The organism is Streptomyces shinuiensis (assembly GCF_043660855.1).
Taxonomy (GTDB): Bacteria; Actinomycetota; Actinomycetes; order Streptomycetales; family Streptomycetaceae; genus Streptomyces.
The window spans coordinates 3118018-3229997 of the sequence record NZ_JBIHML010000001.1; the positions used below are offsets into that span (position 1 = coordinate 3118018).

108 protein-coding genes, 8 tRNA genes, 1 pseudogene and 1 riboswitch (1 of these 118 running past the window's edge) are annotated in these 111980 nt (G+C 71.3%); of the genes and pseudogenes, 54 read left to right on the top strand and 63 right to left on the bottom strand.

The genetic code is table 11. From position 1 onward, the window contains the following. Window positions 1-38: 38 nt before the first annotated feature. The gene (locus tag ACGRHY_RS14120; protein ID WP_394635696.1) at window positions 39-512 is read right to left on the bottom strand and encodes a MarR family winged helix-turn-helix transcriptional regulator; all 474 of its coding nucleotides are present in this window, start codon (window positions 510-512) and stop codon (window positions 39-41) included. Continuing rightward, on the bottom strand, window positions 509-1120 hold the full coding sequence (locus ACGRHY_RS14125; RefSeq protein ID WP_394635697.1) for a DJ-1/PfpI family protein: 612 nt from the start codon (window positions 1118-1120) through the stop codon (window positions 509-511). The genes ACGRHY_RS14120 and ACGRHY_RS14125 overlap by 4 nt, the downstream gene beginning before the upstream one ends. 162 nt (window positions 1121-1282) lie before the next feature. Here ACGRHY_RS14125 and ACGRHY_RS14130 point away from each other — a divergent pair, with 162 nt between their 5' ends. Both ACGRHY_RS14130 and ACGRHY_RS14135 read left to right on the top strand, forming a co-directional pair. Continuing rightward, window positions 1283-1936, top strand: a complete 654-nt coding sequence (locus tag ACGRHY_RS14130; RefSeq protein ID WP_394635698.1) for a GntR family transcriptional regulator — start codon at window positions 1283-1285, stop codon at window positions 1934-1936. Window positions 1937-1990: 54 nt separating this feature from the next. Continuing rightward, a complete protein-coding gene (locus tag ACGRHY_RS14135) occupies window positions 1991-2641 on the top strand; it encodes a putative DNA-mimic protein (RefSeq protein ID WP_394635699.1) in 651 nt (216 codons plus the stop codon). Between the two features lie 17 nt (window positions 2642-2658). Here ACGRHY_RS14135 and ACGRHY_RS14140 read toward each other — a convergent pair whose 3' ends face one another. Continuing rightward, entirely contained in the window at window positions 2659-3411 is a 753-nt protein-coding gene (locus ACGRHY_RS14140) for an SLATT domain-containing protein (protein WP_394635700.1), read from the bottom strand. 339 nt (window positions 3412-3750) lie between these two features. On the opposite strand from ACGRHY_RS14140, the gene purD reads away from it, so the two are divergent. From purD to ACGRHY_RS14160, 4 genes are all read left to right on the top strand, one after another. Further along, the gene (gene purD / locus ACGRHY_RS14145) at window positions 3751-5031 is read left to right on the top strand and encodes a phosphoribosylamine--glycine ligase (protein WP_394635701.1); all 1281 of its coding nucleotides are present in this window, start codon (window positions 3751-3753) and stop codon (window positions 5029-5031) included. A gap of 232 nt (window positions 5032-5263) precedes the next feature. Further along, window positions 5264-6910, top strand: coding sequence for a hypothetical protein (locus tag ACGRHY_RS14150; protein WP_394635702.1), 1647 nt, complete (start codon window positions 5264-5266; stop codon window positions 6908-6910). A gap of 192 nt (window positions 6911-7102) precedes the next feature. Then, window positions 7103-8581, top strand: a complete 1479-nt coding sequence (locus ACGRHY_RS14155; protein ID WP_394635703.1) for a N,N-dimethylformamidase beta subunit family domain-containing protein — start codon at window positions 7103-7105, stop codon at window positions 8579-8581. A 157-nt stretch (window positions 8582-8738) separates the two neighbouring features. Continuing rightward, entirely contained in the window at window positions 8739-9653 is a 915-nt protein-coding gene (locus ACGRHY_RS14160; RefSeq protein ID WP_394635704.1) for a phosphoribosylaminoimidazolesuccinocarboxamide synthase, read from the top strand. Between the two features lie 100 nt (window positions 9654-9753). Here ACGRHY_RS14160 and ACGRHY_RS14165 read toward each other — a convergent pair. The 8 genes from ACGRHY_RS14165 to ACGRHY_RS14200 form a co-directional block, all read right to left on the bottom strand. Further along, window positions 9754-9826 (bottom strand) — tRNA-Gly (locus ACGRHY_RS14165). Window positions 9827-9849: 23 nt separating this feature from the next. Further along, window positions 9850-10494, bottom strand: coding sequence for a response regulator (locus ACGRHY_RS14170; protein ID WP_394638045.1), 645 nt, complete (start codon window positions 10492-10494; stop codon window positions 9850-9852). Between the two features lie 32 nt (window positions 10495-10526). Further along, window positions 10527-11792 carry a sensor histidine kinase gene (locus tag ACGRHY_RS14175; RefSeq protein WP_394635705.1) on the bottom strand — a complete coding sequence of 422 codons (1266 nt, stop codon included), beginning with the start codon at window positions 11790-11792 and terminating at the stop codon, window positions 10527-10529. A 22-nt stretch (window positions 11793-11814) separates the two neighbouring features. Then, window positions 11815-12630, bottom strand: a complete 816-nt coding sequence (locus ACGRHY_RS14180) for an ABC transporter permease (RefSeq protein WP_394635706.1) — start codon at window positions 12628-12630, stop codon at window positions 11815-11817. Beyond that, window positions 12627-13613 (bottom strand): ABC transporter ATP-binding protein, encoded by a 987-nt coding sequence (locus ACGRHY_RS14185; protein ID WP_394635707.1) that lies wholly within the window; start codon window positions 13611-13613, stop codon window positions 12627-12629. The genes ACGRHY_RS14180 and ACGRHY_RS14185 overlap by 4 nt, the downstream gene beginning before the upstream one ends. Window positions 13614-13772: 159 nt before the next feature. Next, window positions 13773-13845 (bottom strand) — tRNA-Gly (locus ACGRHY_RS14190). Window positions 13846-13919: 74 nt separating this feature from the next. Next, a tRNA-Gly gene (locus tag ACGRHY_RS14195) sits at window positions 13920-13991 on the bottom strand. Window positions 13992-14092: 101 nt separating this feature from the next. Further along, window positions 14093-14446 carry a histone-like nucleoid-structuring protein Lsr2 gene (locus tag ACGRHY_RS14200; RefSeq protein WP_394635708.1) on the bottom strand — a complete coding sequence of 118 codons (354 nt, stop codon included), beginning with the start codon at window positions 14444-14446 and terminating at the stop codon, window positions 14093-14095. Window positions 14447-14780: 334 nt separating this feature from the next. Between ACGRHY_RS14200 and purS the strand changes: the two genes are divergently transcribed. From purS to purM, 7 genes are all read left to right on the top strand, one after another. After that, a complete protein-coding gene (gene purS, locus ACGRHY_RS14205) occupies window positions 14781-15047 on the top strand; it encodes a phosphoribosylformylglycinamidine synthase subunit PurS (RefSeq protein ID WP_394635709.1) in 267 nt (88 codons plus the stop codon). Next, window positions 15044-15721 (top strand): phosphoribosylformylglycinamidine synthase subunit PurQ, encoded by a 678-nt coding sequence (gene purQ / locus ACGRHY_RS14210; protein ID WP_394635710.1) that lies wholly within the window; start codon window positions 15044-15046, stop codon window positions 15719-15721. Before purS ends, purQ begins: the two co-directional genes overlap by 4 nt. Before the next feature lie 91 nt (window positions 15722-15812). Then, window positions 15813-18062 carry a phosphoribosylformylglycinamidine synthase subunit PurL gene (gene purL, locus ACGRHY_RS14215; protein WP_394635711.1) on the top strand — a complete coding sequence of 750 codons (2250 nt, stop codon included), beginning with the start codon at window positions 15813-15815 and terminating at the stop codon, window positions 18060-18062. 127 nt (window positions 18063-18189) lie between these two features. Next, window positions 18190-19125 carry a bifunctional helix-turn-helix transcriptional regulator/GNAT family N-acetyltransferase gene (locus tag ACGRHY_RS14220; protein WP_394635712.1) on the top strand — a complete coding sequence of 312 codons (936 nt, stop codon included), beginning with the start codon at window positions 18190-18192 and terminating at the stop codon, window positions 19123-19125. 174 nt (window positions 19126-19299) lie between these two features. Next, window positions 19300-20103, top strand: a complete 804-nt coding sequence (locus tag ACGRHY_RS14225) for a maleylpyruvate isomerase family mycothiol-dependent enzyme (protein WP_394635713.1) — start codon at window positions 19300-19302, stop codon at window positions 20101-20103. A gap of 88 nt (window positions 20104-20191) precedes the next feature. Then, on the top strand, window positions 20192-21751 hold the full coding sequence (gene purF / locus ACGRHY_RS14230) for an amidophosphoribosyltransferase (RefSeq protein WP_394635714.1): 1560 nt from the start codon (window positions 20192-20194) through the stop codon (window positions 21749-21751). Window positions 21752-21845: 94 nt separating this feature from the next. Beyond that, window positions 21846-22931: a phosphoribosylformylglycinamidine cyclo-ligase gene (gene purM, locus ACGRHY_RS14235; RefSeq protein WP_394635715.1), complete on the top strand. Its 1086-nt coding sequence runs from the start codon at window positions 21846-21848 to the stop codon at window positions 22929-22931. A gap of 102 nt (window positions 22932-23033) precedes the next feature. On the opposite strand, the gene ACGRHY_RS14240 is transcribed toward purM, so the two are convergent. Next, the gene (locus tag ACGRHY_RS14240) at window positions 23034-23312 is read right to left on the bottom strand and encodes a DUF3073 domain-containing protein (RefSeq protein WP_394635716.1); all 279 of its coding nucleotides are present in this window, start codon (window positions 23310-23312) and stop codon (window positions 23034-23036) included. Window positions 23313-23611: 299 nt separating this feature from the next. After that, window positions 23612-24802: a Leu/Phe/Val dehydrogenase gene (locus ACGRHY_RS14245; protein WP_394635717.1), complete on the bottom strand. Its 1191-nt coding sequence runs from the start codon at window positions 24800-24802 to the stop codon at window positions 23612-23614. A 202-nt stretch (window positions 24803-25004) separates the two neighbouring features. Between ACGRHY_RS14245 and ACGRHY_RS14250 the strand changes: the two genes are divergently transcribed. Then, complete coding sequence (locus ACGRHY_RS14250) at window positions 25005-25865, top strand: DUF8083 family protein (protein ID WP_394635718.1); 861 nt, start codon at window positions 25005-25007, stop codon at window positions 25863-25865. A 534-nt stretch (window positions 25866-26399) separates the two neighbouring features. After that, window positions 26400-26606 carry a developmental transcriptional regulator BldC gene (gene bldC, locus ACGRHY_RS14255; RefSeq protein WP_020869672.1) on the top strand — a complete coding sequence of 69 codons (207 nt, stop codon included), beginning with the start codon at window positions 26400-26402 and terminating at the stop codon, window positions 26604-26606. A gap of 633 nt (window positions 26607-27239) precedes the next feature. Here the strand turns inward: bldC and ACGRHY_RS14260 are convergent. From ACGRHY_RS14260 to hrpA, 3 genes are all read right to left on the bottom strand, one after another. Further along, window positions 27240-27521 (bottom strand): DUF6274 family protein, encoded by a 282-nt coding sequence (locus tag ACGRHY_RS14260; protein WP_394635719.1) that lies wholly within the window; start codon window positions 27519-27521, stop codon window positions 27240-27242. Between the two features lie 131 nt (window positions 27522-27652). Then, a tRNA-Asp gene (locus ACGRHY_RS14265) sits at window positions 27653-27727 on the bottom strand. Between the two features lie 119 nt (window positions 27728-27846). Beyond that, window positions 27847-31911 carry an ATP-dependent RNA helicase HrpA gene (hrpA, locus tag ACGRHY_RS14270; RefSeq protein WP_394635720.1) on the bottom strand — a complete coding sequence of 1355 codons (4065 nt, stop codon included), beginning with the start codon at window positions 31909-31911 and terminating at the stop codon, window positions 27847-27849. Window positions 31912-32017: 106 nt separating this feature from the next. Here hrpA and ACGRHY_RS14275 point away from each other — a divergent pair, with 106 nt between their 5' ends. Next, on the top strand, window positions 32018-33175 hold the full coding sequence (locus ACGRHY_RS14275) for an ABC transporter permease (RefSeq protein WP_394635721.1): 1158 nt from the start codon (window positions 32018-32020) through the stop codon (window positions 33173-33175). 19 nt (window positions 33176-33194) lie between these two features. On the opposite strand, the gene ACGRHY_RS14280 is transcribed toward ACGRHY_RS14275, so the two are convergent. The 5 genes from ACGRHY_RS14280 to ACGRHY_RS14300 all read right to left on the bottom strand — a co-directional run bounded on the left by ACGRHY_RS14280 (window position 33195) and on the right by ACGRHY_RS14300 (window position 35983). Continuing rightward, window positions 33195-33725, bottom strand: a complete 531-nt coding sequence (locus ACGRHY_RS14280) for a DUF2087 domain-containing protein (RefSeq protein WP_394635722.1) — start codon at window positions 33723-33725, stop codon at window positions 33195-33197. A 266-nt stretch (window positions 33726-33991) separates the two neighbouring features. Continuing rightward, a tRNA-Phe gene (locus ACGRHY_RS14285) sits at window positions 33992-34065 on the bottom strand. A gap of 4 nt (window positions 34066-34069) precedes the next feature. Then, window positions 34070-34144 (bottom strand) — tRNA-Asp (locus tag ACGRHY_RS14290). Between the two features lie 38 nt (window positions 34145-34182). Further along, window positions 34183-34255, bottom strand: a tRNA-Glu gene (locus ACGRHY_RS14295). A 102-nt stretch (window positions 34256-34357) separates the two neighbouring features. Further along, window positions 34358-35983, bottom strand: coding sequence for a metallophosphoesterase family protein (locus ACGRHY_RS14300; RefSeq protein WP_394635723.1), 1626 nt, complete (start codon window positions 35981-35983; stop codon window positions 34358-34360). Between the two features lie 128 nt (window positions 35984-36111). Here ACGRHY_RS14300 and ACGRHY_RS14305 point away from each other — a divergent pair, with 128 nt between their 5' ends. From ACGRHY_RS14305 to ACGRHY_RS14395, 19 genes are all read left to right on the top strand, one after another. Continuing rightward, window positions 36112-36474 carry a metallopeptidase family protein gene (locus ACGRHY_RS14305; protein WP_394635724.1) on the top strand — a complete coding sequence of 121 codons (363 nt, stop codon included), beginning with the start codon at window positions 36112-36114 and terminating at the stop codon, window positions 36472-36474. Between the two features lie 44 nt (window positions 36475-36518). After that, window positions 36519-36974: a FluC/FEX family fluoride channel gene (locus tag ACGRHY_RS14310; protein ID WP_394635725.1), complete on the top strand. Its 456-nt coding sequence runs from the start codon at window positions 36519-36521 to the stop codon at window positions 36972-36974. Then, entirely contained in the window at window positions 36971-37345 is a 375-nt protein-coding gene (gene crcB, locus ACGRHY_RS14315) for a fluoride efflux transporter CrcB (protein ID WP_394635726.1), read from the top strand. Before ACGRHY_RS14310 ends, crcB begins: the two co-directional genes overlap by 4 nt. 56 nt (window positions 37346-37401) lie before the next feature. Further along, window positions 37402-38133, top strand: a complete 732-nt coding sequence (locus ACGRHY_RS14320; RefSeq protein ID WP_394635727.1) for a hypothetical protein — start codon at window positions 37402-37404, stop codon at window positions 38131-38133. A gap of 252 nt (window positions 38134-38385) precedes the next feature. Beyond that, entirely contained in the window at window positions 38386-40332 is a 1947-nt protein-coding gene (locus ACGRHY_RS14325) for a DEAD/DEAH box helicase (protein WP_394635728.1), read from the top strand. 282 nt (window positions 40333-40614) lie between these two features. Beyond that, window positions 40615-42891 (top strand): LamG-like jellyroll fold domain-containing protein, encoded by a 2277-nt coding sequence (locus ACGRHY_RS14330; protein ID WP_394635729.1) that lies wholly within the window; start codon window positions 40615-40617, stop codon window positions 42889-42891. Window positions 42892-42970: 79 nt separating this feature from the next. Then, window positions 42971-43043: transfer RNA gene (locus ACGRHY_RS14335), tRNA-Lys, on the top strand. Between the two features lie 188 nt (window positions 43044-43231). Then, complete coding sequence (locus ACGRHY_RS14340; protein WP_394635730.1) at window positions 43232-43432, top strand: hypothetical protein; 201 nt, start codon at window positions 43232-43234, stop codon at window positions 43430-43432. A gap of 114 nt (window positions 43433-43546) precedes the next feature. Next, complete coding sequence (locus tag ACGRHY_RS14345) at window positions 43547-43705, top strand: hypothetical protein (protein WP_394635731.1); 159 nt, start codon at window positions 43547-43549, stop codon at window positions 43703-43705. Then, window positions 43702-44010 (top strand): hypothetical protein, encoded by a 309-nt coding sequence (locus ACGRHY_RS14350; protein ID WP_394635732.1) that lies wholly within the window; start codon window positions 43702-43704, stop codon window positions 44008-44010. The genes ACGRHY_RS14345 and ACGRHY_RS14350 overlap by 4 nt, the downstream gene beginning before the upstream one ends. After that, a complete protein-coding gene (locus ACGRHY_RS14355) occupies window positions 44007-44558 on the top strand; it encodes a GGDEF domain-containing protein (RefSeq protein ID WP_394635733.1) in 552 nt (183 codons plus the stop codon). Before ACGRHY_RS14350 ends, ACGRHY_RS14355 begins: the two co-directional genes overlap by 4 nt. A 106-nt stretch (window positions 44559-44664) precedes the next feature. Continuing rightward, window positions 44665-44868 (top strand): hypothetical protein, encoded by a 204-nt coding sequence (locus ACGRHY_RS14360; RefSeq protein ID WP_394635734.1) that lies wholly within the window; start codon window positions 44665-44667, stop codon window positions 44866-44868. Continuing rightward, entirely contained in the window at window positions 44865-45908 is a 1044-nt protein-coding gene (locus tag ACGRHY_RS14365) for a hypothetical protein (RefSeq protein ID WP_394635735.1), read from the top strand. Before ACGRHY_RS14360 ends, ACGRHY_RS14365 begins: the two co-directional genes overlap by 4 nt. Beyond that, window positions 45905-46228, top strand: a complete 324-nt coding sequence (locus tag ACGRHY_RS14370; RefSeq protein ID WP_394635736.1) for a hypothetical protein — start codon at window positions 45905-45907, stop codon at window positions 46226-46228. Before ACGRHY_RS14365 ends, ACGRHY_RS14370 begins: the two co-directional genes overlap by 4 nt. Before the next feature lie 86 nt (window positions 46229-46314). Beyond that, window positions 46315-46437 (top strand): hypothetical protein, encoded by a 123-nt coding sequence (locus ACGRHY_RS14375; RefSeq protein ID WP_394635737.1) that lies wholly within the window; start codon window positions 46315-46317, stop codon window positions 46435-46437. Between the two features lie 46 nt (window positions 46438-46483). Continuing rightward, a complete protein-coding gene (locus ACGRHY_RS14380) occupies window positions 46484-46732 on the top strand; it encodes a hypothetical protein (protein ID WP_394635738.1) in 249 nt (82 codons plus the stop codon). A 29-nt stretch (window positions 46733-46761) separates the two neighbouring features. Further along, the gene (locus ACGRHY_RS14385; RefSeq protein ID WP_394635739.1) at window positions 46762-46965 is read left to right on the top strand and encodes a hypothetical protein; all 204 of its coding nucleotides are present in this window, start codon (window positions 46762-46764) and stop codon (window positions 46963-46965) included. 17 nt (window positions 46966-46982) lie between these two features. Continuing rightward, window positions 46983-47306 carry a hypothetical protein gene (locus ACGRHY_RS14390; RefSeq protein WP_394635740.1) on the top strand — a complete coding sequence of 108 codons (324 nt, stop codon included), beginning with the start codon at window positions 46983-46985 and terminating at the stop codon, window positions 47304-47306. Between the two features lie 89 nt (window positions 47307-47395). After that, window positions 47396-49597: an FtsK/SpoIIIE domain-containing protein gene (locus ACGRHY_RS14395; RefSeq protein ID WP_394638046.1), complete on the top strand. Its 2202-nt coding sequence runs from the start codon at window positions 47396-47398 to the stop codon at window positions 49595-49597. Window positions 49598-49873: 276 nt separating this feature from the next. On the opposite strand, the gene ACGRHY_RS14400 is transcribed toward ACGRHY_RS14395, so the two are convergent. Both ACGRHY_RS14400 and ACGRHY_RS14405 read right to left on the bottom strand, forming a co-directional pair. Next, entirely contained in the window at window positions 49874-50062 is a 189-nt protein-coding gene (locus ACGRHY_RS14400; protein ID WP_394635741.1) for a hypothetical protein, read from the bottom strand. Beyond that, complete coding sequence (locus ACGRHY_RS14405; protein ID WP_394635742.1) at window positions 50059-50355, bottom strand: hypothetical protein; 297 nt, start codon at window positions 50353-50355, stop codon at window positions 50059-50061. The genes ACGRHY_RS14400 and ACGRHY_RS14405 overlap by 4 nt, the downstream gene beginning before the upstream one ends. 171 nt (window positions 50356-50526) lie before the next feature. Between ACGRHY_RS14405 and ACGRHY_RS14410 the strand changes: the two genes are divergently transcribed. After that, a complete protein-coding gene (locus tag ACGRHY_RS14410) occupies window positions 50527-50781 on the top strand; it encodes a GntR family transcriptional regulator (RefSeq protein WP_394635743.1) in 255 nt (84 codons plus the stop codon). 49 nt (window positions 50782-50830) lie between these two features. Here ACGRHY_RS14410 and ACGRHY_RS14415 read toward each other — a convergent pair whose 3' ends face one another. The 25 genes and pseudogenes from ACGRHY_RS14415 to ACGRHY_RS14535 form a co-directional block, all read right to left on the bottom strand. Beyond that, window positions 50831-51094: a hypothetical protein gene (locus ACGRHY_RS14415; protein WP_394635744.1), complete on the bottom strand. Its 264-nt coding sequence runs from the start codon at window positions 51092-51094 to the stop codon at window positions 50831-50833. Further along, window positions 51091-51342: a hypothetical protein gene (locus tag ACGRHY_RS14420; protein WP_394635745.1), complete on the bottom strand. Its 252-nt coding sequence runs from the start codon at window positions 51340-51342 to the stop codon at window positions 51091-51093. The genes ACGRHY_RS14415 and ACGRHY_RS14420 overlap by 4 nt, the downstream gene beginning before the upstream one ends. A 348-nt stretch (window positions 51343-51690) precedes the next feature. After that, window positions 51691-52266 (bottom strand): annotated as a pseudogene (locus ACGRHY_RS14425) (N-acetylmuramoyl-L-alanine amidase); the annotation flags it as partial. 58 nt (window positions 52267-52324) lie between these two features. Further along, window positions 52325-52834: a hypothetical protein gene (locus ACGRHY_RS14430; RefSeq protein ID WP_394635746.1), complete on the bottom strand. Its 510-nt coding sequence runs from the start codon at window positions 52832-52834 to the stop codon at window positions 52325-52327. Window positions 52835-52848: 14 nt separating this feature from the next. Then, window positions 52849-56238 (bottom strand): hypothetical protein, encoded by a 3390-nt coding sequence (locus ACGRHY_RS14435; RefSeq protein ID WP_394635747.1) that lies wholly within the window; start codon window positions 56236-56238, stop codon window positions 52849-52851. 10 nt (window positions 56239-56248) lie between these two features. Then, the gene (locus ACGRHY_RS14440; RefSeq protein WP_394635748.1) at window positions 56249-58609 is read right to left on the bottom strand and encodes a phage tail tape measure protein; all 2361 of its coding nucleotides are present in this window, start codon (window positions 58607-58609) and stop codon (window positions 56249-56251) included. Window positions 58610-58687: 78 nt separating this feature from the next. Continuing rightward, entirely contained in the window at window positions 58688-59104 is a 417-nt protein-coding gene (locus tag ACGRHY_RS14445; RefSeq protein WP_394638047.1) for a DUF5361 domain-containing protein, read from the bottom strand. Further along, window positions 59029-59337, bottom strand: a complete 309-nt coding sequence (locus ACGRHY_RS14450) for a hypothetical protein (RefSeq protein WP_394638217.1) — start codon at window positions 59335-59337, stop codon at window positions 59029-59031. Before ACGRHY_RS14450 ends, ACGRHY_RS14445 begins: the two co-directional genes overlap by 76 nt. Window positions 59338-59435: 98 nt before the next feature. Beyond that, window positions 59436-59999 carry a phage tail tube protein gene (locus ACGRHY_RS14455; RefSeq protein WP_394635749.1) on the bottom strand — a complete coding sequence of 188 codons (564 nt, stop codon included), beginning with the start codon at window positions 59997-59999 and terminating at the stop codon, window positions 59436-59438. 68 nt (window positions 60000-60067) lie between these two features. Continuing rightward, entirely contained in the window at window positions 60068-60463 is a 396-nt protein-coding gene (locus ACGRHY_RS14460) for a hypothetical protein (RefSeq protein ID WP_394635750.1), read from the bottom strand. Continuing rightward, the gene (locus ACGRHY_RS14465; RefSeq protein WP_394635751.1) at window positions 60463-60660 is read right to left on the bottom strand and encodes a hypothetical protein; all 198 of its coding nucleotides are present in this window, start codon (window positions 60658-60660) and stop codon (window positions 60463-60465) included. Before ACGRHY_RS14465 ends, ACGRHY_RS14460 begins: the two co-directional genes overlap by 1 nt. Beyond that, complete coding sequence (locus ACGRHY_RS14470; RefSeq protein ID WP_394635752.1) at window positions 60644-60937, bottom strand: hypothetical protein; 294 nt, start codon at window positions 60935-60937, stop codon at window positions 60644-60646. The genes ACGRHY_RS14465 and ACGRHY_RS14470 overlap by 17 nt, the downstream gene beginning before the upstream one ends. Before the next feature lie 9 nt (window positions 60938-60946). Next, window positions 60947-61333: a hypothetical protein gene (locus ACGRHY_RS14475; protein WP_394635753.1), complete on the bottom strand. Its 387-nt coding sequence runs from the start codon at window positions 61331-61333 to the stop codon at window positions 60947-60949. After that, window positions 61333-61974, bottom strand: coding sequence for a hypothetical protein (locus ACGRHY_RS14480; RefSeq protein ID WP_394635754.1), 642 nt, complete (start codon window positions 61972-61974; stop codon window positions 61333-61335). Before ACGRHY_RS14480 ends, ACGRHY_RS14475 begins: the two co-directional genes overlap by 1 nt. Further along, the gene (locus ACGRHY_RS14485) at window positions 61925-62932 is read right to left on the bottom strand and encodes a glycosyltransferase family 4 protein (RefSeq protein WP_394635755.1); all 1008 of its coding nucleotides are present in this window, start codon (window positions 62930-62932) and stop codon (window positions 61925-61927) included. Before ACGRHY_RS14485 ends, ACGRHY_RS14480 begins: the two co-directional genes overlap by 50 nt. A gap of 4 nt (window positions 62933-62936) precedes the next feature. Beyond that, complete coding sequence (locus tag ACGRHY_RS14490; RefSeq protein ID WP_394635756.1) at window positions 62937-63659, bottom strand: hypothetical protein; 723 nt, start codon at window positions 63657-63659, stop codon at window positions 62937-62939. Next, entirely contained in the window at window positions 63659-64615 is a 957-nt protein-coding gene (locus ACGRHY_RS14495) for a phage major capsid protein (RefSeq protein WP_394635757.1), read from the bottom strand. Before ACGRHY_RS14495 ends, ACGRHY_RS14490 begins: the two co-directional genes overlap by 1 nt. Window positions 64616-64656: 41 nt before the next feature. After that, window positions 64657-65184 (bottom strand): capsid assembly scaffolding protein Gp46 family protein, encoded by a 528-nt coding sequence (locus tag ACGRHY_RS14500; protein WP_394635758.1) that lies wholly within the window; start codon window positions 65182-65184, stop codon window positions 64657-64659. 89 nt (window positions 65185-65273) lie between these two features. Further along, window positions 65274-65996, bottom strand: a complete 723-nt coding sequence (locus tag ACGRHY_RS14505) for a VG15 protein (RefSeq protein WP_394635759.1) — start codon at window positions 65994-65996, stop codon at window positions 65274-65276. Beyond that, entirely contained in the window at window positions 65983-67392 is a 1410-nt protein-coding gene (locus ACGRHY_RS14510; protein ID WP_394635760.1) for a phage portal protein, read from the bottom strand. Before ACGRHY_RS14510 ends, ACGRHY_RS14505 begins: the two co-directional genes overlap by 14 nt. Window positions 67393-67397: 5 nt before the next feature. Next, window positions 67398-69104 (bottom strand): Terminase, encoded by a 1707-nt coding sequence (locus tag ACGRHY_RS14515; RefSeq protein WP_394635761.1) that lies wholly within the window; start codon window positions 69102-69104, stop codon window positions 67398-67400. Beyond that, entirely contained in the window at window positions 69094-69621 is a 528-nt protein-coding gene (locus ACGRHY_RS14520) for a hypothetical protein (protein ID WP_394635762.1), read from the bottom strand. The genes ACGRHY_RS14515 and ACGRHY_RS14520 overlap by 11 nt, the downstream gene beginning before the upstream one ends. Before the next feature lie 13 nt (window positions 69622-69634). After that, on the bottom strand, window positions 69635-70222 hold the full coding sequence (locus ACGRHY_RS14525) for a DNA primase (protein WP_394635763.1): 588 nt from the start codon (window positions 70220-70222) through the stop codon (window positions 69635-69637). Between the two features lie 272 nt (window positions 70223-70494). Further along, window positions 70495-70764, bottom strand: coding sequence for an HNH endonuclease signature motif containing protein (locus ACGRHY_RS14530; RefSeq protein ID WP_394635764.1), 270 nt, complete (start codon window positions 70762-70764; stop codon window positions 70495-70497). A 144-nt stretch (window positions 70765-70908) separates the two neighbouring features. Then, window positions 70909-71346: a hypothetical protein gene (locus ACGRHY_RS14535; protein WP_394635765.1), complete on the bottom strand. Its 438-nt coding sequence runs from the start codon at window positions 71344-71346 to the stop codon at window positions 70909-70911. A gap of 216 nt (window positions 71347-71562) precedes the next feature. Between ACGRHY_RS14535 and ACGRHY_RS14540 the strand changes: the two genes are divergently transcribed. Then, complete coding sequence (locus ACGRHY_RS14540; protein WP_394635766.1) at window positions 71563-72195, top strand: hypothetical protein; 633 nt, start codon at window positions 71563-71565, stop codon at window positions 72193-72195. Window positions 72196-72281: 86 nt separating this feature from the next. On the opposite strand, the gene ACGRHY_RS14545 is transcribed toward ACGRHY_RS14540, so the two are convergent. From ACGRHY_RS14545 to ACGRHY_RS14580, 8 genes are all read right to left on the bottom strand, one after another. Further along, a complete protein-coding gene (locus ACGRHY_RS14545; RefSeq protein WP_394638048.1) occupies window positions 72282-72476 on the bottom strand; it encodes a hypothetical protein in 195 nt (64 codons plus the stop codon). Between the two features lie 2 nt (window positions 72477-72478). Next, the gene (locus ACGRHY_RS14550; RefSeq protein ID WP_394635767.1) at window positions 72479-73120 is read right to left on the bottom strand and encodes a hypothetical protein; all 642 of its coding nucleotides are present in this window, start codon (window positions 73118-73120) and stop codon (window positions 72479-72481) included. Further along, a complete protein-coding gene (locus ACGRHY_RS14555; protein ID WP_394635768.1) occupies window positions 73117-73404 on the bottom strand; it encodes a hypothetical protein in 288 nt (95 codons plus the stop codon). Before ACGRHY_RS14555 ends, ACGRHY_RS14550 begins: the two co-directional genes overlap by 4 nt. A gap of 64 nt (window positions 73405-73468) precedes the next feature. Further along, on the bottom strand, window positions 73469-75103 hold the full coding sequence (locus ACGRHY_RS14560) for a DEAD/DEAH box helicase (RefSeq protein ID WP_394635769.1): 1635 nt from the start codon (window positions 75101-75103) through the stop codon (window positions 73469-73471). A gap of 323 nt (window positions 75104-75426) precedes the next feature. Next, on the bottom strand, window positions 75427-78276 hold the full coding sequence (locus ACGRHY_RS14565; RefSeq protein WP_394635770.1) for a DUF927 domain-containing protein: 2850 nt from the start codon (window positions 78274-78276) through the stop codon (window positions 75427-75429). Continuing rightward, on the bottom strand, window positions 78273-78509 hold the full coding sequence (locus ACGRHY_RS14570) for a hypothetical protein (protein WP_394635771.1): 237 nt from the start codon (window positions 78507-78509) through the stop codon (window positions 78273-78275). The genes ACGRHY_RS14565 and ACGRHY_RS14570 overlap by 4 nt, the downstream gene beginning before the upstream one ends. A 23-nt stretch (window positions 78510-78532) precedes the next feature. Further along, on the bottom strand, window positions 78533-79357 hold the full coding sequence (locus ACGRHY_RS14575) for a DUF6907 domain-containing protein (protein WP_394635772.1): 825 nt from the start codon (window positions 79355-79357) through the stop codon (window positions 78533-78535). Between the two features lie 89 nt (window positions 79358-79446). Then, window positions 79447-79716 (bottom strand): helix-turn-helix domain-containing protein, encoded by a 270-nt coding sequence (locus ACGRHY_RS14580; protein WP_394638049.1) that lies wholly within the window; start codon window positions 79714-79716, stop codon window positions 79447-79449. Window positions 79717-79863: 147 nt separating this feature from the next. Here ACGRHY_RS14580 and ACGRHY_RS14585 point away from each other — a divergent pair, with 147 nt between their 5' ends. The 8 genes from ACGRHY_RS14585 (at window position 79864) to ACGRHY_RS14620 (ending at window position 88793) form a co-directional block, all read left to right on the top strand. Beyond that, on the top strand, window positions 79864-80763 hold the full coding sequence (locus tag ACGRHY_RS14585; protein ID WP_394635773.1) for a helix-turn-helix domain-containing protein: 900 nt from the start codon (window positions 79864-79866) through the stop codon (window positions 80761-80763). Between the two features lie 31 nt (window positions 80764-80794). Continuing rightward, window positions 80795-82384 (top strand): site-specific integrase, encoded by a 1590-nt coding sequence (locus tag ACGRHY_RS14590; RefSeq protein WP_394635774.1) that lies wholly within the window; start codon window positions 80795-80797, stop codon window positions 82382-82384. A gap of 843 nt (window positions 82385-83227) precedes the next feature. Further along, window positions 83228-83584 carry a PRC-barrel domain-containing protein gene (locus ACGRHY_RS14595; protein WP_394635775.1) on the top strand — a complete coding sequence of 119 codons (357 nt, stop codon included), beginning with the start codon at window positions 83228-83230 and terminating at the stop codon, window positions 83582-83584. Between the two features lie 37 nt (window positions 83585-83621). Next, window positions 83622-83783 (top strand): hypothetical protein, encoded by a 162-nt coding sequence (locus ACGRHY_RS14600; RefSeq protein ID WP_394635776.1) that lies wholly within the window; start codon window positions 83622-83624, stop codon window positions 83781-83783. Window positions 83784-84054: 271 nt separating this feature from the next. Then, entirely contained in the window at window positions 84055-84483 is a 429-nt protein-coding gene (locus tag ACGRHY_RS14605; RefSeq protein WP_394635777.1) for an SHOCT domain-containing protein, read from the top strand. Window positions 84484-84682: 199 nt separating this feature from the next. Then, on the top strand, window positions 84683-85969 hold the full coding sequence (locus tag ACGRHY_RS14610) for an APC family permease (protein ID WP_394635778.1): 1287 nt from the start codon (window positions 84683-84685) through the stop codon (window positions 85967-85969). An 85-nt stretch (window positions 85970-86054) separates the two neighbouring features. After that, window positions 86055-87287 carry a PP2C family protein-serine/threonine phosphatase gene (locus ACGRHY_RS14615; protein ID WP_394635779.1) on the top strand — a complete coding sequence of 411 codons (1233 nt, stop codon included), beginning with the start codon at window positions 86055-86057 and terminating at the stop codon, window positions 87285-87287. A gap of 236 nt (window positions 87288-87523) precedes the next feature. Continuing rightward, window positions 87524-87702, top strand: a riboswitch (cyclic di-AMP (ydaO/yuaA leader). An 11-nt stretch (window positions 87703-87713) separates the two neighbouring features. Continuing rightward, window positions 87714-88793: a M23 family metallopeptidase gene (locus ACGRHY_RS14620; RefSeq protein ID WP_394635780.1), complete on the top strand. Its 1080-nt coding sequence runs from the start codon at window positions 87714-87716 to the stop codon at window positions 88791-88793. A 195-nt stretch (window positions 88794-88988) separates the two neighbouring features. Here the strand turns inward: ACGRHY_RS14620 and ACGRHY_RS14625 are convergent, their stop codons facing one another. The 4 genes from ACGRHY_RS14625 to ACGRHY_RS14640 all read right to left on the bottom strand — a co-directional run bounded on the left by ACGRHY_RS14625 (window position 88989) and on the right by ACGRHY_RS14640 (window position 91454). Further along, entirely contained in the window at window positions 88989-89732 is a 744-nt protein-coding gene (locus ACGRHY_RS14625) for an antibiotic biosynthesis monooxygenase (protein WP_394638050.1), read from the bottom strand. Between the two features lie 154 nt (window positions 89733-89886). Beyond that, on the bottom strand, window positions 89887-90375 hold the full coding sequence (locus ACGRHY_RS14630) for a glutathione peroxidase (protein ID WP_394635781.1): 489 nt from the start codon (window positions 90373-90375) through the stop codon (window positions 89887-89889). Between the two features lie 9 nt (window positions 90376-90384). After that, window positions 90385-90609: a DUF397 domain-containing protein gene (locus ACGRHY_RS14635; RefSeq protein ID WP_394635782.1), complete on the bottom strand. Its 225-nt coding sequence runs from the start codon at window positions 90607-90609 to the stop codon at window positions 90385-90387. After that, entirely contained in the window at window positions 90609-91454 is an 846-nt protein-coding gene (locus ACGRHY_RS14640; RefSeq protein ID WP_394635783.1) for a helix-turn-helix domain-containing protein, read from the bottom strand. Before ACGRHY_RS14640 ends, ACGRHY_RS14635 begins: the two co-directional genes overlap by 1 nt. A 215-nt stretch (window positions 91455-91669) precedes the next feature. On the opposite strand from ACGRHY_RS14640, the gene ACGRHY_RS14645 reads away from it, so the two are divergent. From ACGRHY_RS14645 to ACGRHY_RS14660, 4 genes are all read left to right on the top strand, one after another. Then, complete coding sequence (locus ACGRHY_RS14645) at window positions 91670-92302, top strand: ATP-binding protein (RefSeq protein WP_394635784.1); 633 nt, start codon at window positions 91670-91672, stop codon at window positions 92300-92302. 92 nt (window positions 92303-92394) lie between these two features. After that, a complete protein-coding gene (locus ACGRHY_RS14650) occupies window positions 92395-92805 on the top strand; it encodes a very short patch repair endonuclease (protein ID WP_394635785.1) in 411 nt (136 codons plus the stop codon). Between the two features lie 94 nt (window positions 92806-92899). Next, window positions 92900-93880 (top strand): DNA cytosine methyltransferase, encoded by a 981-nt coding sequence (locus ACGRHY_RS14655; RefSeq protein WP_394638051.1) that lies wholly within the window; start codon window positions 92900-92902, stop codon window positions 93878-93880. Window positions 93881-94035: 155 nt separating this feature from the next. Continuing rightward, a complete protein-coding gene (locus tag ACGRHY_RS14660; protein WP_394635786.1) occupies window positions 94036-95163 on the top strand; it encodes a DNA cytosine methyltransferase in 1128 nt (375 codons plus the stop codon). 182 nt (window positions 95164-95345) lie between these two features. Here ACGRHY_RS14660 and ACGRHY_RS14665 read toward each other — a convergent pair whose 3' ends face one another. Genes ACGRHY_RS14665 through ACGRHY_RS14675 form a run of 3 tightly spaced genes read right to left on the bottom strand, consistent with a single transcriptional unit; the run spans window position 95346 to window position 99300 of the window. Beyond that, window positions 95346-96242 (bottom strand): DUF6339 family protein, encoded by an 897-nt coding sequence (locus ACGRHY_RS14665; protein WP_394635787.1) that lies wholly within the window; start codon window positions 96240-96242, stop codon window positions 95346-95348. After that, on the bottom strand, window positions 96242-97213 hold the full coding sequence (locus ACGRHY_RS14670) for a hypothetical protein (protein WP_394635788.1): 972 nt from the start codon (window positions 97211-97213) through the stop codon (window positions 96242-96244). Before ACGRHY_RS14670 ends, ACGRHY_RS14665 begins: the two co-directional genes overlap by 1 nt. Next, complete coding sequence (locus tag ACGRHY_RS14675; protein WP_394635789.1) at window positions 97210-99300, bottom strand: helix-turn-helix domain-containing protein; 2091 nt, start codon at window positions 99298-99300, stop codon at window positions 97210-97212. Before ACGRHY_RS14675 ends, ACGRHY_RS14670 begins: the two co-directional genes overlap by 4 nt. Window positions 99301-99953: 653 nt before the next feature. Here ACGRHY_RS14675 and ACGRHY_RS14680 point away from each other — a divergent pair. The 5 genes from ACGRHY_RS14680 to drmB form a co-directional block, all read left to right on the top strand. Next, window positions 99954-100238: a helix-turn-helix domain-containing protein gene (locus tag ACGRHY_RS14680; protein ID WP_394638052.1), complete on the top strand. Its 285-nt coding sequence runs from the start codon at window positions 99954-99956 to the stop codon at window positions 100236-100238. A gap of 481 nt (window positions 100239-100719) precedes the next feature. Further along, entirely contained in the window at window positions 100720-105417 is a 4698-nt protein-coding gene (locus ACGRHY_RS14685; RefSeq protein WP_394635790.1) for a DEAD/DEAH box helicase, read from the top strand. Next, entirely contained in the window at window positions 105414-107333 is a 1920-nt protein-coding gene (locus tag ACGRHY_RS14690; protein WP_394635791.1) for a UvrD-helicase domain-containing protein, read from the top strand. The genes ACGRHY_RS14685 and ACGRHY_RS14690 overlap by 4 nt, the downstream gene beginning before the upstream one ends. Window positions 107334-107341: 8 nt before the next feature. Beyond that, window positions 107342-110572 (top strand): helicase-related protein, encoded by a 3231-nt coding sequence (locus tag ACGRHY_RS14695; protein ID WP_394635792.1) that lies wholly within the window; start codon window positions 107342-107344, stop codon window positions 110570-110572. A gap of 1 nt (window position 110573) precedes the next feature. Continuing rightward, window positions 110574-111980: the 5' portion of a DrmB family protein gene (gene drmB / locus ACGRHY_RS14700; RefSeq protein ID WP_394635793.1), read on the top strand. Its footprint extends 450 nt past the window's final position; only the first 1407 of its 1857 coding nucleotides appear in the window; it begins with the start codon at window positions 110574-110576; the stop codon falls past the right edge of the window.

Sequence of the window (111980 nt, forward strand, 5' to 3'; positions counted from 1 at the left end):
TGTGACCGGCGGCCCCGGGCGGGGGCCGCCGGCCCCGTTCACACCCCCGCCGGGCCCGCGCCGTCCCCGCCCCGCGCATCCAGGCCGTCCAGCGCCTTCGACAGCCGCTCCAGCGCGTCGCGCACCTCGGCGAAGGCCTCCTCGCCGCCCAGCGCCTCGCCCAGCCGCGCGGCGAACTCCGCGTGGCCCGGGGTGATCCGGTCCACCGCCGCACGGCCCTCCTCGGTGGGGGCGAGCAGTTTGGCGCGGCGGTGCGCGGGGTTGGGCTCGTACACCGCCAGGCCGCGCTCGACCAGCAGATCCGCCACGCGCTGCACGCTCTGCCGGGTGACACCCATGGCGCGGGCTATGCCGGCCACCGGCAGCGGCTCGCGCAGCACCGCGCCGAGCACCTGCCACCAGGCGGCGGTCAGCCCGGCGGGCCGGGCCAGCCGCTCGGCGGCGGACAGGAACTGCCCGTTCAGCCGGAAGACGGCCAGCGCCGTGTCCGACAGCAGCCCGGGGGCGCTCACGCCGCCCCGCTCGCGCCCTCGTGGGCCGCCAGCACCCCGTAGGCGCCCGCGTCGGAGTGCCGGAACAGCCGGAACCAGGCGTCCAGCACCTCGGGCGGGTACACCTCCAGCCGGGCCAGGATCTCGCGGGCGAACGCCACCGGCTCGGTGGGGCCGGCGGTGATCAGGTCCCCGTCGGCGCAGGCGTCGGTCTCGCGGTAGTGGCCGCCGCCCCGGTAGCCGGTGGCGGCCAGCACCCCGGCGGCGGCGCCGGTGTGGGGGCGGTCGTCGAGCAGCCCCTCCTTCGCCAGCCCGGTCACGCCCCCGCAGATGGCCGCGACGGGCACTTCGGCGTCCAGGAAGGCGCGGGCCGCCGCGGCGAAGGGCGGGAGCACCTTCTCCCAGGCGTCCGCTCCCGGCAGGATCAGCAGCGCGCTGTCGGCGGGCCGCAGGTCGGCGACGGACAGGCCGGGCGACACCTGCATGCCGCCCATGCTGATCACGGGTTCGCCGCTCTCACCGACGTACACCACATGGTGTCCGGCGCCGGTCAGGGCGGTGGTGGCGTAGGGGATCTCCCAGTCGGCGAAGGTGTCGTAGACGGCGACGTGCACGGTCTTGCGTTCCATGGCTCCTCCTCGGAGCTGATCGCCGGGTTGCCTATGACAACATGCTGTCACTTGGACAGGGTGCTGTCAAAGCGTGGACGCTAGGCTGACCCCCTGGGAAGGGGGGGTGCGGATGAGAGACGGCGCCGGCACCCGGACGGTCCGAGCCGTGAGGGGGCGCCCGTGATCCAGCGCAGCACGCTGCGCGCGCAGATCGCGGACGCGCTGCGCGACGAGGTGCTCGCCGGGCGTCTCCCGGCGGGCCGGGGCTTCACGGTCAAGGAGATAGCCGAGCAGTACGGCGTCTCCGCCACCCCCGTGCGCGAGGCGCTCGTCGACCTGTCCGCGCAGGGCCTGCTGGACGTGGAGCAGCACCGGGGTTTCCGCGTCCACGTCTTCACCCCCGCCGACTACCGGGCCATGGTCCAGGCGCGCGCCCTGGTCGCCGAGGTCGTCTTCCGCAGACCCGCGGGCCCGGCCCGTCCCGTCCCCGGCGACGAGCGGCTGGCCTCGGTGCGCCGCCGCGCCGGGGCCGCCGAGCGGGCCGCCCGTAAGGGGGACCTGGACGTGCTCATCGGTTACGACCTGCGCTTCTGGCGGGAGCTGGGCGAACTGATGGGCAACCCCTACATAACCGAGTTCCTGGACCGGCTGCGCGTGCAGTGCTGGGTCTTCGCCGTGCCGCACCTGCGCGAGCGGCCCGGCTTGCGGGAGGTGCTGTGGACCGGCTACCGCGAGCTGGCCGACGCGGTCGGTCGCGGGGACGACACGGCGGCCGGGCGCCTCGTCGCGGCCTGCGACGAGCACTGCCTAGCCCTCGTCGAGAAGCTGGACTGAGCGACTACGCTGTTGCGCCCGGAGTCCGTACCGCCCGCCGTATTGGAGCACCCGTTGGCCTGTGACCTCTGGCTGGTGCCGCTCGTCGACGTGCTGTGCCACAGCCCCGACAACCCCTTCGCCGAGGAGCTCGCGTCCTACGACAGGGCGCTGAGCGCCGCCGGACTGCCGCCGGTCCCCGTCCACGGCTACATGCCCGGACTGTCGGGCGACGTGGCGCCGGTCGCCGGCTTCGACTACGACGCGCTGCACTTCCTGCGCCGCGCCCATCTGCTCCAGCTCTGCGGCCTGGAGGTCACCCCGGTCGACGCGCTCGGCGGCGACTACGAGCAGTTGCTGGAGATGTTCGCCCCGACGGCCCAGCAGTCGCACCTGGTGTGGCACTACGACCACGCCGGCGCGTACGTCCCCCTCGACTTCGCCCACCCGCTCTCCGACGACGAACTCCTGGCCGGCGGCGGCCCGCTGGGCTCCAGCCACGGGCTGCTGCGCGAACTGGAGGCGGTCGCCCCGTACCTGGGCATCGACCCCGCCAACCCGCCCCCAGCCCCGGCGCCCCCGGCCCGTCCCACGGAACTGGAGGAACCCGCGGCCGCGCCGGCGTACGACGGCGGGCCGTTCGCGCGGGAGCGCCACGTCTGGCTGGGGCTGCACGCCGCGGCCACCCGGAGCCTGGCGCAGGGCTCCATGATCCTCTTCGGCTGACGCGTCGCCGGCGGCCGTCAGCGCGGCCCCTCCGGGGGCCGCTGCCGGGGCATGTTCGGCCGGACGCCCGGCGGCATCGAGAAGCGGGACGGCTGCGCGGCGGCGGCCTGCGCGGTGCGCGCGTTCCAGGCGGAGGAGGTCAGCGACTGGGTGTGCAGCGGCGCCGGACCGGAGCGGAACTCCACCATCCAGGCGGCGGTCTCACCCCGCACCAGCTCGGTCACGTCCTCCGAGAAGCGCCGCAGCACCCCCAGGCACCGCTCGGCGGCCTCGCCCGCGGTGCCCTCGGTGGGCCCGAGCACCTCCCGCACGCTCTCCGACGCCCAGTCGTACTGCAGCATCTCCAGCCGCCGCTGGACCGCCTGCGCCGTGGCGACGCCGCGCATCCAGCCCGAGGTCAGTCCGAACCAGCGGTCGCACCCCGCGCACACGGCCGCCAGCAGCAGGGCGGGGAACGCCCACAGGGCCGCGCCCCGCACCCCGCCGGCCAGCTCCAGCAGCGGCAGCACACCCCCGGCCGCCAGCCCCGCGGCGGTCCCCGCCCGCAGCGTCCTGGCCCACCGGCGCCTGCGCGCCCGGTCGGCCAGATACCACTCCACGACCTCCAGCGCCCCGCTCTCCACCCACCGGTACAACTCGTCCAGACGCTCGGCGGGCTCGCCCCAGTCCCCCAGCGGGAACGGCCGCCCGAGCAGGTCCCCGTGCTCGCCCCGCCCCATGCCGCCGCCCGTGCCGCCGCCCGTTCCGGGGCGCATCTCCGGCTGACTCACCCGCCACTCCCAACAAAGCCCTCGCTCGGATCCATTCGCGGACGGACCTCCCTCGGACCGCTCGGTGCCCCTTCCTACCCCCAAAAGTGGGAGACCTCTCGGCCTTCGCGGTATTTCCGCCCATACGTGCATCCCGATTGGGTATACAGGCCCCGCCTTCCTCACCCGATGGGGTGAGAAGCGCGTTTCGGCTGCCGCCCCGCGCCCCCGACCACCTGCGACGCTCCACCGGGCACCGCCGGTCCCCCGGCAGGTCCCGGCGACCCCGCGGCGGCCCCCGCCGTCCGCCTTCCGGGCGGGCCGGCCGGGGTCGCGGAAGGGGCGGATAGGGTGCAGGGCGTGAAGGTCCTCGTCATCGGCGGCGGCGCCCGCGAACACGCCCTGTGCCGCTCCCTGTCCCTCGATCCCGACGTCACCTCGCTGCACTGCGCGCCCGGCAACGCCGGAATCGCCCAGGTGGCGACCCTGCACTCCGTCGACGCGCTCGACGGCCCGGCCGTGGCCGGACTGGCCGCCGGGCTGGAGGCCGACCTCGTCGTGGTGGGGCCGGAGGCCCCGCTGGTGGCCGGGGTGGCCGACGCCGTGCGCGGGCGCGGCATCGCGGTCTTCGGCCCGTCGGCCGAGGCCGCCCGCCTGGAGGGCTCCAAGGCGTTCGCCAAGGAGGTCATGGCCGCCGCCGGGGTCCCCACGGCCCGCTCCTACGTGTGCACCACCGACGAGGAGACCGACCGCGCGCTGGACGCGTTCGGGCCCCCGTACGTCGTCAAGGACGACGGGCTGGCGGCGGGCAAGGGCGTCGTCGTCACCTCCGACCCGGAGGCCGCCCGCGCCCACGCCCGCGGCTGCGAGCAGGTGGTGATCGAGGAGTACCTGGACGGCCCCGAGGTCTCCCTGTTCGCCGTGACCGACGGCGAGTGCGTCGTACCGCTGCGGCCCGCCCAGGACTTCAAGCGCGCCCACGACGGCGACGAGGGCCCCAACACCGGCGGCATGGGCGCCTACTCGCCGCTGCCCTGGGCCGACCCCGAGCTGGCCGACGAGGTGCTGGCCACCGTCCTGCAGCCCACCGTGGACGAGATGCGCCGCCGCGGCACCCCCTTCTCCGGGCTGCTCTACGCGGGCCTGGCCATCACCTCGCGCGGGGTGCGCGTGGTGGAGTTCAACGCGCGCTTCGGGGACCCGGAGACCCAGGTCGTCCTGGCCCGGCTGAAGACCCCCCTGTCCGGCCTGCTGTACGCGGCGGCCACCGGGGCTCTGGCCGAGTTCCCACCGCTGCGCTGGAGCGACGACGCGGCCGTCACCGTCGTCGTCGCCTCCGAGGGCTACCCGGCCTCCCCCCGCACGGGGGATGTGGTCGAGGGGCTTGGGGAGGTGGCCGAGAAGGACGCCCCCACCGCGTACGTCCTGCACGCCGGCACCCGGCTGGACGACGAGGGGCGCGTGGTCAGCGCGGGCGGCCGGGTCCTGTCCGTCACGGCCACCGGGTCCGGCCTCGCCGAGGCGCGCGAGCACGCCTACCGGTCGGTGGCCCGCATCCGGCTGGCCGGTTCGCACCACCGCGGCGACATCGCGGCCGCGGCGTCCGCCGACGAGGCCGCGGCAGCCGCCGGGGAGGCCTGAGCCGGCACCCCGGCCGGACACCCCGGCGAGCGGATTTCCGCACCCAGCTTTACCCAAAGCCATTCCATCGAGTGACCGCTTCCTCATCCGGCTGACGGCCCCGCGGGCGCCGACTAGGGTTCCCGCGGACGGCTCCGGCAAGTGGCCCACCGCACATTGCGGTGTCGCCTGCCGGTGCCACAGTGGGGGAGTGACGGCAGGCGCGGGGGAACGGCAAGGGGGTGAGCGACTCGTGGCGGTACCGGAGACGGGCGCGCGTTCGGCGCGCGACCACGCGCTGGCGGTCCTGAGGGTGCGTGGCGCCGCGCTGGGCGCCGCGCTGCTGCCAGCCGCCGTGGCGGTCGTCCTGCTGGCCGGAGGGGCCACCGGCCACCTCCGCGGCGACGGCTGGGACGCACTGCGCTGGACGGCCGCGGCCGTCGCGGTGCCGGTGCTCGCCGCGGCCGCGGGCGTGGCCGCCGTGATCGCCCGGGCGCGCCCGGCGGTCAGTCCCACCGTGCAGATCGACGAGTCGGCCGCCCCCGACCTGTACCGGCTGATACGCGACCTCGCCGACCGGCTGGACGTCCCCGCACCCTCGGCGATAGCCCTGACGCCGGACTGCGACAGCTGGCTGGAGGACCGGGCGCACACCACCCGCGGCCGGCGTCTGCCGCGCCCCGGCACGGCGCGCGGCGCGGGTGCCCCCGTACTCGTCGTCGGCTCCCCCTTCCTGTGGTGGATGCGGGTCGCCGAGCTGCGGGCGCTGCTCGCCCCGATCGTGGCCGGGACGGGCCCGTCCGCGCACCCGGACATCGCCGCCGCGCGGCGCTTCGTCCGCGGACTGGACGCCGCCGCCGCGGTCGCCGTCGCGGTCCGCGGCCCGGTGCCCAAGCGGCTCGCGTACGACTTCACCGGCTGGGTCTCCCGGCTGCTGCTGCGCGCCGGGGCCTCCCACGCCGCGGAGATGGAGCGCATGGTCGCCGCCGCCGCCGCGGTGCGGGCCCAGACGGTCGACTACGGCCTGCGGGTCGTCGCCCAGGAGCAGGTGGGGCTGGCGTACGCCGGCTGGGACCGGCTGCTGACCCGGGTCGCGCTGCCCGCCTGGCGCACGGGGCGCTGGCCCGCCCGGCTGGACGCCGGCGTGGTCTCCGCCCTCACCGAGCTGTCCCGGCGCGACCGGCTGGCCGAGGGCTTCGCCACCCGGCTGGGCGAGCGCCCCGCCTGCGACCTGCTGGAGGAGCCCGGTGAGGTGGACCGCCAGATCTCCCTGCTGGCCGCGCGCCTCTTCCACGGCGGCCCGGCCGAGCCCGGTCCCGACTGGGCCCAGGTGGACTGGCAGGAGTACCCGGAGGAGGTCGTGGACCGGATCTGGCGCTCGGAGGCCGCCCGTCTCTTCGCGGCGCTGCGGGCCGAGGGGAACCCGACGCTGGCCGAGCTGGTCGACCGGCTGGCCGGCGCGGCGGCACCGGACGGCCCGGACGCCCCGTCCGGCGGCGCCGACGCGCTCGCCGCCCGGATCGGCGCCGACCTCGCCCGCGAGGAGGCCGCCCGGGCCGGCGCCGCCCGCGAGGCCGGCGCGATCCCCCTGCCCGTCCCCGGCGGGGACGGCGCGCTCCTCCCGCCCGGCGGCGGCTTCCCCCTCCAGCCGCCGCGCTCCGGACGCGAGCTGCTGGCCGAGCACATCACGGCCGCCGTGTGCTGCGCGGCCGTGGACACCGCCGGGGCGGCCCCCGGGCTCGACTGGCTGGACGGCCCCGCCCTGTTCATCGACGGCGAGCGCCGCGCGGATCTGGCCCGCCCCGTCCTCGCCCTCGCCGAGGAAGGCGACCCCCGGCCGCTGCGGGACTGGCTGGCGGCCGTCGGCGTACGGCCCGACAAGCCCATCCGCCTGGTCTGAGCCGGAGGCGGTCCGGGCGCCGCGGAGCGCCCGGACCGCCCGCGGACCCCGCCACCGCCCCGCCTCCCCTTGTTCGAGACGTATTCGGCCAGGCCCCCGACCATTCGGCGACGAGGGGTGACCGGACGTTCGCTTTATGTGATGTGCTGGTGCACGGCATCGCGGGAGCGGACACAGGGAGGGGAGACGCAGGTGGGCACGGAGCAGATCCGGCGCTGGGAGTCGGGGGCTCTCGCGCACGCGGTCACCGATCCGTTCGGGCAGGGGCCGCTGCCCTGGCTGCGGTGCGGCGAGCACTACTTCGACGACACCGGCCACGTCGTCCCCTGGTACCTCGACCACAGCAGCCTGGACGGCGACCGCGCCCCGTCCGGAGCGGGCGGCGGCCCGCGCGCGGCCGACGACGTGCGCTGCCAGGTCAAGGGCTTCACCTCCGAGAGCGCGGTCTCGCCCGGTGAGTCCATCGACTTCCGGATCACGGTCAACCCGCCCCAGCCCTTCGGCGTGGACGTCTACCGCATCGGCCACTACGGCGGCGAGGGCGCCACCAAGATCACCACCAGTCCCCGGCTGTCCGGCATCGTCCAGCCCCCGCCGCTGACCGCCGACCGCACCGTCTCCTGCCACCACTGGTGGCTCTCCTGGCGGCTCCAGGTCCCGGACTACTGGAGCACCGGCGCCCACGTGGCCGTGCTGACCACCGCCGACGGCCACCGCTCCCACATCCCCTTCACCGTCCGCGACGAGTGCCCCGGCGACCTGCTGATGGTCCTCCCCGACGTCACCTGGCAGGCGTACAACCTCTTCCCCGAGGACGGCCGCACCGGCGCCAGCCTCTACCACGCCTGGGACGGGGAGGGGCGGCTGCTGGGGGAGGAGGACGCGGCCGTCACCGTCTCCTTCGACCGGCCGTACGCGGGCGCGGGCCTGCCCCTGCACGTGGGCCACGCCTACGACTTCATCCGCTGGGCCGAGCGCTACGGCTACGACCTGGCCTACGCCGACACCCGCGACCTGCACGCGGGCCGCGTCGACCTCTCCCGCTACCGCGGCCTGGTCTTCGCCGGCCACGACGAGTACTGGTCGGCGCCCATGCGCCGCGCCGTGGAGAAGGCCCGCGACAGGGGCACCTCGCTGGTCTTCCTCTCCGCCAACACCATGTACTGGCAGGTCGAGCTGGGCCCCTCGCCCTCCGGGGCGCCCGAGAGGCTGATGACCTGCCGCAAGCGCCGCGGCCCCGGCCGCCCGCGGCGCTGGCGCGACCGGGGCGAGCCCGAACAGCAGGTGCTGGGCGTCCAGTACGCGGGCCAGGTGTCCCGGCCGCACCCGATGGTCGTACGGAACACCTCCCACTGGCTGTGGGAGGCCACCGGGGCGGTGGAGGGCGAGGAACTGCCCGGCCTGGTGGCGGGCGAGGCGGACCGCTACTTCCCGCGTACCGCCCTGCCCCCGCACACCGGCCGCGTCCTGCTCGCCCACTCGCCCTACCGGGACGCCTCCGGCGCCCGCCGCCACCAGGAGACCTCCCTGTACGAGGCGCCCAGCGGCGCCCTGGTCTTCGCCTCGGGCACCTTCGCCTGGTCCCCTGCCCTGGACCGCCCCGGCCACACCGACCCCCGTGTCCAGCGGGCCACGGCCAACCTCCTGGACCACATCTGCAAGCACCCCTGAGCACCTCCGGGCGACCCTGGGCGCCCACGGGCCCTCCGGCCCGCCCGGGTACGGCTGTTCGCGCGGTGCGCCCCCACCCGTCCGTCCGACCCCGGCCGGTGGGGAGGGCGGCGGTACGGGAGAATCGGAACTCCTGGACCAAGCCGCAGGAGGAGCCGTGACCGGATTCGTAGAGAAGCCCGAACCCGTGCAGGTGCCGGGTCTGGTGCACGTGCACACCGGCAAGGTGCGGGACCTGTACCGGAACGAGGCGGGGGATCTGGTGATGGTCGCCAGCGACCGGGTGTCCGCCTACGACTGGGTGCTGCCGACCGAGATCCCCGACAAGGGCCGCGTCCTCACCCAGCTCTCGCTGTGGTGGTTCGACCAGCTCGCCGACCTGGTGCCGGGCCATGTGCTCTCCACCGAGCTGCCGCCCGGCGCCCCCGCCGACTGGGCGGGGCGTACGGTGGTCTGCCGCTCCCTGCGCATGGTCCCGGTCGAGTGCGTGGCCCGCGGCTACCTCACCGGCTCGGGCCTGGCCGAGTACCGCCAGACCCGCACGGTCTGCGGCCTCGCCCTGCCCGAGGGCCTGGAGGACGGCTCCGAGCTGCCCGCCCCCATCTTCACCCCGGCCACCAAGGCGGAGGTCGGCGAGCACGACGAGAACGTCGCCTACGAGGAGGTCGCCCGCCGGGTCGGCGCCGACACCGCCGCCGAGCTGCGCCAGCTCACCCTGGCCGTCTACTCCCGGGGCCGCGACATCGCCAGGGAGCGGGGCATCATCCTGGCCGACACCAAGTTCGAGTTCGGGTGGGCCGCGCAGGAGGACGGCGAGGAGCGGCTGATGCTGGCCGACGAGGTGCTGACGCCGGACTCCTCGCGCTTCTGGCCCGTCGACCGGTGGGAGCCTGGCCGTTCCCAGCCCTCGTTCGACAAGCAGATCGTCCGCGACTGGCTGACCTCCCCGGCCGCCGGCTGGGACCGCGGCGGCGAGGTCCCTCCGCCCGAGCTGCCCGCCGAGGTCGTCGAGCGCACCCGCGCCCGCTACACCGAGGCGTACGAGCTGCTGACGGGCACCCGCTGGAGCTGACGGCACCGGGGCGGGCCGCACGGCACGCGGGCGGCCCGCCCGCAGCGAACCCGCACACGGAGAAGGCCCCGGTCCTGTAAGGACCGGGGCCTCTTCCCCGAGCGGACGACGAGACTCGAACTCGCGACATCCACCTTGGCAAGGTGGTGCTCTACCAACTGAGCTACGTCCGCATGCTCCGTCCGGTGCGCCCCCACTATAGCCAACCTCGCTCGCGTGCGATGCGCACGGCCGCGTGACGGTTCTCCGCCGACAGCTTCGCGGCGGCCGACGACAGGTAGTTGCGGACCGTCCCCGGCGCCAGCGCGGCCCGCGCGGCGATCTCCGCGACCGGCGCCCCGTCCGCCGCCAGCTCCAGCAGCTCGGCCTCGCGGGCGGTCAGCGGCGAGTCCCCGGAGCTGATCGCGTCGGCGGCCAGCTCCGGGTCCACATAGCGGTTGCCGGCGTGCACCGTGCGGATGATCTCGGCCAGCCGCTGCGCCGAGACGGTCTTGGGCACGAAGCCCCGCACCCCCGCGGCCAGGGCCCGCTTCAGGTGCCCCGGGCGGCCGTGCCCGGTCACGATCATGGTGGTGCAGGCGGGAAGGCCGGCGCGCAGCTCCGCGGCGACCGCCACGCCGTCCTTGCCCGGCATCTGGAGGTCCAGCACCGCCACGTCGGGCCGGTGGGCGCGGGCCATCGCCAGCGCTTCGGGTCCGGACGCGGCCTCGGCCACGACCAGCAGGTCGTCCTCCAGCGCCAGCAGCGCGGCCAGCGCACCCCGGATCAGATGCTCGTCGTCGGCCAGCAGTACCCGTACGCGGCGCCCGGCGCCCGCACCACCGCCCGTACCGCCTTCCACGCCGCCGTCCGTACCGTCCCGCTCGTGGCCGCTCACCGCTCGCCCTTCCCGTCTTCCCCGCCGTTCTGCCGGGCGGGCGCCCGTGCCGGCACCCGGGCCGTCAGCCGGAAGGTGCTGTCGCCGCGGCGCTCACCGGTCAGTGTGCCGCCGAGCGCGGCCAGGCGTTCGCGGAGCCCGTCCAGCCCGGAGCCGCCCCCCGTGGCGGCTGCGGACCCCGGCACACCGTCGTTCTCCATGACCAGCTCGGCGACCGGTCCCGCGGCCCGCAGCCGGACCGCGCACCGCCCGGCGTCGGCGTGCCGCAGCACGTTGGTGGTCCCCTCGCGGACCACCCAGCCCAGAGCCGACTGCAGCGGCTCGGCCAGCTCCCCGCTGCCGCTGTCCTCGATCCGGCAGTCGATCCCGGCTGCCCTCAGCACCCCGCGCGCGCCGACCAGTTCGGTGTGCAGATCGGCCTCCCGGTAGCCGCGCACGACCTCCCGCATCTCCCGCTGCGACTCCCGCGCGATCCGCTGCACCTCGGTCATCTGGTCCACGGCGGAGGGTGAGCCGCGCTGCGCGAGCTGCACGGCCAGCTCGCTCTTGAGCGCGATCACCGACAGGTTGCGGCCCAGCACGTCGTGCAGGTCCCGGCCGAACCGCAGCCGCTCCTCGGCCACCGCCAGCCGCGCCTGGGTCTCCCGGGCGGCCTCCAACTCGTTGACGACCCGCATCGTCCAGGCCGAGCAGCGGTAGGAGACACCGAAGATGACGGCTCCGGCGACCGTGCCGGCGACCGCGACTGCCAGCCCGCCGCCGGCCGCCCCCAGCGCCCGCGCCGTGAGCAGTGAGGCGGCCAGCAGCGCCACCACCAGTGCGGTGCTCCGCCCGGCGGACAGCACCAGCGGCAGCGGCCCGGCCAGGAACATCAGCAGCCAGACGACGGTCGGCAGCGCCCGGGGCGCCGACAGCTCGCCGGCGCCGATCAGGGCGAGGACGGCGGCGATCCCGGTGACGGTGAGGGCCACATACGCCGCCGCCAGCCGCACGGGCCGCTCCTCCGTACCCAGGTAGTACCGCAGACCGGCCCGGGACAGCAGCAGATGGCAGGCGGTGTGGGCGGTGAACAGCACCCCCAGCACGGCCGCAGCCCAGGCGGCCGGGCCCTTCGACTGCGCGACGGTCCAGCCGAGCAGCGCCACCCCCTCGAAGAGGGCGAAGCTGTAGATCGTGTACCGGGTGTACTGGTGGAAACGGACCGGCCCGCTGGACCGCCGTATCCGCTCCACCCAGCCCGGCGCGCCTTCCTCGACCGCCACCGTCACATCCGCTCCTCACACCTCAGTGACGCGGTTCCCAGCGGAACCACCGTCGTACGGCGAACACCGACACCAGGGCCCAGGCCACGGCGGTCCCCAGCGTCCGCAGCACCTCGCCCGGCTCGCCGCCGCCGAGCCAGCCGTACCGCACCAGATCGACCACCGGGGTCATCGGCAGCAGCCGCAGGACGTCGGCCGCCCGATCGGGCACGGCCTCCAGGGGGACGAACATCCCCGAGCCCGCCAGCGAGACCATCAGCAGCGGCAGCGCGGTGATCTGCGCGCTCTCCGTCGTCCGGGTGATCACGGCCGTCGCGGCGGCCGTCAGCACCATCAGGGCGGCGCCCAGCAGCACGCCCAGTACCAGCAGGTCCGGCCGGTCCGGCGGCGTCATCTCCAGCAGGGCCGCGCCCGCCGCGACCAGCACGGCGCACTGCGCCAGCGCCACGGTGACCACCGGCAGCGCCGCGCCGGCCAGGATCTCCCAGTCCCGCAGCTCCCCGGTCCGCAGCCGTTTGAGGACCAGCTCCTCGCGGCGGGAGACGTAGGCGGGGATGAGGTTCAGATAGACGACGAGGATCAGCACCATCGGAATGCCGCTGGTCATCACCAGATCGGTGACAGTCAGCCCGGTGCCCTCCAGCGTCGCCCGCTCGACCGTGGAGCGCATGAACAGCACCATGGCCAGCGGCATCAGCAGGGCGGTGAACATGGCGGTGCGGTTGCGGACGAGCAGCGTCAGCTCCGCCCGGGCCAGCGACCGCAGTCTGCCCAGGGAGGCCGAGGCCTCGCCGGCCACCCCGGCGTCCGTCCCGCTTCCGGTGTCCGCCGCGCTCATCGTGCTCCCGCCTTCGCCACTCGTGCCGTGCCGTCGTCCTCCGCCGCGTCCGGCGTGTCCGGGCCGTCTCCGTGGGCGATCTCCAGGAACGCCTCCTCCAGGGAGGCCGAGCGGGCGTCCAGACCCGCCAGCGCCAGGCCCTCCTGCCGTGCCCACAGCAGGAGTCCGGTCAGCGACTCCTGCAGCCGTTCGGTGCGGATCTCCACACCCCGCCCGTGCTCGGCGGCCTTCAGGGACAGCGGAAGCCGGGCGGCGGGCACCCCCTCGGGCAGCGTGAAGCGGATCCGGGACGGGCGCGAGGCGGTGACCTCGGCCGGCGTGCCGGAGACGACGATCCGCCCCGCCCGCATGATCGCCAGCCGGTCGGCCAGTTCCTCGGCCTCCTCCAGGTAGTGCGTGGTCAGCACCACGGTCGTACCGCCCTTCCGCAGCTCCCGTACCAGCCGCCAGGTCTCCCGCCGCCCCTCGGCGTCCAGCCCGGTCGTCGGCTCGTCCAGGAAGAGCACCTCGGGCCGGCCGAGCAGGGCCATGGCCAGGTCCAGCCGCCGCCGCTCACCGCCGGAGAGCTGCTTGACCCGTACGTCCGCACGCGGGGCCAGGCCCACCATCTCCAGGGCCTCCGGGACCGGACGGGCCCCGGCGGTGCAGCCGGCCCACATCCGAACGGTCTCGGCGACGGTCAGGTCGGAGGGGAAGCCGCCCTCCTGGAGCATCACCCCGATCCGCGACCGCACCCGGGCACGCTCGCGGTACGGGTCGTGCCCGAGCACGCGCACCCGGCCGCCGCCGGGCTCGGCCATCCCCTCCAGCAGCTCGACGGTGGAGGTCTTGCCCGCACCGTTCGTCCCCAGCAGCGCGAACAGCTCGCCGCGCGCCACGGAGAACGAGACTCCCCGTACGGCCTCGAAGCCGCCGTCCCCCGTCGCCGGGCCGTAGCGCCGCCGCAGCCCGCTCACCTCGATGACCCGCTCTCCGATCTCCATGCCACCAGGGTCGCGCGTGGCCGGGGGCGAGAGCGGTGCGGGCTGTCACGAGCGCACGTGACAAATGTCAACCCGTCGGCGGGCCAGGGGAAATGAGGGGGTGTGATGTGACACACACGAAGAAGGCCCCGGTCCTGAAGGACCGGGGCCTTTTCCCTGAGCGGACGACGAGGCTCGAACTCGCGACCTCAACCTTGGCAAGGTTGCGCTCTACCAACTGAGCTACGTCCGCGTGCGACCTCCCGGCTCTCACCGAGCGGCGCGCCTTCACTCTACCCGATCCCGGAGATCCGGTGGAGCGAGCGGAGCGGGTGACAGGAATCGCACACTGCGCCTCCCTCTTGGAAAGAGGGCGCTCTACTACTGAGCTACACCCGCGTGACCACCTTGGTTCCGGCCGTTTCCGGCCGCCCCCGGCGGTGTGCTCCAGACTCTAGCCGATCACCCGGGGTGCCTGGCAAGTCGGTCCGGACGCGGGCTCAGCGAGACTCCCCGGGGGCGGCGCCGGGAGCGGTTCCGTGGGCCTCGTCGAACGCCTCGTAGACCTTCTTGGGGATGCGGCCGCGCGGCGGCACCTCGAAGCCGTGCGACCGGGCCCAGGCCCGCACCGCGGACGGGTCCGGCGCGACGGAGGTGTGCTGGAACGTCTTCCCGGACCTGGCCCGCTTGCGGCCGGCCCGCACATAGGGGGCGAGGCCCACGCGCAGTTTCTTCGCGTTCTCGCGGTTGAGATCGATCTCGTACGACTTGCCGTCGAGACCGAAGGTGACCGTTTCCGATGCTTCCCCGCCGTCGATGTCGTCGGAGAGTGTGACCACCACACGCTGTGCCACGGATATCGGTCCTTTCGGGAGGATCGCATGCGGGAACACTTCGAAACCGCTTCCTGACGTGCGGTGATATCGACGTTCCCGGCGATCGGTGTCAATGCCCTTTCCTTTGTACAGCGGCAGGCATTGTCTGGTGAAGCGGTTGAATTATCGCCCGCGTGTCATGCCGCGAACGCGACTTTACTTTTCCGGCGTCGATTCGGGCAGTACTTCCCGGTGTTTTCCGGGACGCCGATACCCGACCGTGACCGAAGCGATCCTTGTCTACGCGAGTAGAATTTTCCGCCGGGTACGCTGAAGCCGCAGCCTCCAGCACCAACACCCACCGGGAGTACCTGTGGCTCGCGTCGTAGTCGACGTCATGCTCAAGCCGGAGATCCTCGACCCCCAGGGCCAGGCGGTTCAGCGTGCGCTGCCCCGGCTGGGCTACGAGGACATCTCGGACGTCCGCCAGGGCAAGCGCTTCGAGCTCGAGGTGGAGGGGCCGGTCGACGACGACGCCCTCGCCCGTATCCACCAGCTCGCCGAGACGTTCCTCGCCAACACCGTGATCGAGGACTTCACGGTGCGCGTCGAGGAGCGCGAAGAGGTGACCCCCGCATGACGACCCGCATCGGAGTCGTCACCTTCCCCGGCTCCCTCGACGACGTGGACGCCCGGCGCGCCATCCGCCTCGCCGGCGCCGAGCCGGTCACCCTGTGGCACCGCGACAAGAGCCTGAACCAGGTGGACGCCGTCGTCCTCCCCGGCGGCTTCTCCTACGGCGACTACCTGCGCTGCGGCGCCATCGCCCGCTTCTCGCCGGTGATGGATACGGTCGCCGACCAGGCCCGCGCCGGCCTGCCGGTGCTCGGTATCTGCAACGGCTTCCAGGTTCTGTGCGAGTCGCACCTGCTGCCCGGCGCGCTCACCCGCAACGACCACCTCCACTTCGTCTGCCGCGACCAGCGGCTGCGCGTGGAGGACGCGGACACCGCCTGGACGTCCGACTATGCCGAGGGCCAGGAGATCACCGTCCCGCTCAAGAACGGCGAGGGCGGCTACGTCGCCGACGAGCGCACTCTGGACGAGCTGGAGGCGACCGGCCGGGTGGTCTTCCGCTATCTGGACGTCAACCCCAACGGCTCCCGCCGCGACATCGCCGGCATCCGCAACGAGGCCGGCAACGTCGTCGGCCTCATGCCCCACCCCGAGCACGCCGTCGAGGCCCTGACCGGGCCCACCACCGACGGGCTGGGGTTCTTCACCTCGGTCCTGAAGAGGCTGGTCGGCTCATGAGCGACGCACGCACGACCCCTCGGCCGCAGACGGCCCTGATGCCCGCACCTCTGCGTCGTGCGGGCGGAGAAGCCCACGGAAAGGGCGCAGCATGACTCTCGACACCGTCAAGCACGCGAGCGACACCCCGGACGTCGAGCAGCCCTGGGCCGAGCTCGGCCTCAAGCGCGACGAGTACGACCGCATCCGGGAGATCCTCGGCCGCCGCCCGACCGGCGCCGAGCTGGCCATGTACTCCGTGATGTGGTCCGAGCACTGCTCCTACAAGTCCAGCAAGGTCCACCTCAGGCAGTTCGGCGAGAAGGCCCCGGAGTCCGACGCCATGCTGGTGGGCATCGGCGAGAACGCCGGCGTCGTGGACGTCGGCCAGGGCTACGCCGTCACCTTCAAGGTGGAGTCGCACAACCACCCCTCCTACATCGAGCCCTACCAGGGCGCCGCCACCGGCATCGGCGGCATCGTCCGCGACATCCTCGCCATGGGTGCCCGCCCGGTCGCCGTGATGGACCCGCTGCGCTTCGGCGCCGCCGACCACCCCGACACCCGCCGCGTCCTGCCCGGCGTCGTCGCCGGCATCGGCGGCTACGGCAACTGCCTGGGCCTGCCCAACATCGGCGGTGAGGTCGTCTTCGACTCCTGCTACCAGGGAAACCCACTGGTCAACGCCCTGTGTGTGGGTGTGATGCGGCACGAGGACATCCATCTGGCCAAGGCGTCGGGCACCGGCAACAAGGTCATCCTCTACGGCGCCCGCACCGGCGGCGACGGCATCGGCGGCGTCTCCGTGCTCGCCTCGGAGACCTTCGACGAGACGGGCCCGGCCAAGCGCCCGGCCGTCCAGGTCGGCGACCCCTTCCAGGAGAAGCTCCTCATCGAGTGCACCCTGGAGGTCTTCGGGGAGGATCTGGTCGTCGGCATCCAGGACCTCGGCGGCGCCGGTCTGTCCTGCGCCACCTCCGAGCTGGCCTCGGCCGGCTCCGGCGGCATGCGCGTGGAGCTGGACACCGTCCCGCTGCGCGACTCCACGCTCTCGCCCGAGGAGATCCTCATGAGCGAGTCGCAGGAGCGCATGTGCGCCGTCGTCGAACCGGACAAGGTCGACCGCTTCCTGGCCATCTGCGAGAAGTGGGACGTCATCGCCACCGTCATCGGCGAGGTCACCGACGGCGACCGGCTGGAGATCTACTGGCACGGCGAGCAGATCGTGGACGTGCCCCCGCGCACGGTCGCCCACGAGGGCCCGGTCTACAACCGCCCCTGCGCCCGCCCCGAGTGGCAGGACGCCCTCCAGGCCGACGACGCGAACAGGCTGCCCCGCCCCTTTGGCGGGGACGGGCTGCGCGAGCAGGTCCTGAGGCTGGTCGGCTCGCCGAACCAGGCGTCCAAGGCGTGGATCACCGACCAGTACGACCGCTATGTGCTCGGCAACACCGTCCTGGCCCAGCCCGAGGACAGCGGCATGATCCGCATCGACGAGGAGACCGGCCTGGGCGTCGCCGTCGCCACCGACGGCAACGGCCGCTACGCCAAGCTCGACCCGTACACCGGCGCGCAGCTCGCGCTGGCCGAGTCCTACCGCAACGTCGCAGCCACCGGCGCCAGGCCGCTGGCCGTAACCGACTGCCTGAACTTCGGCTCGCCGGAGGACCCGGGCGCGATGTGGCAGTTCGCCGAGGCCTGCCGCGGGCTGGCCGACGCCTGCCAGACGCTGGGCACCCCGGTGACCGGCGGCAACGTCTCCCTCTACAACCAGACGGGCGACACCGCCATCCACCCCACCCCGGTGGTCGGCGTCCTCGGCGTGATCGACGACGTCACCCGCCGCACCCCGGTGGCGTTCGCGGAGGAGGGCCAGCTCGTCTACCTCCTGGGCGACACCCGCGAGGAGCTGGGCGGCTCGGCCTGGTCCCAGGTGATCCACGACCACCTGGGCGGGCTGCCGCCGAAGGTGGACCTGGAGCGCGAGCGGCTGCTCGCCGAGATCCTGGTCTCCGCCTCCCGCGACGGCATGGTCGACGCGGCGCACGACCTGAGCGACGGCGGTCTGGTCCAGGCGCTGACCGAGTCCTGCCTCAAGGGCGGCAAGGGGGCCCGGCTGGTCGTCCCCGACGGGCTGGACCCGTTCGTGTTCCTGTTCTCCGAGTCGGCCGGCCGCGCGATCGTCTCGGTGCCGCGCAGCGAGGAACTGCGCTTCACCGACATGTGCGGCGCCCGCGGCCTGCCCGCCACCCGCATCGGCGTGGTGGACGGCGACACCGTCGAGGTCCAGGGACAGTTCTCCGTCTCCCTGGCCGAGCTGCGCGAGGCCCACGAGGCCACCATCCCGGCGCTGCTCGCCTGACGCCCCGCCGGATCCTCCCGCTCCCTCCCCGCCCCCGCCGGGCCCCCGGCGGGGGCGGGGCCGTTCCCGGGCCGGTGCGACCGCGCCACCCTGGCGCCGCGCACCATTCCCTGACTAGAGTCAGAGAATGGATTCGGAGGAGATCGAGCGGGTGCGGCGCTTCAACCGCACCGTCACCAAACGCGTGGGGGTGCTCCACGACCACTACCTGGGCCGTGACCGGCCCGTCGGCGAAGCCCGGCTGCTGTGGGAGATCGGCGAGCGGGGCGGCGCGCCGGACGTACGGCGGCTGCGCGAGCGCCTCGGGCTGGACTCCGGCTATGTCAGCCGCCTGCTGCGCTCCCTGGAGGCCGACGGCCTGGTGACGGTGGAGCCGCACCCCGGCGACCGGCGGGTGCGCACCGTCCGGCTCACCGACACGGGCCGCGCCGAGCGCGCCGTGCTCGAAGCCCGCAGCAGCGAGTTGGCCGGTTCCCTGCTGGAGCCCCTCAACACCGGCCAGCGCGCCCGGCTGGTCGCAGCCATGTCCGAGGTCGACCGGCTGCTGACCGCGGCCACGGTCACCCTGGAGGTCACCGACCCGGACCACTCCGACGCCCGGTACTGCCTGCGGTCCTTCTTCGACGAACTGGGGGAGTGCTTCGAGACCGGCTTCGACCCCGCCCGGAGCCTGCTGCCCGACGCGGGTGAACTCCGTCCGCCGAGCGGCCTGCTCCTCGTCGCCCGGCTGCACGGCGAGCCTGTCGGCTGCGCCGGTCTGAAGCTGCCGCCCGACGCCCCGGCCGAGGTCAAGCGCATGTGGGTCGCCCCCCGCACCCGGGGCCTGGGCCTGGCCCGCCGGTTCCTGTCCGAACTGGAGGAGCGGGCCGCACGACACGGCTACGACCTGCTGCGTCTGGACACCAACAAGGTCCTCACCGCCGCGATCGGCCTGTACCGCTCCCACGGCTTTCAGGAGGTTCCGGCCTTCAACGACGAGCGGTACGCCCACCACTGGTTCGAGAAGCGGATCGCCGCCGGGCGGCACGTACCGGGGGCACGGCCGTCTCTGCGACCGGGCTGAGCGGCTGGACGCCGTGGAGCCCGTGGGACCGCCGGCACACCGTGGACGAGGCCTGCGCGGGCCTGGTTCCGGCCGACGAGGCGCCGGCTCCACCGGGAGGGGGAGCCGGCCCCACGGCGGCCCGACCGGCGGGTGACCGCTTGTTCCGGTCGCACGGCGTTCTACTCTGACGCCATGCCTCCGGTGAAGCGCAAGCCCAGGACGTACGACCCGGCCCTGGTGCGGGCCGGGCTCATCGGGCAGGTGGAGGCCGTGCGCAACGCCGTGCACGGTCTCACCCCCGACCAGCTCGCCCGGCCCTCCGGGCTGCCCGGCTGGGACGTGCGCCATCTGGTGGTCCACATCGCCGGGCAGATCGGTGCGGTGCCCCGGCTGCTCGCCGAGCCCCCGCCCCGGGCCGCCGCACCGCAGACGGACCTGAACGCCTGGGCGGTGTCCGTGGCCGGCGCCGCCCACGAGCTGGACGAGGCGACCCGCAGGCACGCGCGGGCGTACGACGACGCGGCCCGCGCGGTGGACGACGCCGTCGAGGAACTGGAGCCGGTGCTGGAACAGGCCGTGCGCTCGGACGTGCTGCTGCCGCACCCCTTCGGCGCGATGCGGGCGCTGGACTTCACGGTGACCCGCCTGCTGGAGCTGGTGGTGCACAGCGACGACCTCACCCGGGCCACCGGCGTGCGCGTCCCGCCGGTCCGCCAGGCCCTGGCGACGGCCGTGCGGCTGCTGGCGGACGCGCTGGCCGCCAAGGCGCCCGGCGCCTCGGTGGAGGTGCGGATCCCGCCCTTCGCGGTCGTCCAGTGCGTGGCGGGCCCGCGGCACACCCGGGGCACCCCGCCGAACGTCGTGGAGACCGATCCGCTGACCTGGATCCGCCTGGCGACCGGGCGCACCGACTGGCTCAGGGAACTGGATGCGGCGCATCTCACAGCGAGCGGCGAGCGCGCCGATCTGCGCGATCACCTCCCTGTACTGGGGTGATGACCTGCGGTGGGCGGCCGCCGGGCGCCCCGGGGAAGCGGCGGTCCCGGGTACTGAGCACCGCGGGACCTGTCCTAGACTCGGTGGCGTGCCACGTGGTGACGGACGACTCAACCACGACCTGCTCCCCGGAGAGAAGGGCCCCCAGGACGCCTGCGGCGTCTTCGGAGTCTGGGCCCCGGGGGAAGAGGTCGCCAAGCTCACCTATTTCGGGCTGTACGCGCTACAGCACCGGGGACAGGAGTCCGCGGGCATCGCGGTGAGCAACGGCTCCCAGATCCTCGTCTTCAAGGACATGGGCCTGGTCTCCCAGGTCTTCGACGAAACCTCCCTCGGCTCCCTCAGGGGCCACATCGCGGTCGGCCACGCGCGCTACTCGACCACCGGCGCCTCGGTGTGGGAGAACGCCCAGCCCACCTTCCGGGCCACCGCCCAGGGCTCGATCGCGCTGGGCCACAACGGCAACCTGGTCAACACCGCCGAGCTGGCCGAGCTGGTCGCCGCGCTGCCCAGCACGGGCGGCCGGGCCACCCAGGTCGCCGCCACCAACGACACCGACCTGGTCACCGCCCTGCTGGCGGGCCAGGTGGACGACGAGGGCAGGCCGCTCACCGTCGAGCAGGCCGCCCCCGCGGTCCTGCCGAAGGTCAAGGGCGCGTTCAGCCTGGTCTTCATGGACGAGCACACCCTCTACGCCGCCCGCGACCCGCAGGGCATACGCCCGCTGGTGCTCGGCCGGCTGGAGCGAGGCTGGGTGGTGGCCTCCGAGACCGCGGCCCTGGACATCGTGGGCGCGTCCTTCATCCGGGAGATCGAGCCCGGTGAGATGGTCGCCATCGACGAGGACGGGTTGCGCACCCAGCGCTTCGCGGAAGCGAAGCCTAAGGGCTGTGTCTTCGAGTACGTCTACCTCGCTCGCCCCGACACCGACATCGCGGGCCGCAACGTCTACCTCTCCCGCGTGGAGATGGGCCGCCGACTGGCCGCCGAGGCCCCGGCCGAGGCGGACCTGGTCATAGCGACCCCGGAGTCCGGCACCCCGGCCGCCGTCGGCTACGCCGAGGCCAGCGGCATCCCGTACGGCAGCGGCCTGGTCAAGAACTCCTACGTGGGCCGGACGTTCATCCAGCCCTCGCAGACCATCCGCCAGCTCGGCATCCGCCTCAAGCTCAACCCCCTCAAGGAGGTCATCCGCGGCAAGCGCCTGGTGGTCGTCGACGACTCGATCGTCCGCGGCAACACCCAGCGCGCCCTGGTGCGGATGCTGCGCGAGGCGGGCGCGGCCGAGGTGCACGTGCGGATCAGCTCGCCGCCCATCAAGTGGCCGTGCTTCTTCGGCATCGACTTCGCCACCCGCGCCGAGCTGATCGCCAACGGCCTGTCGGTCGAGGAGATCGGCACCTCGCTGGGGGCGGACTCCCTGGCGTACATCTCGCTGGAGGGCATGGTCGAGGCGACCACCATCGCCAAGCCCGACCTGTGCCGGGCCTGCTTCGACGGCGAGTACCCGATGGAACTGCCGGACCCCGGGCTGCTGGGCAAGCACCTGCTGGAGTCCGGGACCGCCGAGGCCGCCGGCGCCGACCCCGACGGGGTGCGGAGCATGCTCGCGGGCCCCGGCGCGGCCGACGCGCTGCGCAGGCCCTGACCCCGCCGGCCGGCCGGCGGCCGCCCCGGTGAGCCGACCGGCCGCCGACCGTCCCGGTGAGCCACCGCGCCACCGTCCGTCCCAGAGGAAGACCATGACCTCCACCAACCCGACCCCGGCCGGCCAGGGCGCCAGCTACGCCGCCGCCGGAGTGGACATCGAGGCGGGCGACCGCGCCGTCACGCTGATGAAGGAGTGGGTGGGCAAGGCCCGCCGGCCCGAGAGCGTCGGGACCCTCGGCGGTTTCGCGGGCCTGTTCGACGCGTCCGCGCTGAAGGACTACCGGCGCCCGCTGCTGGCCTCGGCCACCGACGGCGTGGGCACCAAGGTCGCCGTCGCGCAGAGGATGGGCGTCCACGACACCATCGGCCACGACCTGGTGGCGATGGTCGTGGACGACCTGGTGGTCTGCGGCGCCGAGCCGCTGTTCATGACCGACTACATCAGCGTGGGCAAGGTCGTCCCCGAGCGGGTCGCGTCGATCGTCAAGGGCATCGCCGAGGGCTGTGTCCTGGCGGGCTGCGCCCTGGTCGGCGGCGAGACGGCCGAGCACCCCGGGCTGATGGGCCCGGACGAGTACGACGTGGCGGGCGCGGGCACGGGCGTCGTGGAGGCCGACGGGATCCTGGGCGCGGACCGGATCCGCCCGGGCGACGCGGTCGTCGCGATGGGCGCCTCCGGTCTTCACTCCAACGGGTACTCGCTGGTGCGGCACGTGTTCTTCGACCGCGCCGGCTGGTCGCTGGACCGCCATGTCGAGGACTTCGGCCGCACGCTGGGCGAGGAGCTGCTGGAGCCCACCAAGATCTACTCGCTGGACTGCCTGGCGCTGACGAGGGCCACCGGGGTGCACGCCTTCTCGCACATCACCGGTGGCGGACTGGCCGGCAACCTCGCGCGTGTCGTGCCCGACGGGCTGCACGCGACCGTGGACCGCTCCACCTGGAGTCCGGCGGCGGTCTTCCGGACGGTCGGCGAGCTGGGCGGGGTCGAGCGCGCGGAGCTGGAGAAGACCCTCAACATGGGCGTCGGCATGGTCGCCGTCGTCCCGCCGGAGTCGGTCACGGCGACGCTGGCCCTGCTGGGCGAGCGCGGTGTGGACGCCTGGGTCGCCGGGGAGCTCTCCGAGCGCGGTGAGCACGGTGAGGCCGTCGCCCTCACCGGGGACTACGCGGCCTGAGCGGCGGGAGCGGACAGGACCAAAACCCGGTCCGGCGGTGGCCGGACCGGGTGATGACCGCTATCGGTATGAGCTCGCTTTGTTCAGTGGACGACGACGTCCTCAGGCGCGGCGTCGGTGGTTCGACGGTGAGGAGGATCCGCGGGAGTCGACCGACGGGTCGTCGCCCTCCGCGCCCTCGTCATCGTCGTTGTACAGATCCGCGTACCGTGCGTACGGGTCGTCCAGCTCATCGTCCTCGAACCGCTCGCCGTTCGGCGGCTGACTCGATGTCGATGCGCCCAGCTCCTCAGCCAGGCGTGCAAGATCAGTCCCGCCGCTGTTGTACTTCAGCTGGCGGGCGACCTTTGTCTGCTTGGCCTTGGCCCGGCCGCGCCCCATGGCTCGACCCCCTCAACGACGGGGCTCAACGGCCCCAGAGTCTTGACACGCGTTCACGATGCGGAGCGGACCCTCGATTCGATCGAGAGACCGTCCGTGGAGCTTCAACGGTACCTGCTTCCGTGGCCGTACGGTACGCCGCCCGCACGACACGGCCGGTGCCCGCCCCGCCTGGTGACCATTTCTCCGCTGGTCAGTGACGATTTTACCTTCTGTCCGCCCGGTCACCCGCCCAGGGGTGGTGAGGGATGTCTCCCCCACCACCCGTCACCGAGGGGCACATCCTGGTGGACGCTGGGTCAGTTCGCTGCGCCGGCTCGGTTCGCTGCGCCGGCCCTGCGGGCCTCGGCCATCCGCTGCCCGGCGATGCGGTCGGCCGCCACCGCCGGCGGCACGCCGTCGGCGGCGGCACGCTCGAAGATCGCCAGCGTGGTGCCGTGGATCTTCTCGGCCTTCGCCTTCGCGCGTGCGAAGTCGAAGCCGTGGAGCTCGTCCGCGACCTGGATCACGCCGCCGGAGTTCACCACGTAGTCGGGCGCGTAGAGGACGCCCCGGTCGGCGAGGTCCTTCTCGACACCCGGGTGGGCGAGCTGGTTGTTGGCCGCGCCGCAGACCACCTTCGCGGTCAGCACGGCGACGGTCTCGTCGTCCAGGGCGCCGCCGAGCGCGCAGGGCGCGTACACGTCCAGCCCCTCGGTGCGGATCAGCGCGTCGGTGTCGGCGACCGCCACCACCTCCGGGTGCGCGGCCGTGATGTGCTCGACCGCCTCGGGGCGCACGTCCGTGACCAGGACCTCGGCGCCCTCGTCGAGCAGGTGGCCCACCAGGTGGCGGCCGACCTTGCCGACGCCCGCGACGCCGATCTTCCGGCCGCGCAGCGAGGCGTCGCCCCACAGGTGCTTCGCACTGGCGCGCATGCCCTGGTAGACGCCGAAGGCGGTGAGCACGGAGGAGTCGCCGGCGCCGCCGTTCTCGGGGGAGCGGCCGGTCGTCCAGCGGCAGGTGCGCGAGACCACGTCCATGTCCTGGACGTAGGTGCCGACGTCGCAGGCGGTGACGTAGCGGCCGCCGAGGGAGGCGACGAAGCGGCCGTAGGCCTCCAGGAGGGCCTCGGTCTTGTGCTGCCCGGGGTCGCCGATGATCACGGCCTTGCCGCCGCCGTGGTCCAGCCCGGCGAGCGCGTTCTTGTACGACATGCCGCGGGCGAGGTTGAGGGCGTCCTTCACGGCGGCCTCCTCCGGGTTCTCCTCGGAGGCGTACGCGTGGAAGCGGGTGCCGCCCAGAGCCGGACCCAGGGCCGTGGAGTGGACGGCGATGACCGCCTTCAGGCCGGTCTCGCGGTCCTGGCAGAGGACGACCTGCTCATGGCCACCCTGCTCGGAGTGGAACAGGGTGTGCAGGACCGAACCTGTGGTGCGCTGCGCGCTCACGGCGCTCTCTGAGCCGTCTGGGTGTCCGTCGACGCTGACGGCGGGACGTACGTCAGTCACGGTGGTGACTCCTGTATGTCGCGGAAGGGTGCCCTTCCGGCATTCTCCCGCTTGTGGCGGTGGGATGCGGGGCGGGCCGGTTGGCATGAGGGTACGGCCTGACGGGCCCCGGGAGTACGGGTGTGCAGTTGCGGTGCCACGATCAGGGTATTGAACTGCCGTTGTCCGCCCCTCGGCCCGCTGTTCCGGGAGGAAGAATCCCTTGGCCCTCACTACTCCGGTGGCCGTCCCGTACGCGTCCTACCTTCGGGTCTACGAGCCGCTGGCCGCCTTTCCCGAGCCGGAGCGCTCCCACTGGGCCCGCTACGCCCGCCGCGGGAGCCTGCCCGGGGCGCAGGACGAGCTGCGCCGTTCGCTGGCGGACCTGCTGCCGGTGCCGCCCGTGGTGGTGCCGGTGCGCGAGAGCGCGGACGCCTTCGTGGCCGAGGTGGACGGGGTGCTGTGCGTCTGCCCCTGGCGGACCAGGCTGCGGGGCTGGCAGGCGCTGGCCGGGCTCGGCGACGAGCTGCCGGCACCGGTGCTGGACGCGGCGGTGCCGCCGGTGGTGCGACGTGAGGCCGCGGCGGACTACGACCGCTGGCGGGAGCGGAACCCGGACGCCCGGCCGTGGATCCGCTCGGCGACCTGGCATGTGCCGGTGCGCTGGTTCGTGCTCTTCGCGGACGAGGAGCGCGAGTACGGCGAGGGTGCGGACGGCGGAGCCGGCGACGCGGGGGAGGGGACCGTCCTGCGCTACCGCACCCCGATGGTGCAGGCGAGGCGGCGGGTGGCGCGTGCGCTGAAGGTGCTGCGCGAGGAACTGGAGGACAGCCCGCTGATCGACGGGCTGGTGGACGTCGGGCGCTGGCTGGAGGAGTTCCATCCGCGTTCGATGGTGGAGCTGGACTACGGCGGACTGGTGTATACCATCCCGGAGGAGCAACTGGCCTCGGACCACTCCGCGGCCGACACCGCGGAGGGACTGGCGGCGCTGCGGGAGGGCGACGGTGAGCGCGCGAGCGCCGTCTACGAGCGGCTGACCGAGCGCTGGCGGGCGGTGCGGCACCGCGGGCTGGCCAGTTGAGGTGTCCCGGCCGGGGCGTTCCGCACGGGCGGCCCGGGCCGTCGGCACCCCCCCTGTGCCGTGAACCGGGTCTTTCCGGTCCGTTCCGGTCCGTTCCCGGCCTTCACGCCAGGGGTGCCCCAGGGTGACGGACGGCACTTACCGGGGTCTTGCCCCGAAGGACATCTCTCGTGTCAAAATAGGACAAGGAGTCCGGAGGGGGCTTCATCCGTCCAGCCAAGGTCGGATCCATCGGTATTGCGCTCCTTTCCAGGGGGCTGGAGAGGTCCGCTCACGTTGTAACCGATCGTCACGATGATGTGACCGTCCGTTATGACACGGTCCATCGGCTTCCGTCGAGGTTGGACACCTGAGAGGGCAATTCCGTCGGTTTGGCCGACGTGGCTGGACAGATGGTGTAGTTGTAGTGCCGAGGACAAGCCGTTCGTCCTATAACCGACTCGGCCCGCGTCCGCCATTTCGGGCAACGCGGGTCAAGGTGCAGAATTTAGAGGAAAGAACCGTGATGGTTCGGTTCTCCCGAGGAGGCCGCTCATGACCGCTCGCACCCCTGATGCCGAGCCGCTGCTGACCCCGGCTGAGGTTGCCACCATGTTCCGTGTGGACCCGAAGACGGTCACGCGCTGGGCCAAGGCAGGCAAACTCACGTCCATCCGCACGCTCGGAGGGCACCGCCGCTACCGCGAGGCGGAGGTGCGCGCCCTGCTCGCGGGCATCCCGCAGCAGCGCAGCGAGGGCTGAACAACCCTGTGAATCGGGCGTGACGGGGTCCCCATCCCGCTTCGCCGCCCGACTCGGCACCACCTTTCGGGCCGGTGTCCCCCACACGGCCTGAACGTCGATCGCGCTGGGCTCCGCCGGGTCCAGCGCGATCTTGCGTACCCCTTCGCGCCGTCACGCACGGCAAGGCCCCTCGGCCGGAACCCCGGTTCCGGCCGAGGGGCCTTGCCGTGCGTCAACCGGGCCTGTTCCGCGCCCGGTTGGCCGCGCCGGCCGGGAGGGTCGAGGGGTGCCGGGAGGCGCCGGGAGAGGCCCTGCGGGGTCGCCGGAGAGGTCCCGTGCGGGGGCGTGCGGAGGTGCCGGGAGGGGCGCTCGGGTGCAGTGCAATGGCACATATTAAATTTACCCGATGCAGGAAGGGGATGAATTCACCACGCTGATCAACCGATTCGGTGACTCCCGTCACACCGCGTGGGTCTTGCGTCACCCAACTACCGTACGGTAATGGGAAATAAGCGTACGACGCCCCGCAATCGGACCTCCGGCCGGCCACCGGTGCGCCGTCGGCCGCCGGCCGTGCGCGACGGGGTCGCCCCCAGCCGTGGGAGGCGGTGCCACGGCGGCGTCGCGAACGGAGGGCCCGTCAGATCCGGCTCAGGTGCCGCCGGGGCCCGCCCGGCCCTCCGCGGGCGGCTCGGGGCCCTCCCCGGGGCGTACGGCCCGCACAGGCCGTACGGGCGGCTCCGGGCGCGGGACGGAGGAGGCGGCCGCGGGCGGTCCGCCGGGGCGCTCGCCCGCGGGCTCCATCGCCAGCCGCTGCAGCCGGTGGCAGACCGGGCAGTGCCGGGTGGCGTGGCCGTAACGCGTCGCGGCGGACAGATGGGCCCGCAGCAGGGCCCGTGTCTCGTGCCGCGGATGCTCCGGAGTCGTCGGCATCGCGCCCACCTCCCTGTAGCAGGGGTACCCGCGGCCTGATGAGTCGTCAAGACGGTCTGCGCGCAGGAATGCCCGAGGGCGCGTAAAACGGCCGGTGGCCCGGATCCACCGGGGATCCGGGCCACCTGATGCGGTCCTGACGGGATTTGAACCCGCGGCCTCCACCTTGACAGGGTGGCGAGCACTCCAAACTGCTCCACAGGACCTGGAAGCCGCAGCGCCGGGTGCCGCCCGAGCTGCGAGAAGGACTCTACAGCAGCTCAGGGACACAAAGCGAACTCACTCACAGTCCCGGAACCGCTACCGGAACCCGCCGCCGGTCCCGCTACGGCGCCGCCGCGTCCACCGCCTTCACGATGCGCTTGTCCGAGACCGGGTACGCCGTGCCCAGGGCGTGCGCGAAGTAGCTGACCCGCAGCTCCTCGAGCATCCAGCGGATCTCGCGGGCCTCCCGCGGTACCGGCCGCCCCTGCGGGAACTGCTCCAGCAGCCACTCGTACTCGTCCCGCATCTCCTTCACCTTCGCCATCCGGGCGCGGTCCCGGTCGACGTTGGTGGGCAGCTGCTGCAGGCGGCGGTCCACGGCCGTCAGATAGCGCAGCAGGTCCGGCAGGCGACGGGCGCCGTGGGCGGTCACGAAACCCGGGCCGACCAGCTCCGTGAGCTGCCGCCGCACATCCGCGAGGTTCGGCGCCAGTGTCGGACTGCTCGACAGCGGCGGCGACTTCATCCGCCGCTCGCACGACTGCCACGCGGCGAGTACCTCGCGCACCTGCCGCACCGTCACCACCGTCGCGTCCGTGATGTCGGCGCGCACGGCGTCGAAGAGCTTGCGGAAGCCCTCCTCGTCCCAGGCCGGGCCGCCGTGCGAAGCGATCAGCCGGTCGGCGGCGGCCGTCACGCAGTCGTCGAACAGCGCCTGGACACCGCCGTGCGGAGAGGCCGCGAGGGCGAGCCTGTCCTGGTTGGTGAGCTTGGACTGGGCGAACTTGGCCGGACTGGAGGGGAGGTTGAGCAGGATCAGGCGGCGTGTGCCGCGCCACATCGCCTCGCGCTGCTCGTCCTCGGTGTCGAAGAGTCTCACCGACACCGAGCCGCCGTCGTCCACCAGCGCCGGGTACGCCCTGACCGGCTGGCCGGCCCGCCGCGTCTCGAAGGTGCGCGGCAGGGCGCCGATGGTCCAGGAGGTCAGCCCGGTGCGCTGCTCCAGGCCGCCGCCGGCGCCGTCACCGCCCTTCTCCCGGGCGGAGTCGAACGCCTTGGACAGAGCGGCCCGGGTGCGTGGGCGCAGGGCGTCCCTCAGCTCCTCCAGGTCCTTGCTCTCGGCGTCGCCGGAGACCTTGCGGCGCCGCTCGTCCACCACCCGGAAGGTGATCCTCAGGTGGTCGGGGACCCTGGACGGGTCGAAGTCGTCCGGGGACACCCGCACCCCCGTCATCCGCGTCAGCCCCCGCGCCAGCACGGCCGTCAGCGGCTCGTTCAGCGTGTCCTGGGGGATGCCGCCGTCCTGCCCGGCGACGGTGTCCAGGAAGCGCCGGGCGAAGTCGGGGGCGGGGACGTAGTTGCGGCGGACCGGCTTGGGCAGCGAGCGGATCAGCTCGGTGACCAGATCCGCGCGCAGCCCCGGGATCTGCCAGTCGAAGCCCTCGGAGGAGACCTGGTTGAGCACCTGGAGGGGGATGTGGACGGTGACGCCGTCGGCGTCCGCGCCCGGCTCGAACTGGTACGTCACCCGGAACCTCAGTCTGCCCTGGTGCCAGGAGTCGGGGTAGTCGTCCTTGGTGACCCGCCCGGCCCGCTCGTTGATGAGCATGGACTTCTCGAAGTTGAGCAGGTCCGGCTCCTCCTGGCGTTTGCGCTTCCACCAGGAGTCGAAGTGCGCGCCGGAGACGACGTGTTCGGGGACTCGCTGGTCGTAGAAGTCGAACAGCGTCTCGTCGTCGACGAGGATGTCGCGGCGGCGGGCCCGGTGCTCCAGATCCTCCACCTCGCCCAGCAGTCTGCGGTTGTCGTGGAAGAACTGGTGGTGGGTACGCCAGTCGCCCTCCACCAGGGCGTTGCGGATGAACAGCTCGCGGCAGGTCTCCGGGTCGATGCGCCCGTAGTTCACCTTGCGCTGGGCCACGACGGGCACGCCGTACAGCGTCACCTTCTCGTAGGCCATCACCGCCGCCTGCTTCTGCTCCCAGTGCGGCTCGCTGTAGGTGCGCTTGACCAGATGGCCGGCGAGCGGCTCGATCCAGTCCGGGTCGATCTTCGCGTTGACCCGCGCCCACAGCCGCGAGGTCTCCACCAGCTCGGCCGACATGATCCAGCGAGGCGGCTTCCTGAACAGCGCGGAGCCGGGGAAGACGGCGAACCTGGCGCTGCGCGCGCCCAGGTACTCGCCGCCCTTCGCGCTCTCCCTCCCGCCCTCGCCCGTGGAGTTCCTCCCGCTCTCCTTGATCTCCTTGAGCCCGATGTGCGACAGCAGGCCCGCCAGCAGCGACTGGTGGACGCGGTCGGCGTCCGCGTCCCGGTCGTTCATGTGGACGCCCATGGACTTGGCGACCTGGCGGAGCTGGACGTAGATGTCCTGCCACTCGCGTATGCGCAGGTAGTTGAGGAACTCGGACCTGCACATCCGGCGGAAGGCCGAGGAGGACAGCTCCTTCTGCCGCTCGCGCACGTGACGCCACAGGTTGAGCAGGGTGAGGAAGTCGCTGTTCTCGTCGCGGAACCGGGCGTGCTGCTGGTCGGCCTGCTGCTGCTTGTCGGCGGGGCGCTCGCGCGGGTCCTGGATGGACAGCGCCGCGGCGATCACCATGACCTCGCGGACACAGCCGTTGCGGTCGGCCTCCAGCACCATCCGCGCCAGCCGCGGGTCGACGGGGAACTGCGCCAGCTTCCGGCCCGTCTCCGTCAGGCGCCTGCGGGGGTCCTTCTGCTTCGGATCGAGCGCGCCGAGCTCCTCCAGAAGCTGCACACCGGCCTTGATGCTGCGGTGGTCCGGCGGGTCGATGAAGGGGAAGCGCTCGATGTCGCCCAGCCCGGCGGCGGTCATCTGGAGGATGACGGAGGCCAGGTTGGTGCGCAGGATCTCCGGGTCGGTGAACTCCGGGCGGGAGAGGAAGTCCTCCTCGGAGTACAGCCGGACGCAGATGCCGTCCGAGGTACGGCCGCAGCGGCCCTTGCGCTGGTTGGCGCTGGCCTGCGAGACCGGCTCGATCGGCAGCCGCTGGACCTTGGTGCGGTGGCTGTAGCGGGAGATGCGGGCGGTGCCGGTGTCGATGACGTACTTGATGCCGGGGACGGTCAGCGACGTCTCGGCGACGTTGGTGGCCAGTACGATCCGCCGGCCGGTATGCCGCTGGAACACCCGGTGCTGCTCGGCGTGCGACAGCCGCGCGTACAGCGGCAGCACCTCGGTCCCGTGCCCGATGTGCTGCTTCGCCGCGTGGCGCAGGTTCTTCCTGTTCAGTGCGTCGGCGGTGTCACGGATCTCCCGCTCGCCGGAGAGGAAGACCAGGATGTCGCCCGGCCCTTCGGCCTGGAGCTCGTCGACCGCGTCGCAGATCGCGGTGACCTGGTCCCGGTCCGGGTTGTCGCCCTCTTCCTCCAGCAGCGGCCGGTAGCGGACCTCCACCGGGTACGTACGGCCGGACACCTCCACGATCGGGGCGTCGCCGAAGTGGCGGGAGAAGCGCTCGGGGTCGATCGTCGCGGAGGTGATGACGACCTTGAGGTCCGGGCGGCGGGGCAGCAGCCGGGCGAGATAGCCCAGCAGGAAGTCGATGTTGAGGCTGCGCTCGTGCGCCTCGTCGATGATGATCGTGTCGTACCGGCGCAGCTCGCGGTCGGTCTGGATCTCGGCCAGCAGGATGCCGTCCGTCATCAGCTTGACCAGGGTGTCCTCGCCCACCTGGTCGGTGAAGCGGACCTTCCAGCCCACCGCCTCGCCCAGCGGGGTGCGCAACTCCTCGGCGACGCGCTCGGCCACCGTGCGGGCCGCGATCCGGCGTGGCTGGGTGTGCCCGATCAGTCCCTTCACCCCGCGCCCGAGCTCCAGGCAGATCTTGGGGATCTGGGTGGTCTTGCCGGAGCCGGTCTCGCCCGCGACGATCACGACCTGGTGGTCCCGGATCGCCTGGAGGATCTCGTCCTTCTTCTGGCTGACGGGTAGCTGCTCGGGGTAGTCGATAGCCGGTACGGCTTCCCGCCGGGCGGCCACGCGCAGCTCGGCGCGCTCGACCTCGGCGGCGATCTCCGCGAGCACGGCACGCCGCGCCTCCGGCTTGCGGACACGGCGGGTGCCCTCCAGTCGGCGGCCGAGCCGCTGCTGGTCGCGCAGCATCAGCTCGGGCAGTCGCTCCAGGACGGCGGGGAGGCTGGGATCAGACACAGTGGACATACGGACTCCAGGATCGCACCCGCACCGAGTGCCGGGCGAATCAATTCACCGCTTCTCGTGACCGGTGTGCGGTGTTATGGGTGAAATGACTGTCTAGGGTGGGCGCATGGACGACCGGCGCCACGCCCTCCCCGACGGCTCTGACGGCCCCGAAGGCTCCGACGGCTCGCGCACCGCGCACGGCTCTCATGATGCCCGCGCCGGGGAGGGAACCGGAGAGGGCCGTCGGACAGGGGGTGCCGCCGGACGGTGGCGGCGCTTCAAGGGCTCGCCCTTCCTGCCCGCCACCGTGCTGTCGCTGCTCATCGCCGCCGCGGCCGGCCTCTTCGCCGGCTCGTACACCTACGCCATGGCCGATCCCACCCCGCGCCGCATCCCCGTCGCGGTCGTCGGCGCCGCCGGGAGCGACACCGCCGACCGGGAACGCGCGGAGGCCTTCGCCGACGCCGTGAGCGAGGACCTGCGCTCCTCCCTGGAACTGCGCGAGTACCCCACCGCCGCGGCGGCCGACGAGGCCCTGGAGTCGCAGAAGGTCTTCGCCGTGCTGCGCGCCTCCGCCGGCCCCGGCCGGGAGCGGCCGGTGCTGGAGGTCTCCAGTGCCTCGGGCGCCTCCGTCGCCGAACTGCTCACCGAGGCCGCCCGCTCGGCGGGCGAGGAGACCGGACTGCGGGTGGCGGTACGCGACGCCAAACCGCTGGACCCGGGCGACCCGCGCGGCCTGGCCCTGTTCTACGTCACCCTCGCGGCGGTGGTCACCGGCTTCATCGGGGCCATCCAGATGAGCATCCACGCCAGGGGCCTGAACCCCGCCGAGCGGATCGCCTTCACGGCCGCCTACTCGCTGCTGGGCGGCTTCGCCATCACCGCGGCCGTGGACTGGCTGCTGGACGCGGTCGACTTCCCCTTCGTCCACTCCTGGATGATCCTCGCCCTGACCATGTTCACCTCGGGCATGGTCTTCACCATGTTCCAGGCCCTGATCGGCCGCTGGGCCATGCTCCCCACCTGGGGCCTGATGGTCCTCATCGGCAACCCCTCCTCCGGGGGAGCGGTCTCCTGGCCCCTGCTGCCGTCACCGCTGGGAACCGTCGGCCGCTGGCTCCCGCCCGGCGCCTCCGTCAACGCCCAGCACACGGCCGTCTACTTCCCGGGCTATCCGCACGCGCAGCCCTATCTGGTGCTGACCGCCTGGGCGGTCGCCTCCTGCGCCGTCTTCTGGATCCTGCGCCACCGCCACCCGGGCGGCCGGGCCGGCGGCTCCTGACCCGGTACCGCGGGCCCGCTCAGGGGCGCCAGTACCGGCCGTCCTCGCGTTTGAGCAGGCACTCGTCGATCAGGTAGCGCCGCACTGTCACATGGTCGGTGGCCCCGCCCTCGCACCACACGCGCAGCCGGTCGTCCACCTCGCGCTCGCCGTAGACGCGGCCGGTCCCGAAGGAGCGCTCCACCACATGCCGCAGGACCGGCAGCCGCCGGCCCTTCCTGGCCGGCAGATGGACGATGCGCCCGCCCCGTACGGACCGGTGGAGCGGCTCCCCGGCGGCCTCCGCATCCCCGCTCTCCGCGCCCTGGGCGCGGGCGAGCTCCCGGAACCGCCCGGCCTCGACACGCAGCCCGCCGTCCCCGTCTCCTCCGTCCTCCCCGGCGACGAGTCCACCGTCCCGCAGCCGCCGCACGGCGACCGCGGCCTCGCGCACGGACAGGCCGGCGGACGCGGCCACCTCCGGCACGCTTCCGGCACCCAGCACCATCGCGGCGAAGGCGCGCAACCGCTGCGGCTCGGCGAACAGTCCCGCGAGATCTCCAGGCGTCATGCCCCTCACCCTGCCACCGGCCCGCCCCGTACCGCCTCCGGTTTTTCCGGCGCGGGCCCGACGAAGTACGACGGGTCTCGTACGTGAACTGTGCGGACCTTCACACCGTGGCCGGGCCATGTCCTCCCGTGCGGAGTATTCCGTCCGGCTGATCCCAGACCCGCAGCGCCGACCTCGGTGCCTGCCCCCGCCCGTTGGCGTACGGGTTGGCGTGAAGACGGTGAAAGCCCCGCTCCGGAGACCCGGAACGGGGCTTTCACCTGCGGTGGCTGGGGCCGGGGTCGAACCGGCGACCTTCCGCTTTTCAGGCGGACGCTCGTACCAACTGAGCTACCCAGCCGCAGCGGTCCTGACGGGATTTGAACCCGCGGCCTCCACCTTGACAGGGTGGCGAGCACTCCAAACTGCTCCACAGGACCAAGCTATGTACGAGCACCAGTCTCGCACAGGTTGTGCGTGCCCCCAACGGGATTCGAACCCGTGCTACCGCCTTGAAAGGGCGGCGTCCTGGGCCACTAGACGATGAGGGCTGATGGCCCACCTGGGCGCTTCCCAGCGCGTCGGGGACGTGAGAAGCATATGGGATGGCGGGACGGATCGCCAAAACGGATTTCCGGCGGCGCCCGGGCGGGCTAGTCGGCGGGCCGCCCGGACGGTGATCGGGACGGGGACTCGGACGGCGATTCGGACGGCGATTCGGAGGGTGAGCCGGAGGGGGACGGGGACGGGGAGCTGCCCGGCTCCACGTCCTCCGGCAGATGACGGCTGACCTCGGCCGTCGTCAGGCCCAGACCGCCCAGGGTGATCTCGTCCCACGCCTGGAGCTGCCTGGTGTCCCGGTCCAGGTAGAGCACCGAGGCCATCACCTTCTGCGGCTCGTCGCCCTCCACGGCCCGCAGTCCGCCGCCGCCCGTGGAGCCCTCGATCATCAGCCGGGTGCCCTCCTCCATCACCCGCGCCTCCCGGCGGTGGACGTGGCCGGCCAGCACCAGGGGCACGTCGCCGTCCGTCTGCTGGGCCGCGATCGGGTTGTGCGCGGCGGCGATGTGCACCGGCTTGCCCGCCGCCGCGCTCCTGCGCAGCGAGGCGGCCAGTTTCCGGCCCGCGACGCGCTCGGCCGCGTCGCCCTCGGCGACCACCGAGCGGTCCGGGGTGAACTGCGGGTCGCCGATGCCCGCGATCCGCAGGCCGCCCACGGTCACCGGCTTCCCGTCGTCCAGGACGTGGGTGTTGTCCAGCTCCTCGATGTACTTCTGGGTGGTGAGCGAGTCGTGGTTGCCGCGCACCCACACGTACGGCGCGCCGAGGTCCTCGACCGGGTCCAGGAAGCCGTTCTCGGCCGCGGTGCCGTGGTCCATGGTGTCGCCCGCGTCGATGATCACGGCGACTTCGTACTGCTCGACCAGCGACCTGATGATGTGCCACGCGGCCGGGTTGAGGTGGATGTCGGAGACGTGCAGCACACGGATGGTGCTGGGATCCGGCTGGTAGGCGGGGAGCGTGGACGTGGCGTCGTAGAGCTTGGTGACGTTGGTGACCAGGCGCGCCAGCTCCTGCTGGTAGACGTCGAAATCGGTGACGATGCTGCGCGCGTTGCCCACCACGCTCGGTGCGCTGGCCAGCAGTCCGGAGAACTTCGGCTCCAGCAGCGACTTCGGGTTCCACGTCGCGTAGGCGCTCGCGCCGGAGGTCGCCAGGAGCGCGAGCGCGAGGCCGCCCGCCGCGAGCGCGCGCCGCGGGCGCCGGTAGACGGCCAGGCCGAGCGCCGTGGCGCCGGCGACCACCGCGACGGAGGCCCTCACCGCCAGGTCCCGTGTGCCGGACTGCACATCGCGGGTGATCTGCCCCTCCAGACCGCTGATCCGCTCCGGGCGGTCTATCAGGGCCTGGGCGCGCTCGGGGTCGAGCTGGTCGATGTCGACGTCCAGGGCGAGCGGGGCGAGGTGGCTGTCCAGTTCGAGCGCGCCGAGCGGTGGCACGCTGATCTCGGTGCCCCCGGTCAGTGAGGGGCGCAGCGACATCCGGGTGTCCACCGGTCCCACGTCCGCCTTCACGCTCCCCACGACGAGCAGTCCCAGCCAGGCACCGAGCAGCGTGACGGCGGCCAGCGCGAACGCGCGGGCGTACGGGTGGGGGGTGTGGCTCAGGGAGTACACCGGCGCGGGCCGGTGTGCCCGGAAGCGGCGTCGCAGAGCACGGGGAACGGCTGCGGCCCAGCGGGCGGGGGCCCGGCGCGGCCGGAGGGGTTCTCGGCTCATGCCGTGCCATATGCCCGTCCGGGGGACGACTATGCGGCGGACGCGCGGCGTCTGCGCGGCGGCGGCCCGGTACACCGTTCCGCCGCCGTCCCGTGCGCCGTCCGCGTGCCTTGGCGGACAATGGGCGCGTGCTGGAGATGACGCGCGAGGAGTTCGAGGAACTGGTGGCCGAGGCGCTCGACCGGATCCCGCCGGAGCTGACGCGGCTCATGGACAACGTGGCGGTGTTCGTGGAGGACGAGCCGCCCGCCGAGGATCCCGAACTGCTCGGGCTCTACGAGGGCACGCCGCTGACCGAGCGCGGCGAGTGGTACGCGGGCGTCCTGCCGGACCGCATCACCGTCTACCGCGGGCCCACCCTGCGGATGTGCGAGCGCGACGGCGGCGACCGGCAGACGGTCGTCGAGGAGGTGGAGATCACCGTGGTGCACGAGATCGCCCACCACTTCGGCATCGACGACGAGCGGCTGCACGATCTGGGATACGCGTGAGCGGAGGCTTTCGGGAGGGGGCCGCGGAGGGTTCCGGGGACGGGGTGATCGATCCCGACGTCGATCTGCACGTACCCGCCCACCGCGCCGAGACCGCCGGGGCGCACGCGGCGGCCGTCCTCGCCGCCGTAGCGGCGGGCGGCGCGCTCGGCGCCTGCGCCCGGTACGGCCTCACGCTGGCGTGGCCCGCCGCGTCCGGCGGCTTCCCCTGGGCCGTCCTCGCCGTCAACGCCGCCGGGTGCGCGCTGATCGGCGTGCTGATGGCGCTGCTGGAGGAGCACGGCGGGACGCGGGCGCGCCATCCGCTGACGCGGCCCTTCCTGGGGGCGGGCGTGCTGGGTGGCTTCACCACCTTCTCCGTGTACGCGCTCGACGCCGTACGGCTGCTGGAGGAGGGCGCCGCGGGCACCGCGCTGCTGTACCTGGGCGCCACCCCGGCCGCCGCCCTCGGCGCCGTGTGGGCGGCCACCGCCGCGACCCGTGCGGCGGTGGCGCGGTGAGCTGGCTCCTGGTGGCGCTCGGCGGTGCGGCGGGCGCGTGCCTGCGGTACACGGTGGACCGCGCGGTGCAGTCGCGGCACGAGTCGCTCTTCCCCTGGGGCACCCTCACCGTCAACACCGCCGGCAGCCTGCTGCTGGGCCTGGTGACCGGTGCCGCCGGAGCGGGGGCGGCGGGGCCGGGGGCCGCCGCCCTGCTCGGCACGGGGCTGTGCGGCGCGCTGACGACGTACTCCACCTTCTCCTACGAGACGCTGCGGCTGGCCGAACGCGGCCACGGGCGGGCGGCGCTGGCGAACGCGGCCGTCACGCCGCCGGTCGCCCTGGGGGCGGTGTGGGCGGGTCTGGAGCTGACGCGTTACCTGTCGGGCTGAGGGGAGTTGGGCAGGGGGAGCCCGCCTCAGTCTCCCGCCTCCCGGAGGTGCCGCCCGTGCGCCCGTCCAGTCCCGCCCACCGCGAGCACGCCTCCGAGCACGCCCGCCGGCCCGCTCGTACGGACGCCCGCACGAGCGTCCGTACGGCTGCCGGCGCCCTGTTGCTGGCCACCCTCAGCGGCTGCATGACGGTCGGCTCCTCCGGAGGCGAGGGGGAGGGCGACGGCCGGCAGCCGGCCGGGCACCGGGTCTCCAGGCACGCCGGCGACCCGCGGCCGGGCAGCGGGGTCGCCCCGCGCGGCGGCGGGGCGGGGGAGCGGGGCGCGGACCACGGAGGGCAGGGCGGGCGGAAGGACCGGGGCGGTGAGGACGGGTCCCCGAAGCGGCCGTCCGGCTCGTCGTCCTCCTCCCCCTCGCCCTCCTCCGCAACCCCTCCGGCGGGCGCTCCGCGGTCGGACAAGCCTTCCCCCTCGGCGAGTTCGGGCAAGGGCGGAGGGCGTACGACCACCCCGGCCACCCCCTCGCGTACCGCCGCGCCACCATCCCCGGACCCCACGGCCCCGTCCGCCGGGCCCACACCGTCGCAGGGGAGCGGAGGCGCAGACGCCGGCGGAGGTGACGGCGACGGCGGGAGCGGCGGTACGGAGGCCGGCGCCGAGGGGCTTTCCGGACTGACGGCGCGGTACGGAATGAAGGGAGGGCCGTCCGTCGTCCGCTCCCCGTACGACATCCACGGAACCGGCGGCCCGCAGGACTCGGGCGGGCATTCCGGCTCCGCGGACCGGTAGACTTCCCCCCAGGCGGTCGCCATCGCCGTTCCTCCCGCCCCATCGGCAGCGCGGACAAGAGATTTGCGCTCGGGGAGGGGAGGTCGTATGGTGGCAGATCGTTTGCTCCCATTTGCCCGGCGCCGTGAATCAGTAGCGCGCCGTGTGGCGCGTTCCTCACCTGAGCCGTGGCTGACCGCATCGAGGCGGTCTTATGCGAAAACACGGAGTTGCGGGCGCGTGCCATGTGACTTCCGAGAGGTTTGTTTTCGCATGTCTGTGACCACCCCTGACGTCGTCCTGCCCGAGGACGAGCCGACGACCACGTTCGCCGACCTCGGTCTGCCCGGCGAGATCGTCCGCAAGCTCGCGCACAACGGCGTCACCGTCCCGTTCCCGATCCAGGTCGCGACCATCCCGGACGCGCTGGCGGGCAAGGACGTCCTCGGCCGCGGCCGCACCGGCTCCGGCAAGACGCTCAGCTTCGGCCTGCCGCTGCTGGCCCGCCTGACCGGCGGCCGCACCGAGCGCAAGCGCCCCCGCGGCGTCATCCTCACCCCCACCCGCGAACTGGCCATGCAGGTCAGCGACGCGCTCCAGCCGTACGGCGACGTCCTCGGCCTGAAGCTGAAGGTCGTCTGCGGCGGCACCTCGATGGGCAACCAGATCTCCGCCCTGGAGCGCGGCGTCGACATCCTCGTCGCCACCCCGGGCCGGCTGCGCGACCTGATCAACCGCGGCTCCTGCTCGCTGGACGACGTGGAGACCGCGATCCTGGACGAGGCCGACCAGATGGCCGACCTGGGCTTCCTGCCCGAGGTCACCGAACTGCTCGACCTGGTGCCGGCCGGCGGCCAGCGGATGCTGTTCTCCGCCACGCTGGAGAACGAGATCGACACCCTGGTGCGCCGCTACCTCGTCGACCCCGTCCACCACGAGGTGGACGCCGCCCAGGGCGCGGTCACGACGATGAGCCACCACGTGCTGATCGTGAAGCCGCGCGACAAGGCGCCGGTCACCGCCGCCATCGCCGCGCGCAAGGGCCGCACCATCGTCTTCGTCCGCACCCAGCTCGGTGCCGACCGCGTGGCCGAGCAGCTCCGCGAGGCGGGTGTGCGGGCGGACGCGCTGCACGGCGGCATGACGCAGGGCCTGCGCACCCGGACGCTGGCCGACTTCAAGGACGGCCGCGTCAACGTGCTGGTCGCCACCGATGTCGCCGCGCGCGGCATCCACGTCGACGACATCGACCTGGTGCTCAACGTGGACCCGGCCGGCGACCACAAGGACTACCTGCACCGCTCCGGCCGCACCGCCCGCGCGGGCCGCTCCGGCACGGTCGTCTCGCTGGCGCTGCCGCACCAGCGGCGGCAGATCTTCCGGCTGATGGAGGACGCGGGCGTGGACGCCTCGCGCCACATCATCGGCCGCGGCGACGCCTTCGACGACGACGTGGTGGAGATCACCGGCGCCCGGTCACTGACCGAGGTGCAGGCCGAGTCGGCGCTGAACGCCGCCAAGCAGGCCGAGCGCGAGGTGGCCGAGGTCACCCGGCAGCTGGAGCGCGCGCAGCGCCGCGCCGCCGAGCTGCGCGAGGAGGCCGACAAGCTGTCGGCGCGCGCCGCCCGCGAGCGGGGCGAAGACCCGGAGGCGGCCGTGGCCGCGGTCGCCGAGGCGACCGAGGCGGCGGTGGCCGAGTTCACCGCCGAGGCCGACGCGGCGGAGGCGAAGGCCGAGGCCGACGCGCGCCGGGCGCGCGAGGAGCGGTCGTACGAGCGCCGCGACGACCGGGGCAACTTCCGCCGCGACCGTGACGACCGCCGCCCGTACGGCCGTGACCGGGACCGTGACGACCGGCGCGACGACCGCGGCGACCGGCGGCCGTTCAACCGCGACCGGCGTGACGACCGCGGCGAGCGTGGCGACCGGCGGCCGTTCAACCGCGACCGCCGTGACGACCGCGGCGGCTTCCGCCGCGACAACGACCGGCGCGAGTTCGGCCACCGCGGCGGCGGGGACCGCCCGTTCAACCGGGACCGTGACGACCGCCGTCCGTTCAACCGCGACCGCGACCGTGACGACCGCCGCCCGTACGGCCGCCGTGACGATCACCGCGGCGGCGGCTACCAGGGCGGCGGCTACCAGGGCGGCGACCACCGAGGCGGCGGCCGCTCGTTCGACCGCCGTGCGGACAAGCCGCGCTGGAAGCGCAACGGCTGAGCCGGGCAGACCGGTTGAGGGCCCGGCCCGGAGCGATGCTCCGGGCCGGGCCCTTCGTCGTGTCCGGGCCGTGGGGGCGGTGAATATCGCGGTGCCGTTGTCACCGCCCGTTGGTAGCCTCCCGGAGGCTTGCACGGCGCGGCCTGCACGGCGGCTCGCCCCTATGGCTGACACCGCGGCCGCACGGAGCCTTCTCCCCCGGCCCCGCTTCCGCCCGCCTCCGCCGCGTGCGGGATGCGCGGAGGGCCTATGTCCCCGACGACCTTGAAGGATGATCAGGACGTGCGAAAGCACCGAAGAGCCGGCCACCGGTCCCGGTCGGCCCGGTTCGCGGCCGTGGCGGCGACCGCCTCCCTGGCCGTGACCGGTCTGCCGGCGGTGGCCGCCGCGGCGGAGAACAGCCCGCCGTCCCGGCCACTCGTCTCCGAGCTGTCCACCGGGAACGCCGAGTGCGCCGCCGGAGAGGACCGCCCGTACATCAGGACGCGTCCCCAGCTCCGGGCCGTACTCCACGATCCCGACGCCGCGCCGGTCGCGGGGGAGTTCGAGATCGACTGGAAGGACGCCGACGGCGAGCGGCAGCGGCGCACACTGGGCCCCACCACGTACAAGAAGAGCCGCTCCCCGTTCACCTTGTCCGCTCCTTCGGACATCCCCGCCCACACGGTGATCTCCTGGCGGGTACGGGCGCACGACGGCACGGAGTGGGGGCCGTGGAGCTCCTCCGGCGGGCAGCACCGCTGCGAGTTCGTCCACGACGACGAGGCCCCCGCCGCCCCGGCGGTCTCCTCCCCCGACTACCCCGACGACGATGTCTGGCACGACGGCGTGGGCGACTACGGGTCCTTCGTCCTCGGGGCGGCCGACGACGACACGGTGGCCTACCGGTACTCCTTCGACGGCGCCCCGTTCCGGACCGTCCGGGCGCCCGGTCCCGGCGAGCCGGTGACGGTCCGGTGGCTGCCCGAGGACAGCGGACCCCACTGGGCCGAGGCGCAGGCCGTGGACCGGGCCGGCAACACAAGCTCCCCCGCCCGGTACGGCTTCCGCGTCGGCGACGGCCGTGCCCCCGTGTCCCACTGGAAGCTGGCGGACCCGGCCGACTCCGCCGAAGCCGCGGACGAGTCCGGCCGGCACCCGGCCACGGCCGGCGGCGGAGTGGAGTTCGGCGCGGCCGGTCCCTCCGGCACGTCCGTCGCCTCGGCGGCCGCTCTCGACGGCACCGCGGACGCCTACCTCGCGCCCGGCACCACCGCCGTGGACACCACCCGGGCGTTCTCCACGGGGCTCTGGGTGCGTCCCCGGAGCGTGGACCGCGACATGACGGCGGCCGCTCTCGACGGCACCGCGGACGCCTACCTCGCGCCCGGCACCACCGCCGTGGACACCACCCGGGCGTTCTCCACGGGGCTCTGGGTGCGTCCCCGGAGCGTGGACCGCGACATGACGGCGGTCGGTCAGGACGGCGCCTCGGGCGGCCCCTTCACCCTCGGCCTCGACGCGGACGGCGGCGCGGACGGCACGGGCCCGGCATGGACCTTCGAGCTGCCGACCGGATCCGGCCCCCTGCGGGTCCGGGGCGGCCACCCGGCGGCCGGGCAGTGGGCCCACCTCGCCGGTGTGTACGACCCGGTGGCGGGCACGGCCCGGCTGTACGTGAACGGCCGCGCCGTGGCCACCGCCGAGCCGGCCGCCGGCGCCGCGGCCACGGGGGCGCTGCAGATCGGCCGCGCCCACCGGGACGGGGAGACCGACGGCCACTGGCACGGCGAACTCGCCGGCGTCCGGGCATGGGACCGGATCGCCGCCGCCGGCGAGCTGACGGAGCTGGCGGAGCGCGGGGCCGAGCGCACCGGCTACTGGCAGCTCAACGAGGCGCCGGACGGCACCAGTCCCGAGTACGGCGGCGGCCAGGGGCTGACCCTGGAGGGCGACGCCGGGGTCTTCGTGCCGGAGTGCAGCACGGACACCGACATCTTCTGCGATGCCGAGCAGCCCCTGGTCGGCGCCGGACACCTGCGGCTCGACGGCGACGGCGACCACGCGGCCACCGCGGCGCCGCCCGTCGCCACGGACGACGGCTTCACCCTGGCCGCCCGGGTGCGCGTCGCCGAGTACGAACCGTCCCGCGACATGGCCGTGCTCTCCCTGCCCGGCGAGCACGCCAACGCCCTCGTCGTCCGCTACCGCGCCGGCGTCCACCGGTGGGAGCTGTCCGTCTCCCACGAGGACCGCGCGGACGCCGGGACGACCACCGTCACGGCCGAGCCCTACGCGGGTGACCCCCGGGGCCAGCACCTGGCGGTGGTGTACGACGCGAGCGGCGGCACCGTCCGCCTCTACGTGGACGGCAGCCTCCACGCCTCGGCCGAGGCGGACCTCCCCGCCTCCCGCACCTGGGCGGCCACCGGCGGTCTCCAGGTGGGCCGTGCGCTGACGGCCGGCGGCTGGGGCGAGTACCTGCACGGTGACGTGGACGAGGTCCGGGCCTACTCGGGCACACTCACCGAGTCCCAGCTCATGACGCTGAGCATGCCCTTGGAGACGCCCGGTCTGTAGACCGCGCCGACCCACCGGCTGTGACACCGTGTGCAATGCCTTCGGAACGCGGCCGGTGGGCGGGCTATGCTTCGTGGGCGGGCCGTTAGCTCAATTGGCAGAGCAGTGGACTTTTAATCCATTGGTTGTGGGTTCGAGTCCCACACGGCCTACCGAGAAAGCCCAGTTCAGACACTGTCTGGACTGGGCTTCTTGTCGTTTCAGGGCCGTTGAAGATCGTTAGCTGGCCCGATGCTGGACCGAGCGCCGGACGATTACCCCTTCGCGCCGTTGCTATCCAACCCTGGGTTGGATAGTGTGCTCGGTGATGGATACGCCACCTTGGCGCGAGCGAGTGCGCATGGAGGAAGAGCTGCTGGAACAGCTCAGAACCCAGACGTCACGAGCAGCGAAGCGCCGCGCAGCGGCCTTGCTGGATGGCGTGACCGAACTCGGCAGTGTGTACGCGGTCGCCAAGGAACTTGGCCGTAGCCACACGGCCATCGACAAGGCCATCAAGAAGCACCGGCCCGCTGGAACGAGCCGGGACACAACCGCATAACGCAGAACGGGAGCCAGGCGGCAGCTCCCTCCGGTGCTGGAACACCGGAGGAGCCCGGGCGCCGCCTGACTCCCTGACCGAAGAACCCCCTGCTGCTACCAGGAGGACTCGGCTATGGCCGATCATTTCACGTCCGTGCGCCCCGACGCGCCCCCGCCCGCCCGGCGAACCATCGCCGTCGGCGTCATCCGCCGCTCCGGCGGCCGCACCACCACGCTCACCGCCACCCAGGCCGGCGCCACCGGCAGCATCCGCCCGGCGGTGCCCCAGTGAGCCGCCACACGGCCGTAGAGACGGCCCACCAGATCCTCGCCGACACCGAGGACATCAGCTTCCTGGAGCCCACCGACGCGGCCGCCGCGGTCGGCCGCCTGCGGGGCGCCGTGCGCGGCCTGCTCGCCGTGCTGGAGGTCCAGCCCCTCACCGAGCGGGTGGCGGTGCAGAACAGCGCCGAGGTGGACAACTTGCTGCGGGTGCGTCGGCGGGAGTTCGCCGCGCTGCGTGCCACGCTGGAGGCCGCCGACCGTCTCGACCAGGCGCTGCTCTCCTTGCTGCTGCCGGGCGGTGAGGGCCAGTGAGCACGCTGATGTCCGCCGCCACCCTGGCGGCGCCGCTCGCGGCCGGATGGGGCGCTCACACCCTGGTGTGGCGTCGCCGCCTCGACCGGGCCCGCCGCGACCCGCTGACCGGCCTGCACACCCGCCACGGGTGGACGGTGCGTGCCGAGCGCATCATCGCCCGGCCCGGCGCCGTCGTGCTGCTGGTCGACCTCGACCGCTTCAAGCAGATCAACGACACCTTCGGCCACGCCGCCGGCGACGCCGTCCTGGTGGCGGCCGCCGAACGGCTCGCCTGCTGGTGCGGCGACACCGGAGCGGCCGGGCGTCTGGGCGGAGACGAGTTCGCCGCGGTCGCCAGCTCGCCGTGCGGCACCGTGCCGCAGCTGCGCGCGGCGCTTGCCGAGCCCGTGGCCGTCGACGGCCAGGCGGTGCCGACGTCGGTCAGCGTGGGCGCGGTCCGCGTCGCCGACCTGTCGGTCCCGGTCCTGTCGGCCGCGCTGGAGGCCGCGGACCGGGCGATGTACGAGGCCAAGGGCACCCCGGGCCGTCGAGGGGGTGATCGCTGATGGACAACCAGCAGGAGCCGCAGACCCCGCCGCTGGACGGACCGACTGCCAACGAGGCCGAGGTCGACGCCGCGCTGTTCGACCACGACGAAGAGGAATCCACCCGATGAGTGCCCACGACAAGCTGTACGCCGACCGCCGGGCCAAGGCCGCCGCCCGCGCCCGCGCTGCCGTCGAGGACGCCCGCGCACTCGACCTGTCCGACGAACGGGCCGTCTACCAGATGCTCGGACGCCTGCCGGTCGTCATCGAGGACCTGCTGGACGTCTTCGACGGCCAGGACCCGCAGGACGGCGGTGAGGGCCGGTGAACGCTCTCTCGCGTGAGCAGAAGACCGTCCTCGGCATCGCCGGGGCCCTGATGCTGGCCACCGGGGTGGCCGGCGGTATCGGCACCTACTCCAACATCGTCGCCGAGTTCGGCCGCGCCGCCACCGCGGTGGGCATGGTCGCGGCCGGTGAAGGGGCGACGCTGGTGCTCGCCCTGGTGATGGTCGGCGTGACCCTGCTGGGGCAGGCCGCGCCGGCGCCGGTCCGCATCGGCCTGTGGCTGGCCCCGGTGGTCGCCTCGGCCGTCGGGCTGTCCGTCGCCGACAACGTGACGGAGGCGGTCATCTACGGCGTCTCCCCGATGGGCATGTGCGTGGCCGCCGAAGGGCTCGGGTTCCTCGCCCGCCGGGTCGTGGTCTACCGCACCGGCCACGATGCCGAAGCACAGCGGCGCAACGCCGAGGCCGTCCAGCAGCTCGCCTACCACCGGGCGATGGCCGATGGACACCCGATCAAGTGGGTGCGGCGCCGCTCGGACCTGAAAGCGTGGAGGCTGGCGCGGAAGGTAGGCGTCGGTGACCTGGAGCTCGGTTCCCGGCTGGTGGCCGTGCAGCGGGAGCGGCTGACCGGCGGCGCGGACGCGGCGCTGGTGGGCATGTTCGGCGCGACCCCGGTGGTGCCTGCCCAGCAGCAGCGGGAGGACGCCGAGGAGCCGGAGACGGCGCCCGAGGTGACCGTCTCTCGGGTCGACGCCGGGCCGGGCGAGGACCGGCCCGAGCCGGTCATGCCGCCGGTCGCCGAGCTGGAGTTCCGGCCCATCGTGTGGCCGCCCCAGGTGACCACCGAGAAGCGGCCCGAGGTGACCGCCGCCGTACCCGCCGAGACCCCCCGCGAGGTGGTCACCGAGGTGGTCACCCTCACCCCCGCCGAGCTGCGCAAACGCGCCCGTGCGCTGAACCGGGAGGCGGTCAGGTCGACCGGCCGTCCGGTGACCATCGCGCGGCTGCGCGAGGAGTACGGGCTGTCGCGTCGTGAGGCGACCGAGCTGCGCCGCGAGGTGCTGGGGGAGGAGCGGTCATGAGCGATGCCGAGAAGGCCGCCGCCGACGCGGTGCAGGCTGCCCAGCAGTCGGAGCAGTACGCGCTGCTGCTGGCCGCCGTCCAGGCCGCCCAGGCGCAGCAGCAGGCCTCGTGCCAGCACTCGCACTCGGTGCCGGCGCCGCAGTCGAGCAACGTCGGGAAGTGGGTGGCCGCCGGGGTCGGTGGCTCGGTCTTCCTCCTGGCCGTCGCCGTCTCCGCCGTCGCGGTCGCCGTCTCGGCCGTGGCGCTGACGGTGTGCCTGCTGGTGCTCCGGTCGGTGTGGCAGGACATCCGGGCCGAGCGGGAGGAGCGCCGCGGCTGACCGGCTGCCTGTCCTCGCCCGGCCACCACGGCGGGCGGGGGCGGGGAGCCGGGGCAGCCCCGGCCCAACCCCGAGAGGAGTCCGGCATGACCAAGAAGGACACGAAGCGCTGCTGGATCTGCGGATCCGGTGGGCCGCTGAAGGAGGAGCGGACGCTCCTCGGCTTCAAGAAGTGGATCTGCGCGGCGAGCCGCTGCCGAGGCGCCTGACGGCTCCCGGCTCACCCCCACCAACCCGAGAGGACACCGACCACCCATGACCACCGAGCAGCAGACCACCGCCCCCGCCACCGAGCCCCAGGGCACCCACCAGTACTTCCTCACCCTCCAGGTCCCGACCGGCGGAGGGTTCGTCATCCAAACCTGGAGCGGCACCTGGACCCCGCCCGCCGGCACCACCCGCCACGACTTCTACCGGCTGCTCCGCGACGACATCGCCCGCAACAGCCCCGAGTTCGCCCACGCCTCGGTCCTGTTCTTCGACATCCAGCGGAACACCCTGTGACCCCCCGCCGACACCGAGAGGAGCCCGCTATGGGCCTGTTCCGTCGCACCACCTCCGCCCGCTCCGCCTACACCACCGAGCCCACCACCGACCCGGAGACCGGCCGGCCCGCCATCGGCCTGCGGTCCGGCATGACCGGCGGTCACATCGTCTCCTTCCACGCCACCCGCGAGGAGGCCGAGAAGGCCGCCGACCAGCTCGCCGCCCAGTGGGACCAGCTCAACCGCAGCTGACCAGGAAGGAACCCGTGATGAGCACACCAACCCGCATCTACACCCCGGCCGAGCGCCGCAAGCGGGCCGCCCTGGTGGCCCGCGGCACCCGGCAGGCATTCGCCGACGCCGTCGACCCGCGCATCCAGCGGCAGCTGGACGCCATCGACGCCGCGGCCGCCGACCGGGCCGCCCGCGAGCAGGCCGCGCTGCAGCGGCAGCTCGAGGACGCGAAGAACGAACTCGCCACCGCCCGCGCCCAGGAGAAGGCCGCGTCCCGGGAGGAGCGGACGGCCGCCAAGACCGCGCGGAAGGCGGCCGAGGACCGGCTGCGCCGCTGCGAACGCGCGCTGCGCCGGTAGAGACCCCCGGGGCGGCCGCCGTGCCTGCCAGCGTGACCGGCCGCCCCGGGCCCCTGACCGCTTCTGAGAACCGCCAGGAAGGAACCATGATGACCGAACAGACGATGACCCGCGTCAACGGGCACGCCAAGCCGAAAGTCTCCCTGCTCAAGTTCGACACCGACGCCGAGCTACGCGCCCAGGCCGCCGAGCAGCCCCGCCCCGCCGACGTACCGGGGCCGGCGGAGGTGCGGGCCCCGGTGTGGGTGCGCTCGGGCCGGGCGGTACGCACCGCGGCCACCCATGAGCGGACCCGCACCGCGGCCCGGCTGGCGGTCCGGCACAGCCTGTATGTGCTCGGCGGCACCCGGATCGTGGCCCGCCGCGCCTGGGACGGGCGCACCGCCGCCCGCTACGAGCGGATGATCCGGGCGGCCGAGGCGGCCGGGAAGTGGGAGGAGGCCAAGGAGTGGGAGGAGCGCGGCACCCGCTACCGGCAGCAGCGCCACCAGCGGCGCATGGAACTGCTGAAGGCCCCGCACATGGCCGCCAAGGGCATCGCGGTCGGCACCGCCGCAGGGGCCGGCGGGCTGCTCCTCCTGGGCGGGGCGCTAGCCGTCGCCAACGAGGACCCCACCTGGATCCTCGCCCCCACCATGACCGTGCTCGAGGCCATCAACTGGGCGGTCATCATCGGCTCGGTGGTGTGGGGCCCGCTGGCCATGCTCGGCCCGTGGCTGTGCCTGCTCGGCCTGTGGGACCTCGGCCGCCGCCGGCAGACCGCCCCCACCTGGGCGCTGCCCGCCGCGCAGCGCAGCACCGATGGTGAGCCCATCACCCCGTCCATCGTGGTCAAGGCCCTGCGCGACCTGGGTATCGCGTCGCTGCGCAAGGCCATCCAGGCCATGGACGACTCCGGCGCGTCGATGCTCTCGCCCATCACCATCGCCGGATGCGGCGTGGAAGTCGACGTCACCCTGCCCTCGGGCGTCAGCACGGACGAGGTGCAAGGCCGGCGGCGCAAGCTGGCGGAGAACCTCGGCCGCCACGAGCACGAGGTGTTCATCACCCTGGCGCCCGCGGCCCGCACGGTGCGGCTGTGGATCGCCGACTCCGGCGCCCTGGACGAGCCGATCGGCCCGTCCCCGCTGGTGGTCGACGAGACGCTGACCGCCGACCTGTACACCGGGGCCGCTCCCTGGGGTCAGGACCTGCGCGGGGACGCGGCCGCGCTCTCGCTGTTGCAGCGGCACCTGCTCATCACCGGCCTGTCGAACCAGGGCAAGACCGCCGCCCTGCGCGCCCTGGCCCTGTGGCTGGCCCAGGACGGCTCGGTGGAGTTCCGCATCGCCGACCTGAAGGGCGTCGGGGACTGGGGCATGTTCGAGGGCCTGGCCACGGTCCTCATCCAGGGCCCGACCGACGAGCACGCGGCCGAGGCCACCCACATGGTGGAGGAGGGCGTGGCCGAGCTGGAGCGGCGCAACAGCGCGCTGAAGGACTCCGGATCGACCCAGGGCGTCACCCGGGAGATGGCCCGCACCGACCCCAGGTTCCGCCCCCTGGTGCTCATCGTGGACGAGGCGCAGGTGGCGTTCATGAACCCGCTCAAGGGCGACGACGGCCGCCCCTATGGCGGCACCAAGGCCACCTCCCGGTACTTCATGGCCGCCCGCAAGGTCCACAACCAGGGCCGGGCCGTGAACGTCACCCTGTGGCAGGGCACCCAGGACCCCACCAACGAGAACCTGCCCAAGCTGGTGCGCGAGGGCGCCCACATCCGGGCGTCGCTGGTGGTGGGCACCGAGGAGCAGGCCCGCATGGCGCTGGGGGACAAGGCCGTCGACGGCGGCGCCGCCCCGCACAAGCTGCGCCAGGGCCTGGACAAGGGCACCGTGGTGGTCGCGGGCGACGGGGTGAAGCTGGCGCCGGGGCAGTCCTCCATCACCATCCGCACCCACTACATCGACGGCGACCAGGCCACCGAGCTCGCCGAGCGGGCCAAGACCCGCCGGGCCGGGGTGACCACCGCCAGCCACGTGGCCGGCGGCCCGTCCGTCGACCCGCTGGCGGACATCGCGGCCGTCCTCGGCGACGCCCCGCGGCTGCGCACCCAGGAGGTGCTGCAGCGGCTCGCCGAGCGGAACCCGGCCGAGTACCGCGACTGGAAGTTCGGCGACCTGCGGGAGGTGCTGGAGGCCGTCGATGCCGCCCCCCACAAGTCCGACGGAGTGATGGTCGTGGACCGCGCCAAGGTCGAAACCGCCCTCAGCCGGCGGGACGCCGAGACTGAGGAGGACGTCGTCGAGTAGCAGGGAGGCACGGCGAGAGGAGGGAGTTCTCCCTGACCAGCTCCCTCGCTCTGACTCCCTGCCCTGACCTGCAAAAACCCCCTGCCAGGGAAGCAGGGAAGACAGAGAGAAACCCCCTCCCAGGGCTGTCTGGGAGGGGGTTTCTCGTAGGTCCTCACGCTTCCCTGACGGGTAAGGCCCTGCCCGCGACGGGGGGGCGCGGGCAGGGCCCCAGTCCCGCCCCTCGGCTGAGCGCCGTCCGCCCGCCCCGGTGGGCGTCCCGGGAGACGGGAGTCATCAGGTACCGCGCGGCCGCTCCGGGCCGACCCTCGGCAGGTAGTGCGCCTCCCCGCCGACCCGCACCACACCCCCGCCGCGGCAGTCCGGGCACCAGCGCACCGGCAGCCCGGCCGGCGGCCGCTCCGGGTCGTCCACCGTCCGCAGATCGTCGGACGGGTCGCCGCAGCGGGAGCACAGACCAGTCACCGCCCGGCCTCCCTCTCGGCTCGGCGTGCTGCGGCGGCCCTGCGGATGATCTCCTTCGCGCCGGACGCGGCCTCGCAGTCTGTCCCGGCGGCACAGGTGTCGCAGGCGAGCCGGTGCTCGGCGAGGACGGCGCGGGCGCACGGGTCGCAGATCACGATCGTGTGCGACGGCCCGGATGCCTTGTCGTCGGTGGCGAGGGGGATGGGCTGGTGGGTGTGCTGGCGGCAGGCGAAGCAGCGCGGCAGCGTGCGGAGTGGGGTCGGGGTCGGGGTGTGGTGGGTAGCCTGTGTCATGCCGATGCTGCTCCCTCAGGTCGGCCATACCCCCGGACCGGTCCCACGGTCGCGGGGGTGATTCGTGACACACGGTACCGGAACCGCGTCCGTCCGCGTCCATCCGCTCTCAAGAACTCTCAACCGCGCTCACGAGATGCCGGGTGCACTCGGGGGCGCGAGCATCGGCGTATGGACGAGCCTCACGTGCCGCTGTACGCCTACGAGCGTCTCGCCGCCGACCTGGAGGGCGAGATCGCGTCCGGTCGTCTGCCGGTGGGTGCGCGGCTGGAGGGTGAGCGGGAGATGGCGGACATGCGCGGCGTCTCCCTGAACACAGTCCGGTCCGCGCTCAAGCTGCTGCGGGAGTGGGGCCTGGTGGCGACGAAGCCCGGCGCGGGGACGTTCGTGATCCGCTCCCGGCGGCCCGACGCGCCCCAGGCATGACGAAAGCGCCCCCGCCCGACCCCCACTGAGGGGGCCAGACGGGGGCGCTTCATCGGGCGGTCATCTCATACACGGTCAGCAGCAGCGCCGCCAGACCCACCAACGCCGCCAGACTGGGGAGCGGCCACCGGGCCCGCTCCAGCGACCGCAACCTGGTCTCGTGGTCCGTCAACTGCTCCGCCGTGTCCTGGTCCCGCTGGGTCAACGCGTCCAGCTTGGCGTCGATGCGGTTCAGCGCGTCGTGCAGTGCTCTGATCTCCTGGTACATCTGGGCCGGGCTGATGTACACCCCGGGGTCTGCCGGGCCAGTCACGGGCTGCCCCGGTCCCGGCGGGCCAGGGTAGCCACCCCGTCGTCGGGCCGGTCCGTCCGCAGTGCGCCCAGCCACCGCTGCACGGCCGGGACCTGCATGATGCGGGTGACGGCCGCGGCGACCGCGAGCGCACCGGCCACCCACGGCACGGTGGCCGGCAGGCCGAGCTCATCGACCAGCACCGGCACCAGGAGCGCGAGCGCGGCCGCGGTCTGCACCACCGTCCGCACCGTTGTCCTCGTGGGCATCCGCACAGCTCAGCCCTCCCCGGTCTCGGTGACGCGGAGCTCCACTCGCACGCCCTCGATCGCCGACTCGATCCGGGCCACCAGGGCATCCACGTCCACCTGGCCGTCCCGTGCGGCGAGGGCGGCGGCCAGCTCCCGGATCGTCACGCCCTGCGCCCGCACCTCAGCCTCGGTCCGCAGCGCAGTCTTCGTCAGGTGAGTCAGCACGCTGTTGAGCTGCCAGCTTTGGTTCGTCTCCGACCCCCACGGGGCGTCGATGACGCCGTCCAGAGTCAGCACCTGCTCGGCGATCTCGCGGGCAGTGGGCATGTCGTCCTCCTCGCCCCGGTCCCAGCCGGGGCTGTGGTTCAGGCGCTCGCGGATGCGGGCGCGCATCGTGTTCATGGAGAAACCGCGCGGGTCGACCTTGCCGGGCTGCCACTCCAGGTGTCCGATCACGGACTCGGCCTTCCAGCCGTGGTGGCGGCACAGCGCGGCCGCCGCGCGCTCGATCGCCTCGAGCTGCGCGGCGGGCCAGGGGTCGCGGCCGTCGCCGAGGTTCTCGCACTCGAAGCCGTAGAAGTGCCGGTTGCCGTCGGTGTTCGCCTCGTTCGCCGGCGGCAGCGGGGAGCGTTCGGCGATGACGGCGCGCAGCACGTCGTCGTCACCGGCGCCGGCATGGTTGGCCCGGCCGTGGCCGACCAGGTGCACCCGGCCGTCCTTGGTGATCACGCCGTGGCACAGCGGACCCGGAAGAGTCGAGTAGCCCCTGCGGCAGATCTCGACCGTCCGGGCCGACCCGGAGGTCACGGTGTGGTGGATCTCCACCCCGTGCACCGGTCCCCACGGTCCCTTGTGGTTGCGGTTGTGGGTCCGCCAGTTCCCGACCTCCACCACACGGAGGCCCTCTTTCTTGAGCGCGGCGACGAAGGCGCTCGCGCCGATGGGTGTTGCCATGTGCCCTCCCGAGGGCGGTTCAGTGGTGCCAGGCCGTGCCGGGCGCTCAGGTGGCGGTCTCGTATACGAAGTCGCAGCGGATGGTGTTGCCGGACGCCCACGTCCAGGGGGTGACGGCGTCGACCAGGCCCCAGTTCGGGCCGGTCAGGGCGGTCGCGTCCACCCGGCCCGTGCTCGTCTCCAGCCCGAACGTGCTGGTGTCCAGGAGCCGGACGCGCACCCCCAGGCGGGTGCCGATGGAGGACTGGGCGATCTCGCCGTTCCCGGCGTGCAGGGTCGCGGCCGCGGCCTCCACCGGCAGGCTGAAAGCCCAGTTGTCCGAGGCGCCGCCGCCGCCGAAGTTCGTCGTGCTGCCGAACGAGATGATCAGCTTGCCCATACAGAGCTTCCCGAAATGGGTGTAGGCGCAGTCCAGGGTGGCGTCCCCGAACGACGGTGTGTTCAAGCCGGTGGTGGTGGTCCACGTCGGCGTCCACGTTTCCCACGCGCCGGAGGTGATGGCGGCCAGGCGCTCGGCGGTAATCCGCATCCCGGCCTGCCAGTCCACATACGTCACTGGGGTCTCTCTTTCTAGTGGCTGACGATGGCGGGCTGTGCCAGGCGGATGTCGGCCCCACGGGCGTGGCTCTTGGTGATGCTGTTGACGGACCGGGTGACGGTCATGGCCTGCACCGTCAGATCGGTCGCGCCGCTGATGACGTACAGGCGGGCGTGGTTGTCGTCCGCGTCGCCCTCGGGGAAAACCACGGTCTCCGCCCCGCCCGCCGCGCGTTTCGCCCAGGCCCCGACCGTTGCCGTAGAGCCGCCGTTGGAGCCCGTGGTGGCCAGCACCGCCCACCCCGACCCGGACGGGCCGGGCGCGGCCGCGTCGTTGTCGTAGCCGTGCAGGGCCAGCAGCCACCAGCCCGCCTCCGTGGAGACGGCCGTGGTGAGCTCCACCGGGCCCGGGTCGTGCCCGTTGAGCGGGTCGGTGGCGAGCCCGTCGAGGTGCTCCTCCACCACCGGAGCCCCCGACGCTACGACCGACACGGCGGCCCACGGGGCCGACACCGACCGGGTGGCGGCGCGGGTGCCGGTCGCCCCGGCCGCCGCCAGGATCTCGGTGGCGTCGGCGAGCACCGACCACACCCCGGTGGTCTGCGCCCGGACGGTCATCGTGCCGGGCACGGTCCACGCCTCGGTGCCGTCCCACGGCACCCAGGCGCACACCAGCAGACCTGCGCCGGTCGCGTCCACGCTGGGGGCGACCGCGCTGGTGGCCGCCACGGTGTCGGAGTCGGCCGCAGCGCGCATCGGCGCCTCCTCCGGCTCGGTGCAGGCGGTCGCGGTCACCACCTCCCCGCCCACCCGCAGGTCGAACGGGAATTCGGCCGGATCGGTCGTCCACTGCGGGCCCTGTGTGGTGGTCACGTACAGGGCCGTGTCCGCCTCCCCGGCCGGATCCGCCAGGACACTGCCGGCGGTATCGGCCCGGCCGAGGACGTCGTCCCCCACCACGCCGACGGTCCAGGGCCCGGCCGGGCTGCAGTTCGCCCGTACCGTCCAGCGGGTGGGAGACAGCATCTCGGTGTAGCCCTCGGCCATCAGGGTGACCGCGCCAGCAGGATGCTGCGGAGGCAGACCGGTGACCTGGACCAGGTCCCCGGAGTCCAGGCGCAGCCAGTCCTCGATGACCTGCGGGGCGATCGCCAGCTCGGCGGACACGCTGGGGTAGCGCATGCCGGGCCAGGTCCCCAGGTGGACGCGCCACGCGGCGATGTCCGGCAGCTGGCCGTCGGATGCAGGGTTGAGGGTCAGCTGTTCCTCGTAGCGGCCGCGGCGGGCCACCGACTCCTCATCGACCACGCGCGCTGTGCTCCCGCCGCGGCGGGAGACCTGCACGTCGTTGCGGGTACCCGAGTCGTCTTTGACGGGCCGGAACGGGTTGGTGATCTCGCTGGCGCCGGCGTCCAGCTCCAGTACAGGGCGCTGGTTGTAGAGGCTGGTGCGGGTGCGGTAGCGCAGGCCGATTCGCTCGCGTTGCTCGCCGAGGATCCCGCCATCGACCGCCGCGCACTCCCGCAGCAGCTCCAGCAGCTTGCCCGGCCGCTGTGGCCCCATAGCGGCGGTGTCGAAGGGGCGGCCGACGACCCGGACCAGGATGCCCTCTTCGTCGCACAGCCGCGCGATGCGGGTGGCCGCAGCCTCCCCATCGAATCCGTGGTCGGCCAAGTTGTAGGCGAGCGTGTCTGGATCGGTGAACACGCCGAGGTGACCGACACGGAGTCCGTCCAGCGGCTCGGTGACGGCGATGGACACGCGAGTGGCATGCCCCGCGTCCCCCGACCACGAGGCGGCATAGGTGAGGCTGGACTCGCCGATGGAGATGTGGCGCACCTGCAACGTGGTGGTGCCGCCAGATGTCTCGGCGAATAGCTGGAGCCTGATCCACGCCCCGAAAATCGTCGACGCCGCGTTGATCAGGGTGGTGCGGTTGTCGTCGGTGTCGTACCCGTACACCAGCAGCTGCGGCGTCGTCGGATCGAACATCCCCGCGTGGATCTCGTAGCGGGCATAGGTGCCGCCGCTGGTGTAGACGGCCATCACCTGAGCTGGCGCGTCCGGTGCGGTGTCGGCGTGCATGACCATCTCCACGTGCCACGAGCCCGCCGCCGCAGCCGGTACGGCAGCGGTCAGGGACGCGCCGGTGCCCAGGCGGGGCAGCGCACGCGAGCCGGGCAGCGTGTCATCTGCCGCGAACTCGATGTCCCCGGAGACCTGCATCGGCTGCACACCGGGTGTGGGGCTGTACGCCTGGGTGGCGTCCCGGTCCTCTTCCAGCGGCCAGTACGCCACCGGGGAGAAGGACGGGATGCGGCGCCGCAGTGTCGATTCCAGCTCCTTCTGGCCTTGTGAGAGGCGACGCAGCAGTCCGGAGACGGTCACGCTGACGCGGGATTCGCCGTCGTCGGTAGCGGAGGACAGATCCCCGTAGGGCCAGTCCGGCTCCCACGAGTCGGTCTGCCCGGTGATCCGCGGGTGCCAGTTGGTGACCTCGGCGGGGGCAGTGACCGTCCACGGCAGTCCGGCCGAGTCGGTGACACCCGTGGTGCCCGGGTCCAGGTTCCGGAAATCCGGGCTGGCGACGATCGTGCCGCCGATCCCGTCCCGGACCTCAGCTCTATGGATACGCCCGGTCAGAGTGCTGCGGACCGCGCCGCTGACGCTGGTGTAGGACGGAGTGAGGGTGAGGGGCTCGGCGCTGGAGTACACCGAGGTGACCCCCGTGCCGTGGTGCGTGTAGACCTCCTCCCACGGTCCGTCCAGCGACTCGGCCCAGTACAGGACCACGGTGTAGCCGCCCGTCCCGTTGTCGACGTCCAGGGTCGCCCGGACGGCCGCACGGTGCGGGACCTGGGTGGGCAGGGCACCGCTGGTGATCCCGGTGAACGTGCTCTCGGTGCCGTCGGTCGTCCAGCCCAGCACGATGGTCGTGTTGGACAGGCGCAGCACGTAGGACCATGTGCCGTCGTTCGGGCCCCACTTCCCGATGAGGGTCTCCTCCAGGCCGGCCGTGTGCCAGTCGGCGGTGGCCTCCACGCGGAGGTCGAGGTCGCCGGTGATGTCCAGGGCTGGGGTGTCGGGGGTGGAGGCGTGGCCGTTGGGGTCGCCGTTCAGAGCCAGCCACGATGCGCCGTGCTGCACGGACAGCCGTCCGGGGACGCCCTGGTCGATGTACGGCCAGTACGGGCTCATCGGGTGGTCGGGGGTGTATCGGCCGTCGGGATTGTCCAGCGTCACGGACGCGCTGGTGGGCTGCACCTGGGCGGCCTCGGCGGCGCGGCCGCGGGAGATACCGATGGATTGGGCGTGGATGCTGGTGGTGACGTCGGTCCACTCCCACTCGGCCTGGTCGCCGGCCGGGTCCGCGCCGAACGCGAGCTCCAGCCGGATGGGCAGCCGGTCGTCGGGGAACGCCACAACCTTCCTCCTATCGTGTTTGTCCGAGGTGGGCCTGGACGTCGCCGCCGCCTTCGGTGTGGATGTTGTGCCGCAGCCACTCCAGCAGGGCGCGCGGCATGTTGGTGCCGTCGACGACGACGGTGGTTCCGGCCGGTTGCGCGGACCCCCGCGGTGGAGCGGCCGCCGCAGACAGCGGCAGCGCGGTCCTGGCGGTCATCCGCGTGGGGTTCACCAGGCTGGCCATCGCTTCGTCCACGACGCCCTGCCCGTCGCGGATGCCGTCCACGACACCGGCCGGGATCCAGCGGCCGATCTGGTCGCGCATGACCTTCGAGGGGGAGGCGATGCCCAGCGCCCGCGCGATCGGGCCGGGGATGCTGCTCTTCGCCCAGGAGTAGAGGGTGTTCCACAGCCAGCCGCCCATCGACCGGATACCGGCCCACAGGCCGCTGACGAGGTCGCGGCCCTTGCTGTACAGCAGCCCGCCCAGGCCACCGATCGCCCTAGTGATCCGGCCGGGCAGGCGCCTCGCCCACCACACGATCTGGACACCCTTGCGGACCGCGGCGTCCTGGAAGTCCTGCCAGGCGCTGGCCGCTTTCCGGTACAGGAGCCAGCCGAGCCCCGACAGGGCCGCCGTCGTGCGGCTGGGCAGGGTCTCCACGCTGCTGGTCCAGTCGGACCACACGCGAGAGATGGGGCCGGCGATGTAGTCGTCCCACAGCCCGCCGAACCAGTCGGAGATGGCGGCGCCGAGGACATCGAACACGATCCCGGCCTGGGTGGCCTTCTCCGAAACCCAGGTCTTGAGGGACTCCCACCACTCCGGGAGTTTCTCGGTCAGCGCGGAGATCATGCCGCCGACGAACGTCCAGATCATCGCCGTCGCGGCAGCCACCAGCGCCGCACCGACCACGATCGGCAGAGCAGCGATCGCAGCAACGAACGCCGCCCCCAACGCCGCCACCTTGAGAACCTCTTCGGGGTTCTCCATGACGTAGGTGCCGAACTCCTGCCCGGCCTCGACTACCGCGTCGATCAACTTGGGGCCGAGCTTGCGGACCTTCTCCCACGCCTTCTCGCCCAGCATCTGAAGCGCGTTCAGGACCTGATCCGGGAAGCCGTCCGCGCCCTTCCCGGCCTCGTCCCAGATGCCGCGCAGCGTTCCGCCGAGCTGTTCCAGGCCGCCGATCGCCGATCCCAGTCCCTCCACGAAGCCCTGGGTGAGTTGCCGGCGGAACCGCTCCACGCGCGCCCCGGCGCTGTCCCGCAACGTGTCCCCGAGGTCCTCGGCCGCGCCCTCCATGTTGCCCAACGACGTGGTGGCCTTGTCCACGTCCAGGGCGAACAGGTCGGCGCCGAGATTCTCGCCGGGGCCGCCGAACAGCTCCTGGACGACGCGGGCGCGCTCGGCGGACTCGGGCATCTTCCGCAGCTCATCGAGGACGCTGTCCAGGGCGTCGCGGGCCCGGTCGCCTCCAGCGCCGACATCGGCACCCATCTTCTTGCCGTCCAGCCCCAGTGCCTTGAACGCGTCCTGCACGGACTCCGAGTCCGACACGGCCTGAAGGCTGAACTCCTTCACCGCATCCGCGATCTGGTCGGTGTCCTTCACGCCCGCGTCGAGGCCCTGACGGATCAGGCCCATCGCGTCACGGCCGTCGAGGCCAGCCTGCTCGAAGATGCTGCCGTACTCGGTGATGGTCTCCATCGCGTCGGCGGCCCGCGAGTCCGTCCGGTCCAGGCCGGCGGCGATGAGGTCGAGCGCTTCGTCCGCGTCCTTGGCCATGCCGGACTTCATCAGCTGCCCGACACCGGTAGCGGTCTCACCCAGGTCGAACTCGAAGACGTTCGCGAGGTCGGCGACCTTCGTGGACACCTCTTCGATCTGCCGGTTGGTGGCGTCCGGCGGCAGCAGACCGGCGCCCATCACGCCGCGGATGGTGTCGGCCGCCGACTGGAAGTCGTCCACGATCGCTTTTGCGTACAGGTCCCCGGCCAGGTCCCCGTACCGTTCGGCCTCCTCGGGGGTGGCGCCGAGCTGCGCACCGAGCCGGGCGGTGATGCGGGATTGGTCCAGCGCCTCGGTGAACCCGGCGATCAGCGCCACACCGGCGGCCAGCCCTACGGCTGCGATACCGGCCTTGAAGGTCTGCCCGAAGGTGCCCGCGGTCGCGCCGCCGGCGTCGGCGGCGGGCCGGTCGGCACCTTCCGTGAGGCTTTCCCCGGCCGCGCGGCCGGCGTCGGCCCCGGCGTCGTCCGTACCGCGCCGCAGCGTCTCGCCGAAGCTGTCCCCGGCGCCGCGCCCGGCGTCGGTCCCGGCCTGCCGGGCCGGTTCTGTCAGGGCGCCGCTCAGGGCCCGCTGCGCCTCCGCAGAGAACCCCCTCATAGAGGGGATCAGGCGGACGAAAGCGACTCCGACTTCCTCGGCCACGACGGCTCCCCTTTCCCTGGGTGTGGTGGCCCCTTATGGGGTTGGGGCGGGCCCGTACTGGGCCAGGAGCTCGGCGACCTCGCCCGGCGACCGGTCGGTGCGGCCGGTGGTCAGACCCGGCGTCTTCTTCAGCGGGCTGATCGGCTTGGGCCGCTTGCGGCCCTTGGCGCCGTCCTTCGAGCGCTGCCAGTTCGCGGTGCGCAGCTCATCGACCACCAGGAACAGCAGATGCTCGGTGGTGGTGTAGCCGTCCGACCCGGCGGCCTGCGCGGTGAGGCTGTGCGGGTCGGCCAGCAGCGAGGTGTGCAGCAGCGTGATCTGCCCCAGCGGCAGGTCCTCGGGCCGCCCGGCGCCCCGCAGCAGCAGATCGGCCGTCAGCGCTTGCGACGCTTGCGGGGACGCGAGGACGGCGAGGGCTCTTTTCCCACGCGCCCCGAGTGGCGGATCCAGGCGCGGGCCAGGTCCGCGCCGACCGTGGTCGGCATCTCCATGATCGCGTGGTAGGCGTCCGGGTCGGCGATCTCCTTCAGTACCGTCTCGTCGCCGGTCCGGATCCGGTTCGCCTGGTGACCGGAGACGGTCTGGGCGTTGGGCAGGCGGTAGGTGCGGCCGTCCAGGCCGATGAACTCGAACGGCTCCTCGGAGAGCTCTTCCACCGCCTTGCGGGCGTCGAATGCTGCCATGCGCGGATCTCCTTGCGGGGTATGGGCGCGGATCGAACGGGGAGCCCCGTGGCGCACTCCGCGCGAGATGCGCCACGGGGCCGACTAGGCGGCCGGGGTCAGGAGGTGATGTCCTCGCCCCACGCCGAGCTGTTGGAGAACTTCGTCATCAGCACGCTGTTGTCGTCCGGGTAGGCGGTGATCGTCACCGGATACATGACGGCGCTGCCGGACTGGTAGGGCACTTCGCCCCGCTCGGTCAGCTCGGCGTTGCCGAGGTGGATGCGGATCAGGTCGTCGCCGTCGACGACGTTGAGGACGAAAGTGCGCCGGTCCGAGGTGGGGGCGGCGACCTCGATCTTCCACTCGTCGGCGTTCGCCTCCACCGTGGAGCCGGGGTAGAACAGCTCCAGGTTGGAGCCGCGGGTCTGGATGAGGGTGCAGGACAGGGTCAGCACGCTCTCGGTGCGCGCGGCGCGCACGACGGTGGCGTTCTGCCAGGCGACGATGTTGTCGACCGAGTCGTCCCAGTTCTCGGTGACGCCGTCCTCGGACACGTAGCCGTGCCCCTTGTAGGCGGCGTCCAGCGCCGTGCTGGCGTCGGTGGGGGCGGTGGTACCGAGTGGGGCGCTGAACAGCTCCCCGGTGATCGCTACGCGGACTTCGTCAGCGACCAGGGCCATGGTGATCTCCTCACAAGGGGTTTGGCAGGGGCACCCGGGCGCGCGGACTCACCGGGGGAAACAGTTGGTCAGGGGGCTGGTTCGATCGCGTTGTTGGCGCGGACCAGCAGGGAGTAGGTCGCCCACACCCGCGGGCTGCCCGTGACGGGGTCGTCGTCCAGGCGGGGGCCGAGGAACTCGCTCACGCGGTAGCAGGGGACGCCCAGCAGGCTGGTGCCGGACAGGGCCCACACCTCGGCGCGTACGGCCAGGGCGAGGTTCATGGCGGCGGCGTCGTCCGGGTCCCAGCAGTGGACGTCGACGCGGGCGGCGTCGCGGACGGGCGGTTCGGCCTGCCCGCCGACGCGGCGGACCTGCACCAGGCGGTCCGGGCGCGGGTCGGGGACGCGGGAGACCACTGGGACCGGGGCCCGCAGCGGCGTGAGGTAGCCGATCAGGGCGGCGTTCAGGTCGGGGAACCCCATCACAGGGCCTCGATCTCGATCGGGCCGGTGATGGTGTGCAGCGGCACCCACCACACCCGGCCGGGTTCGTGGGTGAGGGCCAGGCAGTCCTCGGTGACCTGCGGGGCCTCGGCGACGCCGATCCACTCGGTGGTCCCGTCGCCCACCTGCCACCGCACGCGGTGCGTCGGGCCCGGCGGGTCAGTCCCTCGCTGCATCGATGGCACCTCCCAGGATCCGGCGCTCCCGCTCGATCCGCAGGCTGGAGGGGTGGATCGCGATGACGGTTGCGCCGGCGCGCTGAGCGCCGGTGTAGGTGTCGGCGATCACCCGGACCGGTTCGGACACGTGGGAGTCGGCGGTGGCCTCCTGGAACTGCGGGTCGGCGACCGCCCGCACCTGGTCGGCGCGGCGCTGCAGATCGGCGCGGACCCCGTCGGAGCGCAGCAGCGCCCGCGCCCCGCGGGACCTCAGACGGAACCTCACAGCAGCCATGTGGCTCTCCTATCCGTCGACGATGCGCAGCGTCAGCTCCGTGTGATGCGGCTGCGTGCTGCCGGTGGCGGCCATCGCCAGGGGGTTGTAGAACGGGCCGGGCTGCCCGTCGACCTCGAACGTGACCGGCCCCGAGGGGTGGGCGTCCCACTCGATACGGGCCCGGCGCGGCACGGTCGCGTCGGTGACCATCAGCCACCGCTCCTGCATCGGGTCGGCACCGACGACGGGGATCTGCGCCCGCGACTGCTGCTCCAGCCACGCCGAAGCGGTCGTCCGGCTGGCGGCCTCGCCGTAGTCGTAGGCGGTGTTGCCGTAGGCGCTGGTGGAGGTGGCCGGGGCCACGACGGTGACGGTGTGCGGCATCAGCCGCGGCGGCACCCTGCTGCTGGCCATCACAGGGCCCTGGTCTGGATCGTGGTGGCCTTCCGCCGGTACCGCTTGAGGACGTCCCGGTCGGCCTGGGTGATGCCCACCGACGCGCCGGAGCTGCCGGAGCCCTGCTGGACTTGGTAGTTGTAGGCGCCGATCCGCTCGGACACCATCCCGGCCACCATCGACGGGGCCAGGAGCGTGCGCAGCACCATCGCGCACACCACCGCCACCACGTCGTCGGGCACCTCGGCGTAGCCGTGGCTGTAGGTCACCCGGTAGGTGTTCACCGCGCCCCAGCCGTCCGACCACGTCTCGGGCAGGTTCAGCAGCCAGTCCGTGGACGGCGGCCACACGTCGACCTTGTCGATGCCGTCCCACGTCCACGATCCGACCGGCAGGGTGATGTCCGGGATCGTGTCGGAGCCACCGACCGCCACCACGCTCGTGACGTCCGTGACCGGCCGCTGCGGCAGCCGCACGGTGGTGCCCACCGGCCGCAGCACCACTTCGTCGCCCACCACCTGGGTGAAGTCCTGGCCGGTGTAGCCGCGCACCAGCGCCGAGGCGTCGGCCAGCAGCGCATCCGCGCGGGCCGTCTCATCGGCTGTCAGGTCACGCCCCAGCCGGGATTCGAGATCCGTCGTCGTCGCGAGCGGAGCCACCTCGCACCACCTCCTCTACCGCGGTCACCCACCGCTCCAGCTCGGGAGCGGGGTCCAGCTCGGCCGACCGTGCCCGGGCCCGGCTACTGGCCTGGCCCCACACGGCCGGATCGTCCAGGAGCCGCCGCAGAGTCTGCTCCCAGCCGGCCACGTCGTCCCGGCCCACGAACAGCCCGGCGGGCCCGAGGGACTCGCGCAGGCCCGGGGTGGGGTTGGCGATGACGGGGATACCGGAGGCGAGGGCCTCCACCGCGGCCATGCCGTAGGACTCGTACCGGGACGGCATCAGCAGTACCCGGGTGCGGGACCACACGTCCCGGCGCATGTCCGTGGTCTGCGGCACGATCTCCACGGTCGGCCGCGGCATGGCGATCTGCCTACCGTGCGCCCCCATCACCCCCAGGAACCGCACGTCGGGCATGCGGCGGGCGAGCTCGTACAGCAGCGGGGCGCCCTTGTCCTCGTTCAGGTTGACCAGCGTCACCGCGTCCCCCGGGGTGGTGGCGTGCTGGTGCGGCCACACCGGCGGGTGCACCACCACCGACCGGGCCACCCTGGCGGCGTACTTCTCGGCGATCCAGGCGGTGTTGAACACCACCAGGTCCGGCTGCTTGGCCAACAGGCCGCGGTTGAGGGTGAAGTCGTTGTGCATCAAGAACACGGACTTCGCGCCGATGGTGCGGGCGACGTCGATCCCCAGGCCGGTGTTCTGGTGCTGGGTGATCACCACGTCCGGGTCCTCGGCCCGCACCGCGGCGGCCGCCTCCCGGGGCCCGGGCCGGGACAAGCCCCGCACACCTTCCCACCGCCAGTGCTGCGGGGCGTGCGGGGTGTGCGTGGTGGCCACCACCGCTTCGTGGCCGGCGCGCTGCAGCGCCACCAGCAGCGTGTGCAGCATCGTCTCCGACCCGGCCATCCGGTACGGAACGCAGAAGTGCACCAGCGCAGCGACCTTCACCCGGTCACCTCCGGTAGCCGAAGCGGTCGGCGCGCCCATCCAGCAGCTGCCACACCCGCAGCGGGTCGACGTTCGCCCGGGTGCGGTGGTTGACGGCCGTGGACACCCGGCGGGCCGCCTGGCGGTCGACGCGCACGCCGAGTGCGTCGCCGAGCTCGGCCAGCGCCCAGACCTTGCGCAGGTCCTCCACGCGCAGCTTCACGTCCGCCACCGCCGCGCACCGGGTGTTCCAGGCCACCCACCACTCCACGGCGGCCTCCAGCGGCGGCAGCCCGTCGACCTCGGGGCAGTGCTCGCGGGCGAACCGCGCATACGGGCCGTCGGCCTGGTCGGGGTGGAACAGGTGGGTGCCGACCAGGGAGCGGACCACCGCGACGGGGTGGCGCACCACATGGGCGACCGGCCCGGACCAGGCGCGGGACTCGAGGTCCGGCAGCGCCAGCCATGAGGAGTCCCCGTCCAGCCCCGGTGTGCGGTCGCCGGTGCCGTCCGGCCGCCACCAGCCCTCATGACCGCAGGTGGCGCCGGAGGCGCGCAGCAGCTCGGCGACGTAGCCGGTGCCGGACCGGCCGGTGCCGACCACGGCGAACCGCGGCGCACCCTCCGGTTTCTTCGCCGGCGTCCTGGCCGTGGACGCCGACTTGCCGCTGCTGGTGGTCTTCTTCGCGCGGCGGGGCGCCGCCGCCTTCTTCGCGGCGACACCCCCCTCCTTCTTCGCGGCCGTCATCAGGAGCTGGCCGGGACGACCGCGGCGAACGGGAACTTGCCCGTGGCCGTGTCGGCGTTCGGCCCCAGGCGGGTCGCGGGGTTCGCCCGCGCCCACGCCACCCGCATCACCGCACGCCACACGGTGGAGTCCTGCTGCATGGCGTTGAACACCACCGCGCCGGTCTCGTCGGTGATGACACCGGACTCGTGGCGGGTGAAGGTGATGTCCTGCCGGATACCGATGATGCTCTTGGACCAGTCACCGTGGATCACGGACGCCGCGGTGGAGTCCCAGGCGCCGTTGGCGACCTCCTGCATCGGGAACCCGTACAGCCCGGACTGGCCGGGGCCGGACAGGTCCCGCTGGTAGATCGGGGTGCCGTCGGTGGACCGCATCCCGATCAGCTCCCACCCGAAGCCGGGCTCCGCGGCGAACCCGGTGGTGGTGAACCCGCGCTGCTTGAGGACCCGCGCGGACAGGGCCACGTCGGCGGCGATGTCGTCGCCGGTGCCCTCGGTGGTGGTCTGCCCGGCCGCCGTGATGGACGTCATCAGATCGTCCGGCCACGTGGCCGGCTTGTTCACCCCGAAGAAGATCGCGGAGTCCAACGCCTTGCCCATCGCCTCCACCAGCTGCGGGCGGGTCTCCTCCCACACGGGGAACGCGTTGTCCTGCTCGTAGGCGTGGGGGATCGCCACCAGCACGGCGAGGTCCTCCACGATCAGGTTGACGCCGGACCACTCGGCCTTCGTGGTCTCCTTCAGGTCGGTGAAGTCGTTGGACGACTGGCCGACCCAGTAGGCGCCGGCGAGCGCGGAGGTGGCGGCCATCCGCGCCTGCCGGGTGGACATCGTCCGCCGCCGCGACAGGCGCAGCGCCGCGGACGTCTCGGTCATCTGCTTGATGACCTCGTTGGACCACTCGATGGGCAGCAGATCGGCGTTGCTGCCCGCGACGTTGTCGTATCCGGCCATACGGCCACTCCTTGGGTGTCATGGCCGCTGGCGCGGCCAGGTCAGTCGGCGGAGCGCTTGGCGCGCATCCACTCGTTCATGTCGGTCGGTCCGCTGCCGCCGGGCGGCAGCGCGCCGGGGGTGAGGTCTGCCACCGGGCGGGACGCGGCCCGCGCGGCCGGCTGTGACGGGAGCGCCTTCAGCAGCTCCTCGGCGTCGGCCTTCAGCTCGTCCTCGTTGGATCCCTTCAGGCGCGCCACGAGCGGCGCCGGGACGCCCAGCTCGGCGGCGACCTTCTGCCGCAGCACCTCCCCGCGGTACTGCTGCGCCTCGGCCTGGGCGGCCTGCAGCTGCTCGGCGAGCTTCTGCGCCTCGGTCTTCTGCGCCTCGGCGACCTTGTCGTACTCGGCGGCCTTGGCCTTCAGGTCGTTGTAGTCGGCGTACTTGGACCGTTCACGTGCCAGCCGCTCGGCCACGATCCGGTCGAGGTCGGCCTGGGTGAACGTCTGCCCCTGCCCCTGGCCCTGCTGTTGCCCGGGCTGGGCGTTGGGGGCACCGCCCGCAGGCGGCATGTTCGGCTCTTCAGCCATGAGATGTGCTCCGTGAACCCGTCGGTGTATCCGGCCGTTTCAGCGCAGGCCGTCCGCGCGTCCCCGCCCCGGAAGCGGGCGAGGAGGTCTCATGTGCCGGTGTTCCGGCTGGTCCAGTAGGCGCGCCACGCCTCCACCGACTCCCGGCCGCTGGTGCCAGCGGTGACGTCCTTGTACGTCTCGTACAGCTCGCGCACCTCCTCCGGCTCCGGCTCCCGCCGGTACAGCGGCTCCGGGGTGCACCGGTCGTGGTCGTGCGCCTGGAAGTCGACCGTGCCCTTGGAGTACACGGCGCCCCGGCTGATCAGCAGCGCACAGAACGCGCACGGCGAGGACCCGGTACGGCGCCACCCGGCGATCTCGTCGCGCTCGGCGAACGTCCGCATCGTCGTCGCCCGCGACCCTTCGAGGACCAGGCGCTCTGCCGCGCCCTGCAACTGGGTGGACATCGCCCGCACCGCGCCCTCCGGGCTGCCGGTGGCGGCCACATGCCGCTTGAACGCCACCGGCCCGGTCACGCGCAGGCTGGTAGTGATCTGCTGGCCGGGCAGAGCCACCCGCACCGGGTCCAGCGTCACCCCCTCGAGGGCGGCGTGGCGCCGCAGGTAGGCGCGGGCCAGGCGAGCGGTCGCCGACTGGCCGACGGCGATCTCCCGCTGCATCTGTACCGAGACGCCGTCCCACCAGGAGTCAATATCGTCCAGGTCCGCGCCTCGCACCGCGCGGCGGATCCGGTCCAGCACCAGGCCGGCGACCTGCAGGACGCTGCGCTGGTGCGCGGCCGTCAGCGCCTGAGCCTCAGGAGACGGCACCGGCGGGCTCCTGCTGCTGCGGCGGTGTGGCCGGAGGCTGCTGGGCGCCGGGCTCGGGGGTGTCCATCAGCGCGGCGAGAGACGCCAGCGCGTCCCCGTCGTCCGCAGCCGCCTTCCACCGCTCCACGTCCTTCTGGGTGATGCCCGGCAGGAAGGACCACAGCTCCTGGGGCGGCACCCCAAGCATCTGCGCGGCCTTGCCCCAGGCGTCGACCACCTGGGCCAGGGACCGAGGGGTGGTGTCGCGCCAGACGACCTCGCCGGAGGTGTCCTCCCACGTGTCGGTGTCGCCCATCGCCAGCCCGGCCAGCCGCAGCGTCTGCTCCACGCTCTCACCGAAGCTGGTCTGGTGCTCGGAGATGTCCTGCCGGTGCCCGGCCTCCAGCGCCGCCAGCGCCTCCGCCGAGATGTTGGAGACGGCGTTACCGACGACCAGGTTGTGCGGCGGGATCTGCGCCACCGACGCGATGTACAGCAGCGCCTTGTCCCGGCTGGTGAGGTAGCCGTCCAGGCTGGTCTGCCCGAACTCCCCGAACTTCGCTTCGTGGTCCTCGGCGTGGAACAGCCGGTCCACGCCGACGTCGAACGGCTGGATCGGGTTGCCGTTGGCGTCCTCCTCGATCGTCATGCCGGTGACCCACCGCTGCCGGAACGCGGCGTAGTGCTGCGCCATCAGCAGCGCGTAGGTGCTCTGGTTCAGCTGCCGCTGCACCGGCAGCAGCGGCTCCACCTTCCCCCGCGGCCCGTCGTCCAGGTCCTCGAAGGAGTCGGCGTACCGCACCAGCGGCGTGACGCCCAGGCCGTGCGCCTCCGTGGCCAGCAGCTTGGAGGCGGTGCCTTCCTCCGCCACGGCGACGGTGTGCACCTGCTGGTCGTCCATGACGCGGGCGGTGCGCCGCTTGTGGCCATCCACGGTGCGCGTTCCGCCCCACACCAGGCCCAGCTGCGGCCACTCGTCCACCATCGTGTCCTCGTACAGGGCGGTGCACCGCCGAGGCGACAGAGGCGTGATGACCGGCGCCGGGCGGCCCTTGAGCACCAGGGCGTAGGAGACGCCGTACTGCACAGCGGCGCGGAACAGGCCGGCCTGGCGGGCGTCCATCCGGTTGGACTGCCACACCGCGTCCCACACCGGCGAGGACTCGCCGCGGCCGGGCCGGTACCCGTCCACGTACAGCGCCTGCGCCACGCTGGTGACCACCAGCGGCAGCACGTTGAACCGGGACTGGTCGACCAGCTGCTTGTACTCCTCCGTCGCCTTCCTGGGCACGTAGATGTCGTTGGTCTTGCCGGTCACCGCGGCGTGGATCGGGTCCAGCCGCCGGGCCTCCTGCCTGCGGGCGTCTATCAGCCCGTCCAGCGCGCCCAGCACGTCCTTCTCGGTCTCCAGTGCCACCCCGGTCACCTCCACCCCACCACGCGCCCGCTGCGGCGCTTCTTCGGCTTCTTGTACTTGGCCCACTCAGGGGAGGACAGGACCATGCGGCGCACCATCCGCGCGCCGATCGCGCACACCGCCAAGTCGATCTTCTTCGGCGACTCGCGGTTCTCCTTCGCGACGGACACGCCGTACCGGTTCGGCCGGCGGCGGGCGTTGAGGACGTGCCGCTGCAGCCGCGAGTCCCCGTCATGCGTCAGGTCCCGCTCCCGGATATCGATCTCGGCCCGCTCGCACGCCTGGGTGAAGTCCCGCAGGTGCCCGCGCATGTCCCACGCCACCGGGTGCGCGTTCCGGCCCACCGACGCCTGGATGAGGAACTGCTCTCCGAACTCGGCGCCCCAGGCGTCGACGTAGGACTCGAACTCGGCCAGGTCGGCGAAGAACGCGACCACGTTCCGCTCGGCGATGACGCGGCGGACGGTCAGGTCGACGTCGGCGCGGTCGACCTGCCAGCCCTTGCCGTCCGGCCCGGCCGGTTTCTCCCAGCAGCCCAGCGTCATCACGTGCCCGGTGGCCATGTCGCACCCGACCAGACCGGTGGCGTCGTCGCTCTTGGAGCCGTCGAAGAACATCACCATCGGCGCGTCCTCGGCGATGTGCAGATCGGGCCGGGCGCACGCGGTCCAGGACGGTTTCGTCGTCCAGCCGTCCCGCGACGCGGTCGGCTGGTTGAAGAAGTACCGGCGGGACTCCTCGGGGTCCTTCTCGATGTTCCAGAACTCGGCCTCCACGATGCCGCGCAGGTCCAGCACGTCCCCGAACGGCCCGTACACCTCCCGCAGCGCGCCCACCATCGCGTCCAGGTCGGCCAGGTCCACCTCGGCCGGCGCTTCCCGGTGGTCCCACAGCAGCCGCCGCTCACGCACCCGCCCCTCGGCGATCATCTTGGCGCGCTCGTGGAGCTTCTCGAAGACGCTGTCCTCGCCCGGCTGGTACATCGTGGACGTCAGCAGCGCCCACGGCGCCGCCTCCCGCCGCTTGCGCAGGTTCCGGTCCACCGTCCGGTACATCTGCCGCAGCTCCGGCAGCACGTACAGGTGCGGCTCGTCGAAAACCGCCAGGGTCTCCTTACCGCCGTCCCGGCTCGCCGCGGCGGCGGTCGACGGCCGGATCTCCCCACCGTGCGGCAGGAACACCCTCGTGAGGCCGGCGGTGTTCGACGGCAGCCCCTCGGCCAGCGGCCCGTGCTCGAGGTTGTAGTTGATGTTGTCGTAGGTGTTCCCGGACTGGGACTCCTCCGTGGCCAGACACCGGATGAACGGATACGTGATCGGGCGGCCCATCGGCTCGCCCGGCTCGTACTCGTACACGAAATCCCGCCACCGGTACATCTCCCCGCCCTGGGCCCACCCGGCGAACCGCACCGGGGCGAACGCCTCCGCCAAGCTGATGAACCCAGCCAGCTCACTCTTGGCCCGCCCTTTCGCGCGGGAGATCGCCACCGTGTCGTACAGCCGCCGCCCGGTCTGATCGTGGGCGTAGCAGTCCAGGATCAGGCCGGCGAACTCATCGTCCAGCGGCAGGTACTCGCCGCCGTGCCGCGGATGCAGCGGCACGCCCTGGACATCGCCCGGCCCATGGACGCAGAACCACTCGACCCAGGCCAGCACCACGCCGAGCGACCGGTGCCGGTCATGCTCGGGGGCCCGCACCAGCTCACGAGGCATCGGTGAGCCTGCGCCTGCGCTGCGTCAGGTCGGCCACGCCGTCCGGCGGCGCCGCCGCGGCCTGCGTCACGCTGCCGTCCTCCACCACGGTCCACCGCAGCGCCGCCATCCCCTTCGGAGTCAGGCCGAGACGGTCATCCAGCTCCCGCATCTCGCGGCAGATCGCCAACCGCCCGGATGCCAGCGCGGCCAGACGCTGCACCAGCTCCTTGACGGCCTTCCCGTCCTCGCCCTCCAGCAGCTCCAGCGCGTCCAGCGAGTGCACGGCGCCGATCGCGACCAGGTCGTCCTCCAGCGACGCGCGGCGGGCGATCATCGCCTCATGCCCCGGGGCCCAGGCGCAAGCCTGCGGCGTGCTCCACGCCCACTTCCACCAGGCGCGGCCGCACCGGCCGAGCTTGAGCCAGGACGGCGGCCGCGGCGTCGGCCCTTCGCGGCCGGTCACGGGCAGCTTCGTGGTGGGCACGGTCGGCGCGTTGCGGCGGCGCCGGTTCTCCGACGGCAGGGGCCCGGGCATCGTCCACCTCCCGTCAGAGCAGAGCGTCGATCACCTCGGTGAGGTCGGCCAGTTCGGTCGGGGCCTGGTCGTAGCGCTCGCCGAGCGCGATGTACCGGCCCGCCCCGTACACCTCAAGCGCCGTGCCATCCGGCCGGCGGATACGGCGGCCGCGCCGCACGGTGCCGCGGCCCCAGATGTGCAGCCCGGTCCCGGACCGGGAGGTCTCCACGTAGGTGTCCGGGCAGCGGTCCAGGATGGCGCGCGCCCACGGCGTCACCTCGCCGCCGGTCAGGCAGTGGTCCAGGTCGATGCACACCACCTGGTCGCCGTCGGCCAGGACGTAGCCGAGGCCGGCGCCGCGCCCAGAGCGGGCCGCAGCAGCGTGGTCGGTCCAGGTGGCCGGATCGGTGACCGAGGCGGCCGCGCCGGTGTCGGCGCGCAGCGGAACCTTGTCCTCACCGGCCCGAACCCACCGCTTCTGGGCCCGCATCTCGGCCGGAATCGCGCGCCGGGCGCGGTGTGCGGCGACCCTGCAGCGGGTGCTGCAGTACCGCTGCGGCCGGCCGACTCCGGCCCGGCGCAGCTGCTCACCGCACTGCTCGCACGCTGTCCTGATCACGGCACCAGTCTACCGTGCCTGTAACGAAACAGCCCCCCGATCAGGGCAAACGATCGACCCAGCACGGTCGATTCCGTGTGCCGGACCGTACCGCGGAGCCGGGCCAATCAGCCCGGCCACCCCCTGCCAGGCCGCCAGCGGCCCACCTGCGGCCGCCCTGCCCCCGCCCCGGTCCAGAGCGCGGAACCCGTACACGGCGCGAGTTGCTATGCCGCACCGCTGGCCCTGCGACGGGGCGGGAGGGGTCACCCCCACCCCGGCAACGCTGCTGGTCAGAACGGTGGACGCTCCATCTCCTCGCGTGCCCGGCGCCGAGCCTCGGCCAGCGGATCCGGCTTGGGTTGCTCGATCAGGCCTGGATGAGCCTCGGTGGGCCGGCGGCGGGTGGGCATCTCGCCCCGGGCGGCTCGTGCTTGCAGCGCGGTGCGGCGGCGGTGGTGCGGCCCGCACAGGGTGCGGAGGTTGTCCAGGGTGTGGTCGTCGGGGTCGCCGATGTGGTCGGCGTCAGTGCCGGGGTTGGGGCACTGCTCCCCGTCCTCCACCCAGGTGCAGCGGTGTCCGTCCCGGGCCAGGGCTTGTTCCCGGAGGGCCTTCCACCCCCGGGGTAGGGGCGTCCGGCGCCTCTCCGAGGGGCTTGCCTGCCAGTGTTCTCCCACTGCTCACCCCCGTGGTCCGGTGCGGGCCGCCTACTTGTTGTGCTCGGCTACGAGCTTGTCCAGCCGCTTGTTGAGTGTGTTGATGTAGTCCTCGCTGGAGGGGACTTCGTCGGTGCGCCAGCTGAGCATGAACCGGCCGGCGGCGTGGTACTCGCGCTCGCTGCTTCCCTCGCTCATCGTGTCGGCCCAGTGCTTGGCGGACTTGGGCGTCTTGAGCTCGTAGATCAGGACGCGGTCGGTGTCGATGCGGGCGACGACCGCGTTGGGGTTCCCGTCGTCTTCTTCGACGGGGCCGGGGTTCTGGTCGCCCAGGCTGATGGTGTGGGCCTTGTCGAGGGTGTCGGCGACCTCTTGGAGGGTCAGCTCGTTGGCCTCGGCGGGCTTGCTGCTGTCGCTGCTGGTGCTGCAGCCGGTGAGGGCGAGGATCGCGGCCGCGGCGAGCGCGGCGGTGGTGGTGTGTATGCGCATCCGGTCATGGTGCTCGCTCGCGGGCGGGCGTGGGTGGGGTGTTGCCGGTCTGTGATGGCGTGGCCGCCCGAGGGTCCTCGTTCTCCTCGGGCGGCCTGCCGCTCCCACCTGCACCCACTCCCGCCCCCACGGGGTGGTCTGGCCGCGCAGGGCAGGGCAGCACCCCTGCTGTCGTACCTGCCCTGCGCGGAGTCGGTGTGGTGCCACAATCGCCAGGTGGATCCAACGATTACAGGCGCCTGGATCGCCCTGGGCGGGGCCGCCTTGGGTGGGCTAGGCGGCTACCTGGCTGGGCGGGCCCAGGCGAAAGGGACCGTGGACGGAGTCAAGCTCCAGCTACTGGGGCAGCGCGAAGACGCGCTGTGGCAGGCGGAGCGCGATGCTTACGCGAGGCTCTATAGCCAGTTCAACCAGGCACGAATCGAGATCGGCCACCTTATCGGCTTGTACGAGCTTGATAGAGGGGCGGCGCGAGCTCTGGCAACGGCAGGGACTGGTTCTCGAGAAGAGGCTCTTGCCACCCTGCAGAGCACGATCAAGGAGTGCTGGTACCAGGAGTGCCTTCTGAAGCTCAGTGCCCCGTCTGAGCATGCGCGGATTGCTGCGGGCGTTCGGGACGAACTGTCCAATGTCATGAACGTGTTGCATCCGTGGTGCGCGACCAGAGCTGCCGGAAGAGGGGAAGCGGACAGTCTGAAGACCGAGTTGGATCAGCGGATGGCTGCCTTCAGAGAGGCTCTCGACCGGTTCGCGAGCGATATCCAGGGATGGCTCGCCAAGCCGCGCATGCACGGTTCGGTGATGCCGCGCGGGCGCTGGCTGGGCGGAGAAGTCCGTAGACAGGACTGAACGTCGAAGGCCCCGGACCGGCGAACGGTGCGGGGCCTTCGGGCATACGTCTGCGGAAAGATCGTGACATGCTGTAATGCCGCTGGTCAAGCGCGGCGCTGCCGGGTCTGGTGCAGGGCGATGACCTCCTCGGTGTCGTACCAGGGCTGGCGGGGGGTTCCGCCGACGCGGTGGAGGTGGCCGCGGCGGACGAGCTGGCGGACGCCGTCGAGGGTGATGCCGAGCTGCTGGGCGACCTGGTGGGCGCTCATTCGGCCGGGCGGGACGTGCAGGGGCTCCATGGTCACTTCACGGCGGTGGGGTCAGGGTGGAGGGTCGCGGCGAGGGCGAGCCAGGTCTCGGGCGGGTAGCTGGTGCCACACCAGCGGCAGCGGATGAGGGCGGTGCCGGCGGTGGCGCGGAGGACGGCGCCGCACTGTTCGCCGCCCGCGACGGTGGCCGGGCAGTAGCCGACGCGGGTGGTCTTCACGGGCGGGTTGACGATGGAGACGACGGAGCGCTCCAGGTCGCGGATCTCTTCGGCGAACGCTCCGGCCATGGGCCAGCTCGCGGCGATCCAGTCGAGGTTCATGCTCAGGGCGCGGGCGGCGACGGTGACGCGCCGTTCGGTGGTTCCGGTCGCGGCGGGCTGGCCCCAGCCGCGGTCGTGTTGCATGGCGCTGCGCCAGTCCTCCAGGACGCTGACGATGCCGCCGGGGCCTCGGAGGCTGAGGGCGGGCTCGGAGGCGGGGAGGGGGGCTTCCACGGGCGTGGTGCGGCTGAGTTCGGGGCGGCGGCCGGTGGGGTGGAGGAACGCGGCCAGCGCGGCGTACAGCTTGGGCATCCGGTCGAGGCGTTCGGCGGTGGCCTTGGTGCAGCCGGGGCACAGGTGGTGCTCGGCTGTGTCGGTGTGGAGCTCGCGCTCGCACAGGCCGCAGGTGGTCACCTGATCTCCTCCGCGTCTACAGGAGGGGCCTCGGTGGAGGGGAGGTCACGGACGCAGTACCAGGAGGTGCGCACCGTCCGTCCGTTCTTCCGCTCGACCTTCCACTCCGCAGGAAGGCGGCAGGGAGGGAGAGCAGCGGCTCGGCGGTCGAGCGTGGAACGGCAGGGTTCTGTACGGCCGTTCGGCTCGTCGGCGTGCCGGGGCCAGCCGCCGCTGCGCCAGGTGGCGGTGACCGTGTCGTTGCCGTCCTGCCAGCGCCAGGTGGGGCTCGGGGGATTACTCACGGGCTTCTCCTTCGTGGTGTGCTGGGAGAGGGCGGCCGGCCCCGGTAGCGGCGGGGCCGGCCTGTTACGCGGCGGGAAGGACGAGCTGGCTCAGAACGCGGCTGACGCGGTTCTGGTCGATGAGGTCGGCGACGTCCCCGGCCGTGCTGCCGCGTGGCACCTGGATGCCGAGGCGGCGGCAGAGACCCAGTTGTTTCGAGGTCGGCTTTCCGGACCTCCAGCGGGCCTGGCGGGCGACGAATGCTCCCGGCGCCAGCGCGCGCGCCTGCTGTTCCAGCCACGTCAGTGCTTCCGGCAGCGGCCGCGCGATGTCCTCCTTCGGCGGGTGCACACCGTCGAATTCGGTCCAGCGACGCATCCGGTACAGCCGGGTTCCGGGGTCACGGGTCAGGAACAGGAACACAGTGGACGTGGGACTGATGAACCAGGTGCCGTCCGAGGCGCGCAGCCAGCGGATCGCAGACGAGCCGAACAGATTGATCTCCTCGGCCTCGACCCGTGCGGCCATCGCGCGCTGCTTCTCTGCAGCCTCGGCCTTCTCTGCCTCCTCGGCGATCTCCCGGAGTGTCTTGCCCTCCTCGGCCTGGCCGATCTCGCGCGCGGTCAGGTCGACCATGCTGGCGAGCTTGTGGCGGGTCGAGGCGCCCATGACGTCCAGCAGCAGCGCGTCCCGCTTGCCGGGCGCCGGTCGGAGCGCACGGCCGGCCATCTGTACGTACAAGCCGGGGCTCTTGGTCGGCCGGGCGATGACGACGCAGCTGGTGTGTGGGGCGTCGAACCCCTCGGTGAGCACCATGCAGTTGGTGAGCACTTGGATGTCCCCGGCCTCGTACCGGGCGAGCGTTGCGCGGCGTTCGTCGCGGCTCATGTCGCCCCACACTGGGGCCGCCGTGATGCCGACGGCTTGCAGGGCCGCTGCCGCGGCCTGGGCGGTCGCGACGGTCGGGGTGAAGACGACGCCAGGGCGCTCGCCGGCGTGCTCGACGTAGGCCCTGGCTATGGCGTCCAGCGCGCCGGAGTCCTCCAGCGCCTGCCCCAGCTGGCCGTCGACTAGGTCACCGCCGCGGGTGCGGACCTTATCCAGGTCGAGGGTGTCGACGGTGATGCGCTTGCCGCGGACGTCGCACAGGTAGCCATCGCTGATCATGTCGAGGATGTCGAGGCGGAACACGACGTTGTCCCAGACCTCGGCCAAGCCGCCGTCGGTGCGCGTCATGGTCGCGGTGAAGCCGGCCGTCGGCGTGCCGTCCCAGGCGCCGAAGTGCCGCAGGACCTCCATGTAGGTCGGCGCTGCCGCGTGGTGGCACTCGTCGACGATGATCAGGCCGATGTCGCGGATGGCCTCGCGGCGGCGGGGCACGGCCAGGGTCTGAACGCTGGCCACGATCACATCAGCGTCCTGGTGCTGGTCGCGTTGGGCTTTGACGATGCCGATCCGCAGCGTCGGGTCGACTGCCAGGAGCTTGGAGGCGGCCTGTTCGATCAGCTCCTCACGGTGGGCGATCACCAGGACGCGGCGCCCACCGAGGTTGTCGAGCATCTGGTGTGCCAGGTGGCTGAAGACGACCGTTTTTCCAGCGCCGGTCGGCAAGACGACTGCTAGCCGGTTCCTGCCGTCGGCCCATCCCTTGCGGAGTGCCTTGATGGCGTCGAGCTGGTACGGGCGAGGAGTGAATGTCTGGGGAGCGTTGCTGGACATGGTCACCTCGTTCGTCGAAGCGGAGGAGGAGCGGTACGCGCTGCGTACCGGCTGCGTACCGGCTGCGTACCGGGGCAAAAGCGGCCCTGACCTGCTGTTATCTCTCTCTAGAGAGATAGTGGTACGCAGGTACGCAGAAACAGTCAGGCGTTGATGTGTGCGCGCACCCGCGCGCACACGCGCACGCGCACACACGCCTGAGGGGTGCCATTTCCAGGCGCCTGCGTACCGGCCCGAAAATTGGGTCACTGGAAGCTTTGACCTGCGCAAATGCCGTGCCGGTGCCGGTACGCAGGAAGTGCGTACCGGCACCGCGAGGGCGGTCATGACGCCGCGTCTTCGTGGTCGCCGAAGCTGATGCCGGACGGTGTGAACGCGAGGCACTTCGCCCTCGCGCCGTCGAATCGGCGGGGCACCAGGTGCGCCGGACGCTGGCTCTTGAGCGTCTCCAGGTGGCCGGCGTCGATCCAGCTGCCTACGACCGCGTCGAGGGAGTAGCCGGCGTCCGCGAGAATCTTTCGCACCCGTTCGGGGAGGAGAGAGACGCGGCCGTTTGCCGCCAGGACGCCCAACCACCCGGAGAAGGGCGGCCGTTCACCCAGCGTCGCGCGGGAGACGCTGAACAGCTCGTGAGCGTGTCCCGCGACGTACTCCCGGAGGACGTCCAGCGCCATCTCAGGGCGGTTGTCGGTGGGGTTGTGGGCGGTGAACAGGCCGCGCCACACCTCGTACCCGAGCGGCTCGTAGGGCAGAAGCCCACGACCGCACGCCAGCGCCTCGGCGAGCGCCAGGACGGCGACCATCGGGGCCCGCCGGTTCGTCATGTCGCCGTCGCCGCGGAATTCCTCGACGAGCTGCCGGTGCCGCTGCTTCAACGCGTCCCGGCCGTTGGGTTGCGCGAGGCCACTGAGGACGTACTGAATGAACTCCGGCCCGGCGTGCCCGTGGTTGGCCAGCACGCCGTCCCGCGCTGCTGCTGCGGCTGCTCCCCCACCGTCGCCGAACGGGGCGATGGTCGTCCCGAGGATGCGGGCTGCAGCGCCCTGGCTGGTGGTGAAAGACAGTGCCGGTCGCTCGCCGGAGGAGAGGAGGATGGTCTCCCAGGGCAGCATGTTTCCGAACGCGCCGCCGGAGCGTGCCTTTCCGTGATTCATCGGGAGCTGGTAGAGAACCTCGTCGATGAGGGTGTCGTCGGTGACGGCCATCGTCTCGTCGAAGACCGTGACGATGCCGCGTACCAGGTTCAGCCGCTTCTCGATCGCGTACAGCGTCGTGCGCCAGTTGGACATCGCAGAGGCGTGCTCGGAGGGGTTGGCCCACACCGACAAGGCGCACTGCAGCGCGGTCGTCTTGCCCTTAGTCGAGCGGCTGGAGATGTCCAGCGTGAAGCTGTTCAGACCGAGCGGTTTCAGCAGAGGCGCGGCGAGCGCGGCCGCGACGGCGACGCGCGGCACGGGGAAGTCGGCCAGCTGGGCGACGGTGTTCTGCCAGCCGTCGAGGCTTCCTTTCCTGGCGTGCGCACGGGCCGGGCCGCGCTGCTCCTCGAACGGGACGTCGACCTTGATGCCGTCCTCGGGAGAGGAGACGAACGTGCCGTCGTCCTGCCAGCCCAGCCAGCGGGCCAACTGCTCGGACGGGATGCGCCCGAAGTTGGCGGACTCGAACTCGGCGAGCCACTTCTCCACGGCGCGGGCGTCGCCCTCGACCGCCGGGAGGCCGGCGCCGCCCAGCGTCTCGATCAGCTTGCGCCCGCGCTTCGCGGTCTCGCGGCTGACGATGCGCGAGATCCGGCGCGGCCGTCCGAGGCTGCGGTCGATCCAGGACAGCTCGACGTACTGGTCGCCTTCGGGGTCCTCGAACGTGGCCGTGATTACCAGCGGCGCGAAGGTGACCCGGATCCAGTTTTCGCCGCTCGTGCTGAGCACCTCGACCCCACGGCCGGTGACCCGGTAGTCGTAGGGCGTGCGGACTGAAGCCGGGAGTTCGAACGTGCCGGCGTAGTCGAAGCCCTTCGATCTGTCGTCGATGTCGGCCTGCGGGTCCTGGCCCTCGTGCTCCTTCTCCTCGGGGGGAGAGGCAGGGGCGGGGCTTCCGGGTGCAGGGGCGGCAGAGCGGGAACTGACGGCGGCGAGGTGGCGACTGCCGTAGCCCTGGCGGGCGAGTTCCTTGGCGGCGGCCCTGTGGTCGTTGTTGTGGTTCAACAGGGCATAGGCGCCGAACTTGGTGTAGGGCACCTCAGGCTGGAACTCCGAGCCGGTGGCGAAGACGTACAGCCGGTCTCGTTCCGGGTTTCGCCCGGTGGTGGCCTTCACGCCGCCGACACCGTCGGCCCACCCCCAGTAGGTGGTCTGGCCCCGGGTGAGGAGCGGCCGGAAGGTGTCGCGGAGGATGTCGGCCCAGTCGGTGCGGGCCTCGTAGTCCTCACCCGGGCGGAGACCGCCGCCGGGCAGCGGCCGGTTGTCCCGCGGCGCGGTCTTCGGGGTCTCCGGCTTGGGCAGGGTGTCGACCATCCGGCAGACCCTGCGGATCGCCTCCATGACCTCGGCGTCCAGGGTGGGGATGGTGGCGGGTCCGCCGGCGAGCCGGAGGTAGGGCTTGCCGGACGGGTGGACGGTGCCGTCGGACGGTTCGACCAGGCCGTAGCCGCCTTCGCCGCGCGTCTCGATCTGAACACGCACGATCTTGGCGTTGGGCTTCTCGGCCAGGCGCTGCCGTTCGGCGTCGGTGTACTCGTCTTCGCGGGCGAGCCTGCTGGCCAGCTTGGTGTTGCCGGGCACGGACGCGCCGTCGACGCGCACCCGGTAGTGGCGGCCGCCGGAGGGGGACTCGGTGGCCCAGCCGGTGAGGACGTTCTGCCATTCCTCGCCGAGGCCGGATGCCTCCATGATGTCGGTGACCTCGTCGAGGACGCCGTCGGCGATGGCGTGGCCCTCGAACTCGAGCATCTCGACGTTGCCGGAGACGGCGCCGTAGACGACGGCGATGCCGCGGGGGCGGGAGCCGTCGAACCAGCGGTCGTGCTCGTCGGGGGTGGAGCGGTTGACCTTGTACGGGGTCCAGCTGCGGACGTCGGCGGCCTTGCTGCCGTCGGCCTTGATGGGCAGGACGCACAGCCCGGCGTCGTGGAGGTCGCGAGCGGCGGCCCGCAGGTCCTGGGTGGGTGCGTCGCTCACGAACGGTGCTCCTGGAGGACAGCGCAGCGGGCGCGGTGGACGGCCCGGACGGTGGCGGTGAAGGCGGTGACGTCGTTCACGCCGGTGACGGGCCCTTCGGTGGTGCGGCAGAGCACGCACTCGTAGCGGGCGCGGGGCGGCCGGCTGTTGTCGCCGAGGTCCACGTACAGCGCGCCGGTGACGGTCTGCTGGCGGTGTGCGGCCGGGCGGCCGGGGCGCTGGGCCCCGGCCACCGCGGTGTGTGTCGAGCGGTTGGTCACTGCTGGGCCGCCCACTCGGCGCGGGCCTGGACGAGCTGGGCGTGGACGCCGTCGAGCCGGTCGGCCTGCTGGCGCAGCTTGGCGACGACGTCGGCGAGCTCGTCGGGGCCGAGGTTCTCCATCCAGAAGTCCTCGACGACCTCCAGGTTCACGACGGGCTGCCGCCGGGCGGAGGTGTCGCTGTAGGGGTTGGCGGTGATGTTCCCGCCGAGGACGTTCTCCTCGTAGAGGCCGGCCTTGCCGTCGGCGGCGTGGCCGGGGACGTACACCTTGATCGGCATGCCGTCGAAGTAGGTGACGTGGGTGAGGTCGGTCAGGGCCAGGCGCACCCGGTCCGGGTCGAGGTCGTGGGCGTCGTGCTGCTCGGTGCACCAGGTGGGCTGGTGTCCGGTGATCTGGCCGCCGCCGTGGAGGGTGATGGTCCAGGTGCCGGGCTCGGCGGGCTTCTGGGTGAGGGCGGCGAGCTGGTTGCGGGTGGCCTTGAGCTTGGCGAGGTGCTGGGTCAGGTCGGCGATGAGCTGGTCGGTCTGCTCCAGGTCGAGTTCTTCCCAGCGGCCGTCGCCGACGAATGTGAGGTGCGGCTGGTCGTCGCCGACCTGGGTGAGGTGGAAGCCGAGGATGTCCTTGCCGTAGTGGCCGCTGGTGGTGTGCTCGGGGCTGTTGTGGACGTGCTCGCGGGGGTCGGAGTGGGCGCCGGTGTCGCCGGTGCACCAGGCGTACCCGTCGGGGCAGACGGTGGCCTGGGTCTCTGCGGCCTTGGCGAGGGCGTAGGTGATGGGCTGGTCAGCCCGGGGTGACGTCGTCGTTGACGTCGTGGGCATAATGGCCATGAGGACGTTCTCTTTCCGGCGGCGGCGCTGATGGGCGTGTGGGGTGGCTAGACCCCGTGGGCCCTGGCGCCGCCGTCTTGCTAGTTGGAGCTGGCGTGGATCGGGTCGTTCTCGTTGGACGGCGCCGGGTGGCTAGACCCGGCGCCGTCGCTGGTTTCCGGGGTGATGTGCAGGACCCGGAGGAGGTCAGCAGTGATCACGCGGTACGTCTTGCCAGCGCGGATGATCTTGCAAGGGAACTCGTTGGCCTTGGCCAGCGCGTAGGCGGTGGTCCGTCCGAGACCGAAGGCCCGGGCAGCTGTCTCGACGTCCGTTGTGGCGGGCAGGGCGAGCAGTTCGTGTCTGCTCAGAGCTTCCTTGGATGGCGTTGTCACTATTGCTGACACTCCCAGCTCGACTTGTGCTTCCTTGGAGTGGCTTGAGTGTGACTCTCTGTTCGAGTGATGTCAAGCGCTGTTGTCTTGTGCGAGCACAACTGTCGTGCGATCATGCTCGCCATGACACAGAGTCCGCGTGAGTCCGTCTGGTCCGAGAGGCTGGCTAGCGCCATCGCCCACGAAGTTCGCCGCCACCGCATGACGCTGGGCTTGAGTGCGCAGCAGTTGTCAGATCGGTGTGCCGAGCTCGGGATGCCCATCCAGCGCTCGGTCCTGGCCAACCTGGAGAGCGGCAGGCGAGCCACGGTGACCGTCGCCGAGGTGCTAGTCCTCGCCGCTGCGCTAGGAATTGCGCCAGCTCAACTTCTATTCGCCGTTGGATATGAAGAAAAGGTTGAGCCTCTGCCTGGGTGTACGAAAGACCCCTTGGTGGCCGTTGAGTGGCTGGCCGGAGATAAAGGGTTGAATCGCCAAGGCTTCGGGACGATGAATAACCCAATCGCCGCCTTTAAGTGGCATCAAAGGAACGTGGACTTGCTTCGCAACGCTCGTATCAACCGAGATAAGGCGAGAAGTGAGTATGTCGACCTGAAGGATCAGATGGATGACCTCAAGTATCGGCTGGTCGAGCTGCGCGCGAGGATGGAGCCGCTTGAGCAGGAGGTCACGGATCATCGCGAGAGCCTTCGTGATGTCTCCCTTGCGGAGCGACCTGAACTACCTGAGCACATCGCTCAAGCGCGCTCAACCCTAAAGGAGCTCCGAGCTGAAGAGAGAGTGACAGCTCAAGCCGTAGACTCGATCCGCTGGGTAAAAGAATCAATTGGTAGGTGGGAAGGGCAGATTTCGCACATCGGAGGGAGGTTGGTTAATCATCGGAGGAAGATGAGGGAAAGAGGATGGATGCCGCCGCCGCTGGACGACGATGTTGCAGAATTTGTCATCGATGCCCCTTGGCAAGACATGTTCGACATCCCGCTTGATGACGAGGATGATTCTGGGCAACTTCCGCTGACCTAGAACGGGCTCGGCGGCGCAGGGAGGAACCTTCATGCCTGTATCCCGCCGCGGCGGCGGTGTCACGAAGCGGTGCGAGTGCCGCGGCCCAGACGGCAAGCTCCTCGGAGCCGCCTGCCCCCAGCTCACCAAGCGCTCCCACGGCCGGCCCGCCGTCCGCCAGGAGCTGCCGCCCGACGCCGACGGCAAACGCCGCGCCTTCCGCCGCACCGGCTACGACTCCGTGAGGGACGCGCAGACCGACCTCGACCGGCTGCGCGCCATCCTCGACCTGCCCGGCGACGACGAAGACGAACAGCGCCGCGTCGGTGACCTCCTCGCCGACATCGCCAAGCGCCGCGCACCGATACCCGAGCCCGCCGAGGTCTCCCGGCGGCTCGGCGTCGGCGTCCCCCTGGACGGACGCATGACCGTAGGCGAGTGGCTGGAGGTGTGGCGCGCGTCGAAGAAGACCCGAGCCACGACCAACCGCGGCTACGACTCCCACATCCGCGTCCACCTCCTGCCCGGCCTCGGCCACCACCGCCTGGACCGCCTCAACGTCGGCCACCTAGTGGAGTTCTTCGACGCCATCGACGAGCGCAACGAGACCATCGCCGCGGAGAACGCCGCCCGCCGCGCCCAGGAACAGCGCTGCAAGTGGGGCAGACCCGGGGCGCCGCCGGCCACGCACCGCGCGCGGCTGGCCGCCGAGCGGGCCAAGCTGGCGGAGATGCCGCCGTACCGCCGCACGACGTCGGCCGCGACCAAGCAGCGGATCCGCTCCACGCTGCGGGCCGCGCTCAACGCCGCGATCGCCCGGCAGCTCATCACCTTCAACCCGGCCGCGCACGTCGAGATGGAGTCCGGGCGCCGGCCGAAGGCCGTGCTGTGGACCGAGGAGCACGTGGCCCGCTGGCAGCAGACCGGCGAGAAGCCGAGCCCGGTGATGGTGTGGACCCCCGCCCAGGTCGGCGCGTTCCTCGACGCGGCCGAGGGCGACCGGCTGTACGCCTTCTTCCACCTGATCGCGTTCCGCGGGCTGCGCCGGGGCGAGGGCGTCGGCCAGGACTGGGCGAACGTGGACCTCGAGCGCGGTCTGCTGACCGTGGCGAAGGAGATCGTGGTCGACGGCTGGACGATGCTGGAGACGGCGCCGAAGACGGACGGGTCCGCGGGGACGATCGCGCTGGACGACGTGACGGTGGAGGTGCTGCGGCAGCACCGCGCGCGGCAGCTGGCCGAGCGGGACGCCTGGAACGAGGAGGCGGCCCGCAAGCGCGCGGCCGGGGAGAAGGCCGGCGACTGGGTGGACACGGGCAAGGTCTTCGTCGCCGAGGACGGGACGTGGCTGCACCCGGAGACGGTGTCGGACACCTTCCGCCGTATCTGCCGGGAGGCGGAGCTGCCGCCGATCAACCTGCGGGATCTGCGGCATGTGGCGGCGACGCTGATCCATGCGGGCGGTGGCGACCTGCACGCGATCAAGGAGACGCTGCGGCACTCCACGATCACGCTGGCCGGTGACACGTACACCTCCCTGCTGCGGGAGGTCGACAAGGAGATCGCCAACGCGGCGGCCGCGCTGGTGCCCCGGGCGAGGAAGGAGCGGGCGGCGGAGGCCCCGCAGGAGCCTCAGCCGTGAAGGCCGGCCGCGGGCTCACATGACGAAGGCCCGCGCATCGGCGGGCCTCTCCTGTTTCCTGGCATGGCCAGGGCACCCCCCATGATGAGGGGCATCTGCCTCCGTGCGCAAGGGCATGCCCCTCGCCGTGGCTGCCTCCAGGAGGAGGGCCGGGAACCTCGCTCTGCGCGGCCTTGGGCGGTACTCTGGAGGGGAACTGATCGGGCCCTCATCACCGCAGGTGATGAGGGCCTTTCTGCTGGCCCGCTGCTGGCCCGAACGCTCCGGAACGGTTCGGCGGTAGGCGGACAGGACAGTACGAGGCAGCATGACGGCAGATGCCCTGAGCTGCTGGAACCGGCAGTGTCCGGCACTGGGCGGCACTCGCCGGAACTAGGCGAAATGGGGCGGTAGCTGAGGGTCGCAGACTTTTAATCCATTGGTTGTGGGTTCGAGTCCCACACGGCCTACCGGACCCCTCGGGGTCGAAACCCCCGCTGACCTGCGTCGGCGGGGGTTCCGCCGTTTCCGGAGCGGTTCCCGTCGGCCGAATCCGCGGGCGTGGCGGGCGTGTTGTGCGTGCGGGCGCCGCTCAGCGGTGTGCCCGGCGCCACCGGGCAGGTGCGTGTGCGCGTCCGGACGCTTCGGTACGGCGGAGGGCGCCGTACGGCGGGGGCGGGGGCGGAGGGAAGGGCCTGCGGAGATGGGGAATCGTCCCTTGTGCCCGAAAAGCGGCTTGGGCGTAGCATGGGGGCTGAGTCGGCGCGCTCATGCTGAGGCGGGACTCGGAGGCCGGCTCCGCGCACGCGCGCGGGCACGTGGTGCGGCTCATCGTCCGGACCGTCCGTCCAGGGAGCTGAGTGCATGATCCGTCCAGCAGACATCCGCGAGTGGCGCGGCCACGATGTCGTCGACGCCGGAGGGCACAAGGTCGGTCCACTCGAGGCGGTCTACACCGACACGGCGACCGACGAGCCCGCCATGGCCACCGTGCGGATCGGGCTGCCCACCCGTCAGCGCCTGGTGTTCGTGCCTCTGGACGGGGCGGTCGCGGGGCCGGGCTATCTCATGGTCCGATACGACAAACCGCTGGTGAAGGACGCTCCGTCCATCGGCACCGATGACGTGCTCCCCGCCGAGGAGGAGGAGTCGGTCTTCCGGCACTACGGCATCCCCTACCGCGCGGGAGCCGGAGGCGAGCGGCGGCTCGCGCGAGGCTGACCGGCGCGTCCGAACAGTGCGAAGGAGGCGTTCACCCATGTGGTTCTTCCTGCTCCTGCTCATCGTCGCGGCCGTGCTGGGAGTGCTCGGCGCGGTGGTGGAGGGATTGCTCTACCTGCTGTTCATCGGTGCCGTGATCCTGCTGGTCGCCTTCGTCGTCCTCGCCGTGCAGCGCTCCCGGCGGCGTACCGCTCGCTGAGGCGGCCCCCGGGCGCACGTGTCCGGGGGCATCACGTCGTCCGGGTGCCGGGTTGCGCACCCAACTGGGCGCGCAATACTGGGTGGTAGGGCCGAAAGCGTACGTACGGCCCGGGACCGGTCCGGCAGGAACGGCCGGGGGACGCGCCGCGCAGACGCGCGTTCCGACGGCGAACAGGCGAACACGACAGCCGCGTCGGCCCGGTGCCCCGGGGCTCTTCGGAGACCGCGGACGCCGAGGCGGAGCGACCGCCCGACCGTGAGGTGGAGCGATGGACGGGTATCTGCACATGGCCTATGACTATCCGTTGCTGGGAGCGTTCTTCACGTTCCTGTGGTTCTTCCTGTGGGTCGTGTGGCTGATCCTGCTGTTCAAGGTCATCACCGACATCTTCCGCGACCACGAGACGAGCGGCTGGGGGAAGGCCGGCTGGCTCGTCTTCGTGCTCGTCCTGCCGTACCTCGGCGTCCTCGTGTACCTGATAGCCCGCGGCAAGGGCATGAGCGAGCGCGAGATGAGGCGGGCCAGGATGGAGAGGGAGATCTTCGACACCTACATCCGCGAGACCGCGGGGACGGGTGCCGGCACCACCGGCCCCGCCGCCGGTGTCGACCAGTTGGCCAGGCTCTCCGAACTCAAGGCGAAGGGCGACCTCACCGAGAGCGAGTACGAGCGGGCCAAGGAGAAGATCCTGGCCTGAGCGGCGGGCCCCGAGCGGCGGGCGGGGCCCGGCTCCACGGCGGCGCGGACGGGTTCCGCGCCGCCGTCGGCTGCCCGCCCCGCCCGGCAGCCGGCCCGCGGGAGCGGGCGCGGGCCCTGTGGCGGTAGCGTCCGGTGCGGCCGGTGACCACCGGCCGCCGGCGCGTGCGACACGGGCACACCCACGGGAGGGGCCGAGGATGAGCGGGACGGCGGAGGGGGCGCGGGAGGCCCCCGGGCTGCGGCGGCGGCTGGGCACCGGCGACGCGGTGGTGATCGGCCTGGGGTCGATGATCGGCGCGGGCGTCTTCGCGGCCTTCGCCCCGGCGGCCCGCGCGGCCGGGGCCGGTCTGCTGCTCGGCCTGGCGCTGGCGGCGGTGGTCGCGTACTGCAACGCGACCTCCTCGGCCCGGCTGGCCGCCCGCTATCCGGAATCGGGGGGCACCTACGTCTACGGCCGCGAGCGGCTGGGGGAGTTCTGGGGCCACCTGGCCGGCTGGGGCTTCGTGGTCGGCAAGACGGCCTCGTGCGCGGCGATGGCCCTGACGGTGGGCCTGTACGTGTGGCCCGGGCAGGCGCACGCGGTCGCGGTCGCGGCGGTGGTGGCGCTGGTGGCGGTGAACTACGCGGGCGTGCGGAAGACCGCCTGGCTGACCCGCGCGATCGTGGCGGCCGTCCTGGCGGTGCTGGCCGCCGTCGTGGTCGTCTGCCTGACCTCCGGCGAGGCGGACGCCGCACGGCTGGCCTTCTGGCCGGCCCCTGCCGGGGACGTCCCGCCCGGCGGTGTGCTCCAGGCGGCGGGGCTGCTGTTCTTCGCCTTCGCCGGCTACGCGCGTATCGCCACCCTCGGCGAGGAGGTGCGCGACCCGGCCCGCACCATCCCCCGGGCGATCCCGGTGGCACTGGGCATCACCCTGGTCGTCTACGCCGCCGTCGCGGTCGCGCTGCTCGGCGTGCTGGGCGGCGACGCGCTGGGCCGGGCGGCCGCGCCGCTGGCCGACGCGGTGCGCGCGGCGGGCGTACCGGAAATGGCCCCGGTGGTGCGCGCCGGGGCGGCGGTGGCGGCGACGGGCTCGCTGCTGGCACTGATCCTCGGAGTCTCGCGCACCACCCTGGCGATGGCCCGCGACCGGCACCTGCCGTCCGCGCTGGCCGCCGTGCACCCGCGCTTCGGCGTACCGCACCGCGCCGAGCTGGCGGTCGGCGCGGTGGTGGCGGTGGTGGCCGCCACGGCGGACCTGCGCGGCGCGATCGGCTTCTCCTCCTTCGGCGTCCTGGCCTACTACGCGATCGCCAACGCCTCCGCCTGGACCCTGGGCCCCGGCGAGGGGCGCCCGCCGCGGATCGTGCCGGCGGTGGGGCTGGCCGGGTGCGTGGTGCTGGCCTTCGCCCTGCCGCTCGCCTCGGTGGTCCCGGGTGCGGCTGTGCTGGCGGCCGGCGCCGCCTCGTACGGGGTACGCCGCGCGCTCGCCGCGCGCGGGGCGTAGGCGTCCGGATCCCCGGCACCCCGGGCCCGTGTCCTCCGGCCGGACCTGACCGGCGCTTGATCGACTCGCCGGGACGCCGGGCGTCGTGGAGATTGGAGGGGTGCGGGGCGACGGGCGGCAGGAGACGGGCGGCGGCAGGGCCCGTGTCCGCGCCTTCCCCGTCATCGGCCGCCCGCCGTGGCTGCTGCCCCTGCTGCTGGTCCTGCTGGGTGTGGGCGTCAACCTGCTGACACCCGACAGGCTCTTCGTGGGCGCGCCGTTCGCCGCGGCGATCCTGCTCACGGCGTCCCTGTGGACGTTCCGCACGACGGTGGGCACGGTGATCGCCGTGCTGGCCACCGAGGTCGTCCTGCTGCTGACGAGCGGACGTTCGGCGGGCGAGGTCGCGGTCCGGCTGGCCACCAACGCCACCGTCGGAGCGCTGGCCCTCCTCCTCAACCACGTCCTGCACCAAAGCGAAGCCAGAGTGGCCTCGGCCCACCGGGTCGCCGAGGCCGTCCAGCTCGCCGTACTGCCCGCGCCGCCCGGCCGGGTCGGCGACCTGAGGATCGCGGTCCGCTACGAGGCCGCACAGGCGCACGCCCGGATCGGCGGCGACCTGTACGGCGTGCAGCGGACGCCGTACGGGCTGCGGCTGCTGGTGGCCGACGTGCGCGGCAAGGGAACGGAAGCCGTCGGCACGGCCACCGTCATCCTCGGCGCCTTCCGGGAGGCGGCCGAGACAGAGGAGGACCTCGGGGCGGTCGCGGACCGCGTCGAGCACGCCCTGCTCCGGGAGGCCGGGCAGCGGGAGGCGAGGCCGGGCCGGTCGGAGGAGTTCGCCACGGCCGTGTTCGCCGAGGTCCCGGCCGGCGCCCCGGGGAGCCTGCGGCTCGTCAACCGGGGCCATCCGCCGCCGGTACTGCTGACCGGACAAGGGGATGTGCGGCTGCTGGAGCCGGACACGGAGCCGGACACGGAACCGGACACCGGGCCGGGTACAGAGGCGTACGCGCTGCCGCTGGGGCTGGGGGACCTGGCGGGTGACCCCGGGAGCGGGCGGACGGAACCGGTGCCCTTCCCGCCCGGCTCCCTGCTGCTGCTCCACACCGACGGCCTGACGGAGGCGCGGAACGCGGCGGACGTCTTCTACGACCTGGCGGAGGGGCTGCGCGGCCGGCGCTTCACCGGGCCGGCGGCCCTGCTCGACCACCTCCTCGCGGACGTCGACGCGCACACCGGCGGGCACCAGGGCGACGACATGGCGCTGCTGGCGGTCATGCGCGACCCGGAGTCCCCGGAGCCCTCCGGAGCTCCGGAGGGCTCTGGCCGACGGTGACCTTCCGTAGCCGACGCACACCCCTCCGCATAACAACTGAGGCAACGTCAGATGGTGTGGCGTGCGTCTCATGTGCGGATCCGGCAGTCGAATCACCCGGATTGGCCCTCTAATGCCCTGATAGTTCTCCGTCAAGAAAGCCCCATGTTCAAAGAGGGGACTTGGAAACCGGAGCGCACCTCTATTAACGTTCGATAACGCAGCGCGGTCGTCACTGTCGCCGAAGAGGGCGGCACCGTGCGCCGTCGCCGAATCCCGTAAGCGCGGCCCCGTCAACAGCGGGGACGTGCCCAGGGAACCGGGGAACCACCAATTGGGGTGAATCGGATTCATGCGGCATGCCCGTGTGGACCCGTAGGAGACCTTCCTGCTCCGAACCCGTCAGCTAACCCGGTAGGCGAGAAGGAAGGAAAGGAGAGCGCCCCCGTGGCGTCCAGCACCCCGGCCCCCGAGGTCTCGCACGACCCGCACACCGCCGCTTTCGCCCCGTTCGGTCCGGAAGGTGACGGCGATCAGCCGGTGTGGAACCCGACCGAGGACTCCGTCCGCCCGGTCCGCGGCCGGCACCGCGTCGCCAAGCAGCGCAACGGTATGGCCCGCAGCGGAGCGGTCCTCGGCGTCGGCGTGATCGCCGCGGTCGGCGCGGGCGGCATAGCCACCGCCAAGGACAAGTCGCCGGTCGCCATCTCCATGCCGGACGTGGACCTCGGCGCCATGGCCGAGGGCATCCCCGTCGTCGGCGCCCTCGTCTCCGACGACGGCGACGACGGCGACTCCGCCCCCCGGGCCGAGACCACCAGCCCCTTCGGCGGCACCGTCACCCAGGCCGGCCTGGACACCTCCGACGCCACCACGACCGTCGTGACGGCGGACGCCGGCGAGGCGCTGCGGGCGCGCATCCTCCAGCAGGCCGACCAGCAGCAGACCGGCGCCGCCCAGGCGGCGCTGGAGGAGGCCGCCGACCAGGCCGCGAGCCAGGCGGCCGAGGAGGCCGCCGACCAGGCCGCCGAGGAAGCCAAGGAAGCGGCCGAGGCGGAGGCCGAGCGCAAGCGCAAGGCCGCCGAGGAGGCGGCGCGCAAGGCCGAGGCCGAGCGCCTGGCCAAGCTCGCGGCCAGCTACACCCTCCCCCTCACCTCGTACCAGATCACCTCCACCTTCGGCCAGTCCGGCTCGATGTGGGCCAACGACCACACCGGCCTGGACTTCGCCGCACCCACCGGCACCCCGGTCAAGGCGGTGCACAGCGGCGAGATCGTCGAGGCCGGCTGGGCGGGCTCCTACGGCTACCGCATCATCCTCAAGCTCGACGACGGCACCGAGATCTGGTACTGCCACCTGTCCTCCATGACCGTCACCACCGGCAAGGTGACCACCGGCGACGTCATCGGCCGCGTCGGCTCCACCGGCAACTCCACCGGCGCGCACCTCCACCTGGAGGTCCGTCCCGGTGGCGGCGACCCGATCGACCCGCTGGCCTGGCTGCGGAGCAAGGGCCAGTCCATCTGACGACGGCCGGCCCGTCCGGCACGGTCCGTCCGGTGCGGTCCGTCCGGTCCGTCCGGTCCGTCCGGCCCGTCCGGCGTCCGCCCATCCCGCCCCACCCCGGCCGGGGCTCTTCGAGCCCCGGTCCCACGAACCCCGGCGGCCCTGGTGACTCCCCCCGACACCAGGGCCGCCGGCCCGTTCTTCACCCGCGTACGCCTACCGCGCTCGTGCCGCCCGCTCCCCGGGACGCTCGGTGGAGAACAGCAGCCGGTAGCGCGCCACATCGCTGCTCACCAGCCCGGGGAAGTCCCGCACCCGCTCCCACGGCGGCGACGGCGTACCGACCCCCTCGCCCGGAGCCTCCAGCGCGTCGATGTGTGCCTGCTCGCTCTCCCACTCCGCGTAGTTGACGACGCGTGTGCCGTCCGTGCTCAGGTGGAAGTGGGCCGCGATGCCGCCCGGCGGCAGGCTCCCGTCGGTGCTGTCGTCCTCGATCGCGGCGGCCACGGTGTCCACCCACGCCCGCTGCCGCGCCTCGTCCGGCCCCTCGAACTCCACCTCCACGACCACCACGCACCCCGGCTCGGGCCGCCTGCCGTCCCGGCCCGGCTCACCCCGCCCCTCCGGCAGGCTGCGGTAGCGGCGCGTGCGGGCCAGGCGCAGCCGCTCGATCCCCGGCACCGCGTCGTCGATCTCGTCGTTGCGCTCCTGGCGGTGGGTGCGTACGTACTCCTCGTACGCCTTCTCGTCCGTCCACTGGGAGTAGTGCAGCAGCGTCCGGCCGTCGGTCCCGGCGTAGACGCTGTACGACAGGATGTCCGGCGTCGGCCACCCCCGCTTGTCCCAGGTGGCGGCGATGGCGTCGGCGGCGGCCCGCTGCCGCTCGGGCGTGCCGACGTCCCAGGCGCTGATGAGGACGGCGCCGGCGTCAGGGCGGGCGGGGTCGGGGTGCTGGGGCATGGCGGACACGGGTGTGCCTCCTCGTCGGTCGCAGGGTGTTCCCTCACGTCGCGGAATCACCCTCACGCCTCAAGTCGCCTTGAGGTCAAGGAGGACGGGCGGCCGGTCCGCGCGGACCGGCCGCCCGTTCACAGCCGGGATGGGCAGCCTGCTGTCAGGCCGGCAGCCGCTCCTCGATCGCGGCGACGACCTCCGCCGCCTCCGGCTCGGTGCGCGGGCGGAACCGGGCGACGGGGGTGCCGTCAGCCGCGACCAGGAACTTCTCGAAGTTCCACTGCACGTCCCCGGCCTGCCCCCCGGCGTCGGCCAGCTCCGTCAGCTCGGCGTAGAGCGGGTGCCTGCCGTCCCCGTTGACGTCGGTCTTCTCCAGCATCGGGAAGGTGACGCCGTAGGTGGCCGAGCAGAACGTGCCGATCTCCTCGGCGGTGCCGGGCTCCTGGCCCATGAACTGGTTGCACGGCACGCCGACCACGGTGAACCCGCGGTCGGCGTACTTCTTCTGCAGTCGCTCCAGGCCCTCGTACTGCGGGGTCAGCCCGCACTTGGACGCGACGTTGACGACCAGCAGCACCTTGCCCCGGTGCTCGCCGAGGGTGGTGGGTTCGCCGGTCAGGGTGCGCAGGGGGATGTCGTAGAGGCTCATGAGCCCTGTCTAGCAGAGTTCGCGCCCGCGCCCGCCGTGAACCTTCACACCCTCCAGGAACGTTTCCCACGCCCCCGCCGGAAACCTCAGCACGGGCCCGCCCGCCTCCTTGCTGTCCCGCACGGCCACACTCCCCGGCCCGTACGCCGTCTCCACGCACTCGGTCGCTCCCGCGCCGCTGTACGAGGACTTGAGCCAGGAGTTCTCCGGTGTCAGGGGTATGGCTGGGCGCATCACATCTCCTCGCGGACACGTCTGATCAACTCTGTTGAGGCTGCCATGTCCAACGCTTGGGCGCGGAGGTAGTCGAACGCAAGCCGGTACCGGTCCAGCTCGTCCTCCTTCTCCAGGAAGATCGATCCCACATGGATGTCCACGTACACGACATCGAGCGACGGCTCGGCACCGCCGATGATGACGAAGCTGCCCATGGCGGCGGAGTGCGCACCCTTGGAGAAGGGCAGCACCTGGAGCGTGATGCTGGTTGATCTGCTGACCTCCAGCAGATGCCCGAGCTGCTCACGCATCACCTCGGGCGAGCCGACGACCCGCCGGATGACCGACTCGTCGAGCACGGCCCACAGGTGTGGAGGCTTGTCACGGGCGAGGATCGCCTGCCGTTTCATACGGAGATCCACGAGCCGGTCGATCTCCTCGGGCATGAGCCGCATCTCGGACGCGTGCTGCACCGCCTCCGTGTAGCGGCGGGTCTGGAGGAGCCCGGGAACGTACAGGCAGGCGAAGTGGTCTTCGCGCACAGCCTCGTCCTCGAGCGTGAGGAGCAGGTTCATGGTCTCCGGAAGTTTGTCGGCGATGGATCCCCACCACCCCAGCTGTCGGGCATCCTTGGCAAGCCTGACGGCGGCCTCGCGCTCGGCGTCGGTCACTCCGTAGTGCCGGCAGAGGCCGTCCACGACGAGCCACCTCACAGGCCCTTCCTGTGTCTCGTACCGGCTCACAGTGGCCTTCGAGACCCCGACGAGACGACCGGCCTCCTCGAGTGTCATCCCCGACTGGGCGCGGAACTTCCGCATCATCGCGCCGAGCTGGCGGCGTCGGGTAGTGACTCTTGGCGGCATGACGGCAACCCTCCTGCTCTGCGGACTTCTGTCCACGCATGGCCAATCAGGCTACGAGCGAGCCGAGTTGGTGCTCCGGTGATTCACTCGATCGATTTCTGTGAGAAGTTACATGAAGAGATATCTCATGCCACAATCGCAACCAGGCGGTCACCCGGCGAAGCCGTACGGAGCGGCAGGCGCAGCGCCGACGTGACGCGAAGGGAGTGCGATCCATGCACGGCTACGGCACCTCGGAACCCCGGCTGCGTTCAGTGCTGCCTTTCAGAGCGGTCCCGGAGGAACTGAGGGGGCTACGGCTGATGATCAGGGAGCAGCTGGGGCTCTGGGGGCTGACCGAATTGGCGGACGACGTGGAAGTGGTCGCGGGTGAGCTTGCGGCCAACGTCGTCAGGCACGTGGGCCAGGACACCGCGGCAACACTCGTCCTTGCAGTGGGTGATGGTCTACTCCGGCTCGAAGCTCACGACGGTTCCCACGCGGTTCCCGCAGTCAGGCAGCCCGGCGACTACGACGAGAACGGTCGTGGGCTGCGCCTGCTCGCCGCGCTGGCCGCCGAGTGGGGAACGATGCTCACGGCCTCCGGCAAGGTGGTCTGGTGCGAGTTCTCCCTGGGGGTGAATGAGGAGTGCCAACGCCTCCAGCGAGCCGCGAGCACTCTCGAGGTTTACGGCCGCGTCTCCGGCCGGCTGGCACCGACCAGTACGCGCAGTCTTGCTGTCCTTGAGGGAGCGGCGACAGGGCTCATCGCCGACCTTCTCTACTGGCTGGCGAAGCAGGGGCGGGACCCGGACGACTTTCTCGACCGGGCCCAGATGCACTACGAGGCAGAGGCGGACGTCGCGTAGTTTCCCGAGTTCCACCTCGGCTGCGGCAACGCCTCACCCGCCGGCACGATGGCTGTATGCCTGCTCCTTCCTCTCCGGGGATCTCGGCCCGGATGAGCCGCCAAGCCAACCGTGACACGAGCCCGGAGGTAGCGGTTCGCCGCCTGCTGTACGCCGCCGGGTATCGCTACCGACTGCACCGGAAGGTTCCGGGGATGCCACGCCGGACCATCGACATCGCTTTCCCCGGTACCAAGGTGGCGGTCTTCCTGGACGGCTGTTTCTGGCACGGGTGTCCCGATCACGCCACCCAACCCAAGGCGAACAAGGAGTGGTGGCGCCAGAAGCTCGATCGGAACATCAGCCGCGACCTGGAGACAACGGAACGGCTGTCGGAGGAAGGATGGACAGTGCTGCGTTTCTGGGAGCACGAGTCCCCTGACGTGGTGGCCGATCGGGTTGCCCAGATGGTGACGGAGCGCCGGGCACGTTCCCGAACGATGCCCGGTGCCCGCGATCTTTGACCGATCCCACGCGTGTGCTGCTTCTTCCGACTACGGTCGATTCCGGCCGGACAGGAGCAGCACACGGGGGGACGTTCACTTGACCTCGGCTCGTCTGACATCGCTGGAAATCTGCGCGGGAGCCGGAGGGCTGACGATGGGGCTCGATGCCGCCGGATTCGATCCAGTCGCCCTGGTCGAGAGGAACCGGCACGCGTGCGACACCCTGAGGACCAACCGCCTCGGTTGGCGAGTCCTGGAGATGGACCTGCGGGACTTCGTCGCACAGGAGCATCCGTACACCTACGACGTCGATCTGCTGGCGGCCGGGCTTCCGCGGGTCAAGTCACCGGCCGCGGGCAGACGCATCGAGGACCTCTACGAGAGGGAGCTGCTGGAGGCGGCCGTATGGCTGGTCGCCGAGGTGCGGCCGCGCGCGGTGTTGATCGAGAACGTTCCCGCCCTGGTGAGCGACGACGCGTTCACCGGCATTCGTGAGTTCGTCCGACTAGAGCTGGAGCACCTTGGATACGCGCTGCACTGGCGGACGATCAACGCCCGCGACTTCGGGATCGCTCAGGATCGGAGGATGGGCCTGCTGGTCGCGCTCCAGCCCGAGTCGGCAGGGCGCTTCCGGTGGCCGGAACCACTGCGCACACCCCCTCCAACAGTAGGGGCCGTGTTGTGGAAGTCCATGGCAGCACGGGGGTGGCCCGGAGCGGTGGCCTGGGCGACTCGGGCCGATCGTCTCGCCCCCGCGATCGTCGGTGGCTCGGAGCGCCGAGGTGGTGCCGATCTCGGCCCCACCGGCACCAAGAAGGCATGGGCACGTATGGGGGTCAACGGCGGAGGCATCGGGGACGAGGTGCCCGGCGCCGACTACCAGTGGGACCCGAACGGGGACGTGATGAACCTGCCGAAGCTCACCGTCGAGCAGGTCGCGCTCCTACAGGGCTTCCCACCTCACTGGAGGCTGCAGGGCGGCAAGACTGCCCGGTACAGACAGCTCGGGCACGCGACGCCGCCGCCTGTTGCCCGTGCCCTGGGAGAGCGAATAGCGACGGCCCTGCGCTCACGCGGAGGAGACCTCCCATGAGCTGGTGTACGTGTGGGACCGCTGTGGGGGATGGTTCTGATCAGCAGCTATTCTGTCCGACCGACATCTGCAACCCTCTGACGGGCAAAGCGGAACGACTGTGCCCGAAACGCCCCGATCGTCACCCGTGCTGCCTTCGAAAGCCAGGAGATCACGTGTCAGCCCACCAAATCGTGGATCTGTTCGCAGGACCGGGAGGGCTGGACGTCGCAGCACGCTGGTTGGGGGTGCCGGTGACGGGAGTCGAGCTGGATCCGAACGCCTGCGCCACCAGAAAAGCAGCCGGGTTGGACACCAAGCAGGACGATGTGTGTGAACTCAACCCTTCGCACTTTCCCGGTGCCACCGTTCTGGCAGGCGGCCCGCCCTGCCAGACCTATACCGTTGCTGGCGACGGGGATGGTCGTCGCGCTCTCCAGTGGATTCTCTCCTCCACTAAGAGCATGGCGAAGAAGAGTTTTGAAGATGTTGTTGCAGGGATTCCCGGAAAGAAGGTGGACCCGCGAACATTGCTGGTTCTCCAGCCTCTGCGATGGGCCCTGATGGCAATGAAGAAGAAGCCCTATGATGTGATTGTTTTGGAGCAGGTGCAAACTGTTCTTCCTGTTTGGGAGGCGATGGCAGAAGTCCTTCACGAGAAGGGGTACAACGTGGATTTTGGAATTCTGCGCGCGGAACAGTTCGGTGTTCCGCAGACAAGACGTCGAGCTGTTCTTATTGCCCGCCTCGACGGCCCTGCGCGCCTGCCCGAAGCGACTCATCGGTGCTACAGAAAAGGAACCTCCCGCGAGGAGGGAGACCAGAGCCTGGATCCCTGGGTGTCGATGGGAGACGTGCTGGTGGAGCGGGCCAAGCCCTTCGAGGTCATCTCCAACTACGGCACTGGAGGTGACCCCAAGGCTCGCGGTCGACGCAGGCATGACCAGCCTGCATTCACTGTCACCGGAAAGATCAGGCGCAATCGTGTGGTGACCCTCGGTCTGCCCGATTCGCGATTTTCTCACGCCGAGGCCGGACAGCTACAGAGCTTCCCCATGGATTACCAGTGGCGAGGCAGTGACGTGGCCCAGCAGATCGGGAATGCCATTCCTCCTGTGCTCGCAATTCATATTCTGGCCGCAGCCCTCGGGATCGGAAAAGATGGCTTGGTCAACGCTTTGCGGCAGGCTGCTTCGCAGTGCGCAACAATGTATCCATCCGAGAGGGTGCTCTCGAAGCTTGGAGGAGGAATCCCTGTTGTGAGTCGGGGTGCCGTGATGGAGGAAATCTTCTCGCCCGTTTGAATTGTTTCCATTCTAATTCCGAGATCCTCTTGATTTAAAATAACTTGCAGTGGTCCGGGGTTCTTGAAGAAAAGTGATCTTCTGTCGCCTCCCGGTGCGTGCGAAACACCGGCAAGCGGTCCGGAAATAAATGATGGGGGGTGGCGTGAGTAGGTATTCCTGACTGGTTGAGCAATTCTGGATCACTTGAGGTGCAGGAGTCCACTCTCCCCGGATACCTTTCCCCTTACAGGAGTTTCCACGAAGAGCTTCTCGAACTGCTCGATCAGTGTGTTCACCGAGTCGTGCGGGATCTCGCCGTCGTCAGGTCCGTCCGGCAGGGAATCCCGCGAGACCGGCGGAGCCATGTCCCCCTCGCCGATCCAGTAGCGCAGGACCTCCGTATCCGGACCGTCGTCCGGGGCCAGCACGTCGTACATCAGTGTGCTGCCGGCGGTGTTGATGGCGGTGGCCAGTGCGTTGACCTCGCGACCTGTGGTGACGATGCCCTGTTCGATGAGGCGGGTCACCGCTCGGGCGGTGGGTCGATGGTCGATGATGTCGAGTCGCAGCACTGTGTTGAGAACATCCTGATTGCGACATGCGGTGACGACAGGCCGGTAGTCCTCGCCGTCCCGGAACAGCTCGGCCGCCCACCACAGACGCGCGAACGACTGTTTGTAGTGTGGTCCGCAGAAGCGGTCGGCCGTGACCGCCGCCTTTCTGTCCCCCTTGCTCCGCGGAAGGTGGCGCCAGATCACGTAATCGGGAGCGACCACCAGCGCGACGAAGTTCCACAGGGCGGCTTCCGCGGCCTCCGCACGGGTCAGCCGGAGTGTGGCGTGCAGTCGCGGGGCAAGCCAGGCGTCGGCATGGGTACGGTCATCCGCGTGCAGGCGCATCGCGTCCTCGAGAAGTTCCCGCAGAGATCGGGTGCTCCATCGTGAGCCGTGCTTGTCGATGGGCTCGGAAGCACGGGACAGAGCCACCAGAGGCGGGTCCTCCTGGCCGGTGAGCACGCCTCGGGTGAGGTTCTTGGTCGCCAGGGCATCGCGAAGAAGGCAGAGGCGCTCGGGAAGGTCGTCGATGTCACGGCTCATCAGGAAGCCCCCTCGTCCGATCGGTCGAGTACACGAATGGCGTTGCCCAGGTTCTTGGCGACTCTCGCCCTGCGGGAAGCCGCGTACTGGATGCGGGACTGAAGCTCGCTCCATCCGACGCTCTCCGCGCGCCGCGAGTGAATCTCCCACAGCGCGTCGGCCGCGGACACATCGGGCAGTACGTCGGGCAGCATGGTGCGCAGCACCGAGTCCCGCCAACCGGAGGGCCACTGGGGTGCGCCGTCCTCGTCCGTCTCCAGGTCGCTCACCGCCGCATGGAACATCGCCGTCCAGGTGTCGGTGGCGATCTGCGCGGCGAGTACACCGCGTACGGCCTTCTCCAACGAGCTGCCCTTGGAGTCGAGTAGTTGGACGACGCCCTCGAAGCCGGTGTTGAGGTGCACGGTGGGCATCTCACCGGAGGTCTCCACCAGCCAGGGCGCGTCCTTGAACGGACGAAGCCAGTCCTCCTCGCCGTCGCGGAAGTCGGTCTCGTTGAACCTGATCTCCCGCTGACGCACGGGAGTGCGAGCGACCAGGTCGACGATCCAGTCGTCCTCGGAAATCCCGATGACGCGGCCGGCCACGCCGTCCACCGTGGCGACGACGTACACCGACAACTCCGCCCTGCTGCGGTAGGAGTCGCGGGCCAAGGTGATGCTTCCGCCCCAACTACCGCCGGGTGAACGGCGCAGGTGCCTCACGGTACGGGTATTGGTGACGCCTTCGGTGAGGACGGCGATACAGGTGACGTCCCCCCACCGGCTCGAGCCCAGCTCGGTGTCCGGGAGGTTGGCCCGCAGTTCCAGACGGGCCTCGTCCCAGTCCCGTCGCTCGGCCTGATAGACGGCGACGACCCGTTCCTGCTGGGAGATCATTTCCAGCGGCAGTTCCCGTCCGTCCAGCTTGGCGGCCGTGACCTTGAACGCCACCTCGCCGACGAGAGTCGCGTACGGCACCAGGGCCTTCATGCCGTCTCCCCCCTTGCCTTCTGAAGATCGATGATCAGGCGTGCCATGCCGGCGGCCACGGGGTGGCTCTCGGTGTCGGTGACGCCGCTGAACGAGGCGGTGCGCACACCGGGCTCGAAGTGGAGGTGCCCGTTCTCCACGCGGCAGTTCTCCCCGGCGATCAGTTCGGACCATCGCACGGTGGGCTTGCCACCGGAGCGGACGTCGAACTTCGCCACCGGGGTCATCAGCCACGGATCCTCGCGCCGGGGCAGTTTTACCTCGACCTGAACCCGCCAGGCACCGGACGAGGTCAGCTGACCGTCGATGTTGCGGATCGTCGGATGACCGTCCGTGCGCCTGCCGGGACCGCCGCCCCCGTCGAGCCTCAGCAGTTCGCGCAGTACGGCCGGGCCGCCTCGGGACTTCTCCTCCCGCCGGGCCACCAACTGCCTGACGGCGATGTTCATGTCGCGACGGAAGTCGAGGACTCGCTGGCGCGCCCCACGCGCGTAGCAGGAGGCAAGCTCTTCCGTTTTGGTCCAGTCGTTGTGCTCAGGCGGTTCGGAGGCACGCAGGAAGGCCTCCGCAAGGTCGGCGTCGTCCGTAACGCTGCCCGTGGCACGGCCTGCGAGCAGGACGGCCTGGAAGGGGTTGGTCCCCAAAGGTAGGTCCGGAACGCGGCGGGCGCTGATGGTCATGCGGTTGCCGCGCATGCACACCAGGTGGTTGGGCTTGCCGTCCTTGTCATCGGCAGGGGTCACCAGCAGCACAGCGCGGTGTGTTGTCGCGGCATCTTTCTTTCCTCGCAGCGGCGGCACGGTTAGCGGGACATGGGTGAGGGCGACCTGGTCGAGGCCGGCGAGTCGATCGACGGTTCTGCCATCCAGGTACGCCTTCAGAGCACGTGAGCGTGCGGGTTCGTAGGCGTGAGGATCGACCCGCTCCTCCTTGATCAGCACCTGTCCGTTGCGGAGGGTGGTGACCGAGGCGTCCAGGAGGGCTGCGGAGGAGTCGCCGTGGGTCATGGCCGCCCAGAAGTTCTCGGCCAGTGAGCGGACGAGCTTCTCGTGCATCTCCTGGACGGTCTCCGCGTCGCCGGCCGCGTCATGCGCACCGACAACGAGGAAGGATGTGCCCGGGTCGGAGCCGGCCCGGGTGAGGTGCAGTTGGTCGACGGTCGCCTCGTCCGCCCACCAGGAGCGGGCCACACCCTCGTACTCGGGATCGGTGTCCTCCTCACCCAGCCAGGCCGGACCCGCGAACGGCTCGCCGTTCACCTCGCGCCAGGGCAGGTCCAGCCGGCCGATCACCCGTCGCTCGGTGCGGCCTTCATGGGGTTCGGAGAGAGTGCTGTTGACCAGGACGAGACCGAGCCGGCTCGTCGCCCACAGGGTCACCTTGCCCAAGCCGTAGGAACCGCTCGCGTGTCTCTTGGTCTTGTGGCTGTCCAGTTGGCGCCGCACCACGGCGGCGAACCTTCCGTCCGCGTACTCGGGGCCGGTGAGGCCGGACGCGTTGTAGTCGTCGACCCGCAACAGAAGAAGGGTGTCCGTTTCACGAAGCTCCCGCAGTCCCTCCGCGATCGTCCGACCGACCTTCTGCTCCTGGGCCGCTGCTGTCTCGTAGTGAGGCAGCAGTTCCTCCCAGCGCAGGGCCGCGAGGAAGTTCCGCAGGTGCTCTCCGCTCAGCTCGTGCAGGATGTACCGGACACGGACGGGATCGGAGTCGAGGCGACGCTCGTCGAGGCTGTTCTGGGTGGCTTCCCGGGCGAGCACGGAGACATCGGCATCGAAGGCGAAGGCCGCGGCGTTTCCGAACTCTCGACCTCCGTCGGCGTGCGCGGGGCGGTGGTACCAGAGGATGGGACGTTGGGACGGGGCGTCCGCGGTACGCAGGTGCACGGTTGCCTCGTCCGTGCCGAGTACCTCCGCGATCGCTCGCTTCTTCTCCTCACGTGGTTCTGCTCGGCCGGTGATCCAGGCCGACACGCCGGCACGGGTGATGCCGAGTGCCTCGGCCAGCTCGGCCTGAGTCATGCCACGACGCCGCAGCTGGCGCGACAGCCACACGCCGAAGTTCTCGGTCTGTCTGTCCTTCGCTTCCACCGGTCCTCCTTTGCGGGTACCAGCAGCATACAAGGCAGATTTGATGCGTTGCCCGAGGGGATAATTTCGTTTGTCGCCCCTGCCCTGGGTCTCCTCTATGCGAGGCAGGGGCTGGTGGCTGAAGCGTCGACGATGGCGGTGCTGTGCTGGTTGGAGAGCGGTGCGCAAGCTCAGGTGAGGCCGAGAAGATCAAGTCGGGCGAATCGAATCCTTGAGGAAGGCGGCGTGCGTTTATGTCCTTTTGCAACCGCAGCACGCCTTTGGGGTGCTGCGGTTGCATATGTGGCCTACGGGGTTCGTGCGGGAAACCTGCAGGCCGCCGCAGTCTTCGGATGGTCAAGAAAGCTTTGCAGCAAGGGAGTTGAGGGACTGAGGTGAAGCGGGTAGGGTTTCTCCAGGCCTCCTGTGGAGGCTGTGGGAGTTTCGGGGAGGAATTTCCTGCGCAAGGGGACAAGTGTGCCTTCAAAACCCCTGGAGCGGGACACCTTTATTGGCGTGCGAGAACTGTTGCGCTATCCCTTGATGGTCGAGACGGAGGATCGCCCATTCCCGCTCCTGCAAAGCTCCGATGCTCCTTGTCGAACGACTTGCCCGGTGCGTGAATTCGCGGTAAAACGGTGACGAAGAATCTGAGCGGAATCTCCAGGAGATATATGCCCGAGTGTTACCCTGAAGGTTTCAGGATCGCGGTTGCGATGTTCGCCTCTGCGGAGGTCGCTCCGATCCCGGAGATCGCGGCCGCATGTGGAGTTCCGGAGTCCACGGTCAGGAGTTGGGAGCGGCAGTATCGCCTCGCGGATGAGGGGCGTTCGGCGTCGAGGTCCGGTCGGCGTTGTCGGGCGAGGCGAGTGGAGGGGAGGGTTCCTGCCCGATACTGCAGAACGTCGCAGTCCCGGAACTGCCGTCACCGACGGTGCCAGGGTGGCGGGAAAGCGTGACGACCGGCAGCTAGTTGTTCGAGAGAAATCTCCGAAGGGGGAGGAGGGAGCGTTCAAGCACCGAGGGCGGACCTGTTCCGGTTCGGGCAGGGCACGGCAGGGCTCGCAAAAATCTCGGTGTCAGGAACCGTCGTTCGGGTTCGGGATGCTCTGAGAGTGGGGTTTCACTTCTTCGGTGGGTGGCGCGTCACCTGAGGTTCAGGTTTGTCACTCCCCACCCGGGGCCGGCGGCTGCAAACGGAGCCCCCGGCCCCGAAACAAACACCCCTCTGCCCTGCGTCGCGGGTGTGTGGAAGTCAGGAGTACGCGTTTTCCGGGATCTGGAGTTCGGGGCGCGGTTGCTCCGTGGTCAAGCTCTCAAAACATAAAGATCAGACCAATACTTGCCTGACGTCGGGCCGGGAGGGGCCCATGAGGATACCTTCGGGGGTCCCCACGCTGCCCTCGCTCGTTCAACACCGCATCAGGAGCCAGCAGCACGATGAGCAGTGCCATGTCCGACGCCACGGACGTCATCGGGACCGTCCTTGCCCAGTCCCGTCGCATTCTCGAGGTGTACCGGGCCGATCCCGGCCATGTGCAGGAGCATGCGAACAACGAACGCCGCATCACCCAGGGCGGGTACGGGGAGCGGCAGATCTACGAGCTGGTGCAGAACGGTGCCGACGAGAACCAGGAGCACGTCGGCGGAGGGCGTATCCACGTCCTGCTCACCGATACACACCTGTACTGCGCCAACACCGGGAACCCGGTCTCGCCCGGAGGCGCCGACACCATCCTGCGAATGGCTGTGTCCCGGAAGAGGGGGGGACAGATCGGCCGCTTCGGAGTCGGTGTGAAGTCGGTACTCAGTATCACCGACACCCCCTGCTTCTACAGCACCTCGGGCTGCTTCGGGTTCGACAAGGCATGGTCCGCCGCACGTATTCGAGAGATAGTGCCTCAGCTTTCGGAGAGGGACGAGACTCCGGTGCTGCGCATGGCACAGCCTCTCGACCTGGCCACCGACCGGACGCAGGACCCTGTTCTCGACGAACTGATGAAGTGGGCGTCCACAACGGTCGTGCTGCCCCTGCACCCCGGTGCGGATCGCCGTCTGGGAAAGGACCTGCGCAACTTTCCGGCGCACTTCATGCTGTTCTCCTCCCATGTGGCCTCGGTCGTGCTGGAGGACCGCCGGAGCAACAACCGGATGCAGCGCGTGCTGCGGCAGCGGACACACGACACCGAGCACCGGGTCATCGAGGAGAACAACGGCAAGCCGGTACGCAATGAGCGATGGGATGTCTTCCACATCGACCACCAGCCGTCCACCGAGGCCCAGAAGACAGCAGGCGAGTTGCACGAGCGTCCGGTGATTCGGCTCTCCTGGGCTGTTCCCGGCAAAGGGGTCGAGGCACGGAAGAAGAGGGGTAGCTTCTGGGCCTTCTTCCCGACCCACTACGACACCACTCTCACAGGCATCCTCAACGCACCCTGGAAGACGCCCGAAGACCGGCAGAACCTGACCAAGAGCGACTTCAACGCCGAACTCGTCCGAGTGGCCGCCGAACTGATCGTCGCCTCACTGCCGCGCCTGGTGGAGGACGACGACCCGGGCTCCTACCTGACTCTGCTCACCGCGCGCGGACGCGAGGCGTCTCAGTGGGGTGACGAGATGCTCAGCAAGGAGGTGCTGCGGGTCGCCGCGCAGGAGCCGTCCCTGCCCGATCGGCGTGGTGTTCTGCGCAAACCCGAGGATCTCCGTCTCCACCCCGAGGGGCTTCGGGAGGAATGGCTGAAGTTCTGGGCAGAGCATTCCGGCAGCCCTATCAACTGGTGCCACCACTCAGTGGAGAGCCGGGAACGCCGCTCCAGGGTGCGCGACATCATGGAGATTGCAGGAGTGCGCCCTGCCTCCGTCGTCGAGTGGCTGGAGGCACTGGTCGCGGATCGCACTCCCGTGGCTTCGGCGCTCGCACTGCGCATTGTCGCCGACATGGAAGCTGTCGGTTCCGAGTACGCCACCGAAGCGGTCGGTGCGCGTGTCCTGCTCACCGAGCGCGGTGATCTGGTGGCGCCGGCACGCGGCAGGATCTACCGCCGCAGCGCGATCGATGGCGGCGGGTTGCGCGACGACATGGTGTATGTGCACCCGGATGTTGTTGTCGACGATCGGGCGCGACACGCGCTGGAGGCGCTGGGCATCCCGGAGGCGGATGCCGAGGGGCGACTCAAAGCCGTTCTGGACCGTGGTCTCGGTCGCTACGGCAACGCCGAGTGGGAGGACTTCTGGCAGCTGACGCGGCAGGCGGGTGGAGGCCGTGCCGCCGTGGTGATCAAATCCAAGATCGAGAAGCCCGCTCGCACCATCAAGGTCCGTACGGCCGACGGTGTGTTCCGACCGATCCGTGACGCCTTCCTAGGCGGCCCGGTGGTGCCGGTCGACGGGACCAGGGATCGCGAGCTGCTCATCGATCCCGTCTTCCACCGTACCGATACCGCCCTGCTGCGGGATCTCGGTGCCACCGACCGACCTGTTCCCGACTGCGACCCGCGCGAGGACGACTGGTTCGAGGAGTACCGCGACAGGATTTACAGGGCGTACCTCCGGAGACTGCCGAGCGACGCACGTCGCCCCAACTTCAAGACCGTCAAGGTGGACGGCGCCAACCCTGCCGGCCCTCTCCACCTGCTGCCCAGGCTGTCCAGGGAGGGCTGTGCCGCTTTCGTCCAGCACTTGCCCCGTCACGGCCTGGTGCACAACTGGACTCTGCAGGTGGGGGCCAACCGCAACACCCAGGAATCGGTGCGGTCGCCGATCGTATGGATGTTGCGGCAGGAAGGCGTGGTGCCCACCTCACTCGGCATCCGTAGGCCGAGTGAGTGCGTCAGCCCGGAACTCCGGTTGGACCGCGAGTTGTTGCCCGTAGCCGATGTCGACATGGAGACGGCTCGTGCTCTCCGACTGACCACGACCTTCGATTCGGTATCGCAGAATCTGTGGGAGGAGCTCATCACCCGCGTTCTCGGCAGCGAGGACGCCGGTTTCGTCGGCAGTGCCTACGCCTTGCTGACCCGCTTCGACGTCGAGGAGATCCCCTGGCCGGAGGACGCGCTCACCCGTTGCCAGGTGGGGGAGGAGTGGGCCACACGCTCCGACGAGGAGATCGCCGTCACCGCGGACCTCGAGCAGTACCGCATTCTTCAGAGGGAGAAGGTGCCCGCCATGCTGGCGCCCACCGCCGAGGACGCGGAGCGGATGGTCGACGAGTGGCCGCTACGGGCTCCCTCCGAACTCCTCCAGGAGGAACTCACCTTCGTCGAGCTGGGTACTCCGACACAGCTCACCGACCTCTATCCGCGGCTGCGTCAAAGGCTTCCGCACGGTACCGAATGGCAGCTGGTGCACTGCTCCGACCTGGCCAAGGTGGTCCGTACACCGGAGGGGCGGAGGGAGGAGCCGCTCACCGAGGCCCGGGAGGGCGACACCGTCCTGTTGTGCGGGCCGGACGGCGAGCTGGACGTGCTGTGCGCCGTGGACCGGGTTCTGGAGCTGCGACTGGGTGATTCCGGCTGCCGAGCTCTGCTGCAACAGCAGGAGAAGGATAAGGAGGGGGAGCGCTTCCTCAAGGTGCGCCGGGAGCCCGACCCCGCGCGCAAACTGCTGCTGGCGCTGGGCGCCGAAAGGCTCCGCGAGGAGCTTCCCCCCGGACTGCTGATCGCGGACGAGGAGCTGAACGGCGAGGCGCCGGACAACCTGCGAATCGCTCAGCTGGTCATCGCCACACATGGCGAGGAAGTGCTGCGCCAGCTCGCCCCGGCACTGGTGAAGGCGGGCTTCGACGCCCCCCAGAAGAACTGGGCAGGTGGGCATGCTGCCCGGAATTTCGTGAAGACCTACGGGTTCCCGGCCGAGTGGGCCGGAGATCAGGAGACGGGGCAGGCGCCGCCGCCGTTCGAGACCGTGGTAGGTCCGCGCAAGCCGCTGCCACTGCATCCGTACCAGATGCGGCTGGTCGCCAACATGTACCAGCACTTGGTGCGTATGGACGAGAAGCGAGCCATGCTGCAGATTCCCACCGGTGCGGGCAAGACGCGCATCGCGGTGGAGGCGACCGTCCAGGCGATCGCCGACGGTGTTGTGACGGGGCCGGTCCTGTGGGTCGCACAGAGTGGGGAACTCTGCGAACAGGCCATTGAGACGTGGAAGTTCGTCTGGTCCCAGACCGGGCCCGACCAGAGTCTGCGCATCAGTCGAATGTGGGGCGGCATGGCGGCGGAGCCGGCGCCCGGAGGTCCGCAGGTCGTGGTGGCGATCGACGACACTCTCTCCCGCCACATAGCCACCGAGCAGTACGCCTGGCTGCGAGAGGCCTACGCGGTCATTGTGGACGAGGCCCACTTTGCCGTGCCCAAGACCTATACGAGGATCCTGGACGCGCTCGGCATCGACCAGTACCGGACTTCGCGGCACCTCGTCGGACTCACCGCGACCGCGTTCCGCGGCAGCGGCGAGGAGGAGACCCGACGCTTGGCGGCCAGGTTCGGACACAAGCGGCTGGACCACGGCGTCTTCGAAGGGGATGACCCCTATTCGCACCTCCAGGAGATCGGAGTGCTTTCCCAGGTGGAGCAACGTGTGCTTCCCGGCGGTAAGTACACCCTCTCTCCGGAGCAGGTCACTCAGGTCACCAACAGCAACAGCATGACACTGCCCGCCGCCGTTACCGCACGGCTGGCCCAGGACGTCAACCGTACGAAGCGCATCATCGAGGAGATCGAACGACTGCCGCAGCACTGGCCTGTGCTGGTATTCGCCACCTCGGTGGAGCATGCCCACGTACTGTCCGCGCTGCTCAACGAGAGCGGTATCGCCGCCGCTTCTGTGGACTCCAAGACGTCCACCGGTATCCGGAACCGGCGCATCGACGCCTTCCGCAAGGGGAAGACCCAGGTTCTCACCAACTACAACGTACTCACCCAGGGCTTTGATGCCCCGGCGGTCCGAGCCGTGGTCGTGGCTCGGCCCACCTTCAGTCCGAACACCTACATCCAGATGATCGGGCGTGGTCTGCGCGGCCCTTTGAACGGTGGCAAGGAGAGCTGCCTGATTCTCAACGTCAAGGACAACATCGAGAACTTCGGCAGGGATCTCGCCTACACCGAGTTCGAGTACCTGTGGAAGGGGAGCGCATGACCGCCGGCCCGTACCTGGGCAGCTCTGCGTTGACCGATGAGCAGCGTGCGGTCGTGGAGCAGTCCGCGGACGCCATGGTGCTGGTCACCGCCGGAGCGGGGGCCGGGAAGACGCACACGCTGGTATGCCGCATCGAGGCCCTGGTGACCGACGAGGGGCTGACCACCGGCGATGTCCTGGTGCTCACCTTCTCCCGTGCCGCGGTGCGGGAGCTGCGGGAGCGACTGTCGCGGCACGGGGACCGCTCCCGACACGTCCGGGTGACGACCTTCGACTCATGGGCCCTGGAGATTCTCAACGAGGTCGCGGCCGATGTCGACTGGAGGACACGCTCCTTCGACGAGCGGATTCGAGAGGCCACGAAGGTGGTGGCCGACGAAGGACGGGCTCCGGAGTGGCTCGACGAGTTGCGGCATGTCGTGATCGACGAGGTGCAGGATCTGGTCGGTGAACGCCGCGAGCTGATCGAGGTGTTGCTGGAGTCCTACGACTGTGGGTTCACCATCGTCGGCGACCCGGCCCAGGCGATCTACAGCTATCAGGTCACCGACCCGGACGAGCGCCTTGTCGAGACCAACCGCTTCTTCGACTGGCTCCGCAACACCTTCGTGGACGACCTGGTCGAACTATCGCTGACCCGAAATTTCCGGGCGGCCACCGACGAGGCACGCTCGGCGCTGTCCTTCGAGGGTGTGATGCGTGGATGCGCGACTCTCGCCGAGGCGGAGCGGGCCTACGAGGAGCTGCGGCTGGAACTCGCAGCACGAATGGACTTCGGTGACATCGGTGTGCCTTTCATCAGGGACTCCTTGTGTGCCACCGACACCACCACGGCCGTGCTGTGTCGTACCAACGGAGAGGTGTTGCTGGTCTCCGAGTGGCTGCACGGTGCGGGTGTGCCACATCAGGTGCGTCGTGCGGCCCAGGACCGTGCGGTTCCGGCGTGGTTGAGCGAGTTGATGCGAGCCGCTCAAGGAACTCTTGCCTTGACCAGGCAACGTTTCGACGAGCTGTATCCGTCGCTCATCGGTGCCAGCGTGGAGGAGGAGCGCGAACGTGTGTGGCGCCTGCTGCGCGTCAGCACCCGTGAAAGAACGGGGCGTTCCGTTGACCTGTCGCGTCTGCGTGATGCCGTCTCCGTCGGAAGACTGCCGGACGAACTGACCGCCCAGCCTGCGCACCCCTTGGTGATATCCACCTTCCACCGCGCCAAGGGGCTGGAGTTCGACCGTGTCCTGGTGGTGGACCCTGGCCAGATCAGCGTGGAGGAGGGGGACCTGCCCGTTGACGTGGCTGATCGTGCACGCGCGCTGTATGTGGCCATGACCCGTTCCCGTAGGGAGCTGTACCGGTTGGATCTCCCGCGGGAAGTCCTTCCGTATCGCGGTGGGTTCCGGCTGGTCCGCAAGGACCGGCGGACGGACAGGTGGGCGCGCTTCGGGTACCAGCACTGGAGGCGTTCAGGACTGGAACTCCTTGCGGGTGACATCCACCCCCACCACCCGGCAGGCAGTTACCAGATCGAGGACGACCCTGTGTCTCAGCAGGAGCATCTCTACTCCCGGACCGCTTCGGGAGATCCGGTAATGCTGGAACGGATCGACGACGTGTCCGAGGACCACGAGAAGCGAGTCGGTCCCGGTTATGCGCTGTTCCACGGAGATCGCGCGATCGGTGTGGTCTCGGAGAAGTTCCGCCATGACCTCTACCGCCACATGCAGCAGTCCAGGACCTACCAGCCTCGGAGCTGGCCCCGTCGCATCACGGACCTGCGTATCGACACGGTGGAGACAGTCGTGGGCGAGCGCGGAGCCGCCGTCCACGCAGGGCTCGGCGAGCTGGGCGTATGGCTCGCCCCTCGCCCGACCGGCCTCGGCCGCTTCCAGTACGACCGCGCGGAAACGGAAAAGGACTGAGAACAACGATGCCCGACCTCGAAGAACACTACCGATTCCGTGCCGAGCTGGTGGAGCGGCTCAAGGCCGACCTTCTCGGGCCGAACGGTGAACAGGCCGACTTCACGGAACTGTTGGACGACTGGCCCGTGACGACCTACTCCACCGGAGTTCTCTTCCCTCGTACCGAGGACGATGAACTGGCCCGTGAGGACGCGGAGGAGGACGGCTACGACGACGACGCGGACTCCACACTCGCCGTCGACGAGGTACCGGACACTGGAATCGACCTGGCGAGCATCCAGCGTCCTTCGGCCACCGGGATCACCTTCGCCGTGGATCCCTCACGCAGCCGCTCCATAACGATCACTCCCACTGCCGCCGTGTACGACCCGGTGGACAGCCAGGGACGCATCACCGTGCCGGAGCGCGCGGAGCGACGAGCCTTGGAGGCACAGGACCTCCACTGGCGCCGCCGTCCGCTCGAACTGTCCCCGGTGACAGTGGATGTCACGGAAATTCTTCAGGAGCCGGTCAAGCTTGCACCGGGTCTGGAGCTGCGGGTGCGGGTTCGCCGGCCGAGCGGCCCGCGGGGCACCGTGAGTGTCACGGCGACCCTGGTGAACACCCATCTGGTGGGCAAGGCCGATATTCGCGACACCCGTTGTTTCTTCCAGGCCGGGTTGCGCGTCGAGATTCCCGGTCGTGTGCCCGCTCTGGTGGAGCGTCCGACGGAGGGAGGCGCGGACGAGGAGGTTCGACTCAACAGGCTTCTCCACCGTCATGTCCCCTCCTTCGCGACCGGCCATGGTTGTGCCGCCGACTGGGACTGGACACCTCCGGCCGTCGGCGAGTTCCCCGAGGGAGGCGAGCCTGCAGGGGTGGCCTGCGTCCGTACGGAATTCGTCCCGACGTACGAGGTACTGCTCACCGATTCCAACCCGGACATCGACGTACGCCGTCTCGGGATGCAGACGCTGGCCGAGGCGACACCGGAACAGATCGTGGAATGGCTTCGCGAACTGGTCGACGCCTACGGGCGCTGGATTGACGAACGAGAAGTCGAGATCGAGGAGTTGCGCGACGGTCTCTACGGAAGCACCGAGTACCTCGAACTCGCCTGTAAACAGATGCGGTTGTGCCGCATAGCCCAGAAACGCATGATGGCCGGCATCCGACTGCTGGAGCGCGACGAGCGTGCCATGGAGGCCTTCCGAACGGCCAACAAGGCCATGGCGCGGCAACTCGGCCGCAGTCTGTGGATCAGGGACGGCCGCAAGGGGCAGCCACAGCCGCAGGGAACCTGGCGCCCGTTCCAGATCGGCTTCCTGCTGCTCTGCCTGAACGGGATCGTCGACCCCGAGCACGAGGACCGCGACATCGTGGATCTGCTGTGGTTCCCCACCGGCGGTGGCAAGACCGAGGCCTACCTCGGCCTGATCGCCTTCGCCGTGTTTCACCGCCGGCTGCTCCGGGGCAAGGCGGGCGGTGGCGTCACGGTCTTCATGCGCTACACGCTCAGGCTGCTCACCCTGCAACAGTTCGAGCGTGCCGCCAGGCTGATGTGCGCCATGGATCGGGTCCGTGCGGAGAATCCCGAGCGTTTCGGGCATGAGCCGATCTCCGTCGGTATGTGGGTGGGACGGGCGGCCACCCCGAACAACCTGGAGGAGGCCAGGACCGCTCTGCGGAAGATACGCAAAGGCGAGATGCTGCAGGAACAGAATCCGGTGCAACTCCGTGACTGCCCCTGGTGCGGTACGGCATTGCGGGCGGAGGACTACGCGGTCGATGTGGATCGCGGCCACATGTCGATCAACTGCCCGGGCGAGGGCTGCGACTACGACAACGGGTTGCCGGTGCATGTGGTGGACTCCGAGCTCTACCGGGTGCGCCCCACACTGGTCATCGCCACGGTCGACAAGTTCGCGCGGGTGGCCTGGCGGGATGACGTGTCCGCCCTGTTCAACCGGAACACCGACGCGCACGGCACGCCCCCACCCGAGTTGATCGTCCAGGATGAGCTGCACCTCATCTCCGGGCCTCTCGGCACGCTCACCGGCCTGTACGAGGCGGCGATCGACATCGCTGCGGATCGTCCCAAGGTCATCGCGTCCACGGCCACCATCCGCCGTGCGGGGGATCAGGGGAAGGCCCTTTTCGACCGAGAAGTGGCGCAGTTCCCGCCGGCAGGTCTCGACGCCCGTGACTCCTGGTTTGCGGTCCAGGCCCCCGCCGAACGCAAGGCATCACGCCGTTATGTCGGACTGCTCACCCCGGGTATCTCCCAGGCGACCCTGCTGATTCGAGCCTATGCCTCACTCCTGCACCATGCCGGTCGGATCGAGGGCGAGGATGCGGTCCGGGACGCCTACTGGACCCTGGTCGGTTACTTCAACAGCCTCCGTCTGCTCGCGGCGGCCGAGCTACAGGTGCACGCCGATGTCAACGAGAGGCTGAAGACCCATGCACAACGGGACGGTGGCGACCCGCCCCGTGAAGTCGTTCCGAAAGAGCTGACAAGCCGTGTCCCCTCCAGCGAGATCCCCGACCGGCTGGGTGAACTGGCACACACCCTCGGCTCCGGCGCGGCGGTGGACGTCGTGCTCGCCACCAACATGATCTCGGTGGGTGTCGACATCGATCGGTTGGGGTTGATGGCCGTCCTGGGGCAACCGCAGACGACGGCCGAGTACATCCAGGCCACCAGCCGTGTGGGGCGCCGGCATCCCGGACTGGTGGTCACCCTGTTCAACTCCGCCCGATCCCGTGACCTGTCGCACTATGAGGACTACGTCCCGTACCACTCGGCTCTCTACAAGCAGGTGGAGTCGACCAGCGTCACCCCCTACTCCGCCCGCGCCCGCGACCGGGCCCTGCACGCGGTCTTCGTCGGGCTGGCTCGGTTGGTGCTGCCGATCGCGCGTCCGAACAGGGCCGCGGCCAATGTGAACGCCTTCGAGCAGGACCTGCACGACCTGCGCACCGTCCTGGTGACCCGGGTGCGCGGAATCGAGAAGGAGGAAGCCGATGCCACGGACATGGAGTTGAGGGAGTTCATCAGCCACTGGAGCCGGCTCGCCGAGGAGAACGACAGGTTGCTGTACGAGGCGCGCTACACCTACAGCCCGAACCCGGACCGCGACCCCGATACCGCGTTGCTCCGCACCCACTCCGATCTCGACCTCGAAGAGGCCCGCGACACGCTGTGGAGCCTCCGCGACGTCGATGTCGAGTCCGACCTCTACCTGGAGAGCTGACATGGCACGTCGATCCTCGGCCGGCGCCTCCGGCACCGCAGCGCGACAGGAGAAGGTACGCAGGGCACCGCTGGGTTCGGTGCGACGTGCCCAGCAGATCACCACGTACGGCGTCGGAGCGATGATCGCCATCGGTGACCAGTCGTACATCGTCAGCGGCCTGGACACCTGGGACACCGGGGACGCCGACATCCTGTCCGAGCCGCGTCTGCAGCAGCGTCTCGGGGTGAACAGCTTCCGGTTGCCCCCTGCGGCTCCGGCGCCTACCGGGAAAGGCGTGAAGGTACGTCGTTTTCCTGAGACCTACTCCTGCCCGAAGTGCTGTGCGCTGAGGCCGTTCCGGGACTTCGGCGGTCGGCGCAACGACAATGTGTGCGGCGACTGCGAGGCTCCCCTCGTGCCGTCCCGCTTCGTCGTCGCGTGTGCCCACGGCCACCTCGACGAGTTCCCGTACTGGCGATGGCTGCACGCCCGGCGTGGTGAGGAACGTAGGGCTCACCGCGGTTGCGATCCGGCGAAGGCCCGGTTAACCCTCCACAGTGAGGGACGGACGGCCAGTCTGCGCGGAATTGTGATCAAGTGCGACTGCGGTGAGAGCGGATCGCTGGAGGGCGCCTTCAGTCGGGACGCCATGGCCGAGTTGGGGATCACCTGCCGAGGCGGTCGCCCCTGGTTCGGCAGAAGCGCACGCGAGGCGAACTGTGCCAGTCCCCTCCGCGTGCTGCAGCGCGGTTCGTCCGCAGCCTGGTTCCCCAACGTGGCCTCCGCACTGTCCATCCCGCCGTGGCACCGCAAACTGATGCAGTTGGTCGAACGACACAAGCGGCATCTGATCAACAAGAGCGACGAGCGCATTGAGGAGTATGCCCGCGACGAGGGATGGCTCGACAAGGGGCGCTACGGCGTCGAGGAAGTGATCGGAGCGGTACGGACACTGGAGAGCGCCGGCGAGCAGCCGCAGGAGGAGCCCGAGGAGAACACCGAGTTCGAGGCCGCGGGCAGGATCCGGCAGGAGGAGTACCGGCAGCTGTGCAGGGAGACTCCGGAAAACCCGGAGAACCAGCACTTCGTCTGCCTGCCTCCGGAGAACGCAGGTGAACTGGAAGTACCGGGAATTGGCCAGATCATGTTGGTCAAGCGACTCCGCGAGGTACGGGCACTCCACAGCTTCACTCGAATAGAACCTCTTGCGCGGACCAAGGAAGATCGGGAGCGCGCGGTCAAACTCGCGTTGGACGATGAAATAGACTGGCTGCCGGCCATCGAGGTCATCGGCGAGGGGGTTTTTGTCGCGCTGGACCGCGAGAAGCTGTCGGCCTGGGAATCGCCTACCGGCCCCCACACCCCCGAGGCTCGCGCGCGACGGCTGCGCCGCAACCATGAGCGCCATCTCCGTAGGTATGTCGGA

What these genes read in the sequence shown, in the direction of transcription:
- ACGRHY_RS14220 (WP_394635712.1), top strand. Translation starts at nt 18,190, where the DNA reads ATGGATTCGGAGGAGATCGAGCGGGTGCGGCGCTTCAACCGCACCGTC.
- ACGRHY_RS14520 (WP_394635762.1), bottom strand. Translation starts at nt 69,621, where the DNA reads ATGCCCGGGCCCCTGCCGTCGGAGAACCGGCGCCGCCGCAACGCGCCG.
- ACGRHY_RS14280 (WP_394635722.1), bottom strand. Translation starts at nt 33,725, where the DNA reads ATGACGCCTGGAGATCTCGCGGGACTGTTCGCCGAGCCGCAGCGGTTG.
- ACGRHY_RS14440 (WP_394635748.1), bottom strand. Translation starts at nt 58,609, where the DNA reads ATGAGGGGGTTCTCTGCGGAGGCGCAGCGGGCCCTGAGCGGCGCCCTG.
- purM (WP_394635715.1), top strand. Translation starts at nt 21,846, where the DNA reads ATGACCTCCACCAACCCGACCCCGGCCGGCCAGGGCGCCAGCTACGCC.
- ACGRHY_RS14695 (WP_394635792.1), top strand. Translation starts at nt 107,342, where the DNA reads ATGCCCGACCTCGAAGAACACTACCGATTCCGTGCCGAGCTGGTGGAG.
- ACGRHY_RS14180 (WP_394635706.1), bottom strand. Translation starts at nt 12,630, where the DNA reads ATGAGCGCGGCGGACACCGGAAGCGGGACGGACGCCGGGGTGGCCGGC.
- ACGRHY_RS14585 (WP_394635773.1), top strand. Translation starts at nt 79,864, where the DNA reads ATGACACAGAGTCCGCGTGAGTCCGTCTGGTCCGAGAGGCTGGCTAGC.
- ACGRHY_RS14495 (WP_394635757.1), bottom strand. Translation starts at nt 64,615, where the DNA reads ATGGCCGGATACGACAACGTCGCGGGCAGCAACGCCGATCTGCTGCCC.
- ACGRHY_RS14375 (WP_394635737.1), top strand. Translation starts at nt 46,315, where the DNA reads ATGACCAAGAAGGACACGAAGCGCTGCTGGATCTGCGGATCCGGTGGG.
- ACGRHY_RS14625 (WP_394638050.1), bottom strand. Translation starts at nt 89,732, where the DNA reads ATGCCCCAGCACCCCGACCCCGCCCGCCCTGACGCCGGCGCCGTCCTC.
- ACGRHY_RS14535 (WP_394635765.1), bottom strand. Translation starts at nt 71,346, where the DNA reads ATGCGCATACACACCACCACCGCCGCGCTCGCCGCGGCCGCGATCCTC.
- ACGRHY_RS14575 (WP_394635772.1), bottom strand. Translation starts at nt 79,357, where the DNA reads ATGCCCACGACGTCAACGACGACGTCACCCCGGGCTGACCAGCCCATC.
- ACGRHY_RS14125 (WP_394635697.1), bottom strand. Translation starts at nt 1,120, where the DNA reads ATGGAACGCAAGACCGTGCACGTCGCCGTCTACGACACCTTCGCCGAC.
- ACGRHY_RS14665 (WP_394635787.1), bottom strand. Translation starts at nt 96,242, where the DNA reads ATGAGCCGTGACATCGACGACCTTCCCGAGCGCCTCTGCCTTCTTCGC.
- ACGRHY_RS14475 (WP_394635753.1), bottom strand. Translation starts at nt 61,333, where the DNA reads ATGGCCAGCAGCAGGGTGCCGCCGCGGCTGATGCCGCACACCGTCACC.
- ACGRHY_RS14630 (WP_394635781.1), bottom strand. Translation starts at nt 90,375, where the DNA reads ATGAGCCTCTACGACATCCCCCTGCGCACCCTGACCGGCGAACCCACC.
- ACGRHY_RS14640 (WP_394635783.1), bottom strand. Translation starts at nt 91,454, where the DNA reads ATGCCGCCAAGAGTCACTACCCGACGCCGCCAGCTCGGCGCGATGATG.
- bldC (WP_020869672.1), top strand. Translation starts at nt 26,400, where the DNA reads ATGACCGCTCGCACCCCTGATGCCGAGCCGCTGCTGACCCCGGCTGAG.
- ACGRHY_RS14395 (WP_394638046.1), top strand. Translation starts at nt 47,396, where the DNA reads ATGACCGAACAGACGATGACCCGCGTCAACGGGCACGCCAAGCCGAAA.
- ACGRHY_RS14240 (WP_394635716.1), bottom strand. Translation starts at nt 23,312, where the DNA reads ATGGGGCGCGGCCGGGCCAAGGCCAAGCAGACAAAGGTCGCCCGCCAG.
- ACGRHY_RS14470 (WP_394635752.1), bottom strand. Translation starts at nt 60,937, where the DNA reads ATGGCTGCTGTGAGGTTCCGTCTGAGGTCCCGCGGGGCGCGGGCGCTG.
- ACGRHY_RS14515 (WP_394635761.1), bottom strand. Translation starts at nt 69,104, where the DNA reads ATGCCTCGTGAGCTGGTGCGGGCCCCCGAGCATGACCGGCACCGGTCG.
- ACGRHY_RS14455 (WP_394635749.1), bottom strand. Translation starts at nt 59,999, where the DNA reads ATGGCCCTGGTCGCTGACGAAGTCCGCGTAGCGATCACCGGGGAGCTG.
- ACGRHY_RS14500 (WP_394635758.1), bottom strand. Translation starts at nt 65,184, where the DNA reads ATGGCTGAAGAGCCGAACATGCCGCCTGCGGGCGGTGCCCCCAACGCC.
- ACGRHY_RS14460 (WP_394635750.1), bottom strand. Translation starts at nt 60,463, where the DNA reads ATGGGGTTCCCCGACCTGAACGCCGCCCTGATCGGCTACCTCACGCCG.
- ACGRHY_RS14410 (WP_394635743.1), top strand. Translation starts at nt 50,527, where the DNA reads ATGGACGAGCCTCACGTGCCGCTGTACGCCTACGAGCGTCTCGCCGCC.
- ACGRHY_RS14685 (WP_394635790.1), top strand. Translation starts at nt 100,720, where the DNA reads ATGAGCAGTGCCATGTCCGACGCCACGGACGTCATCGGGACCGTCCTT.
- ACGRHY_RS14185 (WP_394635707.1), bottom strand. Translation starts at nt 13,613, where the DNA reads ATGGAGATCGGAGAGCGGGTCATCGAGGTGAGCGGGCTGCGGCGGCGC.
- ACGRHY_RS14610 (WP_394635778.1), top strand. Translation starts at nt 84,683, where the DNA reads ATGAGCGGGACGGCGGAGGGGGCGCGGGAGGCCCCCGGGCTGCGGCGG.
- ACGRHY_RS14300 (WP_394635723.1), bottom strand. Translation starts at nt 35,983, where the DNA reads ATGAGCCGAGAACCCCTCCGGCCGCGCCGGGCCCCCGCCCGCTGGGCC.
- ACGRHY_RS14645 (WP_394635784.1), top strand. Translation starts at nt 91,670, where the DNA reads ATGCACGGCTACGGCACCTCGGAACCCCGGCTGCGTTCAGTGCTGCCT.
- ACGRHY_RS14670 (WP_394635788.1), bottom strand. Translation starts at nt 97,213, where the DNA reads ATGAAGGCCCTGGTGCCGTACGCGACTCTCGTCGGCGAGGTGGCGTTC.
- ACGRHY_RS14380 (WP_394635738.1), top strand. Translation starts at nt 46,484, where the DNA reads ATGACCACCGAGCAGCAGACCACCGCCCCCGCCACCGAGCCCCAGGGC.
- ACGRHY_RS14405 (WP_394635742.1), bottom strand. Translation starts at nt 50,355, where the DNA reads ATGACACAGGCTACCCACCACACCCCGACCCCGACCCCACTCCGCACG.
- ACGRHY_RS14385 (WP_394635739.1), top strand. Translation starts at nt 46,762, where the DNA reads ATGGGCCTGTTCCGTCGCACCACCTCCGCCCGCTCCGCCTACACCACC.
- ACGRHY_RS14680 (WP_394638052.1), top strand. Translation starts at nt 99,954, where the DNA reads ATGCCCGAGTGTTACCCTGAAGGTTTCAGGATCGCGGTTGCGATGTTC.
- ACGRHY_RS14590 (WP_394635774.1), top strand. Translation starts at nt 80,795, where the DNA reads ATGCCTGTATCCCGCCGCGGCGGCGGTGTCACGAAGCGGTGCGAGTGC.
- ACGRHY_RS14545 (WP_394638048.1), bottom strand. Translation starts at nt 72,476, where the DNA reads ATGGAGCCCCTGCACGTCCCGCCCGGCCGAATGAGCGCCCACCAGGTC.
- hrpA (WP_394635720.1), bottom strand. Translation starts at nt 31,911, where the DNA reads ATGTCCACTGTGTCTGATCCCAGCCTCCCCGCCGTCCTGGAGCGACTG.
- ACGRHY_RS14595 (WP_394635775.1), top strand. Translation starts at nt 83,228, where the DNA reads ATGATCCGTCCAGCAGACATCCGCGAGTGGCGCGGCCACGATGTCGTC.
- ACGRHY_RS14635 (WP_394635782.1), bottom strand. Translation starts at nt 90,609, where the DNA reads ATGCGCCCAGCCATACCCCTGACACCGGAGAACTCCTGGCTCAAGTCC.
- purQ (WP_394635710.1), top strand. Translation starts at nt 15,044, where the DNA reads ATGACGACCCGCATCGGAGTCGTCACCTTCCCCGGCTCCCTCGACGAC.
- ACGRHY_RS14450 (WP_394638217.1), bottom strand. Translation starts at nt 59,337, where the DNA reads ATGGCAGCATTCGACGCCCGCAAGGCGGTGGAAGAGCTCTCCGAGGAG.
- ACGRHY_RS14225 (WP_394635713.1), top strand. Translation starts at nt 19,300, where the DNA reads ATGCCTCCGGTGAAGCGCAAGCCCAGGACGTACGACCCGGCCCTGGTG.
- ACGRHY_RS14325 (WP_394635728.1), top strand. Translation starts at nt 38,386, where the DNA reads ATGTCTGTGACCACCCCTGACGTCGTCCTGCCCGAGGACGAGCCGACG.
- ACGRHY_RS14360 (WP_394635734.1), top strand. Translation starts at nt 44,665, where the DNA reads ATGAGTGCCCACGACAAGCTGTACGCCGACCGCCGGGCCAAGGCCGCC.
- ACGRHY_RS14600 (WP_394635776.1), top strand. Translation starts at nt 83,622, where the DNA reads ATGTGGTTCTTCCTGCTCCTGCTCATCGTCGCGGCCGTGCTGGGAGTG.
- ACGRHY_RS14390 (WP_394635740.1), top strand. Translation starts at nt 46,983, where the DNA reads ATGAGCACACCAACCCGCATCTACACCCCGGCCGAGCGCCGCAAGCGG.
- ACGRHY_RS14340 (WP_394635730.1), top strand. Translation starts at nt 43,232, where the DNA reads ATGGAGGAAGAGCTGCTGGAACAGCTCAGAACCCAGACGTCACGAGCA.
- ACGRHY_RS14275 (WP_394635721.1), top strand. Translation starts at nt 32,018, where the DNA reads ATGGACGACCGGCGCCACGCCCTCCCCGACGGCTCTGACGGCCCCGAA.
- ACGRHY_RS14420 (WP_394635745.1), bottom strand. Translation starts at nt 51,342, where the DNA reads ATGCCCACGAGGACAACGGTGCGGACGGTGGTGCAGACCGCGGCCGCG.
- ACGRHY_RS14605 (WP_394635777.1), top strand. Translation starts at nt 84,055, where the DNA reads ATGGACGGGTATCTGCACATGGCCTATGACTATCCGTTGCTGGGAGCG.
- ACGRHY_RS14465 (WP_394635751.1), bottom strand. Translation starts at nt 60,660, where the DNA reads ATGCAGCGAGGGACTGACCCGCCGGGCCCGACGCACCGCGTGCGGTGG.
- ACGRHY_RS14690 (WP_394635791.1), top strand. Translation starts at nt 105,414, where the DNA reads ATGACCGCCGGCCCGTACCTGGGCAGCTCTGCGTTGACCGATGAGCAG.
- ACGRHY_RS14560 (WP_394635769.1), bottom strand. Translation starts at nt 75,103, where the DNA reads ATGTCCAGCAACGCTCCCCAGACATTCACTCCTCGCCCGTACCAGCTC.
- ACGRHY_RS14370 (WP_394635736.1), top strand. Translation starts at nt 45,905, where the DNA reads ATGAGCGATGCCGAGAAGGCCGCCGCCGACGCGGTGCAGGCTGCCCAG.
- purL (WP_394635711.1), top strand. Translation starts at nt 15,813, where the DNA reads ATGACTCTCGACACCGTCAAGCACGCGAGCGACACCCCGGACGTCGAG.
- ACGRHY_RS14260 (WP_394635719.1), bottom strand. Translation starts at nt 27,521, where the DNA reads ATGCCGACGACTCCGGAGCATCCGCGGCACGAGACACGGGCCCTGCTG.
- ACGRHY_RS14345 (WP_394635731.1), top strand. Translation starts at nt 43,547, where the DNA reads ATGGCCGATCATTTCACGTCCGTGCGCCCCGACGCGCCCCCGCCCGCC.
- ACGRHY_RS14650 (WP_394635785.1), top strand. Translation starts at nt 92,395, where the DNA reads ATGAGCCGCCAAGCCAACCGTGACACGAGCCCGGAGGTAGCGGTTCGC.
- ACGRHY_RS14490 (WP_394635756.1), bottom strand. Translation starts at nt 63,659, where the DNA reads ATGACGGCCGCGAAGAAGGAGGGGGGTGTCGCCGCGAAGAAGGCGGCG.